This window comes from Thiomonas sp., from assembly GCF_034007205.1.
In the GTDB taxonomy this organism is placed as follows: domain Bacteria; phylum Pseudomonadota; class Gammaproteobacteria; order Burkholderiales; family Burkholderiaceae_C; genus Thiomonas.
Genome location: NZ_JAVERI010000003.1, coordinates 1 through 115,343, shown reverse-complemented (window position 1 = coordinate 115,343; position 115,343 = coordinate 1). Strand labels below are relative to the sequence as shown.

At 66.0% G+C, this 115,343-nt stretch carries 95 protein-coding genes and 1 pseudogene (1 of these 96 running past the window's edge); 49 read left to right on the top strand and 47 right to left on the bottom strand.

Annotated features, from left to right (window positions below):
• The 3 genes from RBR52_RS03540 to egtD form a co-directional block, all read left to right on the top strand.
• Positions 1 to 295: the 3' portion of a fumarylacetoacetate hydrolase family protein gene (locus tag RBR52_RS03540; RefSeq protein WP_320375811.1), read on the top strand. Its footprint begins 563 nt before the window's first position; the window shows 295 of its 858 coding nt (coding positions 564-858); its start codon lies beyond the left edge, outside the window; the stop codon is at positions 293 to 295.
• Positions 296 to 361: 66 nt separating this feature from the next.
• Complete coding sequence (egtB, locus tag RBR52_RS03535) at positions 362 to 1,672, top strand: ergothioneine biosynthesis protein EgtB (RefSeq protein WP_320375810.1); 1,311 nt, start codon at positions 362 to 364, stop codon at positions 1,670 to 1,672.
• 35 nt (positions 1,673 to 1,707) lie between these two features.
• Positions 1,708 to 2,700, top strand: coding sequence for an L-histidine N(alpha)-methyltransferase (gene egtD / locus RBR52_RS03530; RefSeq protein WP_320375809.1), 993 nt, complete (start codon positions 1,708 to 1,710; stop codon positions 2,698 to 2,700).
• Positions 2,701 to 2,715: 15 nt separating this feature from the next.
• Here egtD and RBR52_RS03525 read toward each other — a convergent pair whose 3' ends face one another.
• From RBR52_RS03525 to RBR52_RS03510, 4 genes are all read right to left on the bottom strand, one after another.
• Positions 2,716 to 3,300 (bottom strand): response regulator transcription factor, encoded by a 585-nt coding sequence (locus RBR52_RS03525; protein WP_413818287.1) that lies wholly within the window; start codon positions 3,298 to 3,300, stop codon positions 2,716 to 2,718.
• A complete protein-coding gene (locus tag RBR52_RS03520) occupies positions 3,285 to 4,577 on the bottom strand; it encodes an ATP-binding protein (RefSeq protein WP_320375807.1) in 1,293 nt (430 codons plus the stop codon). The genes RBR52_RS03525 and RBR52_RS03520 overlap by 16 nt, the downstream gene beginning before the upstream one ends.
• A 91-nt stretch (positions 4,578 to 4,668) precedes the next feature.
• Positions 4,669 to 5,649 (bottom strand): quinone oxidoreductase, encoded by a 981-nt coding sequence (locus RBR52_RS03515; RefSeq protein ID WP_320375806.1) that lies wholly within the window; start codon positions 5,647 to 5,649, stop codon positions 4,669 to 4,671.
• Between the two features lie 8 nt (positions 5,650 to 5,657).
• Positions 5,658 to 6,878: an MFS transporter gene (locus RBR52_RS03510; protein WP_320375805.1), complete on the bottom strand. Its 1,221-nt coding sequence runs from the start codon at positions 6,876 to 6,878 to the stop codon at positions 5,658 to 5,660.
• A 93-nt stretch (positions 6,879 to 6,971) separates the two neighbouring features.
• On the opposite strand from RBR52_RS03510, the gene RBR52_RS03505 reads away from it, so the two are divergent.
• The 4 genes from RBR52_RS03505 to RBR52_RS03490 all read left to right on the top strand — a co-directional run bounded on the left by RBR52_RS03505 (position 6,972) and on the right by RBR52_RS03490 (position 11,206).
• Entirely contained in the window at positions 6,972 to 7,700 is a 729-nt protein-coding gene (locus RBR52_RS03505; RefSeq protein ID WP_320375804.1) for a response regulator, read from the top strand.
• Positions 7,697 to 9,040: an ATP-binding protein gene (locus RBR52_RS03500; RefSeq protein WP_320375803.1), complete on the top strand. Its 1,344-nt coding sequence runs from the start codon at positions 7,697 to 7,699 to the stop codon at positions 9,038 to 9,040. The genes RBR52_RS03505 and RBR52_RS03500 overlap by 4 nt, the downstream gene beginning before the upstream one ends.
• Positions 9,041 to 9,179: 139 nt before the next feature.
• Positions 9,180 to 9,971, top strand: a complete 792-nt coding sequence (locus tag RBR52_RS03495; protein ID WP_320375802.1) for a 3-hydroxybutyrate dehydrogenase — start codon at positions 9,180 to 9,182, stop codon at positions 9,969 to 9,971.
• An 11-nt stretch (positions 9,972 to 9,982) separates the two neighbouring features.
• On the top strand, positions 9,983 to 11,206 hold the full coding sequence (locus tag RBR52_RS03490; protein WP_320375801.1) for a patatin-like phospholipase family protein: 1,224 nt from the start codon (positions 9,983 to 9,985) through the stop codon (positions 11,204 to 11,206).
• Between the two features lie 71 nt (positions 11,207 to 11,277).
• Here the strand turns inward: RBR52_RS03490 and RBR52_RS03485 are convergent, their stop codons facing one another.
• Together RBR52_RS03485 and recG are read right to left on the bottom strand one after the other, a co-directional pair.
• Positions 11,278 to 12,225 carry a hydrogen peroxide-inducible genes activator gene (locus tag RBR52_RS03485; protein WP_320375800.1) on the bottom strand — a complete coding sequence of 316 codons (948 nt, stop codon included), beginning with the start codon at positions 12,223 to 12,225 and terminating at the stop codon, positions 11,278 to 11,280.
• 144 nt (positions 12,226 to 12,369) lie between these two features.
• Positions 12,370 to 14,541: an ATP-dependent DNA helicase RecG gene (recG, locus tag RBR52_RS03480; protein ID WP_320375798.1), complete on the bottom strand. Its 2,172-nt coding sequence runs from the start codon at positions 14,539 to 14,541 to the stop codon at positions 12,370 to 12,372.
• Positions 14,542 to 14,696: 155 nt separating this feature from the next.
• On the opposite strand from recG, the gene RBR52_RS03475 reads away from it, so the two are divergent.
• The 4 genes from RBR52_RS03475 (at position 14,697) to RBR52_RS03460 (ending at position 20,882) form a co-directional block, all read left to right on the top strand.
• Positions 14,697 to 15,170, top strand: coding sequence for a hypothetical protein (locus tag RBR52_RS03475; protein ID WP_320375797.1), 474 nt, complete (start codon positions 14,697 to 14,699; stop codon positions 15,168 to 15,170).
• A 125-nt stretch (positions 15,171 to 15,295) separates the two neighbouring features.
• Positions 15,296 to 16,393, top strand: coding sequence for an efflux RND transporter periplasmic adaptor subunit (locus tag RBR52_RS03470; RefSeq protein ID WP_320375796.1), 1,098 nt, complete (start codon positions 15,296 to 15,298; stop codon positions 16,391 to 16,393).
• Positions 16,390 to 19,521: a CusA/CzcA family heavy metal efflux RND transporter gene (locus RBR52_RS03465; RefSeq protein WP_320375795.1), complete on the top strand. Its 3,132-nt coding sequence runs from the start codon at positions 16,390 to 16,392 to the stop codon at positions 19,519 to 19,521. The genes RBR52_RS03470 and RBR52_RS03465 overlap by 4 nt, the downstream gene beginning before the upstream one ends.
• Positions 19,521 to 20,882, top strand: a complete 1,362-nt coding sequence (locus tag RBR52_RS03460; RefSeq protein ID WP_320375794.1) for a TolC family protein — start codon at positions 19,521 to 19,523, stop codon at positions 20,880 to 20,882. Before RBR52_RS03465 ends, RBR52_RS03460 begins: the two co-directional genes overlap by 1 nt.
• 218 nt (positions 20,883 to 21,100) lie before the next feature.
• On the opposite strand, the gene RBR52_RS03455 is transcribed toward RBR52_RS03460, so the two are convergent.
• From RBR52_RS03455 to RBR52_RS03405, 11 genes are all read right to left on the bottom strand, one after another.
• A complete protein-coding gene (locus RBR52_RS03455) occupies positions 21,101 to 22,261 on the bottom strand; it encodes a deoxyguanosinetriphosphate triphosphohydrolase (protein WP_320375793.1) in 1,161 nt (386 codons plus the stop codon).
• Complete coding sequence (aroB, locus tag RBR52_RS03450) at positions 22,258 to 23,358, bottom strand: 3-dehydroquinate synthase (protein WP_320375792.1); 1,101 nt, start codon at positions 23,356 to 23,358, stop codon at positions 22,258 to 22,260. Before aroB ends, RBR52_RS03455 begins: the two co-directional genes overlap by 4 nt.
• A gap of 390 nt (positions 23,359 to 23,748) precedes the next feature.
• Complete coding sequence (locus RBR52_RS03445) at positions 23,749 to 24,288, bottom strand: shikimate kinase (RefSeq protein ID WP_320375791.1); 540 nt, start codon at positions 24,286 to 24,288, stop codon at positions 23,749 to 23,751.
• Positions 24,289 to 24,294: 6 nt separating this feature from the next.
• On the bottom strand, positions 24,295 to 25,401 hold the full coding sequence (locus RBR52_RS03440) for a hypothetical protein (RefSeq protein ID WP_320375790.1): 1,107 nt from the start codon (positions 25,399 to 25,401) through the stop codon (positions 24,295 to 24,297).
• 35 nt (positions 25,402 to 25,436) lie between these two features.
• Entirely contained in the window at positions 25,437 to 26,006 is a 570-nt protein-coding gene (locus RBR52_RS03435) for a hypothetical protein (RefSeq protein WP_320375789.1), read from the bottom strand.
• 73 nt (positions 26,007 to 26,079) lie between these two features.
• Entirely contained in the window at positions 26,080 to 27,294 is a 1,215-nt protein-coding gene (locus tag RBR52_RS03430; RefSeq protein WP_320375788.1) for a DUF3443 family protein, read from the bottom strand.
• An 86-nt stretch (positions 27,295 to 27,380) separates the two neighbouring features.
• Positions 27,381 to 29,636 carry a type IV pilus secretin PilQ gene (gene pilQ, locus RBR52_RS03425; protein WP_320375787.1) on the bottom strand — a complete coding sequence of 752 codons (2,256 nt, stop codon included), beginning with the start codon at positions 29,634 to 29,636 and terminating at the stop codon, positions 27,381 to 27,383.
• Positions 29,633 to 30,193, bottom strand: a complete 561-nt coding sequence (locus RBR52_RS03420; RefSeq protein WP_320375786.1) for a pilus assembly protein PilP — start codon at positions 30,191 to 30,193, stop codon at positions 29,633 to 29,635. The genes pilQ and RBR52_RS03420 overlap by 4 nt, the downstream gene beginning before the upstream one ends.
• 89 nt (positions 30,194 to 30,282) lie before the next feature.
• On the bottom strand, positions 30,283 to 30,966 hold the full coding sequence (locus RBR52_RS03415; RefSeq protein ID WP_320375785.1) for a type 4a pilus biogenesis protein PilO: 684 nt from the start codon (positions 30,964 to 30,966) through the stop codon (positions 30,283 to 30,285).
• Between the two features lie 10 nt (positions 30,967 to 30,976).
• Complete coding sequence (locus RBR52_RS03410; RefSeq protein WP_320375784.1) at positions 30,977 to 31,597, bottom strand: PilN domain-containing protein; 621 nt, start codon at positions 31,595 to 31,597, stop codon at positions 30,977 to 30,979.
• A 19-nt stretch (positions 31,598 to 31,616) separates the two neighbouring features.
• The gene (locus RBR52_RS03405) at positions 31,617 to 32,696 is read right to left on the bottom strand and encodes a pilus assembly protein PilM (protein ID WP_320375783.1); all 1,080 of its coding nucleotides are present in this window, start codon (positions 32,694 to 32,696) and stop codon (positions 31,617 to 31,619) included.
• Positions 32,697 to 33,128: 432 nt separating this feature from the next.
• Between RBR52_RS03405 and RBR52_RS03400 the strand changes: the two genes are divergently transcribed.
• Positions 33,129 to 35,498 carry a PBP1A family penicillin-binding protein gene (locus tag RBR52_RS03400; RefSeq protein ID WP_320375782.1) on the top strand — a complete coding sequence of 790 codons (2,370 nt, stop codon included), beginning with the start codon at positions 33,129 to 33,131 and terminating at the stop codon, positions 35,496 to 35,498.
• A 94-nt stretch (positions 35,499 to 35,592) separates the two neighbouring features.
• Here RBR52_RS03400 and cyaY read toward each other — a convergent pair whose 3' ends face one another.
• Complete coding sequence (cyaY, locus tag RBR52_RS03395) at positions 35,593 to 35,937, bottom strand: iron donor protein CyaY (RefSeq protein ID WP_320375781.1); 345 nt, start codon at positions 35,935 to 35,937, stop codon at positions 35,593 to 35,595.
• A 25-nt stretch (positions 35,938 to 35,962) separates the two neighbouring features.
• On the opposite strand from cyaY, the gene lptM reads away from it, so the two are divergent.
• On the top strand, positions 35,963 to 36,121 hold the full coding sequence (gene lptM, locus RBR52_RS03390; protein WP_320375780.1) for an LPS translocon maturation chaperone LptM: 159 nt from the start codon (positions 35,963 to 35,965) through the stop codon (positions 36,119 to 36,121).
• 26 nt (positions 36,122 to 36,147) lie between these two features.
• A complete protein-coding gene (lysA, locus tag RBR52_RS03385; protein WP_320375779.1) occupies positions 36,148 to 37,440 on the top strand; it encodes a diaminopimelate decarboxylase in 1,293 nt (430 codons plus the stop codon).
• On the opposite strand, the gene RBR52_RS03380 is transcribed toward lysA, so the two are convergent.
• The 5 genes from RBR52_RS03380 to RBR52_RS03360 all read right to left on the bottom strand — a co-directional run bounded on the left by RBR52_RS03380 (position 37,413) and on the right by RBR52_RS03360 (position 44,163).
• Positions 37,413 to 38,144 (bottom strand): protein-methionine-sulfoxide reductase heme-binding subunit MsrQ, encoded by a 732-nt coding sequence (locus RBR52_RS03380; protein ID WP_320375778.1) that lies wholly within the window; start codon positions 38,142 to 38,144, stop codon positions 37,413 to 37,415. The genes lysA and RBR52_RS03380 overlap by 28 nt on opposite strands.
• 5 nt (positions 38,145 to 38,149) lie before the next feature.
• Positions 38,150 to 39,163, bottom strand: a complete 1,014-nt coding sequence (gene msrP / locus RBR52_RS03375; protein WP_320375777.1) for a protein-methionine-sulfoxide reductase catalytic subunit MsrP — start codon at positions 39,161 to 39,163, stop codon at positions 38,150 to 38,152.
• 201 nt (positions 39,164 to 39,364) lie between these two features.
• Positions 39,365 to 40,828, bottom strand: coding sequence for a c-type cytochrome biogenesis protein CcsB (gene ccsB / locus RBR52_RS03370; protein ID WP_320375776.1), 1,464 nt, complete (start codon positions 40,826 to 40,828; stop codon positions 39,365 to 39,367).
• Positions 40,829 to 40,841: 13 nt separating this feature from the next.
• The gene (locus RBR52_RS03365) at positions 40,842 to 43,061 is read right to left on the bottom strand and encodes a cytochrome c biogenesis protein ResB (RefSeq protein ID WP_320375775.1); all 2,220 of its coding nucleotides are present in this window, start codon (positions 43,059 to 43,061) and stop codon (positions 40,842 to 40,844) included.
• A gap of 385 nt (positions 43,062 to 43,446) precedes the next feature.
• Entirely contained in the window at positions 43,447 to 44,163 is a 717-nt protein-coding gene (locus tag RBR52_RS03360; protein ID WP_320375774.1) for a c-type cytochrome, read from the bottom strand.
• A 161-nt stretch (positions 44,164 to 44,324) separates the two neighbouring features.
• On the opposite strand from RBR52_RS03360, the gene yihA reads away from it, so the two are divergent.
• Positions 44,325 to 45,074 carry a ribosome biogenesis GTP-binding protein YihA/YsxC gene (gene yihA / locus RBR52_RS03355; RefSeq protein ID WP_320375773.1) on the top strand — a complete coding sequence of 250 codons (750 nt, stop codon included), beginning with the start codon at positions 44,325 to 44,327 and terminating at the stop codon, positions 45,072 to 45,074.
• Here yihA and RBR52_RS03350 read toward each other — a convergent pair.
• From RBR52_RS03350 to RBR52_RS03320, 8 genes and pseudogenes are all read right to left on the bottom strand, one after another.
• The gene (locus RBR52_RS03350) at positions 45,055 to 47,340 is read right to left on the bottom strand and encodes a patatin-like phospholipase family protein (protein ID WP_320375772.1); all 2,286 of its coding nucleotides are present in this window, start codon (positions 47,338 to 47,340) and stop codon (positions 45,055 to 45,057) included. The genes yihA and RBR52_RS03350 overlap by 20 nt on opposite strands.
• A gap of 51 nt (positions 47,341 to 47,391) precedes the next feature.
• Positions 47,392 to 48,063, bottom strand: coding sequence for a YiiX/YebB-like N1pC/P60 family cysteine hydrolase (locus tag RBR52_RS03345; protein ID WP_320375771.1), 672 nt, complete (start codon positions 48,061 to 48,063; stop codon positions 47,392 to 47,394).
• Complete coding sequence (locus tag RBR52_RS03340) at positions 48,060 to 49,163, bottom strand: DUF4878 domain-containing protein (RefSeq protein WP_320375770.1); 1,104 nt, start codon at positions 49,161 to 49,163, stop codon at positions 48,060 to 48,062. Before RBR52_RS03340 ends, RBR52_RS03345 begins: the two co-directional genes overlap by 4 nt.
• 126 nt (positions 49,164 to 49,289) lie before the next feature.
• Positions 49,290 to 49,361: pseudogene (locus tag RBR52_RS15410) on the bottom strand (zinc-ribbon domain-containing protein); the annotation flags it as partial.
• Positions 49,362 to 49,367: 6 nt separating this feature from the next.
• Complete coding sequence (locus tag RBR52_RS03335) at positions 49,368 to 50,513, bottom strand: zinc ribbon domain-containing protein (protein ID WP_320375769.1); 1,146 nt, start codon at positions 50,511 to 50,513, stop codon at positions 49,368 to 49,370.
• 73 nt (positions 50,514 to 50,586) lie between these two features.
• Positions 50,587 to 51,600, bottom strand: a complete 1,014-nt coding sequence (locus tag RBR52_RS03330) for a zinc ribbon domain-containing protein (protein ID WP_320375768.1) — start codon at positions 51,598 to 51,600, stop codon at positions 50,587 to 50,589.
• A gap of 341 nt (positions 51,601 to 51,941) precedes the next feature.
• The gene (gene groL, locus RBR52_RS03325) at positions 51,942 to 53,582 is read right to left on the bottom strand and encodes a chaperonin GroEL (RefSeq protein ID WP_320375767.1); all 1,641 of its coding nucleotides are present in this window, start codon (positions 53,580 to 53,582) and stop codon (positions 51,942 to 51,944) included.
• Positions 53,583 to 53,634: 52 nt separating this feature from the next.
• Positions 53,635 to 53,925 carry a co-chaperone GroES gene (locus RBR52_RS03320; RefSeq protein WP_320375766.1) on the bottom strand — a complete coding sequence of 97 codons (291 nt, stop codon included), beginning with the start codon at positions 53,923 to 53,925 and terminating at the stop codon, positions 53,635 to 53,637.
• A gap of 418 nt (positions 53,926 to 54,343) precedes the next feature.
• Between RBR52_RS03320 and RBR52_RS03315 the strand changes: the two genes are divergently transcribed.
• From RBR52_RS03315 to RBR52_RS03290, 6 genes are read left to right on the top strand one after another with little or no spacing between them, the layout of a single operon-like run.
• Complete coding sequence (locus tag RBR52_RS03315) at positions 54,344 to 54,811, top strand: type IV pilin protein (RefSeq protein WP_320375765.1); 468 nt, start codon at positions 54,344 to 54,346, stop codon at positions 54,809 to 54,811.
• Between the two features lies 1 nt (position 54,812).
• The gene (locus RBR52_RS03310) at positions 54,813 to 55,292 is read left to right on the top strand and encodes a GspH/FimT family pseudopilin (protein ID WP_320375764.1); all 480 of its coding nucleotides are present in this window, start codon (positions 54,813 to 54,815) and stop codon (positions 55,290 to 55,292) included.
• A complete protein-coding gene (locus RBR52_RS03305; protein WP_320375763.1) occupies positions 55,289 to 55,777 on the top strand; it encodes a prepilin-type N-terminal cleavage/methylation domain-containing protein in 489 nt (162 codons plus the stop codon). Before RBR52_RS03310 ends, RBR52_RS03305 begins: the two co-directional genes overlap by 4 nt.
• A 1-nt stretch (position 55,778) precedes the next feature.
• The gene (locus tag RBR52_RS03300) at positions 55,779 to 57,077 is read left to right on the top strand and encodes a PilW family protein (RefSeq protein ID WP_320375762.1); all 1,299 of its coding nucleotides are present in this window, start codon (positions 55,779 to 55,781) and stop codon (positions 57,075 to 57,077) included.
• Positions 57,065 to 57,664, top strand: coding sequence for a hypothetical protein (locus tag RBR52_RS03295; protein ID WP_320375761.1), 600 nt, complete (start codon positions 57,065 to 57,067; stop codon positions 57,662 to 57,664). Before RBR52_RS03300 ends, RBR52_RS03295 begins: the two co-directional genes overlap by 13 nt.
• 36 nt (positions 57,665 to 57,700) lie before the next feature.
• Positions 57,701 to 61,381 (top strand): hypothetical protein, encoded by a 3,681-nt coding sequence (locus tag RBR52_RS03290; protein ID WP_320375760.1) that lies wholly within the window; start codon positions 57,701 to 57,703, stop codon positions 61,379 to 61,381.
• Positions 61,382 to 61,405: 24 nt separating this feature from the next.
• On the opposite strand, the gene RBR52_RS03285 is transcribed toward RBR52_RS03290, so the two are convergent.
• The gene (locus tag RBR52_RS03285; RefSeq protein WP_320375759.1) at positions 61,406 to 62,233 is read right to left on the bottom strand and encodes a TIGR04325 family methyltransferase; all 828 of its coding nucleotides are present in this window, start codon (positions 62,231 to 62,233) and stop codon (positions 61,406 to 61,408) included.
• A gap of 102 nt (positions 62,234 to 62,335) precedes the next feature.
• A complete protein-coding gene (locus RBR52_RS03280; protein ID WP_320375758.1) occupies positions 62,336 to 62,530 on the bottom strand; it encodes a hypothetical protein in 195 nt (64 codons plus the stop codon).
• Between RBR52_RS03280 and RBR52_RS03275 the strand changes: the two genes are divergently transcribed.
• From RBR52_RS03275 to RBR52_RS03265, 3 genes are read left to right on the top strand one after another with little or no spacing between them, the layout of a single operon-like run.
• Positions 62,529 to 64,328: a tetrathionate reductase family octaheme c-type cytochrome gene (locus tag RBR52_RS03275; protein WP_320375757.1), complete on the top strand. Its 1,800-nt coding sequence runs from the start codon at positions 62,529 to 62,531 to the stop codon at positions 64,326 to 64,328. The two genes, RBR52_RS03280 and RBR52_RS03275, sit on opposite strands and share 2 nt — an antisense overlap.
• Positions 64,329 to 64,340: 12 nt before the next feature.
• Entirely contained in the window at positions 64,341 to 65,006 is a 666-nt protein-coding gene (locus RBR52_RS03270) for a cytochrome b/b6 domain-containing protein (RefSeq protein WP_320375756.1), read from the top strand.
• The gene (locus tag RBR52_RS03265) at positions 64,999 to 65,796 is read left to right on the top strand and encodes a hypothetical protein (RefSeq protein ID WP_320375755.1); all 798 of its coding nucleotides are present in this window, start codon (positions 64,999 to 65,001) and stop codon (positions 65,794 to 65,796) included. Before RBR52_RS03270 ends, RBR52_RS03265 begins: the two co-directional genes overlap by 8 nt.
• Positions 65,797 to 66,122: 326 nt before the next feature.
• Here the strand turns inward: RBR52_RS03265 and RBR52_RS03260 are convergent, their stop codons facing one another.
• Positions 66,123 to 67,259, bottom strand: coding sequence for an NAD(P)/FAD-dependent oxidoreductase (locus RBR52_RS03260; RefSeq protein ID WP_320375754.1), 1,137 nt, complete (start codon positions 67,257 to 67,259; stop codon positions 66,123 to 66,125).
• Between the two features lie 234 nt (positions 67,260 to 67,493).
• Between RBR52_RS03260 and RBR52_RS03255 the strand changes: the two genes are divergently transcribed.
• Complete coding sequence (locus tag RBR52_RS03255; protein WP_320375753.1) at positions 67,494 to 69,152, top strand: alpha/beta hydrolase family protein; 1,659 nt, start codon at positions 67,494 to 67,496, stop codon at positions 69,150 to 69,152.
• Positions 69,153 to 69,480: 328 nt separating this feature from the next.
• Here RBR52_RS03255 and RBR52_RS03250 read toward each other — a convergent pair whose 3' ends face one another.
• Together RBR52_RS03250 and RBR52_RS03245 are read right to left on the bottom strand one after the other, a co-directional pair.
• Positions 69,481 to 69,888: a VOC family protein gene (locus tag RBR52_RS03250; protein WP_320375752.1), complete on the bottom strand. Its 408-nt coding sequence runs from the start codon at positions 69,886 to 69,888 to the stop codon at positions 69,481 to 69,483.
• Between the two features lie 17 nt (positions 69,889 to 69,905).
• Positions 69,906 to 71,312, bottom strand: coding sequence for an FAD-binding oxidoreductase (locus RBR52_RS03245; RefSeq protein WP_320375751.1), 1,407 nt, complete (start codon positions 71,310 to 71,312; stop codon positions 69,906 to 69,908).
• Positions 71,313 to 71,388: 76 nt separating this feature from the next.
• Between RBR52_RS03245 and RBR52_RS03240 the strand changes: the two genes are divergently transcribed.
• From RBR52_RS03240 to RBR52_RS03165, 16 genes are all read left to right on the top strand, one after another.
• A complete protein-coding gene (locus tag RBR52_RS03240; protein WP_320375750.1) occupies positions 71,389 to 71,982 on the top strand; it encodes a cob(I)yrinic acid a,c-diamide adenosyltransferase in 594 nt (197 codons plus the stop codon).
• A gap of 142 nt (positions 71,983 to 72,124) precedes the next feature.
• A complete protein-coding gene (locus tag RBR52_RS03235) occupies positions 72,125 to 73,429 on the top strand; it encodes an efflux RND transporter periplasmic adaptor subunit (protein ID WP_320375749.1) in 1,305 nt (434 codons plus the stop codon).
• Positions 73,430 to 73,431: 2 nt separating this feature from the next.
• Positions 73,432 to 76,737 (top strand): multidrug efflux RND transporter permease subunit, encoded by a 3,306-nt coding sequence (locus RBR52_RS03230; protein ID WP_320375748.1) that lies wholly within the window; start codon positions 73,432 to 73,434, stop codon positions 76,735 to 76,737.
• Positions 76,734 to 79,919, top strand: a complete 3,186-nt coding sequence (locus tag RBR52_RS03225) for an efflux RND transporter permease subunit (protein WP_320375747.1) — start codon at positions 76,734 to 76,736, stop codon at positions 79,917 to 79,919. The genes RBR52_RS03230 and RBR52_RS03225 overlap by 4 nt, the downstream gene beginning before the upstream one ends.
• A 5-nt stretch (positions 79,920 to 79,924) precedes the next feature.
• Positions 79,925 to 81,397 carry an efflux transporter outer membrane subunit gene (locus tag RBR52_RS03220; RefSeq protein WP_320375746.1) on the top strand — a complete coding sequence of 491 codons (1,473 nt, stop codon included), beginning with the start codon at positions 79,925 to 79,927 and terminating at the stop codon, positions 81,395 to 81,397.
• Positions 81,398 to 81,947: 550 nt separating this feature from the next.
• A complete protein-coding gene (locus RBR52_RS03215) occupies positions 81,948 to 84,143 on the top strand; it encodes a TonB-dependent hemoglobin/transferrin/lactoferrin family receptor (RefSeq protein ID WP_320375745.1) in 2,196 nt (731 codons plus the stop codon).
• 23 nt (positions 84,144 to 84,166) lie between these two features.
• On the top strand, positions 84,167 to 85,288 hold the full coding sequence (locus tag RBR52_RS03210) for a hemin-degrading factor (protein WP_320375744.1): 1,122 nt from the start codon (positions 84,167 to 84,169) through the stop codon (positions 85,286 to 85,288).
• Positions 85,276 to 86,187 carry a heme/hemin ABC transporter substrate-binding protein gene (locus tag RBR52_RS03205; protein WP_320375743.1) on the top strand — a complete coding sequence of 304 codons (912 nt, stop codon included), beginning with the start codon at positions 85,276 to 85,278 and terminating at the stop codon, positions 86,185 to 86,187. The genes RBR52_RS03210 and RBR52_RS03205 overlap by 13 nt, the downstream gene beginning before the upstream one ends.
• A 19-nt stretch (positions 86,188 to 86,206) precedes the next feature.
• A complete protein-coding gene (locus RBR52_RS03200; protein WP_320375742.1) occupies positions 86,207 to 87,274 on the top strand; it encodes an iron ABC transporter permease in 1,068 nt (355 codons plus the stop codon).
• Between the two features lie 6 nt (positions 87,275 to 87,280).
• Positions 87,281 to 88,096, top strand: coding sequence for an ABC transporter ATP-binding protein (locus RBR52_RS03195; RefSeq protein WP_320375741.1), 816 nt, complete (start codon positions 87,281 to 87,283; stop codon positions 88,094 to 88,096).
• Positions 88,093 to 88,932: a TonB family protein gene (locus RBR52_RS03190; protein WP_320375740.1), complete on the top strand. Its 840-nt coding sequence runs from the start codon at positions 88,093 to 88,095 to the stop codon at positions 88,930 to 88,932. The genes RBR52_RS03195 and RBR52_RS03190 overlap by 4 nt, the downstream gene beginning before the upstream one ends.
• Before the next feature lie 13 nt (positions 88,933 to 88,945).
• A complete protein-coding gene (locus RBR52_RS03185; RefSeq protein WP_320375739.1) occupies positions 88,946 to 89,665 on the top strand; it encodes a MotA/TolQ/ExbB proton channel family protein in 720 nt (239 codons plus the stop codon).
• Complete coding sequence (locus RBR52_RS03180) at positions 89,665 to 90,105, top strand: biopolymer transporter ExbD (RefSeq protein ID WP_320375738.1); 441 nt, start codon at positions 89,665 to 89,667, stop codon at positions 90,103 to 90,105. The genes RBR52_RS03185 and RBR52_RS03180 overlap by 1 nt, the downstream gene beginning before the upstream one ends.
• A 37-nt stretch (positions 90,106 to 90,142) precedes the next feature.
• A complete protein-coding gene (locus RBR52_RS03175; protein WP_320375737.1) occupies positions 90,143 to 90,784 on the top strand; it encodes a DUF2325 domain-containing protein in 642 nt (213 codons plus the stop codon).
• A gap of 284 nt (positions 90,785 to 91,068) precedes the next feature.
• Complete coding sequence (locus RBR52_RS03170) at positions 91,069 to 91,341, top strand: YlcI/YnfO family protein (RefSeq protein ID WP_320375736.1); 273 nt, start codon at positions 91,069 to 91,071, stop codon at positions 91,339 to 91,341.
• Positions 91,338 to 91,652 (top strand): type II toxin-antitoxin system RelE/ParE family toxin, encoded by a 315-nt coding sequence (locus tag RBR52_RS03165; RefSeq protein ID WP_320375735.1) that lies wholly within the window; start codon positions 91,338 to 91,340, stop codon positions 91,650 to 91,652. Before RBR52_RS03170 ends, RBR52_RS03165 begins: the two co-directional genes overlap by 4 nt.
• A 476-nt stretch (positions 91,653 to 92,128) precedes the next feature.
• Here the strand turns inward: RBR52_RS03165 and RBR52_RS03160 are convergent, their stop codons facing one another.
• The 6 genes from RBR52_RS03160 to RBR52_RS03135 form a co-directional block, all read right to left on the bottom strand.
• The gene (locus tag RBR52_RS03160) at positions 92,129 to 92,566 is read right to left on the bottom strand and encodes a type II toxin-antitoxin system VapC family toxin (RefSeq protein WP_320375733.1); all 438 of its coding nucleotides are present in this window, start codon (positions 92,564 to 92,566) and stop codon (positions 92,129 to 92,131) included.
• Position 92,567: 1 nt separating this feature from the next.
• Entirely contained in the window at positions 92,568 to 92,813 is a 246-nt protein-coding gene (locus RBR52_RS03155; protein WP_320375732.1) for an AbrB/MazE/SpoVT family DNA-binding domain-containing protein, read from the bottom strand.
• Positions 92,814 to 92,887: 74 nt separating this feature from the next.
• Positions 92,888 to 94,135 (bottom strand): DNA-directed DNA polymerase, encoded by a 1,248-nt coding sequence (locus RBR52_RS03150; protein ID WP_320375731.1) that lies wholly within the window; start codon positions 94,133 to 94,135, stop codon positions 92,888 to 92,890.
• Positions 94,136 to 94,323: 188 nt separating this feature from the next.
• On the bottom strand, positions 94,324 to 94,794 hold the full coding sequence (locus RBR52_RS03145) for a methylated-DNA--[protein]-cysteine S-methyltransferase (protein WP_320375730.1): 471 nt from the start codon (positions 94,792 to 94,794) through the stop codon (positions 94,324 to 94,326).
• On the bottom strand, positions 94,791 to 96,248 hold the full coding sequence (locus RBR52_RS03140) for an AlkA N-terminal domain-containing protein (RefSeq protein ID WP_320375729.1): 1,458 nt from the start codon (positions 96,246 to 96,248) through the stop codon (positions 94,791 to 94,793). The genes RBR52_RS03145 and RBR52_RS03140 overlap by 4 nt, the downstream gene beginning before the upstream one ends.
• 218 nt (positions 96,249 to 96,466) lie before the next feature.
• Entirely contained in the window at positions 96,467 to 96,964 is a 498-nt protein-coding gene (locus RBR52_RS03135) for a hypothetical protein (protein WP_320375728.1), read from the bottom strand.
• A 277-nt stretch (positions 96,965 to 97,241) separates the two neighbouring features.
• Between RBR52_RS03135 and RBR52_RS03130 the strand changes: the two genes are divergently transcribed.
• From RBR52_RS03130 to RBR52_RS03115, 4 genes are all read left to right on the top strand, one after another.
• On the top strand, positions 97,242 to 98,735 hold the full coding sequence (locus RBR52_RS03130) for an FAD-linked oxidase C-terminal domain-containing protein (protein ID WP_320375727.1): 1,494 nt from the start codon (positions 97,242 to 97,244) through the stop codon (positions 98,733 to 98,735).
• A 51-nt stretch (positions 98,736 to 98,786) separates the two neighbouring features.
• Entirely contained in the window at positions 98,787 to 99,911 is a 1,125-nt protein-coding gene (gene glcE, locus RBR52_RS03125) for a glycolate oxidase subunit GlcE (protein ID WP_320375726.1), read from the top strand.
• 5 nt (positions 99,912 to 99,916) lie between these two features.
• Complete coding sequence (glcF, locus tag RBR52_RS03120) at positions 99,917 to 101,149, top strand: glycolate oxidase subunit GlcF (protein ID WP_320375725.1); 1,233 nt, start codon at positions 99,917 to 99,919, stop codon at positions 101,147 to 101,149.
• Positions 101,150 to 101,392: 243 nt separating this feature from the next.
• Positions 101,393 to 102,523, top strand: a complete 1,131-nt coding sequence (locus RBR52_RS03115; RefSeq protein ID WP_320375724.1) for an ABC transporter substrate-binding protein — start codon at positions 101,393 to 101,395, stop codon at positions 102,521 to 102,523.
• 17 nt (positions 102,524 to 102,540) lie between these two features.
• On the opposite strand, the gene RBR52_RS03110 is transcribed toward RBR52_RS03115, so the two are convergent.
• Entirely contained in the window at positions 102,541 to 103,419 is an 879-nt protein-coding gene (locus tag RBR52_RS03110) for a DMT family transporter (RefSeq protein WP_413818286.1), read from the bottom strand.
• Between the two features lie 279 nt (positions 103,420 to 103,698).
• On the opposite strand from RBR52_RS03110, the gene RBR52_RS03105 reads away from it, so the two are divergent.
• Entirely contained in the window at positions 103,699 to 106,695 is a 2,997-nt protein-coding gene (locus tag RBR52_RS03105) for an EAL domain-containing protein (protein WP_320375722.1), read from the top strand.
• 128 nt (positions 106,696 to 106,823) lie between these two features.
• On the opposite strand, the gene RBR52_RS03100 is transcribed toward RBR52_RS03105, so the two are convergent.
• Together RBR52_RS03100 and lplT are read right to left on the bottom strand one after the other, a co-directional pair.
• On the bottom strand, positions 106,824 to 107,639 hold the full coding sequence (locus tag RBR52_RS03100) for a TlpA disulfide reductase family protein (protein ID WP_320375721.1): 816 nt from the start codon (positions 107,637 to 107,639) through the stop codon (positions 106,824 to 106,826).
• A 12-nt stretch (positions 107,640 to 107,651) separates the two neighbouring features.
• A complete protein-coding gene (lplT, locus tag RBR52_RS03095) occupies positions 107,652 to 108,980 on the bottom strand; it encodes a lysophospholipid transporter LplT (protein ID WP_320375720.1) in 1,329 nt (442 codons plus the stop codon).
• A 365-nt stretch (positions 108,981 to 109,345) separates the two neighbouring features.
• Between lplT and alr the strand changes: the two genes are divergently transcribed.
• The 3 genes from alr to RBR52_RS03080 all read left to right on the top strand — a co-directional run bounded on the left by alr (position 109,346) and on the right by RBR52_RS03080 (position 112,752).
• Positions 109,346 to 110,449 carry an alanine racemase gene (gene alr, locus RBR52_RS03090; RefSeq protein ID WP_320375719.1) on the top strand — a complete coding sequence of 368 codons (1,104 nt, stop codon included), beginning with the start codon at positions 109,346 to 109,348 and terminating at the stop codon, positions 110,447 to 110,449.
• A gap of 2 nt (positions 110,450 to 110,451) precedes the next feature.
• Complete coding sequence (gene radA / locus RBR52_RS03085; protein ID WP_320375718.1) at positions 110,452 to 112,005, top strand: DNA repair protein RadA; 1,554 nt, start codon at positions 110,452 to 110,454, stop codon at positions 112,003 to 112,005.
• 345 nt (positions 112,006 to 112,350) lie between these two features.
• The gene (locus tag RBR52_RS03080) at positions 112,351 to 112,752 is read left to right on the top strand and encodes a desulfoferrodoxin family protein (RefSeq protein WP_320375717.1); all 402 of its coding nucleotides are present in this window, start codon (positions 112,351 to 112,353) and stop codon (positions 112,750 to 112,752) included.
• 95 nt (positions 112,753 to 112,847) lie between these two features.
• On the opposite strand, the gene RBR52_RS03075 is transcribed toward RBR52_RS03080, so the two are convergent.
• Positions 112,848 to 113,405, bottom strand: coding sequence for a hemerythrin domain-containing protein (locus RBR52_RS03075; protein WP_320375716.1), 558 nt, complete (start codon positions 113,403 to 113,405; stop codon positions 112,848 to 112,850).
• 7 nt (positions 113,406 to 113,412) lie between these two features.
• Positions 113,413 to 115,260 (bottom strand): ABC transporter ATP-binding protein/permease, encoded by a 1,848-nt coding sequence (locus tag RBR52_RS03070; protein ID WP_320375715.1) that lies wholly within the window; start codon positions 115,258 to 115,260, stop codon positions 113,413 to 113,415.
• Positions 115,261 to 115,343 lie beyond the last annotated feature (83 nt).

Genomic DNA, 115,343 nt, shown 5'->3' with positions numbered 1-115,343 from the left:
CGACGAGATCGCCGATCCGCAGGACATCGACCTCTGGCTGGACGTCAACGACGAGCGCATGCAGACGGGCAACACGCGCGACATGATTTTCGGCGTGGCCTATCTGGTCGCCTATCTCAGCCGCTACATGACCTTACTGCCCGGCGACCTCATCGCCACGGGCACACCGCCCGGCGTGGGCATGGGCCGCCGCCCCCCACGCTATCTCCAGCCCGGCGATGTGGTGACCCTGGGCAGCCCGCAACTCGGCATCCAGCGCCAGGAGATCAGGGCGGTAAGCGGCACCGGCGTCTGATCGGCGCGTTTCACCCCATGCGGCTATCCTTGGGGTCCGCCGCCGCGCTCCATGGAGCACACCGCCATGCCGACACTCGATCTGGCCTTGCCGTTGCATGCGCACGACACCCCGCACGACACCCTGTTGCAGGCCCTGCTGCAAACCCGCGCGCGCAGCGTGGCGCTGGTGCAGGGGCTGAGCGACGCCGACTGCACCGTGCAGTCCATGCCCGAGGCCAGCCCGGCAAAATGGCATCTGGCGCACACCACCTGGTTTTTCGAGGAATTCATCCTCACGCCTCACCTGCCGGGCTACCGCGTGTTCGATCCGGCATTTCGCTATCTCTTCAACTCGTATTACGACACCGTCGGGCCGCGCCATCCGCGACCGCAGCGCGGTCTGCTCACCCGGCCGACGCTCGAACAGATCCTCGCCTATCGCGCCCAGGTCGATGCGGCGCTGCAACGGCTTTCCCCAGGCACTGCGCCCACCGCCCTGCTCGACCTGGGATTGCACCACGAGCAACAGCATCAGGAATTGCTGCTCACCGATTTGCTGCATCTGTTTGCGCAAAACCCGCTGCACCCCGCGTATTGCGCCATGCCCGGCGCCGCGCCCGCCCCCATGCCCGCGGCGCAGAACCCTGAGCCGCTGCGCTGGGTGAGTTTCCCCTGCGGGCTGACCGCGATCGGCCATGCGGGCGAGGGCTTCGCCTTCGACAACGAAGGCCCGCGCCACCGCGTCTGGCTCGACGATTACGCCCTGGCGCACCGGGCCGTGAGCAACGCCGAATGGCTGGACTTCATCGCCGACGACGGCTACGCCACGCCCACCCTCTGGCTGGCCGACGGCTGGCGCTGGGTGCAGGAACAGAACATTCGCGCCCCCGCCTACTGGCAGGCGCACGACGATGGCTTTCACACCCAGGCCATGACCCTGCACGGCCTGCAGCCGCTGCTGCCGCAGGCGCCCGTGAGTCACATCAGCTTCTATGAAGCCGATGCCTACGCCCGCTGGGCCGGCGCCCGCCTGCCCACCGAGTTCGAGTGGGAAGCGGCGGCGCGACGCCAGCCGGCGCCGGCCGCGACGCCGTCGCAGTTCGCCGACCACCCCTGGCGCCTGCCCCTTCCCGCCGAAGACGCGCACGAGAACGGCCTGCAAGACCTCTGGGGCGGCGTGTGGGAATGGACCGCCAGCGCCTACCTGCCCTACCCTGGCTTTCGCCCGGCGCCCGGCGCCGTGGGCGAATACAACGGCAAGTTCATGAGCGGCCAGATGGTGTTGCGCGGCGGTTCCTGCGCCACGCCGCCCGGCCATATCCGAGCAACCTATCGCAACTTTTTCTACCCCCACCAGCGCTGGCAGTTCACCGGGCTGCGGCTGGCGCGGGGCTGAAATCGCAATGCTCTGTCCAAAAGAAAGGTACAGCGATGACCCCGCAAACCGCCGCCAAGCTGCACCCTCCCGACGCCCCCGATCTCGATCCCACCGACATCAACCCCGCCTTCGCCGACCAAGTGCTCGAAGGTCTGAGCGCCCATCCCAAGCACATCCCCTGCACCTGGTTCTACGACCGCCGCGGTTCGGAACTGTTCGAGCAGATCACCGAGCTGAACGAGTACTACCTCACCCGCAGCGAAACCGCGCTGCTGCGCGGCCTGCGCGCCGAGTTGTCCCGTCTGCCCGCTGGGGCGGCGGTGATCGAATTCGGCAGCGGCTCCAGCCGCAAGACGCCTTTGCTGCTCGATGCCTTGAACGCCCCCGCGAGCTACACCGCCATCGACATCAGCGGCGATTTCCTGCGTCAGTCGGTGCGCGCGCTGCAACTGCGTTTTCCCCGCCTGGCCGTACACGCACTGGAAGCCGACTTCACCGCCCCGCTGCGCTGGCCCGCCGCGCTTGAAGCCGATGTGCGGGAACAGCCCCGCATCGGCTTTTTTCCCGGCTCGACCATCGGCAACTTCACCCCGGAGCAGGCGGTGCGCTTTCTGCATGGCGCCGCGCTTTTTCTCGGCCCCGGCGCGCATCTCCTCGTCGGCGTGGACGGCACGCAGGACAAGGCCAAACTCATCCCCGCGTATGACGACGCCCGCGGCGTGACCGCGGCGTTCAACCGCAATCTGCTCACCCGCATCAACCGCGAACTCGGCGCCGACTTCAACCCGCAGGCTTTCCGGCATGTGGCGCGCTTCGACGCGGCGCACAGCCGCATCGAAATGCACCTGCTCAGCCCTGCGCCGCAGACCGTGCGACTGCTCGGGCAGCGCTTCACCTTTGCAGAGGGCGAAACCCTGCACACCGAAAACTCCTACAAATACCCTGTGGCGATGTTCCAGCGCCTGGCGCACGCTGCGGGCTGGACGCCGCATCAACACTGGCTCGCCGCCGATGCGGAGGTGGCGCTGCACTGGCTGCGGCGGTGATGCGGCCCTGCCGACTCAATGCGACTGTGAGTCCGGCGGCGCTTCGCGCACCGGGTGCTTGAGCAGCTTGCGCTGCAGGGTGCGGCGGTGCATCTGCAGCGCGCGGGCGGTGGCGGAGATATTGCCGTCGTGCTCGGCCAGCACTTTCTGGATGTGCTCCCATTCCAGCCGATCGACCGGCAGCGGTTGCGCGGCCACGGGACGGCCGGCCTCGGGTTCGTCCTGTTCCAGTGCGGCGAGGATGTCGCTCACCGTCGCCGGCTTGGGCAGATAGTTGGTCGCGCCGAGCTTGATGGCATCGACCGCGGTGGCGATGCTGGCATAGCCGGTGAGCAGCAGAATGCGCATCTCGGGATACGCTGCGCGCAGCGGGGCGATCAGCATGAGACCGCTGTCGCCGGGCAGGCGCAGATCGAGCACTGCGGCATCGAAAGCGGCTGTGCCGATCAGCGCGCGCGCCGCCGGCGCCGAATCGGCATGCCATACCGAAATACCGCGCCGTTCCATGGAGTTGCGCGTGGCCGCAGCCAGCGCGGCGTCATCTTCGACCAGCAAGAGATTCATGGATTTGTCATTTCTTGAGTTCAACTCCGCGGCCATTGCAGTGTGGCGCGCAGCCCGCCGCCTTCGCGTCGCGCCACGGTCAGCGTGCCGCCCAGACGCTCGATTCCGGCGCGCGCCAGCGCCAGCCCGAGGCCGCGCGTCTGGCCCTTGGTGCTGACGAAATCGTAGCCCGCCTGCGCCAAGCGGTCGTCGGGCAGGCCGGGGCCGCGGTCGAGCACGCTCACGCGCAGCCTGGCCGCGTCCCACTCGGCCTCGACTGCTACGGCGTCGGGACTGGCGTCGGCGGCGTTGTTGAGCAGGCTCACCAGCGCGGCGTTCAAACCGGCATCCACGCGCAGCGTGGGGGGCGCCCCGGCGGTACGCAAGGTCAGACCCGCCTGCGACTGTGGGCGCATGAGATGCCAGTGCTCCAGAGTCTGTTCCAGCCAGTGCGACAGCGTTTCGGTCTGTCCACTGCGTTCGCGCGCGGCACCTGCGGCGGCAGTGATGTGGCCGAGCACGGTGCGAATCTGCGCCACCTGCGCCTGCAAGCGCTGCAGTTGGGGGCCGAGTTCGTCGTCGCCCGCGTAGTCGGTCTGCAGATCGTCGACCGTCATCGCCAGGGTGGACACGGGCGTGGCGAGTTCATGCGCGGCGGCTGCGGCCTGCATGCCCAGCGCGAACAGATGCTGGTCGCGCAGCGCGACTTCACGGCTGCGGGCCAGTTCGACTTCACGCTCACGCAGTGCCGAAGCCAGCCGCGCCACCACCGCCGCCACCAGCAGCGCCGTGATGACGAAGTTGCCCCACATGCCCGAGAGATGCTCGCTGAGCATGCCGCTCATGACCCCGCAGGCCTCGGCCTGCGGCGCCGGGAAAAACGACACCAGCGAATAAAGCGTGATGACCGCGCCCGTCATGATCCAGACATAGGCCCCCGGCAAGGCCACCGCGCTGAGGATGAGCGGCACCAGCAGCAGGGAAATGATGGGGTTGACCTCGCCGCCGCTCCAATACACCAGCAGGGCGAGAATCAGGGCGTCGGCCAGAAGGTGGAGAAAACCACCGAAAGCGCCCAGCCCGCGGCGGCTGCGAATCTGCCACCCCAGCAGAGCGGCCAGCGCCGTCTGCAAGGCAATGAGGCCCAGCACTTTGTACAGCGGCCAGGTGATGTCGAGGAAGTGATGCGCCCAGGGCAGCATCGCCACCTCGGCCAGCAGCATGACCAAGCGCGCCGCCAGCAGACGGGTCAGGGTGACGGCAGGCAGAAGGGAAGGCGCGGACGCGCCCTGCCCTGTCAGGGGCACGCGCGGAATGCGGGAAGACAGCGGCATGGCCGCGATTTTATGGAGCCGTGGCTACGCAGCGATACGCGGTTCTCCCTGCGACGCGCTGCCGCAGGGAGAACCCGCAGGGGCATTCAGCTCAAGGCAGCAGCACCGTCGAGCCGATGGTCTTGCGGCTTTCGAGGTCGCGGTGCGCCTGCGCGGCGTCGGCCAGCGGGTAACGCTGGTTGATGTGGATTTCCACCTGCCCGCTGCGAATGAAGGCGAACAGCGCATCGGCCATTCTCTGCTTCACCACCGGGTCGGCCATATGCGTGCCCAGCGTGGGACGGGTGACGTAAAGCGAACCGGCAGCCGCCAGATCGGTGAGCTTGATCGGCGGCACCGCGCCCGAGGCGTTGCCAAAGCTCACCATCAGGCCGAAGGGCTGCAGGCAGGCGAGCGAACGCGCCCAGGTGTCGCGCCCCACGGAGTCATACACCACGGGTACGCCGCGCCCCGCGGTGAGGTCTTTCACCCGGGCGACGAAATCGTCGCGCACGTAGTCGATGGCGTGGGCGTAGCCGTTGTCCAGCGCCAGCGCGCATTTGTGCGCCGACCCGGCTGTGCCGATCAGCGTGGCGCCCAGCGCCCTTGCCATCTGCCCGGCAATCAGCCCGACCCCACCTGCCGCGGCGTGGAACAGCGCCACATCCCCGGCGTTCAGCGCCCGCGTGCGATGCAGCAGGTAATACGCGGTCAACCCCTTGAGCAGGCTGGCGGCGGCCACGTCGAAGCTGATGTCGTCGGGCAGTTTGATGAGCGGCGCAACCGGCACGATGCGCCGCTGCGCATAAGCGCCGGGCGCGCCGGTGCAATAGCCCACGCGGTCGCCCACGGCCAAGCCTTCCACCCCCGGCCCCACGGCCTCGATCACCCCGGCGGCCTCGCCGCCCAGACTGCCCGGCAGCGGCTGCGGGTACAGGCCGCTGCGGTGATACACATCGATGAAATTCAGCCCGATGGCCTCCTGGCGCACCAGCACCTCGCCGTAGCCGGGGTCCGGCAGTTCCAGCGTGCGCCACTGCAGCACTTCGGGGCCACCGTATTGATCGAAGCGAATCGCATGCGTCGTCGTCATGTCTCTTCCTATGTGGATGGCGGGTTTTCCTGCAGCCACAGCCACAGCGCGGGCAGGCACAGCAGCGCCAGCGCGGCCGCCAGCGTGAACAGCGCGCCGGAGCCGATGGCCTGCCACAGCCAACCGGCGCCGATGGCCGCGAGCAACTGCATCAGCCCGATGGTCAGGTGAAACAGGCCGAACGCGGTGCCGCGCAAGGCGGGCGGCGCGGTTTCGGCCACGGCTGCGGAGAGTAAACCCTGCGTGAGCCCCATGTGCAGCCCCCACAGCGCAACCCCCAGCCAGAATCCGGGCATTCCCAGCGGCAACACCCCGCCGAGCAAGAGCATGGACGCCGCCAGCACCGCCAGCCCCAGACCGAACAGCCGCTTGCGCCCCCAGCGCGCCGCCAGCACGCCCACCGGATAGGCCGACAGCGCATAGGTGAGCGACAGCACCAGCGTGACCAGCGCGATCCACAGCACCGACACGCCGACCTGATCGCCGCGCAGCACCAGAAACGCCTCGGTCAGCCGCGCCACGGTGGACAACGCGGCCAGGCCGACGACCTGCCAGAATGCCGGGGGCAGCCCGCGCGCCGCGCGCCAGTCCACGCGCTTCTTGCCTGCCTTGGCGCTGGCCATGCCCGTGCCGACCCGGCTCGGCTCGCGCACGCCAAACGCCAGAATCGCCACGGCGATCACCGCCGGAATCACGCCGAACCACAGCACCAGCCGCAGGTTGTCGGCATACAGCGCCAGCAGGACGATGGCCGCCAGCGGCCCCAGCGTCGCGCCCACGGTATCCAGGCTCTGCCGCAGGCCATAGGCGGCATTGCGCAGCTCGGGCGGCGTGGCGTCGGCCACCAGCGCGTCGCGCGGGGCGCCGCGTATGCCCTTGCCGATGCGGTCGATGAAACGCGCCGCGATCACCTCGCCCGCCCCCGAAGCCAGCGGAAACAGCGGCTTGGTCAGCGCCGACAGGCCATAGCCCGTCACCGCCAGCCATTTGCGCGAGCCGATGCGGTCTGACCACACGCCAGACACCACCTTGAGCATCGACGCCGTAGCCTCGGCGATGCCCTCGACCACGCCCACGCTGAGCACGCTCAGGCCCAGCACCGTGGTCATATAGACCGGCAGCAGCGCGTGGATGAGTTCGGACGACGTGTCCATGAACAGGCTGACCAGACCCAGCAGCCACACGGTGCGGGGCAGGCGGTTGGCGGCTCCATCGAAAGAAATTCGCATAGGGGCAGTTTGTGGGTTGGCGCGCTGGATGTTAAGCGCAGTCTAAGCGCCCGCCGCTAAAGTGCGATCCATGTCCGTTTGCCATCCCACCCCATGCGCCTGCTCCTGGTCGAAGATGATGTGATGATCGGCGAAAGCGTGCTCGACGCGCTGCGCGGCGAGGGCTACGCGGTGGACTGGGTGCGCGACGGCGCCGTGGCCGACTCGGCGCTGCGCACCGAGCAGTACGACCTGGTGCTGCTCGATCTGGGCCTGCCCAGGATGGACGGCATCGCCGTGCTCAAGGCGCTGCGGGCGCGGCGCGAGGCCACGCCGGTGCTCATCGCCACCGCGCGCGACGCCGTGTCCGCGCGCATCGCCGGGCTGGACGCCGGGGCCGACGACTATGTGCTCAAGCCCTACGACCTCGACGAGCTCTCCGCCCGCATCCGCGCGCTGCTGCGCCGCGCCGCAGGCCGGGCCGAGCCGGTGTTCAGCTACGGCCGCATCAGCCTGAACCCGGCCACGCACGAGGCGCTGCTGGACGGCGAGCCCGTCCCCCTGTCGCAGCGCGAGTGGGCCGTGCTCGAAGCGCTGATCGCCCGCCCCGGCATGATTCTGTCGCGCGCCCAGATCGAAGAAAAACTCTATAGCTGGAAGGACGAAATTTCGAGCAATGCGGTCGAGGTGTACGTGCACAGCCTGCGCAAGAAACTCGGACCCGATCTCATCCGCAACATTCGCGGCATGGGCTATATGATCGCCAAGCAGCCCGCGCCTGGCGCGGCTTCGGCTCACAACGCCAGTGGTGCGCAAGGCGGCGGCGATGGGAGCGGCGATTGAAATCGCTGCGCGCCCGGCTGCTGCTGCTGCTCTCGGTGGCCATCACCCTGGCGGCACTGGTGCAGGCCGTGGCCGTGTTCCGCAACGCCATGAACGAAGCCGATGCGGTGTTCGACTATCACCTGCAGCAACTCGCCCTGTCCCTGGCCAGCGGCGACATGGGCCTGCCCGGCTTCGGCCCCAACGTCAGCGCGGGCAACGATGTGGATTACGTCGTGCAGGTCTGGGCGCCCGACGGCCGCCGCATCTACGTCTCGCGCCCGCGCAGCGAACTGCCCAGCCAGGCCGTGCTGGGCTACACCAATGTGCAGGTCGGCGGCGAGCAGTGGCGCGTCTATTCCATGCAGGCGGGCGGGCGCACCATTCAGGTCGGCCAGAGCACGGCCACGCGGCAGGCGCTGGCGCTGGGCTTTGCGCTGCGCTCTATCTGGCCCATGGCGGTCATGGCCCCGCTGCTGCTGCTGGCCGTGGCCTGGGTGGTGCGGCGCTCGCTGCGGCCGCTGAGCGATCTGTCGCGCGAACTGCAGAACCGCGCCGCCACCAGTTTCGACCCGCTCGACCCGCACCCCGTGGTCAGCGAAATGCAGCCGGTGGTGCGGGCGATGAATGGCCTGTTCTCGCGCACCCGGCAGGCCTTCGACGCGCAGCGCATGTTCGTGGCCGACGCCGCGCATGAACTGCGCTCGCCGCTGGCCGCGCTCAAGGTGCAGGTGCAGATGCTCGGGCGCGCGCACGACGAAGCGCAGCGCGGCGTGGCGCTGGCCCGGCTGGAAAGCGGCATCGACCGCGCCAGCCATCTGGTCGAGCAACTGCTGCAGCTCGCGCGCAACGAGTCGGGCGCCGAAGAAGCGCTCGGCCCGGTGAGTCTGCTCGACACCGCGCGGCTGGCGCTGTCGGACACGGCCGAACTCGCGCTGGTGCGCGGCGTGGACGCCGGGCTGGAAGATGCCGAAGACTGCACCGTGCTCGCCCCGGCCAGCGGCCTGCGCATTCTGGTGCGCAATCTGGTGGACAACGCCCTGCGCTACACCCCGAGCGGCGGCCGGGTGGACGTGCGGGTGCGCTGCGAGATGCAGCCCGGTCAACCCACGCCGCAACGCATGGCCTTGCTCGAAGTGGACGACTCCGGCCCCGGCATTCCGCCCGAAGACCGCGAGCGCGTGTTCGACCGCTTCTACCGCCGCGATGGCAGCCCCGCCGGCGGCAGCGGCCTGGGGCTGGCCATCGTGCGCAGCGTGGCCGAGCGCTGCGGCGCCTGCATTCAACTCGGCACCTCCCCGCTGGGCGGACTGCGGGTGCGGGTGATTTTTGCACCATCGCCGCCGCCACACCCGCATTGACGCCTGAATAAACCCGCTTTCAGCCCAGGTTAAGCCCCCGCTTCCATGCTCTGAACAGAGCGGCGGCCACGCTTGCCGCTTCGCAACAATTGCGCTTGAATCGATTCGCCTTTGCTTACTTTTCCACCAGGAGACTCTCATGACCCTGCAACTCAGCCTCAAGGACAAAACTGCTCTCATCACCGGCGCTGCCAGCGGCATCGGCAAGGAGATTGCCCAAACCTATGCCCAGGCCGGCGCCAAGGTCGCCATCGCCGACCTCAATCTCGACGCCGCCCGCGCCACCGCCGAAGCCATCAACAAGGCCGGTGGCAAGGCGATGGGCGTAGCGATGAACGTGACCGACGAAGCGCAGGTGAACGCGGGTTGCGAGGCGGTGGCCAAGGCCTTTGGCCCGGTGGACATTCTGGTGTCCAACGCCGGCATCCAGATCGTCAACCCGATCGAAGACTTCGCCTTCGCCGACTGGAAAAAACTGCTCGCCATCCACCTCGACGGCGCCTTTCTCACCACCAAGGCGGTGCTGCCCGGCATGTATGCCAAAAAGGGCGGCGTCGTCATCTACATGGGCTCGGTGCATTCGCACGAGGCCAGCAAGCTCAAGAGCGCCTACGTCACCGCCAAGCATGGGCTGCTCGGGCTGGCGCGGGTGCTGGCCAAGGAAGGCGGGCCCAAGGGCGTGCGCTCGCACGTCATCTGCCCCGGCTTCGTGCGCACTCCGCTGGTGGAAAAACAGATTCCCGAGCAGGCCAGGGAACTGCACATCAGCGAAGACGAGGTGATCAAGAACGTGATGCTGAAAGACACGGTGGATGGCGAATTCACCACCACGGCCGACATCGCCCATCTCGCGCTGTTCCTCGCCGCCTTCCCCACGGCCGCACTCACCGGCCAGTCCATCGTCGCCAGCCACGGCTGGTGCATGATCTAAAGGCGCAAGTCATGACGACCACCACGACCTCTCGCCGTGCGCCCCGGCCCAAGACCGAGGCAGAACCCGCCGAATCCGCGCCGTCCTGCCGTGCAGACGCGGTGCTGGCACAGGTGCGCAACTACGACCGCATCGCCCTGGTGCTGCAAGGCGGCGGCGCGCTCGGCGCCTATCAGTGCGGCGTGGTCGAGGCGCTGGAAGACTGCGGCGTGCATCCGCACTGGGTGGCGGGCATCTCCATCGGCTCGATCAACGCCGCGCTGATCGCGGGCAACCCACCGGGTGAGCGCACCGCCGCGCTGCGCGCCTTCTGGGAAACCGTGACCCAGCAGCCGCTGCTGCCCACCCTGCCCTGGGAACACGGCGCCGCACTGGGCTGGATTCCCGAACCGCTGCAACCTCAGCTTGCCGCGCTGCAGGGGCTGCGCGCCGTGCTCGAAGGCCAGCGGGGATTCTTTCTGCCGCGCTGGCCGCTGGGCGGCAGCGGCCCGACACAGGCCAGCTTCTTTGATACCGCGCCGCTGCGCGACACGCTCACCCGGCTGGTCGATTTCGACCGCCTCAACAGCGGCGAAACCCGTATCAGCGTGAGCGCAGTGAATGTGCGCAGCGGCAACCTGGTGGTGTTCGACAGCGCCGAAATGCGTCTCGGCCCCGAGCACATCATGGCCTCGGGCGCGCTGCCGCCGGGCTTTCCCGCGGTGGAAATCGACGGCGAGTTCTACTGGGACGGCGGACTGGTGTCGAACACGCCCCTGTCGCAGGTGCTCGGCGGCCACCCCAGCCACAACACCCTGGTGTTCCAGGTCGACCTGTGGAGCGCGCAGGGCGATGCGCCACAGAATTTGATGGACGTGGCCGAGCGGCAGAAAGACATCCAGTATTCCAGCCGCACACGCACCATCACCGACACGCTGCAGCGCGCCCAGCAGCAGCGCCGCATCCTGCGCGAGCTGCTCGCGCGCATTCCCGCCGAACTGCGCGATGGCGACGCGCTGTGCCGGGAAGTGCAGACGATGGCGCGGGACAAGCGCTACAACGTCATCCACCTGATCTACCGTCACAAGCCATTCGACGGCCCGGGCAAGGACTACACCTTCGGTCGCGCCGAAATGCGCGCGCACTGGCGCAGCGGCCTGAGCGACATGCACCGCACCCTCGACCACCCGGGCTGGTTCGCCCTGCCCGGCGCCGAACGGGGTTTCGTCGCGCACGACGTGCACACGCAGGCTTGAGGCTTACCCCTCCAGGAAAGAACCGAAAAATCCCTCCTCCGCTTGCGGGGGAAGTTGGAAGGGGGTGCCGATCAAGGCGTGAGCAGGGTCACGCCGGGCAGGTCGCAGGCCATGACCGCCAGTCGCAGCGCGGCGATGGCCTCGTGCCGGGTGAAGCTCTTGCGCCAGGCCAGCACCACGCGGCGCGTGGGTGGCGGATCGGTGAAGGGCACATAGCGGACATGATCGGTGCCGGGGTCGGCCGCATGCGGCACGTCCTGCCGCGGCACCGACAGCTTGGGCACCACGGTGATGCCCATGCCCGAGGCCACCATCTGCTTGATGGTCTCCAGCGACGAGCCCTCGAAGCTCTTGCGTATGCCTTCCGAACTGGGCGAAAACCGGGCGAATTCCGGGCAGACCTCGAGCACATGGTCGCGGAAACAGTGGCCGACGCCCAGCAGCAGCATGGTCTCGTCCTTGATGGCCTCGGCGCTCAATGCCTTGCTGCCCGCCAGCGCATGGCCGCGCGGCACGGCGATCATGAACGGCTCGTCGTACAGCGGCACAACCGCCAGCCCCTGGTCGGGAAACGGCTCGGCCAGAATCGCCGCATCGAGTTCGCCGTTGCGCAGCATTTCCAGCAGCCGGGTGGTGAAGTTCTCCTGCAGCAGCAGCGGCATTTGCGGGCTGCGTTCGATGACGTTGCGCACCAGTTCGGGCAGCAGATAGGGGGCGATGGTGTAGATCACCCCCAGCCGCAGCGGCCCGGCCAGCGGATCCTTGCCGCGCTTGGCGATTTCCTTGATGGCCGCGGCCTGCTCGATGACGCGCTGCGCCTGCTCGACTATGGCCTCGCCGATCGGCGTGACGCTGACCTCGCTGCCGCCACGCTCGAACAGACGCACGTCGAGCTCGTCTTCGAGCTTCTTGATGGCGACCGACAGGGTGGGCTGGCTGACGAAACAGGCCTCGGCGGCACGACCGAAATGCCGCTCGCGGGCGACGGCGACGATATAGCGCAATTCCGTGAGTGTCATAGAAGGAATTGAAACAGAAACACGGTCAGATTGTGTCAATCAATGCAAGCGAAATCACCTGGAAGACCTCAGGTTTCAGCCCCTCCCCCGCTGGCGGGGGAGGTTGGGAGGGGGAGAAGTGGGGAAGGAGTGAATCACTGCCCCTCACGCGCCGAGCCAGTCGCAGCCCTCGCCGAGCCAGCGCGCCACATGGTGCCGGGCGGCTTCGGGGGCGGCGATCAGCAGACGTTGCGCCGCGTCGCGTGCGGCTTCGAGCAGATCGGTGTCCTGCGCCAGATCGGCAAGCCGCAAGCCGGGCACGCCCGACTGCCGCAGCCCCAGCAGTTCGCCCGGGCCGCGCAGCTCCAGGTCTTTCTGCGCCAGGGCAAAGCCGTCGCTGAGTTCGCGCATCGCCGCCAGACGCTCACGTGCCGTGGGCGACAGCGGCGAGGTGAACAGCAGCACACAATCGGACTGCGCCGCCCCGCGCCCCACCCGCCCGCGCAGTTGATGCAGTTGCGACAGCCCGAAGCGCTCGGCATGTTCGATGACCATCAGGCTGGCGCCCGGCACGTCCACCCCGACCTCGATCACCGTGGTGGCCACCAGCAGGCCGATGTCGCCCGCGCTGAACGCCTGCATGGTGGCCCGCTTTTCCTGTGCTTTCATGCGGCCATGCAGCAGGCCCACCCGCACCTGGCCGGGCAGGGCTGCCAGCGCGGCGCTGAGTTCGGCGTGGGTGGCCAGGGCGTTTTGCAAGTCCAGGGTTTCGCTTTCGTCCACCAGCGGGCAGACCCAGTAGGCCTGACGCCCTTGCGCGATCAGCCCGCCGATGCGGGCGATGAGTTCTTCGCGCCGCTCGGCGCTGATGACGCTGGTGCGCACCGGCGTTCTGCCCGGCGGCAAGACATCGATGGTGGACACGTCCAGATCGCCGAACAGCGCCATCGCCAGGGTGCGCGGAATGGGCGTGGCGCTCATCATCAGCAGATGCGGTTGCAGGCCGCTGCTCTGCGTGCCCGCGCGCAGGCTGTCGCGCAGCGCCAGACGCTGCGCCACGCCGAAACGGTGCTGCTCGTCGACGATGGCCAGCCCGAGTCGGGCAAAACGCACCTGCGACTGAATCACGGCGTGGGTGCCCAGCACGAGCTGCGCCTGTCCGCTTGCCACCCGCTGCAGCGCGGCCTCGCGCTCTTTCTTGGTCTGACTGCCCGACAACCACGCCACGCCCACGCCCAGCGGCTCCAGCCAGTCGGCGAGCTTGCGCGCATGTTGCGCCGCGAGGATTTCGGTGGGCGCCATCAGCGCGCACTGCCAGCCCGCGGCAATGGCCTGCGCCGCCGCCAGCGCGGCCACGACGGTCTTGCCACTGCCCACGTCGCCCTGCAGCAGGCGGTGCATCGGCGCGGCCTGCGCGAGGTCGGCGGCGATCTCGCCCACACAGCGCGCCTGCGCCGCGGTGAGGGGGAAGGGTATGGCAGCGCGCAGTCGTGCCGGCAGGCTGTGCGCCGCGTCCCCCTCACCGATCCCGTTTGCTGCGGACAGCGCGGGCGCCTGCCACCGCTGCCTTTGCGCCCGGGCCTGCTGCTGCGCCAGTTGCTGCGCCAGCAGTTCGTCGAATTTCAGCCGACGCTGCGCCGGATGCGTGCCCGCCGCCAACGCAGGCAGAGCCGAGGCCGGCGGGGCATGCAGGATGCGCAGACTCCAGGCCAGATCGGGCAGACCCTGGCGCGTCAATTCCTGCTGCGGCACGGTGTCGCGCCAATCCAGACGCGCCAACACTGCGGCCACCGCCTTGCGCAAATAGCTCTGCGGCACGCCTGCAGTGGTCGGGTATACCGGCGTGAGCGTGGTCGGCAAGGGCGCGTTTGCCTCCACGCTCTTCCAGCCGGGATGCACCATCTCCCAGCCGAACAAGCCCTGCCGCACCGGCCCATGCACCCGCAGCCGCGCGCCGGGTTGCAGGGTTTTGAGCTGATTGGGGTAGAAGTGGAACAGCCGCAGCGTGAGGGTTTCGTCGGCTGCATCCGCATCGCGCAACCGCACCAGCAACTGCCTGCGCGGTGCGCGACCCTGCACCTGCGCGTCGATCACCACGGCATCGGCGGTGACGACCGCGCCATCGCGCAGCGCGTGCAGGGGGGTGAGCCGCGTTTCGTCCGCGTAGCGCAGCGGCAGGTGCAGCGCGAGGTCCCAGTCGGTGCGCAGACCCAGGCGGGCGAGCGGCGTGGATCGTGCCGCTCGGGTCTTTCCCGCCGGATCCTTGCGAGGCGCGCCTGGCCGCGGCGGCGTATCGGCAAAGGGTTCTCGCTGAGAGGGCTTGCGCTTGGCGATCATCGGGGCATTTTAGAAATTAGAAATTGCAGAGTCGTCGCCTGAGCATCCACCCGGCATGACGCACCGGCCGGGTACCGAATCCCCCCAAAATCACCCCGCTCTCACGGGTTTTTGTGAGTCTCGTTATAGTCGTTACAAATTTACGCATTCCGCCCATGTCCAAAGCCCTCTCCACCGTGCGCACAGCCTGGTTCTCCATGCTGGTGCTGCTGCTTGGGCTGATGCCATTCATTCATGGGCATCTGGGTCAGCCGGTGCAAGGCGGCTGGCACATCCACGTGTTGTCGGCGGCGGCCGAAGTGCAGGCCAGCCCGGCATTCGAGGGCCTGGCCTGCCTTGACGGCCCCTCTCGACACGCGGTGCAGCGTTCGGGTCTTGCGCTGCAGGCGCCCGAGCCCAGCGATGTGGAACTGGCCTCGGGGATTGCCCAATCCCGGCTGTCCCAAATCCGTCTGGCCAGCGTCTTCAGCGACACCGAAGCCGTGCTGCCGGCGTTTGTCTTGGCGTCACAGCGCGCTTTGACCCCCATCGCGCTCATCTCTTGGCCGCAAACCTCGGGTGACGCGCTGCCGCGCGTTCACCACGGCCTGCCGCCTCCCGGCCAGGCTCCGCCCTCCACTCTGGTCTGACACGCCTGCGCGCGGTGCGCGCCGCTGCGTCACTGCGCAGTAACTCGCGTGAAACACAGGTGCAACCTGTCACGCGGATGATCGTCTTCAGTCCCCGATGGAGCCCGGCGCTGCCGGGATGCAATATGCCTCGAATCCTTTTGTCGCGCACCCCGCTGGCGTGCGCCCTGTCCGCCAGTCTGTTGAGCCTGTCCTTCTTCGCCATGCCCGGCGCCGCCGCGCAAGCCGCCGCGCCCGGCGTCATCACCCTGTCCGCCGACCAGCAGACCGCGCTGGGCGTGCGCCTGGCCACGGTACAGGCCGCCTCCGCCGCACAGCTCGACCTGCCCGCCCGCGTCACGGTGCCGCTGTCGCAGCAGGCGGTCGTCTCCGCGCCCGCTGCCGGTCTGGTCACCCGCCTGCTGGTCAACCCCGGCGACACGGTGAAAAGCGGCCAGCCGCTGGCCGAGCTCAGCAGCCCGCAGATCGCCCAGTTGCAGCGCGAACGCAGCGAGGCGCAGAGCCGATACGACCTGGCGCAGCGCCAGTTGCAGCGCGACACCACGCTGGTGAACGAGGGCATCGTGCCCAGCGCGCGGCTCGACACCGCGCGGGCGCAGAGCCGCCAGGCGCAGGCCATGCTGGCCGAGCGCGATCTGGCGCTCAAGCTGGCCGCAGGGGGCACGGCGCTCAATGGCGTGGCCGTGCTGCGCGCGCCGATGGGCGGCGTCATCACCGAGGTCGCGGCGCTGCCGGGGCAGCGTGTCGATATGGCCGCGGCGCTGTTCCGCATCGCACAGCAAGGGCAGTTGTGGCTGGAGATCGACGCCAGCCCGCAGCAGGCCGCATCGCTGCAAGTCGGCACGGCCGTGGACGTTCCCGCGTTGCAGGCCAGCGGCGTGCTGCAGGCCAAGTCCACCGCGCTGAGCGCCGGACAGAGCGTGCTGCTGCGCGTGCGCGTCACCCAGCCCGGCAGCCTGCAGGCGGGCGCCGTGGTGCAGGCGCGGCTGAGTCTGCCCGCGCAGGCGGGCGTGTGGCGCGTGCCGCCCGCTGCGCTGACGCAGATCAACGGCCGCGATGCGGTGCTCGTGGCCACGGCTGATGGCTTTCGCATCGTTCCGGTCAGCGTGGCCGGCCGGCTGAACGACGCGGTGATGGTCAGCGGCCCGCTCAAGACGGGCGACAGGGTGGCGGCCACCGGGGTGGTGGCGATCAAGGCGGCGGCGGGTGAGGTGGCGCCATGAATCTCATGTCCCTCACGCATGGCGCGCTGCGCCAACGCCTGCTGACCCTCGGCGCCATGCTGGCGCTGGTGCTGGGCGGAATTTTCGCCTGGCAGTCACTGCCGATCGACGCCTTCCCCGACGTGTCTTCACCGCAGGTGAAGATCATCATGAAAGTGCCTGGAATGACTCCGGAAGAGGTGGAGACCCGCGTGGTGCTGCCCATCGAGCAGGAGGTGCTGGGCATCGCCAACAAGCGCATCGTGCGCTCGACCTCGAAGTACGGCATTGCCGACATCACGGTGGACTTCCTGGAGGGCACCGATGTGTACTGGGCGCGGCAGCAGGTCGGCGAGGCGCTGGCCAATGTGCGCGGCGACCTGCCGGCCTCGGCGATGGGCGGGCTCGCCCCGATCACCACGCCCTTGTCCGACCTGTTCATGTTCACCGTCGAAGGCAACGCGACGCTGGAGCAGAAACGCAGCGCGCTGCAATGGCTGATCCGCCCGGCGCTGCGCACCGTGCCCGGCGTGGCCGATGTGAACATGCTCGGCGGCGATGTGCGCGCCTTCGCGGTGCAGCCCGATCCGGCGCGGCTGTCCGCCTGGGGCCTGTCGCTCAACCAGTTGCGCACCGCGCTGCAGGTCAACAACAGCAACGACGGCGCCGGGCGTCTGGACGAAGGCGAAGAAACCCGCATCGTGCGGGTGCAGGGGGCGTTTGCCAACGTCGACGACATTCGCAACACCGTGGTCGCCAATGTGCGCGGCACGCCGGTGCGCATCAGCGATGTGGCGCAGGTCAGCGTGGACAGCAGCACGCGCTACGGCATCGTCACTGCGGACGGCAAGGGCGAGGCGGTCGAAGGCATCGTGCTGGGCCTGCGCGGCGCCAATGCGCAGCAGGTGATCCACGGGGTGAAGGCGCGTCTGGCCGAACTGGAGCCGCGCCTGCCGCAAGGCATGACCTTGCGCGTGTTCTACGACCGCAGCCAGTTGGTCGAACGCGCCGTCGGCACGGTGCTCGAAGCGCTGGGCGAGGCCGTGGTGCTGGTGGTGGTGATGCTGCTGCTGTTCCTCGGCAACTGGCGCGCGGCGCTGGTCGTGGCCATCACCCTGCCGCTGTCGGCGCTGGCAACCTTCATCCTGATGCGCTGGTTCGGCCTGAGCGCCAACCTGATGAGCCTGGGCGGACTGGCGATTGCGCTGGGCATGCTGGTGGACGCCGCCGTGGTGGTGGTGGAAAACCTGGTGAACCACATGAGCCACGACCCGGAGCATGCGCCGGATCGCAGCGCGGGCGGCCCCACCACAGACCGCCTCGGGCGCATCCTGCGCGGGGTGTCGGAAGTTGCGGGGCCGGTGCTCTCGGGCGTGGCCATCATCGCCATCGTGTTCCTGCCGCTGCTCACCCTCGAAGGACTGGAGGGCAAGCTGTTCCGCCCGGTGGCGCTGACCATCGTGTTCGCGCTGGGCGCGTCGCTGCTCATCGCGCTGACCATCGTGCCGGTGATGGCGTCTTTTCTGCTCAAGACCGCCTCGCACTCCGACCCCTGGCTGGTGCGCAAGCTCTCTGCCGGTTATCGGCGCGTGCTCGACTGGAGCTTTGCACACACCCGCATCGTCGTCGCCGTGGCGCTGCTGTCGCTCGTGGCCGCCGGCTGGGCCTACACCCAGGTGGGCAAGACCTTCATGCCCACGCTCGATGAAGGCGATGTGATCGTGCAATTGCAGAAACTGCCCTCGGTCAGCCTGGGCGCGACCGCCGCGCTCGACCTGCGGGTGCAGCAGGCTTTGCTCAAGGATGTGCCCGAGATCAAATCCATCATCGCCCGCAGCGGCTCGGACGATCTCGGCCTCGATCCGATGGGGCTGAACGAGACCGACACCTTCCTCGTGCTCAAACCCATGTCGCAGTGGCGTGGCAGCAAGGACGACGTGATCGGGGCGATGCGCAAGGTGCTCGAACGCTTTCCCGGCGTGAACTTCGGCTTCACCCAGCCGATCGAGATGCGGGTGTCGGAAATGCTCACTGGAGCGCGCGGCGACCTGGTGGTGAAAATCTTCGGCCCGGACATCGCCCAGCTTGGCGACCTGTCACAACAGGTGGCCAGGACGCTCAAGGCCGTGCCCGGCGCGCAGGAAGTGCTCGCCGCCCGCCCTGAAGGGGTGCAGTACCTGACGGTGCAGGTCGATCGGCTGGCCGCTGGCCGCGCCGGTTTCGACGTCGACAGCCTGCAGCAAGACTTGCGCGCGCTGGTCGAAGGCCAGCCGCAGGGCATGGTGCTCGAAGGCGTGCGCCGCACCCCGCTGCTGCTGCGCGGCGGAACCGATCTGCGCAGCAATCCCGAGGCCTTCGCGCATGTGATGATCACCGCGCCCGATGGCACGGCCTATCCGCTGTCGCAACTCGCCCGGCTGACGCCCACGCAAGGCCCGGTGCTGGTGGCGCACGAGGACGGCAGCCGCTTCGCCTCGGTGCAGGCCAATGTGAGCGGACGCGATCTGGTGAGCTATGTCGATGACGCCAAGAAGTCCGTGGCCACCCAGGTGAAGCTGCCCGAGGGCTTCCGGCTGGAATGGGGTGGACAGTTCGAGAACCAGCAACGCGCCGCTGCCCGGCTGGGGCTGGTGGTGCCGGTGGCGCTGGCGATGATTTTCGTGCTGCTGATGACCACGTTCGGCTCGGTGCGGCAGTCGGTGCTGGTGTTCGCCAACATTCCGTTCGCCCTCGTCGGCGGCGTGCTGGCGCTGTGGGCCAGCGGACAATACCTGTCGGTGCCGGCCTCGGTGGGCTTCATCGCGCTGCTGGGCATCGCCGTGCTCAACGGCGTGGTGCTGGTCAGCCATTTCAACGAACTGCTGCAACGTGGCCTGCCGCTGATGCAGGCGGTGCGCGACGGTGCCATGCGCCGGCTGCGTCCGGTGATGATGACCGCCACCATCACCGCGTTCAGCCTCATCCCCCTGCTCTCGGCCACCGGCCCGGGCTCGGAAATCCAGAAGCCCCTGGCCGTGGTCGTGGTCGGCGGACTGGTGACTTCCACCGCCCTGACCCTGGTGCTGCTGCCCCTGATGTTTGCCCGCTTCGGCCTGCCGCGCAATGAGCGCGAGGCCGAGGCTGCGGCCCAATCGACGGAGAACGTCTGATGATTCCCTTGTCCCGACCCCACGCCCAGCGGGCGTTGACTGCCGCGTTGTCACTTGCACTTGCGCTGACTGCCGCACCCGCCTGGGCGGCGCAAACCCAATCCGCCAAAGCAGCCGCGGCGCCACCGCAGATCGCCCTGCCCGCCGCCCTGCCTGCCCTGAGCGACCTGCCCAGCCCCAGCCTGCCACAAGCCGCCACGGTCGATCAGCTCCTGGCCGCCACTCCCGCGCTGCAGGAAGCGCAGGCCATGCAGCAGGCGGCCGCACAAAACGGCGCGGTGCTGCGCGCCGGAACCAACGAGTTCACCGGCCAGGCGCAGGTGCAGCAGCGCCGCATCGACTCCCAGCCCGACAGCGGGCACTACACTGAATGGCAGTTGCTCATCAACCGTCAGTTGCGCCTGCCGTCGCAGGCGCAGGCCGATGAGCGCATGGCCGAAGCGCTGAACGTGTCGGCGCAGGCCGCTCTGGTTGCGGCACGGCAGCAGTTTCTCGGCACTTTGCTGTCTGCCTGGTTTGCCGCGCAGCGCGCGCAGGCCGAGGCCGTGCTGGCGCAGCAGGACCTCGACCTGATCGACGCCCAGGTCAAAGCCTTGCAGCGCCGCCGCTCCCTGGGCGACGCAAGCGTGCTGGAGCTCGAGCAGATGCAGGCCGAGCAGGCCCGGGCGCAATCGGCCCTGCTGCTGGCACAGGGCAGAGCGGCGAGCAGCCGCGCCGCCTTGTTTGCACGCTATCCGCTGTTGGCGCGCGGCGGCGGTCTTCAGGCGCAGGCCGACCCCAATGCACTGGCGCTGCCCGACCTGTCCGCAGAGCAACTGAGCGCGCAGGCGATGCAAGCCAATCCGCTGCTGGCCGGACAGCGTGCCGCGCTGCAAAAGGCACAGGCGATGGCTGCCCAGGCCCACGCCGCGCGCACCCCGCAGCCCACGGTAGGCGCCTACATCGGCTCGGAACGCGGGGGCAGCGAACGCATCGTCGGCCTGCAATTCGCCATGCCGTTTGGTGGGCCGGCACGGGTGTCGCAAGAACGTGCCGCGCTGGCCGAAGCGGACGCCGCGCAATGGCGGCTGCGCGATCTGCAAATGCAGATCGCAGCGGAATTCCAGCGCCTCTACGCCAATATGCAGGCGCAGCTTGGCGCGGTCAAAGCCACCGAACGCGCCGCGCAGGTGCAGATCCAGGCCAGCAGCCGCATGTTGCGCGCCTATCAGTTGGGCGAAGCGGGCCTGTCGGACTGGCTGCTCGCCCGGCGCAGCGCAGTGGAGTCCACACGTCTGGTGCTGCAATCTCGCTTCGACGCGGCCGCTTCCACCGCCCAGCTCAAGCTGCAGACGGGCCTGCTCTACGACCTGGCGCCCTGAAAATCCCTGTGCGCAGCGGTTTCCCGAGCGACCTCCGGTCCGGGCCGCGCCCGGCACGATGGGGCCGACATGGTGCGTTTGAACCCTCCCCCTCCCAACCTCCCCCACAGCGTGGGGGAGGCGAATTCACTCCCTCCCCACATGTGGGGAGGGTTGGGGTGGGGAGGCTTTGGGCGTTGCTTTTGCAATCGCCTGTTCGCCGAATCAATCGGGGGCCGTCAATACACCGGCCAGTCGCGCATGGAAAACAGGCGCTGGTGCTCGCGGATGGCGTAGCGGTCGGTCATGCCGGCGAGATAGTCGGCGATGGCGCGCGGCTGGCGCGCGCTGTCTTCGCGTTGGTAGGCGCGCGGCAGCAGCCGCGTATCGGCGTGATAGGCCTCGAACAGTTCGGTGAGCAGGCGCTGCGCCTTGGTGGTGTTGCGCAACACCTCGGGATGACGATAGAGCCGATGCAGCAAAAGCTGCTGGAGCTGCTGCAACTGCTCCTGCACCGGGGCGCTGAAGGCCGCCAGCGGTGGAGCGGCGCGCACCGCATCGGGCGTATCGACGCCCGCCTCGCGGAGGCGCCGCGCGGTTTCTGCGGCCAGATCGGCGATCAGCGCCGAGATCATGCGGCGCGTGGTTTCGGCGACGAGCCTGCGCCCGCGCACCGTCGGGTAGGCGCGCTGCACCGCGTCGAGATGCCCGGCGAAGAAGGGCACGGTCTGCAACTCCTCCAGATCGATCAAACCCGCGCGCAGGCCATCGTCGATGTCGTGATTGTCGTAGGCGATGGCATCGGCCAGATTGGTGATCTGCGCTTCCAGGCTGGGCTGGCCGCCGTGCAGAAAGCGCAGGCCGACCTCGCCCAGTCTCTCGGCATTGCGCCGCGAACAATGCTTGAGCACGCCCTCGCGCGTCTCGAAGCAGAGGTTCAGGCCGTCGAAGGCGGCGTAGCGTTCTTCCAGCGTGGTGACCACGCGCAGCGACTGCAGGTTGTGCTCGAAACCGCCGCCCTGCGGCGCGTACTTGCGCATGCAGGCCCCGAGCGCATCCTGTCCGGCGTGGCCGAAGGGGGTGTGCCCCAGATCGTGCGCCAGCGCCAGCGCTTCGGTGAGGTCTTCATTCAGCCGCAGGGTGCGGGCGACCGAGCGGGCGATCTGCGCGACTTCCAGGCTGTGCGTCAGGCGGGTGCGGAACAGGTCACCCTCATGGTTGAGAAACACCTGCGTCTTGTATTCCAGCCGCCGGAAGGCCGAGCTGTGGATGATGCGGTCGCGGTCGCGCTGATAGCAGGTGCGGTCCGTCGGCGGCGGCTCCGCATGCTCGCGCCCGCGCGAGGTGGCGTCGCTGCAGGCATAAGGTGCCAGAGAACGCGACTGGACCGCCGCGGTCATGCCGCTGCCTGCGCCGCTTGCACATGCGCGGCGATGCTGGCCTGCGCTTCGCTCATGGGCGCGGCGCGCAGCACGGGACGCCCCAGGCCGTGCAACAGCACGAAGCGCACTTCGCCGCCTTCGGCTTTTTTGTCCACCTGCATCAGCTCGGCCCAGCGCGCCGCGCCCAGATCGGGGGCTTTCACCGGCAGGCCCGCGCGGGCGATCAGCCGCGCCAGGCGCTCGGCGTCTGCGCGCGCGAGCAGCCCCAGCCGCACCGAGAGATCAGCCGCCAGCACCATGCCCGCGCCCACCGCTTCGCCGTGCAGCCAGTTGCCATAGCCCATGCCGGCCTCGACGGCGTGGCCGAAGGTGTGGCCGAAATTGAGTATGGCGCGCAGCCCGGTCTCGGTTTCGTCCTGCGCCACGACATGCGCCTTGATCCGGCAGCAACGCGCCACGGCCTCGGCCATCGCCGCGTCGTCCCTTGCCAGCAGCGCCTCGATATGCGTTTGCAGCCAATCGAGAAAATCCACATCGGCAATCGCGGCGTGCTTGATGACCTCGGCCAGCCCCGCGGACAGCTCGCGCGGCGGCAGCGTGTGCAGGGTGGACAGATCGGCCACCACCAGCCGGGGCTGGTAAAACGCGCCGATCATGTTCTTGCCCAGCGGATGATTGATCGCCGTCTTGCCACCCACCGAAGAATCCACCTGCGCCAGCAGCGTGGTCGGCACCTGCACGAAGGGCACGCCGCGCATATAACTGGCGGCGGCAAAGCCCGTCATGTCGCCGATCACCCCGCCGCCCAGTGCGAACAACGTGGTCTTGCGGTCGCACTGGTGGCGCAGCAGATCGGTGAAGATCTGGTCGAGCGTCTCCCAGTTCTTGTACGCCTCGCCGTCGGGCAGGGTGCAGCGCAGCACCCGCGCGAAATGCGGCTGCAGGCTGCGCTCCAGCCGGGCCGCGTACAGCGGAGCCACCGTGGTGTTGGTCACGACGAGCGCCGTGCCCCTGGGCGCGGCCACCGCAGCGAAGGTATCGGGCGCATCGAGCAAACCGGCGGCAATGCGAATGTCATACGCGCGGGTGTCGAGCGCGATACGAACGGTGGTCATGGGGGCGTCCTGTTGCGGGCAATGGTTGGATTGTAGAAAGCCGCGTCGAGCAGCGTTGACAGACGCGGCTGAGCAACAGGTGAAACAGCGGCGCAGGCCCCATCCCAACCCCGTCCAAGGGCTGGCTTGCAGGCCAGCCCGGTTGCGGCGGGGTCGAGCCAAGCCGTTGGCTTTGCTTTTTCCGCCTTGGCGCGCGCGCCCTCACCCCAACCCTCTCCCGGAGGGAGAGGGGGTCGATCTGCGCTTTTTGCTGACTGGTTCGGAAGGCCGGAAGGGGCATCCTTCGTCTTGCGCAGCGCCGTTTGCTCCTCCCCCGCTTGCCGGGGGAGGTTGGGAGGGGGAGCCGTCAGCACCGCGCCATCATCCCGCGCCCTCCGGAACCCTCCGGGTTCAACCCTGCCCCCCCGCAGCAGGCAACACCCCGGCGAGTTCGAGCTGCATCTGCACCCTGTTGGCCAGCAGCACAGCCGACGGCCTGCCGGTGTCGATGACGAAATGTGCCGTCTCGCGGTACAGCGGATCGCGCACCCTGAACAACTCGTGCAGCTTGGCCCGGGCGTCACCCTGCTGCAACAAGGGCCGGGTGCGGTCATGGCGCAATCGGTGCGCCAGATCGTCCGGGCTGGCGCGCAGATAGACCACCGTGCCGCGCTCGTGCAGCGCCTTGCGGTTTTCCGGCCGCAGCACCGCCCCGCCGCCGGTCGCAAGAATGACGCCCTCGCGCTGAGTCAGCGCATCGATGGCACGCGCCTCGATGTCACGAAACCCCGCCTCACCCAGCCGGGCGAAAAGCTCCGCAATCGTGCAGCCCTGCTCGCGTTCGATCTCCTGGTCGCTGTCGATGAACCGCAGTCCGAGCCGCTGCGCGAGCGTGCGGCCGACGGTGGTTTTTCCAGCGCCCATGAGTCCGATGAGGAAGATTCCGGTCACGCCGACTCAGGACATCTTGGTCGCTGTCCAGGTGACGGGGAGAGGCGATCCGTTCGACGCGCTACCACTTGTCGAAGTCGAACCAGTTGTAGTCCCCGTAGCGCTATTGCTGAACAAAATCTGATTCGACGAGGCACAGGTTTGCGGATTGGCTATCTGTACGAAGGTCGCTCCTGGAATTAGATCGCAGGCGACTGGATCCTGAGCAAAGACGCTCGTCATTTCCTGCGTTGTGGTCGTTCCACTGGTCGTGCCCGAGCCGGCTGTCGAACTGCTCGACGACGAGTACGTCACAAACATATTTGTCTTGCCTTGCAACTGATTGAGAGTAACAGGCGAGGTGCCAAGGAAGAAATTCACAATGCCATTTTTGCCTTGAAACTGAACACCCAAGGCATTGCCTGAACCATAATCGCGACCAGTAACGTCATAGTTGCCAAGGATTTTATCGTCGCAACTTCCCGAGACGACACCAGAATCGCTGACATTGACAGTACAAGTCCCCGAATAGGAAGAACTGGCGCCGCCTGATCCATAATCAACCTTCCAATTTCCCGCATAAGCGCTCAAAACACGAAATACAACATTTTGTTGAAAAGGCCCAGACGCCAAATTCAAATCTTGACTCAGTCCCAGGATCAAACTACCACCTGGCGCTATGAGCGAGCTGAACTGCAAGGGAGTCGATCCAGTAGGATTTGAAATCGCTGGAGGAACTGCTGCCAAGCCAGAAAACCCAACTTGCTGCAATAAAGGGTCCGTAGAACCCGCAACTTTAAATCCGCCACTAGAGAGTGCTGAGTAACTCAATCCTGAGCCATCGATTGCAGAAAATCCCCATAACAGCGACTGACCAAGCCCCTGCGTGGTTTGTGCAGTAATGATTACAGGCGTCGTGTCATCAATATCATAACTTCCATCGGAGTTTACAGGTATGGCAGTCAGGCCTGTTGTGGCTGAATTTTGAAGAACTTGTACGACTGTACCAGGCAAACTAGGCTGCGGTATCGCCTGGTTGTAAGTAGTAGTAGGCGTGCCGCTACCTCCACCGCAACTAGCCAATAAAGCAGTTCCCATGCTTGCCAGTACCAGATTGGCCATCGAATGTTTCATTTTCTTTACCTCTGGATTTCAAAATAATGAGTCATTCATTGCAAAGGAATGAATGACCAGCCGATCGGATCACTAATCAGGGTCGTCTGCTGTGAATATTGAACAGCGCTCGCAAAATTGAATGGCGTACTGGCAGAGGGGCTCACGGTAGTAGGCACTTGAGAAGTAATAACTTGCACGGAAAAACTAACGCTTGGGTAAATAGTACCCTGCGCATTCAGTGGTGCTGCTTGTAAAATGACCTGTGCCATCCCGTTGGAATCTGTAACTGCCGAACAACTCGGGTTATAGGTTGGCGGGGTCGTCTGAGTAAAACACTGCACCGATGATGATGGATTCGTGTAAAAGGTAACGACCTTGCCCGGCATTGGGTGTTGATAAGGATCCAGCAGCTTGTACACGACTGTGACAGGCACGTTCATGGGTACCAGTGACGGATTGAGTTGGCCTTGCGCCAACCACTGCAATGTTGCCGTATTGGTATTTTTTGAACCCAGCAAAGGTGTGCCGGCCGTGCCGGTTCCGCCGCCTCCGCACGCGCTGAGAACGCCAGCCACACTCATTCCGACAAAAGCGGATAAAACCAATTTAGGAAAAACCTTCATGCCATCCCCTTCACAAATTCTCTGTCATAGCCTGAAAATTAATTCGTAACCGTCAAAATAGATACATTCTTGCTTAAAAGGCCCAAAATGGCCCCAACCCATAAGACGTTTGCGCCCCGTCTATTGCTGTTGCCACAGTACGACCAAAATAAAACGGCAATCCCAGAATAGTCATACCAGGAGAAATACTACTCTGAAATCCCAAAGCCGGAATGACCGCAAAATTTTGTTGGAAAGCCGGGGTTGGATCGGCAAGATTGATCGTCTGCCAGCTTGTCGGATTGCCATTGGCTCCGTTCAACCGAATCTGTAAAGACACAGGTTGAGGTGGGCAGTACGGACCACCTGCCTCGCCACAAACTGTCACGCCCGATATCGCTTGCAAGTAAGGAATTCGCCCAGGAATCGTCACGGTTCCAGTTTGCGCTAGACTGTAGGCATTCGTACCCGTGTCTAAAAAAGCAAAGCTTGCGGCGCCATTCACGCTTGCTGCAAGCATGGGAAAATCCTGATTCGGCACGCTTGATCGATAAATCTGCAACCCGTTTATTTGGTTATTATTCTGTGTTCCGATGCCGAATATAAGACTTCCAATAGATTTATCTTGTGGAGCATTTACGCCAGGAAAAACCAAGACCGATCCATTGTTATCGGATGAAAAACTTGCTATCGGATTTGGGGTTTGCTGCGAAACCGGCATCAAAATAGACACGCAGGCTCCTGCAGAATCTCCTGTACATGAAAAATACATTTGCTGTTTCGTATCCTGTTCGCAGCTTGATCCGCAATCTGTTTTTTGTGGCCCTATGCCTAAGATACCTTTGAATTCAGCCAATCCCGAGATGGCGTTCGGCATCAATTGTGCACAGCCTTGAGGAGCAGCGCTTGGAATATCAGTGGCGCCAGCAACAGTAATTGGAATATTGGCCGCCACTTCACCCGCCATTTTCACTGTAGCTATCCGCTGAGCGCCCCAGAAATATCCCGCACCGTATTGCATACATTCTCCAATCGGATTGCCATTTGCATCTTTCTGAGAAGGCAAGGCAATGTTCAATATGCCCGGCATGAGGCGAAGACCGGTTGATCCTGTATCCAGCAACACATGGTCAATGACTTGGCAATCATTCTGATCATTGCAAACTGTCACAGTCACATAGGGCCTATTAGGAAAAGGATTCTGAGGGTTAAACATCTCCACGGTAACAGGCACCTGATTGGCAACTGACTTTGGAGGCAGAGACACAGATGCACTACCTCCTCCGCAGCCAACCAGCGTAGCCGTCATGGCTATAACGCCAGTGCAAGCTGCAAACCTTTTTGCCCAATAGTCGCTCTGATCAAACCTCATTTATAACCCCTATACTGCCCCAATTATTGGCCCAAATCCACGTTGGTGACGATTTTCGGCGTCAGAAAAACCAGAAGTTCGTTTTTGTTGTACATCCTGCTGTTGTTCTTGAACAGATTGCCCAATACCGGAATATCGCCCAGCAGCGGCACCTTGTCGGTCTGATTCTGCTCCTGCGAGGTGTAAATCCCCCCCAGCACCACGGTGCCACCGTTTTCCACCTGGACCTGCGTGGTGACGGTATTGGTGTTGATGGATGGCACCCCGTTCGTCGACGCACCCGGACTGTCCTTGTGGATTTCGACGTTCATGATCACATTGCCGTCCGGCGTGATTTGCGGCGTGACATCCAGACTGAGCACGGCCTTTTTGAAGGTGACTGCAGTGGCGCCGCTCGAAGTCGCCTGCTGGTAGGGGATCTCGGTACCCTGCTCGATCGTCGCCTTGCCCAGGTCGGCCGTGATCACCCGCGGCGAGGAAATGATCTTGCCCTTGCCGTCGGCCTCCATCGCGGAAAGTTCGAGATTGATGAAACGGTTGGCCGCAGCGTTGAACAGGCTGATGCCGATCGAACTCGGTGTGGCACCGGCGAGCAGGCTGTTGGCAAGACCGAAAGCGGGGAGATTGACGAACTGCGTATCGGGGATGAACGACCCCGAAGTGATCGCCGCTTGGTTGGTCTGCTCCCCAACTCCAAGATAGTTACCGGTAAAGGTGACGCGATTGTTGCCAGTGCCGTAACCCGGCACCCCGCCTTGGATGCCGCGCGCATCGTAGTAGCCCAGCTTCACCCCCAGACTCCGTCCGAACTGGTCGCTGGCTTCGACGATGCGCGCTTCGATCATGACCTGGCGCACCGGCTTGTCGATCTTGGCGATGAGCTTGGCCACTTCCTCCAGCTTGGAGGGAATGTCGGTGACGAAAAGCTGATTGGTGCGCGGATCGGCCAGCACGGTGCCGCGCGGCGACAGGATGCGCGTGGTCGGGGCCGCAGTGGACGCCAGCCCGGGCAGGAGGACCGGGCTGGGCGCCGCTGCGGGGCTCGCCTGTGCGCCGCCGGCGGCGCCGGTGAGCATGGCCACCACGGTGGCGGCCTTCACGTAGTTGAGCTGGAAGGTCTCCGAGCGCACGGGTTCAAGTGCCTGGAGCGACTTTTTCGCTTCAAGGTCGGCTTTTTCACGGGCGAGAATTTCGTCGCGCGGGGCGATCCACAGCACATTGCCTTCCTTGCGCTCGCCCAGGCCCTTGGCGCGCAGGATGATGTGCAGCGCCTGATCCCACGGCACGTCTTTGAGCCGCAGCGTCAGGTTGCCGGTGACCGAGTCGCTGACCACGACGTTCAGATGCGTGAAGTCGGCGAACACCTGCAGCAGCGAGCGCACGTCGATGTTCTGGAAGTTGAGCGAGAGTTTCTCGCCGTGATAGCCGGGGCCGTTGCCGGGCACGAGCGCGTTCGGGTTGGGCTGGGTGCGGCGCAGTTCGATGACGAACTGGTCGTCCGCCTGATACGCGCTCTGTTCATAATCGCCGTTGGGCTGGATGACCATGCGCACCATGTCGCCCATCTGGAAGGTGGTGACGGAGGTGACCGGGGTGGCGAAGTCGGTGACGTCGAGACGGCGGCGCAGGTCGGGCGGCAGCGAGGTCTTGAGGAAGTCGACGACGATGTTCTGGCCTTGCTGGTGAATGTCGACGCCCACCTGATTGTTGGGCAGGCTGACGATCACGCGGCCCGCGCCGTCGACCCCGCGCTTGAAGTTGATGGCGCGCAGCGCGACCTGATGGGTGTTGAGGTTGTCGGCAAAGTGCACCGTCTGCGCCTGGGGCGCTCCAGTGGCCGCGGAAACCGCGGCGGATGGTTCATGCGGAGTATTGAGCAGCACGAGCAGGCGGTTGCCGTCCAACTGGGTTTTGTAGGTGGCGGACTGCCGCAGGTTGAGCACCATGCGGGTGCGGCCCTGCGCCTGCACCACGTTGACCGAGCGCAGATTGCCCTGCTCGAAGCTGACCGTCTGGGTATCGAGCACCGAATCGACCCCGGGAAAGTCGAGCACGATGCGGGCGGGCTGGTCGATGACGAAACCGCGCGGCGGCGCAGCCAGCGGCGCGGCCAGGTTGACCTGCAGCACGGTTTGCGTGCCCTGGCGGCTGGCGGTGACATTCTGGATCGCATTGTTGGCGGCTTGCGCCGGCGCGACCCCAACCCCCAAAACAAACGCAACGGTCCATAACACCGCCCCCAGATACTGTGTGAAAGGCCGTTTCAAAGGCTTATTCATTGTGTGTTCTCCTGCAATTGAAGGGTGGCCGCGTGCTCGACCCAATCGCCCGTGGCGTCTTGCACCAGTTCCCTCAAATCGACTTCGCTATCGGTGATCTTGATGATTTTTCCGAAGTGCTGGCCGGCGTATTCGCCGACATGCGCCCGGTACAGCAGATTGCCCGCCTTGAGCAGGGCGTAACGCTGGCCGTTGATCTTGATGCTGCCGACCATCTGGATCTGGTCGAGCGAGTAGGCTTCGAGCGGCTGCTTGGGCCGGGCCAGCTCGGCCTGCAGCAGGGGATTGAGCTGCTGCACTTCCTGCCTGGCGCCCACTTCGAGCTTGGCGACGGAGAACGGATCGGTGCCCAGCGCAGGGTTGTAAGCTGCGGGAATGAAAGGCTTGGGCGGCTCGATGGGTTTGATGCGCGGGTGCATGCCGGCACGCTGCTGCGCCATCCACGCGCGCAGGTCTTGATGCTGCTGACCGCAGGCGGACAGCAAGACCGCCGAGAGCGCGGCAGCGGCGATCAGGCTCGCGCGCGGCCTGAGGGCATCCGAGCGAAGCTGCCTCACCACTGGTGGAGAGGGTTGGGTTGGGGAATCTCCCCCTCCCAACCTCCCCCGCCAGCGGGGGAGGAGCTTTTCTGAGTTTCGGGGCGAGCTCATTTCCTCCCTCCCGGTTTTTTGTTCTGCTTGGACTGGGCGGCGATTTCATCGGCGTCCAGATAGCGGAAGGTCTTGGCCGTGGCCTCCATCACCATCGGGGCGCCGGTCTTGCCGGTACGGGCCGTCAGGCTGATGTTGTTGAGCGTCACGATGCGCGAGAGCTTGGCGATGTCGGTGGCAAAACCGGCCAGATCGGTATAGCTGCCATCGAGCTTGATCGAAATCGGCAGTTCGGCGTAATAGGGCTTCACGTCGACCTGGCCCGGCTTGAACAACTGGAATTGCAGACCGCGGCCTATGCCCGCCTGGTTGATGTCGGACAGCAGGGCGTCCATCTCGGCCTTGCTCGGCAATTGCTTTTCGAGCAGGGCGACATACTGCTGCACCTGCGCCTTCTGCGCCTTGAGCAGGTCGAGGCTGACGGCCTGTTCGAGCTTGTGCCTGTACTCGTCGCGCAGCGTCACTTCCTGCTGCTGGGCCGAGGTGAGCGCGTCGCGCGTGCCCGACAGCCAGAGGTACCAGCCCAGCCCCAGGGTCAGCGCGAAGGCCGCGACATAGACGGTGTTGCGCGGCCACGCCGGCCAGGCGCCGGGATCGTTGGGATTGAGGCCGCGAAACTGCGCCGCGATGTCCTGAAACTTCTCGTTCAGGTCGATTTTCGAGAGTTTGGAGGTCGCCATCGGTGTCGCCTCACGAATGTTTGGAGTCGGCCGCCGCAGCGCCTGAAGCCGCACCCGCCGGCGTGGGCCGCTTGAGCGTGGCGCGCAACTGGAACTGCGCCACGACCCGGGCGGCATTGCCGGCTTGAGCGGGCGCGATCTGCGAACGAATCTCGATCAGTTCGGGCTTTTCGAGCCAGCCGTCGGGGTTGCTGAGATTGCGCAGAAAATCGGCCACACGCTCCTGACTGAGCGCGACCCCCTGAATCAGCACGGTGGCCCCATCCTGGCGGATCTGCGTGAGCTGAACCCCGGCGGGCGTATCCTGGGTCAGGTCGTCGAACAGGTGCACCGGCAGGTTGCGGTCGGCCTGCAGACCTTCGACTGCGTCCTGGCGGGCCCGCAGCGCTTCGATTTCAGACTTGAGCGAGGCGATGTCCTTGATCTGGCTGTCGAGTTTGGCGTTTTCGGCTTTCAGGAAGTCGTTGCGGCTTTGCTGCTGGGTGATCATTTCACCCAGCACGGTGTAGCCCAGCGCCAGCACCAGTCCACCCGCAAGAATCGAAGCCGCCACGCCCGCGTAAAAGGCTTCGCGCCGCTTCTTGCGCTTGGCTTCGCGGTGGGGCAGCAGATTGATCAACACGATATTCATGACAGATCCCGTTGCTGCGTCATTGCAGGAAACGCCGCATCGCCAGGCCGCAGCTGGTCAGATAGGAAGGCGCCTGACTGCGCAGCTTTTTCTCGCGCACGGATTCGGCCACCGCCATGCCTTCGAACGGATTGATGACCATGCAGGCCACTTGCGCCGTGGCGGTGATCTTTTCCGCCAGGCCCGGCAGCGCGGACGAGCCGCCGGCCAGCAGGATGTAGTCGACCCGGCCGAACGGCGTGGCGCGGTAGAAGAACTGCAGCGCCCGCGCGATTTCCTGCGTGAGACTGTCCATATACGGCGCCAGCACCTGCGTGGGATAGTCGTCGGGCAGATCGGCGGCGCGTTTCTTGGTCTCGGCTTCTTCGAGCGAAAACCCATAGGTGCGGGCGATCATCTGCGTGAGCTGCGCGCCGCCGAAGGCCTGATCGCGGTCGTAGAGGGTTTCGCCGTTGCGCAGAATCTGCAGGCTGGTGGTCGTGGCGCCCACCTCGAACAGGGCGACGAGCAGATCGAGCCCAGCGCGCGGCAAGCGCTCGATCAGGCGCTGCGCGGCCAGGCGCGAGGCGAAGGCTTCGATATCCATCACGACGGGCTTGAGTCCGGCGGCTTCGGCGACGCCGCGGCGATCATCCACCTTTTCGCGCCGTGAGGCGGCGATCAGCACTTCCTGGTCTCCGGGCGACGTGGCGCTGGGGCCGAGGACGCAGAAATCGAGCGCCACCTCGTCGATGGCGAAAGGAATGTACTGATTGGCCTCGCTTTCGACCTGAACTTCGATTTCTTCCTCGCGCAACTCGCCGGGAAGGACGATCTTCTTGGTGATGACGGCCGACGGCGGCAGCGCCATGGCGACCTGCTTGGCCTTGGTGCCGCTCTTGCGCACGACCTTGCGTACGGTTTCGACCACGTCGTCGAGCTTTTCGATATTGCCATCGACCACGGAACCCTTCTCCAAAGGCTCCATGGCGGCGCGCAGCAAGGTGTACTGGCCGCGCTCATCCATGTCGAGCTCGACGAGCTTGACGCTGGAACTGCTGATGTCCAGCCCGATCATCGGCGCATGGCGCTTGCGAAACAGACTGCCGAATATGGCCACTGAAGACCCCCCGATGGATTTGCAATACGGTGCGCAAAGTCATGGGCAGGCCTGTCGGTTGAACCCAAGGAGGGTCGAACCCAAAGTGGGTCGAACCGAAAATTGCTCCTGCCCCGTTGGTGCGGATCCATCCACCCAACGGCATGTTTGCGCTACGAACTCAGATTTTTCCTTCGATCCTAACAACAAGTCCTTGATGCACTACGGTATAAACCTCTGCATGCTCGAAAAGCGTTGCAAAACTCCCACGACTGGTGTCTCGACCCCGCTTTGTGATTTGTTACGTCACGGCAGCGCCGATTTTTATAATTTGCAACAAAATTCTGTTTCCTCACCTGCCGAACGCATGCTCCTGGTCCGCGCGGCGGCTCTCGTTCCTCCGGCGCCCAAACCGCGCCCGTATCCTGCGGAACCTCGCATCCGTCCGTCTCGATGACTTCCTCCTCTGCCGCCCCACCTCCTCCGACGCCGCGCCCGCGCGCACGCTCTTCCTGGTGGCTGCGCGCCCTCATCGGCCTGGTGTCCGTCGTCGTCGGGCTGCTGATCGCCGCCGCGCTGATCGTGGGTCTGGTGCTGGCGCTGAGTTGGCCGCGGCTGCCCGACATCTCTGAATTGCAGGACTACCAGCCGCAGTTGCCGCTGCGGGTGTATTCGGCGGACAAGGTGTTGCTCGGCGAGTTCGGCGAGGAGCGCCGGGTGTTCACGCCCATCGGACAGATTCCCGATCTGATGAAAAAGGCCGTGCTGGCCACCGAAGACGACCGCTTCTATCAGCACGGCGGCATTGACTGGCCCGGAGTGGCGCGCGCGCTGCTGGCCAATCTGGAGCACTCCCGCAGTCAGGGCGCTTCGACCATCACCATGCAGGTGGCGCGCAATTTTTATCTCTCGCGCGAAAAGACCTTCACCCGCAAGCTGTTCGAGGTGCTGCTGGCGCTGAAAATCGAGCAGCAGATGAGCAAGGATCAGATTCTGCAGCTCTACATGAATCAGATTTATCTGGGCCGCAAGGCCTACGGTTTTGCCGCGGCCGCGCAGGCTTACTTCGGCAAGCCGCTGGGCGAGCTCTCGCTGGCGCAGATGGCCATGCTCGCGGGTCTGCCCAAGGCGCCTTCGGCGTACAACCCCATCAGCAACCCACAGCGCGCGCGGCAACGCCAGTTGCATGTGATCGCACGACTGCAGCAACTGCGCTGGATCACCCCGGCGCAGGCGCAGCAGGCGCGCGACGAGCCGCTTGAACTGCGCTCGGCGCGCGGGGAAGACCCTGTGCATGCGGGCTACATCACGGAAACGGTGCGGCAGATGGTGTTCGGTCACTATCACGACGCGGCCTACACGCGGGGACTCAACGTTTACACCACCATCCGCGTGCGAGATCAACTGGCGGCCTGGCGCGCCGTGCAGAGCGGCGTGCTGGCTTACGAATTGCGCCAGCCGTACCGAGGGCCCGATGCCTTCATCGATCTGCCGCATGCGGTGGACGCGATGCCCGGCGCGGTCGAGCAGGCCTGCGCCGACCGCATTGCGGCCGATGGCATGGTGTGCAGCGTGGTGCTCGGCGCCAACCCCACCGAGGTGAAAGTGATGACCGAGGCCGGGCAGATCGTGACGGTCTCCGGCGCCGGCCTGCGGCAGGTGCGCGCGCTCGGGCTGTCGGCCAAGGCGCAGCCCGCGTTCAAGCTGCGCGCTGGCGCCGTGGTCTGGCTGGCGCAGGACCGGCCCGATCAATGGGTCATCACCCAACTGCCGCAGGTGCAGTCGGCCTTCGTGTCGATGAATCCGAACAACGGCGCCATCGTGGCGATGGTGGGCGGTCTGGACTTTGCGCGCAACAAGTTCAACCACGTCACGCAGGCGTGGCGGCAACCGGGATCGAGCTTCAAGCCCTTCATCTATTCGGCCGCGCTGGAAAAAGGCATCACCCCGCTGACCGTGGTGAATGACGCGCCGCTGTTTTTCTCCGCCGCGCAGACCGGCGGGGAATCGTGGGAGCCTAAAAACTACGACGGCAAGTACGAGGGGCCGATGAGCCTGCGGCGCGCCGTGGCGCGGTCGAAGAATATGGTGGCCATTCGCGTGCTCGACCACATCGGCCCGAAGTTCGCGCAGACCTGGAGCGCCCGCTTCGGTTTCGACCCCAGCCGCCAGCCGCCCTACCTCACGCTCGCGCTGGGTGCGGGCACGGTCACGCCGCTGCAGATGGCCCGCGCCTACAGCGTGTTTGCCAATGGCGGCTATCTGCTCAAACCCTATCTGGTCAGCAAGATCACCGACTCCCAGGGACAGGTGCTGTTTGAGGATCGACCGCAGCAGGCGGGCGACGAAAAGCTGCGCGTCATTTCACCGCGCAACGCCTATGTGATGGACAGCCTGCTGCAGGAGGTCACGCGCTCGGGCACCGCGGCGCGGGCGCAGGCGACGCTGGGGCGTTCCGATCTTTACGGCAAGACGGGCACGACCAACGATTTTCTCGATGCCTGGTTCTGCGGCTTCCAGCCCAGTCTGGTGGGCGTGGCCTGGGTGGGCTATGACACGCCGAAAAAGCTGGGCAACAGGGAAACCGGCGGCGCCCTCGCGCTGCCGATCTGGATACGCTATATGCAGACCGCGCTGCAGGGTGTGCCGGTTGCCAGCTATGCACAGCCACCGGGCATCGTGGTGGAAAACGGCGAGCCGGTGTTCAGCAATTTTGCCAATGGCGCCGGGGTATCCAGCCTCGGATTGGACGCCGCCCCGCCAGCGCCCGCGGTCACGCCGCAAGAGCGCGATTCCATCCTCGATCTGTTCAGGGGCAACTGACCGCCGATGGGCTTAGGCAAACGCTGATCAACTCCCTCTCCCTACTTACTGCCTCCCCCTCCCTACCTCCCCCGCGAGCGGGGGAGGAGCTTTGCTAGAGCGTAGGCAAGTGCAGCGGCGGCGCATCCAGCGTTTGCATGACGCGATGCAGCGCCGCGCCCAGCGTTTCGCCGCTGCGGGTATCGCACCAGTGGCTGCCGCTCCACACATAGTGGTGCGCCCCGGCGCGCGAGGCCAGCCAGATCTGATGCGTGGGTTGCTGCAGGTTGACGATGACCTGATCGCCGCTGTCGAGTTCCAGCCGCAGCACGGAGCCGTCGCGCTTGGAGTCGAGGTCGACGGCGTCGGCGGCCGCTTCGATGGCGGCCAGGGCCTGTTCGGCAATCTGCAGGTAACGGGTGTCGTCGAGCGGTTCGGGCGTTTCAGGCATGTCGGGCATGGGGCGGCTGATACACTGATTTTTGATGAATGCACAGCTTAATCGACCCCGCCACCTGCGCGCCTCACTGCGTCTGATGGCCGCGCTGGGTGTGCTTGTTTTGCTGGGGGGCTGCGGTCAGACCGGCCCCCTGTACCTGCCCGCGCCCGCCCCGGCGCAGGCGGCCTCTGCGGCAACGCGCTGAATCTCTCACCGTCGTATCGATTTCCGATGAAAAACCTCACCGTTCCCTGCCTGCCCGGCCATCCTCATGTCGCCCATGTCGGGTCAACCTTGAAAATCGAGCACGTCACCGCTTCGGACCTGGCGGATGAATTCGGCACGCCGACCTATGTTTACTCGCGCGCCGCGATCGAGGCGGCGGCGCGCAGCTACAGCGAAGCGGCGCGGGCCAGCCCGGTGCGCGTCGCCTTGCGCTACGCCGTGAAGGCGAATTCCAATCTGGCGGTGCTGCAACTGCTCGCGCGCCTGGGCTGGGGCTTTGACATCGTTTCGGGCGGCGAATTGAAGCGGGTACTGGCTGCGGGGGGCGATGCGGGCAAGGTGGTGTTTTCCGGCGTGGGCAAAACTGCCGACGAGATGCGACTGGCGCTGGACGCCGGTGTCGAATGCTTCAACGTCGAGTCGCCCGGTGAACTGGCCGCGCTCAACCGGGTGGCTCAGGCCGCGGGCAAGATCGCGCGGGTGGCGCTGCGCGTCAACCCGGATGTCGACGCCGGCACGCACCCCTATATTTCCACCGGACTGAAAACCAATAAATTCGGCGTTTCGCCAGATCAGGCGGCGCAACTCGCGCTGCAGACCGCGCATCTCGATCAGGTGCAACTGATCGGCATCGCGTGTCACATCGGCTCGCAGATCACGAGCGCCCTGCCCTATCTGGACGCGCTGGACAAAGTGCTCGATCTAGTCGAGCAGATGGAGCGCAAGGGCGCGAAAATCGAGCACATCGACCTGGGCGGCGGTCTGGGCATACGTTATACCGACGAAACCCCGCCCACGCCGCAGCAGTGGCTCGCCCCACTGCTGGCGCGCATCTGCGCGCGCGGCTTCGGCCATCGTCAGGTGGTGATCGAGCCCGGCCGTTCCATCGTGGGCAATGCGGGCGTGCTGCTCACGCGCACGCTCTATCTCAAATCGACCCCGGCGAAACACTTCGCCGTGGTAGACGCGGGCATGAACGATCTGATCCGTCCCGCGCTCTATTCTGCCGAGCAGGTCGTCGTCCCCGCCGAAAGCCGGGCGGGCAACGCGCTGAAGTACGACATCGTCGGCCCGGTGTGCGAATCGGCCGACTGGCTGGCACGCGGTCGCGCGCTGGTGCTGGAGGAAGGCGATCTGCTTGCCATCCTGTCGAGCGGTGCCTACGGCATGGTGATGGCGTCCAACTACAACAGCCGCGGGCGCCCCGCTGAAGTCATGGTCGATGGCGATACCGCCACCCTGATACGCCCGCGCGAAACGGCCGAACAGCTCTACGCCAGCGAGCGGCTCTTGCCCTGATTTCCGGCCGGATTGTCGGCCGGATTTTTGCTCTGATCGTCGATGGCTCTTGTACCGTGCAGTTGAGCGCGACGAGCCTGCGTCACCCGCCAGGCCCACCACAGCCGCATCCCCAGCAGCGCAGCGAGGATGAGGGCATAGACCGTGGGACTGGCGGTGTTGTTCTTCGCCAGCTTGCCCCACCAGAAGTGCAATACCGCCACCACGCCGATGAGGTAAATCAGTCGGTGCAGCGCCTGCCAGCGGCGCGCGCCCAGTCGCCGGATCATGCCATGGGTCGAGGTCAGCGCCAGCGGGGTCATCAGCAGCAAGGCGGTCATTCCGGCGAGCACGAAGGGATGCTTGACCACATCGCGCAAGGCCGTGTCGACACTGAAACCGTTCACCAGGCCCAGCCATGCGGTGAAGTGCAGCAGCGCATAGAAAAACACGAACAGTCCGAACATCCGCCGAAAGCGCGCCAGTTCGGCCCAGCCGGTGAGCTTGCGCAGCGGCGTGACGGCCAGGGTGAGCAGCAACAATCGCAACGCCCACAAACCCGTGGTCCAGATCACGGTCTGCTCCGGGTTGGGCCCCAGATCGTTGGTCCAGCCGTGCCAGAACAGGTTGGCAAAGGGCAGCAGACACAGTACGAACAGCAGCGGCTTGACCGCCCGGCTGCGCAGAACCCGGCGCGGCAGAGGCAACGACAACGTGGCTTGCATGGCCTTCAGAAATATTTTTTCAGGTTCATGCCCTGATACAGACTGGCCACCTGCGCGCCATAGCCATTGAACAACTGCGTGGGTACACGCGGCGCGAACAGGCCGCCGAAGGCTCCACCCTGCCCGATCATGCGTTCATTGGCCTGGCTCCAGTTCTGCGGACTGACATCGGGGTTCACGTTGGAATAGAACCCGTACCACTGCGGCACGGCCCGCATCCACGACGTGATGGGCTGTCTTTCCACCAGACGGATTTTGACGATGGACTTGCCGCCCTTGAAGCCATATTTCCAGGGTATGACCATGCGCATCGGCGCGCCGTCCTGATTGGGCAGCACTTCCCCATACAGCCCAAAGGTGAGCAGGGTGAGCGGGTGCATGGCCTCGTCCAGGCGCAAGCCTTCGAGATACGGCCATTGCAAAATCGGATCGTTCTGCCCCGGCATCTCGGCCGGGTCGAGCAGGGTGATGTATTCGACGTATTTGGCATTGCCCGTGGGCTCGACCGCCTTGAGAAGATGCGAAAACGAATACCCGATCCACGGCACCACCATGGCCCAGCCTTCGACGCAACGATGACGGTAGATGCGCTCTTCCATCGGCGCGAGCCCCAGCAGATCGTCGATGCCGAAGGTGCGCGGCTTGTGCACCTCGCCCTCCACCACCACGGTCCACGGCCGGGTCTTCAGACTTCCGGCGTTCTGCGACGGATCGCTCTTGCCCGTGCCGAACTCGTAGAAATTGTTGTAGGTGATGATGTCCTTGTACGGCGTCGGCGTTTGCGTCGTGGACAGGGCAGTGTTCCTGTGCGAGGCCAGTGCCGCCAGCTTGCCCGGCGCCGGCCGGCCGCCGCCCGTCGTTGTAGCCTGCGCAGCATGACGCGCCGTCAACGCGACCGCACCTGCCGCCGCACCGATGCCGGCGGCCGCAACAAAGTGGCGGCGGTCCTTGTAGATTTCCCGCGGCGTGATCTCCGAAGAAACCGGATGCTCGAACCCCTGGTCTTGTCGCTTGGTCATGGCTGCTCCTTCACGGCTTGCCGCAATGCCGTCCATGGACGGCGAATCGGACGACGTTATTCCATCGCTTCCGCGTCAGTCGCAGCAGCAGGCGAAACCTTACAGCGCAAGACCATCCCCGCATGGACAGAGGGGAATGGATACAAGGCATTCGGCGCGTAAAAAAGGCCCCGAAGGGCCTTTTTCAACCGCGTTGAGCGCTCACAGCTTGCCGTAGGAATGCAGGCCGGAGAGGAACATATTGACCCCGAGGAAGGCAAAGGTCGTGACCAGCAGGCCGGTCAGCGCCCACCACGCGGCCACCTGTCCGCGCAGTCCCTTGATCAGACGCATGTGCAGCCAGGCGGCGTAGTTCAGCCAGACGATCAGCGCCCAGGTTTCCTTCGGGTCCCAGCTCCAGTAGCCGCCCCAGGCCTCGGCGGCCCACAGCGCCCCCAGAATGGTGGCGATGGTGAAGAAGGTGAAGCCGATGGCGATGGACTTGTACATTACATCGTCCATCACTTCGAGCGAGGGCAGATGCGAGGCAATGCGCTTGCGGCCGTACAGGATGCCGGCCACGATCAGCGCCGAAACCCCGGCGAACACGCCCCAGTATTCGGAAATGCCGCCCTGGCGGAACACCAGCGGCTCGAAGAACATGACGAAGCCGATCAGCCACAGCGGCGTGAGCTTCCACCAGGAAGTCTCGTTCGCATGGGTCTTGATGAGGTAGGCGAAACCGACCATGGCCGCGATGGCGAAGGTGCCGTAGCCGATGAAGTTCGCCGGCACGTGCAGCTTCATCCACCAGCTCTGCAGCGCGGGCACCAGCGGCTGGATTTCGTAGGCGTTCTGCACCATGCTGTACCACAGCAGGAAGCCCACTGCCGCACTGACGACCAGCATGGCGAAAGCGCCCATGCTGCGGGTCTTGTACTTTTGTTCGAAATACAGGTAGAGAATGGTCGTCAGCCAGGAAAACAGCACGAACACTTCGTACAGATTGCTCAGCGGAATATGCCCGATGTCCGGCCCGATCTGATAGCTCTCGTACCAGCGCATCATGGTGCCGATCAGCGCCATGGTGACGCCGACCCAGGCCAGCCGCGAACCGAAGTACTGCGCGAAATTGGACTGCCAGCCCCTGGCGTCGCGCACCACGCCGTCACCGCCGCCTGCGATGGCACCTCCGCCGGTGGCCAAAGCCATGCCGCCCGCAGTATTCTGCACCGGGCCGGTGAACATGCCGACCCAGTAGGCCGCCGTGCTCAGGAAAAGCAGGAAGGCCATCCAGAGAATGGCAGACTGGCTGGCCAGGAAGTATTTGAGGAAGAACACCTGTTGACTGCGGGCCAGCACAGCGTGCCCGTCGGGCGCCTGATACAGCCAGATGCCGAAGAGCGACAGCCCGGCGACCACGATCGCCAGATTTTTCAGCGCCGTCCATCCCCAGCCCAGGAACAACAGACTCGTCGTCGCCCCGAGAAAAATGAGCTTGACGTAGTAATTCATGTTCTGCCCGTACTGGCTCAGCACAAAGGCATCTCCGCCGACGATGAGCAGCAGAAAAATCCAGTCGTACACGGTACGCCGGCGCAGGTAGGCGCCGATGCCGTTCTGGCGCGGAGGTTCCGAACTCTTCGAGTTCAGCGGCAAGCTATGGGATTTGCTGGCAAGTTCCATGGCGGGTCCCTATTCAGGTCGAGGCATTGTCCGGCGCGGGATTGTGCGTCGGGTCGGGTGATGCTACGCCCAGACTGGCTGCGCGCAGTGTTTCAAATTCCTTCCTGTACTCCAGGGTGCGACGGTTGGTGCTCATGGCCATGAGCGTGTCGCTGCCGCCATCGGCGCGATCCTTCACCAAAAACCACACCCGGCGTTCGCGGATGTAAAGCATGGCAAACACGCCCAGAATGAGCAAGACTGCACCGGTATAGACCACAACCTTGCCAGGGGCACGGGCGACCTGGAAGATGCTGGCCTGAATCTGCTTGTAGTTGGTCATCTGCAGATACAGCGGCGACGGATAGAAAAAGGTGTCGGACAGCGCGAGCACGGCCGAGTCGAAGAATTTTTCATGCGCCGGATCTTGTGTCACCGGCTTTTCGCCATGCTGTTCTCGGCTGACCTGCCAGAGCTGCCACAGCGTGCCGTTCAGAATGCGCACGAACACGTCGGAGGCCTGCTGCAGCTTGTCCTGCGGCACGGCGGCTTCGAGATACTGCGCCAGCGCGGGCAGGCCGCCGGGCGCCTGCACCACCGGCTTGCCGGTCTTGGGATCGTTGGGAATTTCACCGGCAAAGATATCCAGCGTGCGCGCGGCGGTGACCAGGAGCTGATTTTTCAGCTCGGCCGTGGCATCGGGCGGCAAGGAGGCGGCGACATACTGGGCCGCGGCCTGCTGGCGATCCCTGGGGTTGAACAAGGCCGCGCGAAAACGCATCCAGCCATCGATGGAATCGTTGCCGTCGGCCGGAATGCGCAGATATTTATAGCCCGCATCGAGCGAACCGCGTTCACCGGCGAGGAATACCTTTTCGCCGTTGAGCTCGACCGGCAGCATGTAGTTGAAATATTCATGCGCCTGACCCGAGGCATCACGAATCTTGTAGATCACGGCGGGGCCGATGTTCTGCAGATGCCGCTCGCCCGGCGCCGCGACGGGAGCGCCCAGATGTTGATCGAAGCCCGAGAGCAACGATTGTTCCTTCGGCTTGACACCCGTGGTCTGCGCCGGACTCATGTCCTGCACGTTGAACACGCGCAGTTCGGTGAACTCGACCTGCAGACTCTGCGCCCCGTTGCTGAGCTGGCTTTCGGAACCCACGGTGCCGGTGAGGTCGAAGGTCTTGTCGCTTGGGCCATGCATCGGCCAGGCCTTGAGGAACAGTTCGGAGCCGCCATCGGCGAAGCCTGACTGGAAGATGGTGACGCCGTCAAAAGTGAGCGGGTGGTTGACCTCGATCTTCGCCGGCATGCTCTTGCCCGTCTTGGGGTCGGTGATGACCACATCGCTGGAATACAGCCGCGGCATGCCGGTGGAATAGAAGTCGATATTGAATTTTTTCAGGTGAATCTCGAACGGCAGCGGCTGCAGCAGCACGCCATCGCCCAGACTCAGCACGGCCATATTCGATGTGCCGCCATCGGGAATCTGCAGATTGCCGCGGTAGGTCGGGTTGTGCACCGACAGCCTGTTGATCTCGGGCACCTGCGACACCAGCATATTGGCCTTGAGCGGCTCCTTGCCGAACAGCCACATCTGCGCCTTGATCATCATGTCGCCGTCGAACAGCGCGCCCACGCAGATCAGCACAATCGCTGCGTGCGTCAGCACATAGCCGATGCGATTGATGCCCCCGGTCTTTGCCGCGATCATGGTGGCGCCCGCCCCGCCCTCCTGCACGGCCGGGCGTTCCTGCACCTTGAATTTGTAGCCGTGGCTGCGCATGACGCCGGTCAAATGCGCTACCGTGGCCGCGCGGCCCTCGGTGAAAACCGTCTCGCCGCGCTCGTGGAAATGGCGCATGCTCTGCTCGCGCATGCCTTCCTTGTAGGTCTTCAGATCGGTGATGATCTTGGGCGTATTGCGGATCAGGCACAGGCTGGTGGAGACGACCAGAAAGGTCAGAATGAGCAGAAACCACCAGGACGAATAGACGTTGTACAGATCGAACTTGCGGAACACCTCCGCCCAGAACGGCCCGAACTGGTTGATGTAGTTGTTGTACGGCTGCCCCTGGGTGAGCACGGTGCCGATGATGCTGGCGATGGCCACGATCACCAGCAGGGCAATGGCAAAGCGCATCGACGACAGCAGCTCGACAAAGGCGCGCCAGACACGCGAGCCATGCTGCAGTTCCCAGCCGGAAGTGCTCAGAGACGTATTGGGAACTGGCGAAGGGGTGGCGGACATACGGTGAGGGAAACTGGGCGCAGCGAACGATGGGAAATCGGTAGGCCAGACTTCGATGAATCAGTCCGCCCGGCAGCACGCCGCAAAAAGAGGGTCGGACACAATCAAAGACCGATGCAAAAGCTTGAAAAGATCAGCGAATCAATATAACAAAACCGAAAAACCTCAAAATTGACAAGTCACAGGCCAGATGCGTCATTCGCTGCGCCGGAAGCGGTGCAGTTTTCCACTGATCAAGCAACCGTTTTTGTCAGGTCGCCTTTGATCCAAGTCATCAATCCCAGGCTCTCACCCTTGTTCTCGTCGTAGGACAGAGCGTGCCGGGCGGTCGAAAGTTCCGGTAACAAAGCGTATCGGCCGCCATTCGATTGGCCGCGCACAAGATTCAGCGCGACCGTTCGGACCAGGCGCGCAGTCCGGCCGCAAAGTCCGCCACGGCGCTGATCTGCCTGTCGGTCATGCGTGAGGCGATATCGTGCATTTCCGGGCTGTTGGTGCGGCGGTCGTTGCGGAACATCTGCAACTCGGTTTCGAGATAGCCCTGCCATTGCCCACCGATGCGGGGATAGCGCGAGGGCATGCCTTCGCCGCTCGGTCCGTGGCAGGCGGCGCAGGCCGGCACGGCGCGATCGGGGATGCCGGCCATCCAGATCGACTGGCCGAGTTTGATCTCCTTCTTGTCGGCGAACGCCACCCCCGGCCTGAAGGTCTGGCGACTGTAATACAGCGCGACATCGCGGATTTGTGCATCGGTCAGCGTCGCGGCCATGCCATTCATGATGGCGTTGACCCGAGCCGGGTGGCTGGCTCCCTTGGCGATGCGATAGTCGTGCAATTGCTTGATCAGATAGTCGACGTGCTGCCCGGCCAGTTTGGGGAATTCGGTCGATGTCGCGTTGCCGTCGAGTCCGTGGCAGGCCGCGCAGGTCTGCGCCACCTTGGCCCCGGCCTGAAGCTGCGCCGCGATCGGCACAGCAAAGGAGGTTTCGCTGACGCTGGACGCCGCAGCCGCCGGGCTTTGAGCGCTCCATGATGGGGCACAAGCCAGCGTCAGGCCGGCGAGAGTCAGGGCAACGCGCACTGCAACCAAAGGGGTGGGCATGAAAGCGATCCATCAGAAATATTCGCCCGGGACCGACAAACCATGGCAAACAGCGACAATGCACTGCGCCGCGCGGCTCGGACTGTGGCGCGAGCGCAGCCCTTTGCTGCACCCGGCCAACCCGTTTGCACGAGATGGCGCATCCTACCGATACATAAGTCATGGCGAATATAGGGAATTCCAGCAGATCGACCCCCCCGCAGGTGCGGTTCAGCCCCCTGCTGCACAGCGCGCGTTTTCTGGTGACGAGTTCCGCGATGGACAACCTGCCCGTCACCGGGCTGCCGGAAATCGCCTTTGTCGGACGGTCGAACGCCGGCAAATCCACCGCGATCAACACCCTGTGCCAGCAGCGGCAGCTCGCCTTTGCCTCCAAGACGCCCGGCCGTACCCAGCACATCAATTTTTTCGCCGTCGGCCCGAAAGACCAGCCCAGCGGCCTGCTGGTCGATCTGCCGGGCTATGGCTACGCCGCGGTGGCCAAGACGGATAAAAAGCGCTGGCAGATGTTTCTGGCGCAGTATCTGGCCGAACGCGGGCCGCTGGTCGGGCTGATCCTGCTGGCGGATTCGCGCCTGGGGCTGACCGAAACCGACCTGAGCCTGCTCGCTTTCATGGCCCCGGCCAGCGTGCCGCTGCATGTGCTGCTGACCAAGGCCGACAAGCTCAACCGCCAGGAAGGGCAGCGGGCGGCGCAGGCGGCACGCGACCAACTCGCGCAGCAGGCGCAGGCGGTGGGCATGACGGCGCCGATTTCGCTGCAACTGTTTTCGGCCACCAGGCTGTCGGGAATCGAATCGGCCTCGCAGCTCATCGAAAGCTGGCTGGAGGACGCCGCGGGGCCCGCGGTGGGCTCGGCATCCGGCCCGGAGTCCGAGCCGACAAACGACCTCACGGACGCCCCAGAGTGAGGTAGAAGTTGACCTTCTGCCCCGGCGCCTTGCCCAGGCCGAAATACACTGGGCCCAGCGGCGTATCGGTGCCGAGATACACGCTGGTGCTCGAGCGCAGATCGCTCAGGTTGACCTGCGAGCGCAGCGTCCAGGTGTTGCCCCGCTCGTAGGCCAGACCGAGGTAGGAAGCGCCGCCGAACAGTCCCGGCGTGACCAGTTCGTAGCGATAGCCGATGCGGCCGTAGATCAGGTAGTTGCCGATGAGCTGTCCCTCGCGGTAGCCGCCCAGGGCGTCGAAGCCGCCGAGCGAGAAATAGTCGAGGTTCAGCCCGGCGCGGTCGCGAAAGCTCGCTGCGCGGGCGGCGACCTCCACGGTATGTCGGCCGAAACTGACCACATCCTGCCCGGAGACGTCGATGCGGTCGTAATTCGCGTCGCTGCCCAGCGTCGTGCGGGCGAAAAACGCCTCGGCCCGTCCGCGCCAGCCGCTGCGGGGAAAGTAGGCATGGTCGAGCCGGTCGGCCAGCACCAGCAGCCGCATGCCGCCTTCGCGCAGCACGGCGCTGTCCTTCAGCGGTGGCGTGCCGAGCAGGTATGTGCCGTAAATGTTTGCCCGGCTCAAACCAGCGCGCAATTCGCCGTAATCGCCCAGCGGCACGCCCAGATCGAGGCCCACACGCTCGGTGGTGAGGCGGTAGCGCAGGATGGGATCGTTGCCGGAATAGACATCGACCGGCCGCGAGTCCAGATCGAGATACGGCGCGACGAACGGCCAGCCGCGGCGCGTGAGCGGCTGGTACAGCTCGGACATCCAGCGGTTGCGCCAGCCGATCTGCAGATCGTTGCGCCACTCCCCGCCGAGGCTGTTGAGCCAGGGCCGCCGCTGCGAGAGCTGCAGCGAGAACCGCGACTGATTGCGCAGATCGGTATAGAGCCCGAGGCCAAAGCGCAGGTAGTTGGGACCCCAGGGCTTGTCCTGCACGCGGTATTCGAGCACCTGCCCGCGCCGCCCGGAGACCAGGCGGTAATCGACCCGCGAAAAATCGCCGCTGCCGAACAATCGATCGACATCGTTGCGCACCTTGTCGAAATGCAGCGGCTCGCCGGGCTTTTGTTCCAGCCGCGCCTGCAGCGTCCGATCGATGCCCGGCGACATCCCGCTGACCTTCACCCCGGCCAGCGGCGCGTTGAACTGCAATTGCGCCACCAGCGACTGCGCCCGGAGCGCGTAAGCGTCGCGCCACTGCGCATATTGCGCCGGCGGCAGGGCCAGCGGCGCGAGTTGCGCGCGGGCGGCCATCACCGCTTCATAGCCGATCTGGATGGCGCGGTCGCCCGCCAGAAAATCGATGGCGGACAGGTCGCCCAGATCGGGCGAAATCAGCACGTCGCCGGGCTTGAGGGTGGCGATCTGCGCGCGGATGTTCTGCTCGATCAGGATGTTGATCATCTGCGAGGTCAGCCCGACGATGTTGGCCAGCGACTCGCGCGAAGCCAGCGGCGTGCCGATATTGATCGCCACCACATGCTGCGCCCCCATGTCGCGCGCCACGTCCACCGGCAGGTTGTCCACCAGCCCGCCGTCGCCCAGCAAGTCGCCGCCGACCTCGGTCGGCGGAAACACCCCCGGCACCGACATGCTCGCGCGCAGCGCCGTCGCCAGCACCCCCTGCTGCAGGATGACCTTCTGCCCCGTGACCATATTCGTCGCCACGGCGCGGAAGGGAATCGGCAGGTCGTTGAAATCGCGCACGGGAATCGCGGGCAGGGTGAGGTTGGTCAGCACCTGCTCGAGCTGGGTGGTGTTCACCGCGGCGTTGGGAAACTGCACCTGCGCGTGATCGCTCAGCCCGAACACGATGCCGCCGGGCATGCGCTCGTCGTCCTGTTTGCGGCTGAAATTCAGCCCGGCCCGCGCCGGGCGGCTGGAGAGCACGCTGGCCCAGTCCATCCCCGAGACCTGGCTGCGCAGCACGCTGACCGACACGCCCTCCGCATACAGCCCGCCGATGATCGCCCCCATGCTGGTGCCGGCGATGCAGTCGATCGGCACATGCAATTGCTGCAAGGCTTCGAGCGCGCCGATATGCGCCAGCCCGCGCGCCCCGCCGCCCGAGAGCACGAGGCAGGTCTTGCCGGGTGCGGCGGTGGGTATGGATGCGGCCGTGGCAGGCTGTTGCGACGCATCGGCAGGCAGCGACCCCGTGGCGACAGCAAGCACCGCCCCGGCCAGACACGCCATCGCCAGGCTGCGAATCGACTTGCAGTGCAGAACCTGGGTCATGCGATTTCGGAAGCGATGCCGCGCTGCAAAGCCGCACGCCGATCCACGGCATCACGCTTCACGCTGCACCGCCTGCGGCAAAAAACGCAAGCCCGGCAGCGCCAGCAGGGCCGACAGGGTGACCACATCGAGCACGCCCAGAGGCGTGTTCCAACGGGCGAGCGCCGGCTGCGGCAAGTGCTGCGCGCGCAGCGCGGCCCAGACCAGTTCGGTGCAGTACAGGGCATGCGGCGACTGCAGGGCAAACCGGTCATTGAAATCCCAACCGACATGACGCAGCGCCCACTGCGCGACAGCCCGCGCCTGTGCCGCATCGACAGGCAAGCGGGCGGCTGCGGCGTCGCGCACATCGGCAGCGCCGACGAAGTCTTGCGCCGTGGCCTCGCGCACCCCCGTTTCGCCCGGATATTCCGGCGGACAGGCATGCACCACCCGAGCCAGTCCCTGCGCATCGTGCCCGGCGACGAGTCCGACATGGCTGAAACGCCCGGCCGCATCCAGCGCACTCACGGCCACCCCCTCCAGACTGACGGTGCGGCGAAACAACAAATCGCCCGCACGCAGCGCCGCATCGATCACACGCCAGCGTGGCGCAGCGCAGACATGGCCTGCCGACAACCCTGCCGCGGTCGCGGCCAGAGCAGCCCCCACAGCAGCGCCATACCGCAGAAAGCCGCGGCGCGGCAATGCGCCGACACCCGCGCCGACGGGTCGGTCGATCACCCCTTGACTTCGAGGATGCGCCACTTTCCATCCACCTTGCCCAGGGTCATGGTCTCGGTTCTCTGGCTGCCGTTGCCGAAATGCAAGGTGTAGCGCACCTGCTTCTGATCGCCCGCATCGGTCGCACTCCCCGCGGTGATGCTGCGCAATCCGCCTTCGGATTCGATCTTTTTCTGTTCATGCGCCAGATACGCCTTCATTTTGTCCGGGCCGAAAATCTGAAACTGCGGCCCGAGCAACCCGTAGGCCCGATCGAAATGACCCTGCGCCACATCGCGGTAAAACCACTCGGGCACACGCTGCGCCGGATCGCCAAGGCCGAACAGGTTTTTCAGCCAGTCGAGCCAGCCTGACCCGGACGATGTCTGCGTTGCGGCCTGTGCATTCGGGCTGCCCGCGCCCGGCGAGGCCGCGGCGGCAAGCCCGTTGGCGAACTGCTGCGCGGCCTGGGTGATTTCGCCGCCCACCGTCTGCGCACCGAGCTGGGCACGCATGGCGAGTTCATCGGCTGGAGCAGGCAGCACCCAGCCCTGTGCGGTTTTGTGCAGCAACAAGGTCTGATGCAGCGCAGCCGACAGATTGGGAAACTGCTCCGACACCGGCTGCTGGCCGACCCAGGGCGCAAGACCCGTCCACTGCAGTCGAACCTGCGCCGCCGCCCAGTCTTCGGGCAGCTTCACACCGGAGGCGAACTGCTGCGACCAGGCGGCGCTTCCCGGCTGGAGCAGAGCCACTTTTTCCACGCTCATTCCGCTGGCCGCACAAAGCGCGCCGTCGCGGATATAAGTCGCGGCCTGCGGACCGTAGGCGTATTTCCACTGCGGCATGAACCCGTTTTGCACCTGCTGCGGCGCGGCGTAGATTCCCACTTTCACGAGCGCATCGAGCCAGTTGCGCGTGGCTTGGTCGAATCCGTTGACGAACACCGGATTGGCGGCGTAATTGAAGTCGCGCACGCAGGCGTCGGCGTTCAGCAGATCGGCCTGGTGCTGCTGCAGCCAGCCGTTCGCAGCCCGTCGAAGCTGAGCATCGGTGGGGCCGCTGCTGCGGGCAAACACCATCCAGGCCAGAGCGGCAACGGCCATGAGCAGCACCGTCATGCCGCTCAGTACGAGGAGCCCGATGTGCCGTTGACTCCTGCCCGTCGGCCCCGCCGTGACCGCTGCAGGCACAGGCGCTACGGCCTGAGCGGGCGGGGTCGTCGGCGCTGCGGGCCTTTCCAGCGGTGCGCCGCAGTTCCCGCAAAACCGGGCGTCGTCCTCGTTTTTCGTGCCGCATCGAGTACAAAAGCGCGCCACGATCGCTTACCTCAGCTTGTGGCCGCAACTGCCGCAAAACGCATCGTCAGGCTGCACAGCGGCGCCGCAGGCCGGGCAATGCATCTGCGCCGCTTGAGGCGGAGCAGAAGGCGTCTCTTGCGGCGTCTCTTGCGGCGTCTCCTGCGGGGGCGGCGAAGGTTTGGCCGCGGGCGGCGCAGCCGGCGCCGGGCGCGGCTTGTAGTCGTCGAGCTTCTGTTTGAACTGGGCCAGCTTCTGCCCGACCAGATCGGAACCTGCCGACTCCACGCCTTCACCCACGGCGCGGTACACGAAAATCATGCCCAGCACATAAATCAGGCTCACCACCGACCAGGCAAGAAACCACACCAGGCCGATCGACAGGCCCGCGCCGCCCATGCCCGCACCGCCCAGCGCCAAGCCCTCCATGCCGCGCATGCCGCCGAATCCGCCATACCCGCCGAAGCCGCCCATGCCCATGCCGCCAAAGCCGCCCGCGGCAAAAAAACCGCTCACGAACATGCTGCCGACGAACACCACGGCAAAGATGAAGGCCACGGCCGGGAACACCAGCAGCCCCAGGACGAGAAAGTGCATGAACACCTCCAGCGGCCTTTGCGTGACGATGCCCACGGCGCGGGTCAGGCTGGCGATGAAGCCCTCGCCATGCCAGACCGCCGCGATCATCAGCGGCCCGGCGAGCAGCAGCACGGCGTAGGCCAGCGCCACCACCACGACCAAGGGCCCGCCGAGAACAAAGCCGAACAGACCGCCCACGCCCGGAATGCGACCGAACAAGGACAGCAGGTAAGCCGCCAGCAGAATCACGGCAAACCCCAGTCCGAGCAGAATCAGCAGCCCGATGACGTAGAGCGCGGCCTGCACCCCGCCCAGAAACGCCGGGGCGAAACCGCGAATCGGCTGGTCATACGCCTGATCGACCAGCATCAGCCCGCTGGCATTCATGCCCACAACGATAATGATCGCGCCCAGCAGACCCATCAGCAGGGACACTGCAGCACTGCCCGAACTCATTCCGGCAGCCGCGCCGCCGCTGATGGCCAGCCCGCCGAGCACGAAGCTGCCGGCCAGCATGGCCAGCGCGCGCCAGTTGTACAGCGCCTCGTAGCTGCGCAGCAGCACGCCGAGGTTGTTGGTGGTTTTCACGGTCATGAGGTCCTCCCGGGATGGATATGAGATGCGAGATGCGAGATGCGCGACAGGCGCCGACAGCCATCCATTGTGACTATGGATTGTTTTGCTCTGACGACGAATTGGGGCACTCGGGAATCTTGCCCCACAGCGGATCGGGCGACAGCGGCGCGCCGCAGTACTTCCAGCGCGCTTCCTGGATGCAGATCTGCTGGGTGAAAAAGTTGCCCTTGGTCTGACAGGCCGCGAGCGCGGCGCGCAGGGCTTGGACCCGTCCTATCGGCTTGGGCGGCTCAGCATGAGGCGCAGGCTCCGCGGCGGGCGCGGGGGCTTGAGTCGGCTGGGGCGGTGCTGTCGAAGACTTGGGCGCGACAGGACGCGCGGGCACGGCCACGGGAGCAAAGGTCTCCGGCTGCGCCTGACGTTGCGGCGCCGCCGGAAGGGGCGTCGCCGCACTTGGCTTGCGCACGACAGGCTCGGGCTTGGGCGCAACCGCAGCAGGCGGCGTGACGGGCTCGGCCTGCTGCGCGGACGAAGACAACGGGGCCGACGCAGGCGTGGTCTGCGCAGCGTGCGCTGCACTCGCAGCAGATGGCTGAACCGGAGCCGACGCAGCGAATGCCGCAGCGCTCGCCCCCGCAGAAGTTCCCGTGTTGTCTGATGGGGGATGTTGCACCGACCACCACAGCCCGCCGCCGCCGATCAGCAGCAGCGCGATCACCCCGGTGGCGATGCCGCCGATGAGAAAGGCGTTGCTGCCCTTCACCGGCTGCTGGGCGCCCTGGTCGTGCCCGGAGCGAGGCGATTTATCGGGCCAGGCGCTGCGTTGCGGTGGAGCTGCGCGCGCCGCCTGCGCACGGGCACGGATTTCTTCTTCCAACCTGGCTGTGGCGGCAAGGCGCTCGCTCTCGCGCTGCAAGCGCTCCTGCTGCGCCTGAAGTTGCGCCGCTTCCTCGGTTTGCTGCTGCGCCTCGTCTCGATGATCGGCAGCCGCCGCATCCGGAGGCGGCGCCGGCTGGGGCATTGTCGGCAGTGGCGCGCCGCACTGTCGGCAAAACCTGGCGTCGTCCTGGTTCTGCGCGCCGCATTGGGTACAAAAACGTGGCATGGTCCCCCCCAGATCGAAATGGCCCTGATCTTAGTGCAGTGTTTCACGCTATCTGGAACATAAAAACGCGTCTTTGGCGCCGGGGCGGCGTTGCAAATCCGCGCGATACCTGCGGGTATCGCTGGGGATTGCGCCTTGCCCCAACCCCAAATCCATCGTTTTTGTTTTTATTTGTTCCATCAAGCATGAAACACTTCACGAGCGAGGACGCTGGCGGTTTCCTGCGTTTTCGATGACAACACAAAAACAAAAAGCCTGCCTTCCTTGCGGAGGGCAGGCCTTGCAAAAGCCCGATGCATGTGCGCATCGGGCCGGATGTGAAGCAGACGACAGGCCCGGACTTACATGTCCATGCCCATGCCGCCCATGCCGCCGCCGGGCATGGCGGGTGCGGCTTCTTCCTTCGGCGCCTCGGCCACCATGCACTCGGTGGTCAGCATCAGGCCGGCCACGGAGGCGGCGTTCTGCAGCGCCGTGCGGGTGACCTTGGTCGGGTCGAGAATGCCCATCTCGATCATGTCGCCGTACTCGCCATTGGCGGCGTTGAAGCCGAAGTTGCCCTTGCCTTCGAGCACCTTGGCCACGACCACGCTGGGCTCGTCACCGGCATTGGCGACGATCTGGCGCAGCGGCTCTTCGACGGCGCGCATCACCAGCTTGATGCCGGCTTCCTGGTCGGGGTTGGCGCCCTTGACGCTGCCCGCCACGGACTGCTTGGCGCGCAGCAGCGCCACGCCGCCACCGGCCACGATGCCTTCTTCCACTGCGGCACGGGTGGCGTGCAGGGCGTCTTCGACGCGGGCCTTCTTCTCCTTCATTTCCACTTCAGTGGCTGCGCCCACCTTGATGACGGCCACGCCGCCAGCCAGCTTGGCCACGCGCTCCTGCAGCTTTTCGCGGTCGTAGTCGGAGGTGGCTTCCTCGATCTGGATGCGAATCTGCTTGACGCGGGCCTCGATGTCGGCGGCAGCGCCAGCGCCATCGATGATGATGGTGTTTTCCTTGCCCACTTCGATGCGCTTGGCCTGGCCCAGATCGCCCAGCGCAACCTTCTCCAGCGTCAGCCCGACTTCCTCGGCGATGACCTTGCCGCCGGTCAGGATGGCGATGTCCTCCAGCATGGCCTTGCGACGGTCGCCAAAGCCCGGCGCCTTGACGGCCACGGTCTTGAGGATGCCGCGGATGCTGTTGACCACCAGCGTGGCCAGCGCCTCGCCTTCCACGTCTTCAGCAATGATCAGCAGCGGACGGCTGGACTTGGCCACCTGCTCCAGCGCGGGCAGCAGGTCGCGGATGTTGGAGATCTTCTTGTCGTGCAGCAGCACGTAAGGATTCTCCAGAACGGCGACTTGCTTGTCCTGATTGTTGATGAAGTAGGGCGACAGATAGCCGCGGTCGAACTGCATGCCTTCGACGACCTCGAGCTCGTTTTGCAGGCTCTTGCCGTCTTCGACGGTGATCACGCCTTCCTTGCCAACCTTGTCCATCGCTTCGGCGATGATCTGACCGACCTGCTCGTCGCTGTTGGCCGAGATCGAGCCGACCTGGGCAATTTCCTTGCTGTTGGAGCAGGGCTTGGAGGCCTTCTTCAGTTCCTCGACCAGCGCGGTGACCGATTTGTCGATGCCGCGCTTGAGATCCATCGGGTTCATGCCGGCGGCCACATACTTCATGCCTTCGCGCACGATGGCCTGGGCCAGCACGGTCGCGGTGGTGGTGCCGTCACCGGCGTTGTCGCTGGTCTTGGAAGCGACTTCCTTGACCATCTGCGCGCCCATGTTCTGCAGCTTGTCCTTGAGCTCGATTTCCTTGGCCACGGACACGCCGTCCTTGGTCACGGTGGGGGCGCCGAAGGAGCGTTCGAGCACCACGTTGCGGCCCTTCGGGCCCAGCGTCGTCTTGACCGCGTTGGCCAGGATGTTCACGCCCTCGACCATGCGGGCGCGGGCGTCCGCGCCGAAAATCACGTCTTTTGCAGCCATTGAATTTCTCCGTAAATATCAGTTGAAGCGAAATGGATTCAGGTCACGCGAATTACTTTTCGATGACGGCCATCAGGTCGTCTTCGCGCATGACCATCAACTCGTCGCCATCGACCTTGACGGTCTGGCCGGCGTACTTGCCGAACAGCACGCGGTCGCCCACTTTCACCGCCATGGCCACCAGCTTGCCCTGGTCGTCATACTTACCCGGACCGACGGCCAGCACTTCGCCCTGATCCGGCTTCTCTGCCGCGCTGCCGGGGATCACGATGCCCGAAGCGGTAGTGGTTTCTTGCTCAATACGCTTGACCACGACACGGTCATGCAGAGGACGCAATTTCATGCAAATCTCCTGAGGTGTGTTGAAAACCGAAGGTTGAAAACCAGGCCCCTGCGCGAAGCCCGATGACAAACCGCCCACCGGACGAAGCCCGGCTCCTGCGGCCTGAATCCCATTTTGAAGGCGCTCACATGACAGAGCGATGATGTCTCTGTTAGCACTCACCTTCAACGAGTGCTAATTATAGGGACGGACTTTCGGGTTTCAAGGGTCGACCGACAGAACCCGACGACGGCCGCCCCGCATGTCAAGCGCCTGGAAAACTTCCATCCCTCGACCGGGCATGAACTTGGTTTCGAAATGTACAAGCGGTAAAAGTTGGAAAAATTCGACCGTTCGTCGCCCAAAACACACCGTTCGTCGGCTCACACCTGCGGTTTGCACGGGCCAAAACCACAATGCGCTCAAGGAGAGTCCATCCATGCAGCGCAACCGCGGTTTCACCCTGATCGAGCTGATGATCGTCGTCGCCGTCATCGCCATTCTGTCGGCCATCGCCATTCCGGCCTACAACCAATATGTCACGCGCAGCAAGCTGACCGAGGCGTTCTCGAACCTCTCCAGCATGAGCGTGGCCATGCAGCAGTATTACCAGGACAACCGGACCTATGCCGATGTGACCAGTGCCAGTTCCCCAGACCCTTGGCCATGCGCGACGGCCAATCTACCCACGGGCAAATATTTCAGCTTCACGTGCACCGTTTCAACGAGCACGCCAACTCTTTTCACGCTGACAGCCACAGCGACCGACCCCTCATTGACCTCCGGCGGGGCCATGACCTACACCATCGATCAAAGCGGAGCGAAGTCGACAACGAATACGCCAACAGGATGGTCAAAACCTAACCCAGATACATGCTGGGCCAGAGACCAGTCTGGAGACTGCTGACATGCGCCGCGCAGACCGTTGCATTCGCGGCTTCACCCTCATCGAAATGATGGTGACCATCGCCATCGCCGCCCTGCTCGGCCTGCTGGTCGTGCCCAATCTGGTGAGCATGGTCGATTCCGGCAAGACCTCGGTACTCGTCAACAAGTTTCCGCAAGACTTGGCCTGGGCGCGCAATCAGGCGGTGACGACGCAGCAACCCGTGACCATCACTCTTGGAGGAAACACCTGCACTTGGAGCACCAGCGTGGGCGGCGCGATAAGCGCTGAGCATTCGATGACGCCCGCCCAACTCGCCGCTACTTATCCAAACGTGAGCTGCACCACAACCGGCGGCAACTCGCAAACGCTGACCTTCAACAGTCAGGGCTTCATCGATGCAGCCCCCACCATCACGGTCACTGCGGCGAAAGGGCAGACCTGGACGCTGCAAGTGCTGGCCTCGGGCAGCGTGATTCTCAACGCCAACACCGCATCATGATGCTTCAACTCCCGCCACGCGCCCGCACGGCAGCACCCCAGTCCGGCCTGTCGCTCATCAGTGTGCTGGTCGCCATCGTCATCTTCGGCCTTGGGATGCTGTCGATTGCGTCGCTTTATAGCCTGGCCGTGCCGGCGCAGACGGCCAATCAGGAAACGCTGGACACCGCAGCCTTCGGCAACCAGTTCTGGGCCATCCTGCAGGCCAGCCCGCAGGTGGTGTCGCAGATCGGCGCAAACGCCACCGCCACTTACACCAGTGCGAGCAACAACGCGCCCGCCGCCCTGCAGCCCTGGCTGGCCAATATCTACGACAGTCCGTCGATGTGGCTTCCCGGCGCCAAGGTGACCATCACCACCGGCCCCGGCGCCGAGGGCAACCCCTGCGATGTGAGCAACCCCAATGCCCCACTGTGCGGCGTCACGCTGAGCTTCGCCTGGAATGGCAATCGCAGCCAGACCTATCACTATCAGGTGGGATTTTGAGATGAAACCACCAGTCACCCGTCTTTCCCCGCCTACCGTGCCTCACCATCAGAGGGGCCTGAGCCTCATCGAGCTGATGGTGGCGCTGGTCATCGGCCTGATCTTCTCGCTGGCCGTATTGACGGTGCAGTCCTCCCTCACCAGGCAGAACGTGCAGATGAGCGACGTGATGCAGCGCGATACCCAGACCCGCGCCGCGCTCGATCTCATCGGCGCCGATCTGTCCAACGCCGGCTACATGCTCGACGGCGTACAGACGCCCTGCGCCATCCTGCTGGCCTATGACAGCACGGTCGGCAACGCCCCCTTCGCGCAATATCCCGTTTCCGCCGCCTCGCAGCCGCTGGCCCTGCCCACGAGCACGGCGCAGGGCAGCGCCAATTACCCGACCAACAACCCCTCGCCCAACGCCTACGGCAGCGCGCAGCAGTTCACCGACATGGTGTTCATCACCAGCGCGACCAGCGCGCTGCAGGCTCCGGGCGGCAACAACCTCTCGGCCTATGTGGTGCAAAACTCCACGACTCAGGCTGCAAACGGCCAGGGCGCGCTGAACAGCGGCGTGCTGCCGCTGGGCTCGACCTCAGGGCTCCATGTCGGCGACACGGCGATGCTGCGCATGAATCTGAACGGTCACCAGGCCTGTTTTCGCGTGCCCATCGCCAACATCGGCCCCAGCACGGCGCCACCCTCGACCTATATCGGCAGCAAGACCTCTGCGCTGTTTCCCAACACGGCCTACGCCGCGTTCAACGACCCGCTGATCCAAGCCGGGCTGCTCCCGGCGGGAGGGTCGTTGACCAATGCAGATTTCATCCAGTCCCGTCTGACCGATCTCGGCGCTTCGGGCAGCAGCACCCTGCAGACGGTGGTGTACTACATCGCCCCTTACGCCAATGCAGGCGGTGGCAGCTACCCGATGCTCATGCGCGCCATGCTCGATGCCCAAAGCGACGCCCTGCTTGCCCCGCCCGAACCGGTTGCCGCAGGCGTGGTCAGCCTGCAGGCGCTGTTCGGCGTGGACGAAACCAATACGGGCAACGTGACCAACTACCTCACCTGGCCCGCCGTGGTCAGCGGTGGGTTCACCTCCCATGTGCGCAGCGTGCTGTTTGCACTGGTGACCAAATCGCTTCAATCCGACCCGTCCTATAGCGCGCCGGCGACGATCGCCCTGCCCAACCCCGCCCAGGGGCCGGGACAGTTCACCGCCTACACCGTGCCCGCGCCATACAGCCACAACCATTTCTCCGTCATCGAATCCGAAGTCGCCATGCGCAACCATCTATGGACGCACTGACCTTACCGCTCCATCGCCGCACAGCACCCCAGACGCAGCGCGGCTATGTGCTGCTGCTCACCCTCATCACCCTGGTGGTGCTGCTGTTCGGCGTGCTCTTCACGATGCGCGGCACGCTGCTGCAAACCGTGATGACCGGCAACACGGCGCAGCGCCAGAAGGACGTGCAAATGGGCGATCTTGCGCTGCGTCTGATGCAGCAGAACATCATGACCGCCAGCAATCAGGGCACGCAGTCGCTCGAAAGCGCCTCCCTGAGCGCCAATACGGCCCCGTGGTTTTTTGTTCCGCCCGCCAGTGCGCTGACCTGCGGCGGCAACACCCGCTGGTGCGAGCCCGATCCCGCGTACTGGGCGAGTTGCAGCCCCACCAGCAGCACCCAGTTTTGCTGGGCACTGCCGAATATGCCCGCGGGTTACAGCGTCAAGGCCGTGGTCGTACCCACCAACCAGCCCACGGGCGGACTGTCTGCCTGCGGTGGCAACCCCAGTCTGACCGCCAAGTATTACGCCATTTTTCTGCATACCGTCGAGCCGAACGGCAAAACTTCGGCGAATACGCAGACCGTGTTCAGGCTCTGCGTCTGAAACGGCTCGAAATCGGGGGAGATCGAAATGCGCACCATGCACCATTTGACGACACTGCCGCTGTGGAAAAAACTGCTCAGCGGCGTTTTACTCGCCACCCTTGCTGTGGGCATTGCTCTGGCAGCGGGCGGTAGCGGCGGAGATGGCTCTGGAGGCGGAGGCGGTGGGGGCGGCGGAGGCGGCGTTTCCTATCCCCCCCAGCCCAACTGTCCATCGGGCGATACCGGCTCCTATGTGTGGAATGGCAGCCAATGGGTCAACCACTGCGTCTCGCCGGTCATCACGGCCAGCGACGCCTCGCTGGTGATTGCCGTGGGCAATTCGCAATCCATGGACGGCACGACTTCCGGCGCCATCATGACCGGCTCCGGCTACCCCTCGGTGTACGACACCTTCAATGGTGGCAACCAACTCGTTGCCCCACTCACCACCGGCAGCGCGCCTGCTTCGCCGCAGTATTACCCCATCACCGGGGGATTCGTGCCGCCTATGGGCACGGGCAGCGCCCCGGCGGGCATGGCACCCTACACCTTGCCCAACGCCAACGGCAATCTGGCCGACAACGGCCCCTCGCGCATGAATATGGTCAAGTCGGCCATACACAGCTTGGTCACCCAATACGCCAGCAAATTCAACTTCGCTCTGACGACCTACTCGGAAACCACGGGCAATGTCTATACCACCTACGCCTATTACCTTCCGCCCAGTTCGGGGGCTTATTGGTTCACCAACGACTGGATGGCGCCCACCGTGGTCGGCGCCGACCACACCATCAACAACCCTTGTTATAACTACACGGCCACTGGAGATCAGAACCTGATTCAGGCCTGCACGCCGATCGCAAATTACTACAAAAAAACAAAAACATGGACGATCTCGAATTACAAATATCTGGTCGTCGGCCAGGAAGGCGATGATTACAACATCAACGACATTCTGTACAGCCAACAGGCCACACAGTATCAATTGCCTGTGACCTTCATGTCTTACGGTGGCGAAACGGCAGGCGGCCAGCCCATCAGTGACTCCAACCCCTACTGGAACGTTTTCAGCCTGAACGATTACAACCAGGGAAATATCTCGGTGGCGTTCAAGAACGTCGTGCCCTCGAACGGGCAAATGAGTAATTACCCCAATAATTGCTCCCAATACGCCTGTAAATTCACCGGGGGAGCCAAATATCTTTCCCCGACCAATTCCGGCTACCTGCCCTCGGCCGGAAGCCTGTGGTATGTGCAGCGCGGCATGGGTTTTTACAGTGGCGTCTCTCCGGATATCGGCGCGACCATGGTGAATTTCATCAGCGCGGGCGCGAATCCCACGCCGCAAAGCACGCAGGCCGTGATCGACGCCTTTGGACCCGCATTGCAGCCGGAATCGTCCAACGGTTACGGTTCGGAAATGAAATCCCTCGCCGGCCAGTCGCCGATCGCCGGGCTCTTGAAATTTTCCGGACAGAAGCTGGATCAAGTCGGAACCGGCACATCTTCCTGCGCGGGCAAATACGTCATTCTCATTACCGATGGCCTGCCAACCGAAGATTTGAGTGGGAATTACTGGCCGCCGATGGGCACCCCCGTGGCGAATGGCTTTGGTGTGACGGTGAATTACAACGCCGATGGCACCTATGACAGCGCCACATCCAACGACCAGGCTGCCACCGATGCCATCGAGCAGGTCCTCAATCTCCAGGCCAACGGCATCAAAACCTATGTCATCGGCGTCGGCGCCGGCGTGGACCCGGGAATCAATCCGACTGCAGCCAAATTCCTGCAGGCGCTGGCGCTGGCAGGCGACACGCAGAAGTTCTACCCGGCCAACGATCAGGCCGCGTTGAATGATGCTATTCAGGCCATCGGCGCACAGATTCAGGCCTCGATGAATATCGCCGCGCCGGTGGCGCCGAGTTATGTTTCGGGCGGCTCGCTCATTTACCAGGTCACCAGCAATTCCAATTACGGCGCCTATGCGGGGCATCTGCAGGCCTTCAAAACCGTGGCCGCACCCACCTCCGCGGCCAGCGCCCCGGTGGGCACGATCAGCGGCAACGCCGTCTGGGACGCGGGCGATCCGTCGAGCACGGCGATCAATCCGCCCATGACCGGCGCCCTGCGCAAGAACACCCTGTATTCGACGGCGCAGACACCAAGCGCTGCAACACAGGGGTCGGGGCCGATCACCACCCTGTACGACCTGGGACAAAGCACGGCCGCGGCCGACGTGGCGGCATTCGCCCTGCCCAATCCCGCATCAGACCCCTGCCTGCCCAACGATGCCACGGTGGCGGCCTACACCATTGATCCCACCTACACCTATACCCCGCCGAGCGGAACGACGTGCAACTACGGGCAAATGGGCGGCTGGGCTTCCAACTGGATGGTGGGCAGCCTCAGCCCGAATGACGGCGTGCAGTACCTCGCACCGCCCGACGATCCCACCCTCACCGACATGCCAGGATATTTCGATTTCATGAAGGCGCAGCACAACCGGGGTTCGCAGGTGCTGTTCACCAGCAACGACGGCATCCTGTATGGCATCAACGCCACGAGCGGCGTGATGGACTGGGGCTGGATGCCGCGGCCCTTCCTGCAATACCTGAAGAACTACAGCAACTTCCAGTCCGGCCAGTATTTCGACGGGCAGTTCACCACCACAGACGCAGTGAACACCGCCAGCAACCCCGGCGCGTCCAACTGGGCCACTTACGTGGTCGGCACAGCCCAGGGCGGGGCCTATCACTATGCGCTCAAACTCGGATTGAACGGCTCTGGCACGCTTGCGCCCGCCGCGCAGGCCTGGGGCGTCGCCACCCCGGACGGCAGTTCGCCGCAGATGCAGGCGCCGATGATCGTCACGACCGGCGGCATGCAATACGCCGTGTTCGTCGTCAACACCACCAGCACCAATGCCCAGGGCCAAACCACGACGACCAGCACCCTCTATGAAGTCAATGTGGCGACCGGACAGCCGTCCAGCGGCACTGCGGTCTCGGGCGTCCTGCCCTTCGTCGCCAGCAGCGCGCTGGACTATGAACCTTCCACCGGCACGCTGTGGATCGGCGACACAAAGGGCAATATCTGGAGCCTGAACGTCAGCGGCACGGCCAGCTTCGACGCGAGCAACGCCTATCTGTCAGCGACGAATTCGCCCGCTGCTCCGGTGCAGTTCGTCGGCTACACCGAAGTCGGCGGCGTGCCTTATCTGTGGGCGACATCGAGCACCGAAATCTTCGTGTATGAGCTCTCCGGGGCGCAGGGCACGCTGGTCTGGGCAGCGAGCAACACCAGCGGCTATCTGCCATCGACCAACGGCCCACAAGCCTCCAGCAGCGTCATGCCCCTGCACGCGCAGGGCCAGATCACCATTGCGCCGCAATTTCACACCGCCAAGGGCGAGTTGCTGCTGGAAGTGCACGTCTATGTGCCGCCCGCCGATGCGCAGTGCGGGGTCGGCGCCGCCTACAGCGACTTTTACGACTTTCTATCCGGCGGCAAACCCATCGAGCCCATCAAGGACCAGAACGGCAATGTCATTACCAATTTCGACATGTACGTCGGTCAGGGCAAACCTCTGCCTACCACCGACGCGCAGACGAAGTCCGGTGACATAGGCTACCTGCAGAGTCAGCATGGCGGGGGGCCTGGCGGGACAGGAAATGGCTATGTTCAGTTCGGCCTGACCGACCTGAGCCGCCCCATTTCGTGGCGGCAGTATTGATGGATCGCACCCATCTGCGGTGATCTATGTGCGCCGCAGATAGAACCCGTGATACCCATCGAGTGAATGCTCGGGCTCGAAGGCGATGTGGCAGTGCTTGTCGGGGTTTTGCCAGCGGTCGACGATCTGGTAGCCCAGCCGCGTGAAGCCTTCCAGGAAAGGCGCGTAGGCGGCGATGCGGTAGGGACAGAACGCCGTGCCGATGCTCTGCAGGGTGAAGTAATCCTGCCCGCCGTTGTCCAGCACATGCAGCGGGGTGAGGTTGAGAATGAGGTGGCGTGGCGGATGTGACAGCGCGGCAAGCCGCTGCGCCAGGGTGTCGGGAAGGTATTGCAGCACGCCCAGAGCAAGCAGCACGTCCACGCCGTCGGCGCCGCTGAAGTCGCCATTGAAGTGCAGCCGCCCGGTGGAGTCGCGTTCGCGTGCGATCTCGGCGCCGCGCGCCATCACGGCGGGCACATCGCTCACCGTCCATCGCAGGCCCGGCGGATAGTCGAGGTAGCGCTGATAGCCGTAGTAGCCGATGCCGATGTGTCCGCCCAGATCGAACACCGTGCTTTGCCCCTGGGCAAACAGCTTTTGCAGCCAGAAGATCACCGGATAGTCGCTGGGATAGATGCGCTTGATGCGCTCCAGATACATGCCGGCCGCATCAGCGTTGTCGTAACCCAGCGGGCGCGTATTCGGCGCGCTGGCCTGCGCGGCGTCGAAGCTGGGGTAGAGACCGCGAAACAGATTGGCGTCGGTGTTGTTGGCAAAAGCCGCCTCCGCGCGCTGGCGGCGGAGTTGCCCCAGTGGCGGCACATCGGCGAAGCGGTCGATCAGGGTGTGAGCGCGTTCGAGCAGGGGCATGGCGGTCTCCACAGTCGCTCAAGGATACCCCCGCACACCCCATCGGCACCACGCTTCGGCACGGCTCGAACTGCCTTCCCCCCGCAAAAGCGGGAAGCAGTATCACCAGACGTGAAGGCTCGCCGTCATGTAACCAGTTGTTGTTCGATGTATCCCCATTTTTCTTTTGTGGGTATAGATCAAACGATATTCATACAGAAAAATCGCGCCCCGATTGCCTTGCGGCCCGTCAATTTCCGGGCGCAACGACAGGCGCAGCATCTCGCCCATTCTTCCAACAAGACGAGAGTGGGCCATGGATTTCCATCGACATACCGGAGAAAACCGATTCGTGCGCGCAGCACGAACCGCGCAAACCGTTCTCTTTGCCGCCAGCCTGCTGGCGCTCAGCCCGTTTGCCGCCGCGCAAGACGCTGCAACGTTCGTGGCGCAGGACGGGGTGAAAGTTCAATCCGCCGATGCCGCGCAGGACTGGCATGTGGTTCCCACGGTGCAGCACGGCGGCGTCGGCAAGGAGATGCCGCAGGATCACAGCCAGTTTCCGCAGCTCAAGGGGCCGTTCACCTCGCCCGAACAGGTCACCCAGGCCTGCCTGAGCTGCCACACCGATGCGGCCAAGCAGGTCATGTCCACGATTCACTGGACGTGGAAGGCCTACGACCCCAAGACCAAGACGCTGGTAGGCAAGAACCACGTCTACAACAACTTCTGCGTCAGCCCGATCAGCAACGAGCAGTTCTGCACCGTGTGCCATGTGGGCTACGGCAGCACCGACCCGAACAAGTTCGTGCCCTTCGACCATCGCAGCCAGGATCATGTGGACTGCCTGGTGTGCCACGACCAGACCAAGACCTATCACAAGATTCCGTTCATCGGCGGCAACCCGGCGATGGAAAAAATCGCGGTGCGCCCCGGCTGCGGCGAGGTGTACGGCACCGACAAGCCCTTCGTCGAGCCGGAAAACCTCGCCAATATCGCGCAGCATGTGGGCGCGCCCACGCGCTACACCTGCGGCCAGTGCCACTTCTACGGCGGCGGCGGCGACGGCGTGAAGCATGGCGACATGGACAGCTCGTTGGTCAGCCCCTCGCGTGCGGAAGACGTGCACATGTCGCCGCAGGGGCTGAACTTCACCTGCCAGGAGTGCCACAAGACCGAGAACCACAACGTCAGCGGCTCGCGCTACATCACCGACATGATGATCGGCCAGCAGCAGTTCATGCGCGGCAGCCCGCACAACGGGCAGGCGGCAAGCTGCGTGTCGTGCCACGGGCAGACGCCGCACAAGGGCAGCGATCTGAACAGCCGCATCCAGGCCGCGACGCTGAACATGCACACCCGCGACATCGCCTGCGAGACCTGCCACATCCCCGAGTTCGCCCGCGGCGGCCTGCCGACCAAGATGCAGTGGAACTACGCCACCGCCGGCAAGCTCGCGCCCAACGGTTCGCCGCTGGTCATCAACGACAGCCACGGCTGGAACACTTACTGGGGCGTGAAAGGCAGCTTCAAGTGGGCGGAAAACGTGGTGCCGCAGTACCGCTGGTTCAACGGCGTGGAACGCTGGATGAACGTCGGCGACAAGGTGCAGGACTTCAAGAACGCCAACGGCGTGGTGCAACTCAACGCCATCGAAGGCAGCCCGACCGACGGCAAGTCCAAGATCTTCCCGTTCAAGATCATGCGCAACAACCAGCCGTATGACACCAAGACGGGCATCCTTGCGGTGTTCCATTCCTTCGGCTTCGACAAAGATTCCTACACCATGAACTACGACTGGCAGACGTCGATCGCCGCCGGCATGAAGGCTGCGCATCTGCCGTATTCAGGTCACTTTGGCTTTGTCAAGACCGATATGTACTGGCCGATCGAGCACATGGTCGCGCCCAAGACGCAGGCGCTCTCGTGCATGCAGTGCCACGCCAGCGATGGCCGCCTGCAGAACATCGACGGCGTGTACATGCCGCATCGCCCCAAAGACCATAACTCCTGGCTGGAACTCATCGGCCTGGCCGCCGCCGCGCTGGCGCTGGCTGGCGTGACGCTGCACGGCCTCATCCGCTTCGGTCTGTGGCTGCGCCGCCGCGGTCATTGAAAGGACAACATCATGACGACCCAACGCGTTTACCTGTTCACCCGCTTCGAGCGTTTCTGGCACTGGAGCCAGGCCGCGCTCATCATCACCATGCTGTTCACCGGCTTCGAGATTCACGGCTACCTCGGCGGCTTCAACTTCCAGCACGCCCTGCTCATCCACGAATACGCCGCCTGGCTGCTGATGACCTTGTGGACTTTCGCCGTGTTCTGGCACTTCACCACCGGCGCGTGGAAGAACTACATCCCCGACCTGCGCCCGAAAAGCCTGTGGGCGGTGGCGCGCTATTACGCCTATGGCATGTTCGTCGGCGAACACCACCCCTATCACAAAGTGCCGTTTCGCAAACACAACCCGCTGCAGCGCCTCGCCTATCTGTGGCTCAAGCTGATGATCAACCCGCTGATCTGGGCCAGCGGCCTGCTGTTGCTGTTTTTCAGCTACGACTGGATTCGCCTCTCCCCCCTGGGCCTGCAGCTCGACTGGGTGGCGCTCACCCACACTGCGGCCGCTTACATGATGCTGCTGTTCTTCATTCTGCACGTCTATCTGGCCACCACCGCGCACCCGCCCACGGCTTACATCAAGGCCATGATCACCGGCTGGGAAGATGAAGAAGAACCCGCCGCGCCTGTTCCCTCATCCAGCGCCGTTCAACCGGAGCCTCATCATGGCTGATACCCGACTGTCTCGCTCCCGCCGTCTGACGCCCTTCACCGTGCTGGCGGTCGCGCTTTGCACGCCGGGCCTGAGCATGGGTTCCCGCGCGCAGGCCTCCGAACCTGCGGCCAAGACAGCAGCCCAAGCCGCCTCCACCCCGGCGGTGCAACTCAATCTGGAAAGCGCCTCGCTCACCGACCTGCCCGGCTCGCCCTCGCGGGTGCGCATCGACCAGGCGCTGGGCGTGCACGCCATCAAGCAGCGTGACGGCTACGTGGTGCTCGACAACGCCGAGCTGCTCAAGACCTATGTCTATGCGTATTCCAGGCAGGCAGTGAACTACACCGGCATCCTCACGCCGAATACCGAAATGATCCAGCCGCCCGCGCCGGTGCAGGCCACAGCGAAGGAAAAGCAGCAGGTCGATGCCATGATCGCCTTCGACAAGGCGCACCCCAGGCTGCGCATCGACGTCGATGACATCGCGCTCGACGCCTACGCGCCGCAGGGCAAGTATTACCCCATCGACAACCGCCTGTTCATCCACGGCGCAGGCTACTACTTCGACAACTCGCCCTACCACTACACCTACGACCACCCCGAGGCCTTCCGCCATCTGGCCTGCACCGATGCCGCCGTGATGAAAACGCTCAACGACGCCATCGCCAACTACCAGCACTTTCACATGAGCATTTTCGCCACCGTGCTCGGCGCCGACGCCAAGACGCAGACGCTGCACCTGCGGGTGAATGAAGTGCAGCTCAGGGATGCGCTGGGCCAGGTGCTGATCGACCAGAAAGTGGAGTGAGGCGGCGCGGTTGGCGCAAACCCACTCCCCCTCCCAACCTCCCCCAGCAAGTGGGGGAGGTGAGATCGCCCCCTCTCCCTCCGGGAGAGGGTTGGGGTGAGGGTTCGCACGCCAAGGCAACACCCCTCGCCGCCCAGCCGCCTCAAGGATGCGCCCCTCCCAACCTCCCCCAGCAAGTGGGGGAGGAGTTTTTAGCTCCCTCTCCACTTGCTGGGGGTGGAGGCGGTCAGGCAAAGCCAACTGCTTGGCTTTGCCCCGCCGAAACGGGGCTGGCCTGCCAGCCAGCCCTTGGACGGGTTGGGGTGGGGTCACTCCGGTAGCGCCGCTCAAGCCGCGCGGTAATCCTTGAGATATTTGCCCTCGAACCAGCGCTTGGCCCAGGTGAAGGCGCGCGAGGGCGGCAGCACGAAGGTCTTTTTGTGGTCGCGGAACACCAGAATGCCGCTGTCCACCGTATCGACGATGCACACCAGCTCAGCCTTGGGCACATGCTGCGCGGGCTGGCCCTGCATCGCCAGCAGCAGATTCTCGGCGGCGGCCTTGGCCTGCAGATCGGCCATGTGCGCCTGCTTGGGCAGCCAGTCCGGGCCGGGATAGCTGCCCGCATCTCCGGCGACGAACACGCGCTCGAACCCCGGCACGGCGCAGTGTTCATCTGCCTGGATGAAGCCGCCGGGTGAGCGCGGCAGCTCCGAGTTGTGCGTCCACCCCGGCCCGGTCATGCCCGGCATGAACAGGATGAGATCGGCCCTGACCATCCCGCCCTCGGTCTCCACCCCCTCGGGCGACATGCGCAGCGGCTTGTGGCCCAGATGGGTGTCGATGCGGCGCTTGGCCATGTGCGAGAGCAGGCCCGTCACCGCGCGCTCGCCCAGGCGCTGGCCCGGCGTTTCTGAGGCGTTGAAAAACACCAGTTCCACCTTGTCGCGCTTGCGCTGGCGGCGCAGCCAGGTGTCGATGCCGAACAGCAGCTCGAACATCGGCCCGCCGCGCGCCGCCGAAGGTTCCTGCGGGTTGCCGCCAAAACCGCAGGCGATGCGCCCACTGTCCAGCGCCAGCAGGCGCTCGCGGATTTTTTCCGCCGCCGCCACGCCCTCGCACAGTGCAATGGCATGTTCGATGCCCGGCAGCTTCTTGATGAAGCGCCCGCCGGTGGCGATGATCAGCCCGTCGTTCTCCACCGGCCCGGCGGTGGTCAGCACGGTGCGCCCGCCGTCCTGCAGGCCGGTGACTTCGGCGGCGATGAAGTCGATCTTGCTTTTCTGCAGGAACGGCCCGAGGTCGATGACCAGATCGCTGCTCTTGCGCACCCCCGTGGGCACCCAGATCAGGCTGGGCAGATAGACGAACTCGGCCTTGGGCGCCACCAGGGTGATGCGCGCCTGCGGCGACTTGGCGCGCAGCGTGCGCGCTGCGGTGAGCGCGGCAAACCCCGCGCCCAGTACAACGAAATGATGCGACATGGTGTGCAGTCTTGTATGTGTGAAAACCAAAGGGCAAGCATAGGCCCGATCTCTCTGTATGGGATTTGTGAATTGTCAGAGCCAAAGGGTCTGTCGGCCCGTTGATTCAAACCGTTTTGAAACCTTTTGTAATCCAGATTGACGCGCGCTCGGCAATCCGTGAATTCTTAGAAAAGCACGGGCGTTCGATTCTCGCCCGAAAAGGCCGCAACCCGGCAAGATCAGGAGACAGACATGCACAGCTTTTCATTGAAGACGGCGCTTGCCATCAGCTCCGGCGCCTTGATCCTGGCCGCCTGCGGCGGCGACGGCGGAGCGCCAGTCCCCACCACCGGCACGGCCGATACCCTGGTGTCGGCCAGCGCCACCCCCACGGCAGCGATCTCGACCGGCACCATGGCCACGTCGAGCGCCTGGATGGGGCGCTACCCCAGCGGCGTGCAGCAACTCATCGGCGCGCCAGCGTGCGGCGTCACGGTCTACAAATACACCTATGCCACCGTCGGCGGCGAAAACGAACCGACCACCGCCACCGGCGCGCTGATGATTCCCAGCGGAAACACCGCGCAGTGCCAGGGCGCCAGGCCCATCGTGCTCTATGCCCACGGCACCGCGCTGAGCAAGAACCGCGACCTCGCCGCACTCGGCGACCCGAACAATCCGGCCTTCGGCACGGCGTCGCGCATTGCGATGATCTTCGCCGCGCAGGGCGACATCGTCGTGGCGCCCAACTACGCCGGCTATGACACCTCGCCCCTGCCCTACGCGCCCTACCTCAACAAACAGCAGCAATCGCAGGACATGATCGACAGCCTCACCGCCGCGCGGCAGGCGTTGATGCAACTGGGCCTGCCCGTCAGCGACAACGGCAAGCTTTTCGTCACCGGCTATTCGCAGGGCGGTTTCGTGGCGATGGCTACCCTGGCCAGGCTCGACGCGCAGGGTCGTCCGGCCACGGCGGGGGCGCCGATGTCGGGGCCTTACGGCATGCTCGCCATCAGCGATGAAATCTTGCTCGGCCACCCCAACGTCGGCGGCACCGCCTACCTGCCGCTGGTGATCAACTCCTACGCGCACCTGCCCACCGGTTCGCCGCAGATCGATCTTGCCGCCTTGTTCAACCCGCTGTACAAAGACGCGCCGACGCTGTTCCCCGGCCCCTATGGTTTTGCCCAGTTCGGCCAACTGGTGCAGGCCGGGAAGATTCCCTACACCGCGGTGTTCCAGTCGCCGCCCACCGGCAACGCCACGCTCAACGATCTGGGCGAAGGCTGGCCGCTCGGCCCGCTGGGCTTCGATCCGACCCACTACCTCATCAGCACCGCCTACCGCGCGCAATACGTGGCCGACGTGCTCGCCCATCCCGACGGCGCCGCCCCGGTCGATGGTTCCGCCCCCAACTTCACCACCACCGCACCGACTCCGGCGAGCAATCCGCAAGACCCTCTGCGCCAAATCCTGCTGGCCAACGATCTGCGCGACTACACCCCGAGCATGCCGCTGCTGATGTGCGGCGGCGATCAAGACCCCGAGGTGTTCTGGAACCAGGACGCCGGCGCCATGACCGCCACGCTGATGAACAAGGCCCAGACCACCGACCCCGGCCTGCGCTTCGCCACCCTCGATCTGGACAACCAGGGCAGCCCCGGCACCTACAGCAACGGCCTGACCCGCTTTGGCCTGAACGCCGCGCAACAGCAGACCCTGCAGGCTGTGGCGAGCACGGTGCAAGCCGGCTTCATCGCCTATCAGCAAGGCGTGGTGCAGGCCGCAGAAGCGCAGGGCTACACGGCGGCGCAGGCCGCTGCCTACGCGATGGAGAACTACCACACCGACGAACGCCCGTTCTGCACCGTGGCCGCGCGGACTTTCTTCGATTTGTACGCGCAGTAAACACGTGTTGGACGTCCCAGCCGAGGTCGGGACCTGGGGCAGGTCTAGGAGCCTGCCGGACTTGAGGATCGTCGGCTGCAAAACGGCCTCGCCGGTCCATTTTTCACCGCTTTGTGGGCCTCTGGCCCATCCCTCGCTGCGCTCGGGACCGCCACTTCGTGGCGCCCTGCGGGCTGGTCTTGGGCAATAGTTGGACTATTGCCCGGCGAAATCTGCAAAAACTGTCCTCGCCGGAGCTGTTTTTCGCTATCGACGCCCCAAGTCCGACAGGCTCCTAGCATCGATGCATCAAATGCTACGAAGCTAGACCTGACCCCTATTTTCCTCCCTACGACACTGCGCGGCACACGGCGGCGAGCTTGTTGCCGTCGGGGTCGCGCACGTAGGCGGCGTAGAAGTCGGGGCCGTAGTGCGGGCGCAACCCCGGCGCCCCCTCGCTGCTGCCGCCGTGCGCGAGGGCTGCAGCGTGAAAGGCATCGACTTGCGCCCGACTGCTGGCGGCCAGCGCGATCATGCTGCCGTTGCCCACGGTGGCGGGCCGACCGTCGAAGGGCTTGCACAGCCACAGCGCCAGTTCCACCCGCCCTTCGTCTGCATAGCGGCCCCAGCCGATTTCATGGCTGGGATCGTCGTCTTCCGTCACGCATCGCGCATGGCCGAGCGTGGCCAGCACCGGGTCGTAGAACGCTGCCGCCCGAATGAGATCGTTGCTGCCGAGCATGAGGTAGGTGAACATGGCGGATCGCTATGCCCTCACGAAAAAATCTTCCCCGGATTGAGGATGCCCTTCGGGTCGAGCGCCTGCTTGATGGCGCGCATGACGTCGAGCGCGTCGTCGCCGGCTTCCTCGCGCAGAAAATCCTGCTTGTGCAGGCCGATGCCATGCTCGCCGCTGCAGGTGCCGCCGAGCTTGAGTGCGCGGCGCACGAGTTGGGCGTTGAGGCGCTCGGCGAGTTCGCGTTCTTCAGGTTTGGCCGGGTCGATGAGGTAGCCGATGTGATAGTTGCCATCGCCCACATGGCCGACGACGAAATAGGGCAGACCGGCTTGGTCGGCCTCTTTGAGGGTGTCGTTGATGCTCTCGGCCAGACGCGAAATGGGCACACAGGTGTCGGTGGTGACGCAGCGGGCGCCGGGTTTCATTTGCAGCGCGGAAAGGTAGGCGTGATGTCGCGCCTTCCACAGCTTGCTGCGCTCTTCGGGGGTGTCGGCCCAGGCGAAATCGGAGCCGGCATAGTCTGCGGCGATGGCCTGCACGGTTTCGGCCTGCTCGCGCACCCCGGCGGGCGAGCCGTGAAATTCCATCAGCAGCAGCGGCTGCTCGGGCAGGCCGAGGTGGTCGTGGGCGTTGACGGCGCGCACCGCGCCCGCGTCCATCAGTTCCACCCGCGCAATGGGGATGCCCGCCTGGATGATGGCGATGGTGCAGTCCACCGCGTGCGCCACATCGGGGAAGAAACACACCGCCGCCGCGACGGCCTCGGGCTGCGGATACAGGCGCAGGATGATTTCGGTGATGATGCCCAGCGTGCCCTCGCTGCCCACCATCAGGCGGGTGAGGTCGTAGCCCGCGCTGCTCTTGCGCGCCTGCGTGCCGGTGCGAATGATGCGGCCGTCGGCCAGCACCACGGTGAGCGCCAGCACGTTCTCGCGCATGGTGCCGTAACGCACGGCGTTGGTGCCCGAGGCGCGCGTGGCGGCCATGCCGCCGATGGTGGCGTCGGCGCCGGGATCGATGGGGAAGAACAGGCCGGTGTGGCGCAGTTCGTCGTTCAACTGCAGCCGCGTGACCCCGGCCTGCACGGTGACGAGCATGTCGGCGGCGGCCACGTCGAGCACGCGGTTCATGCGGGTGAGGTCGAGGCTGATGCCGCCCTGCACCGCGAGCAACTGGCCTTCGAGCGAGGAGCCCGCGCCGAAGGCGATGACCGGATAGTCGTGCGCGGCGGCCAGCTTCACCGCATCGGCCACGTCCTGCGTACTTTCGCAGAACACCACGGCCGCGGGCGGCGGCACGTCGAAGGGCGATTCATCGCGCCCGTGCTGCTCGCGCACGGCCAGCGCGGTCGAGAGCTGCGCGCCGAAGCGTGCGGCCAGGGCATGCAACAGCGCCTCGGGCGCCGGGCGGGAGAGAATTTGCGGGATGGTCGGGGCGTTCATGGGACAGACCGTGTGGCAGCGCAGCCTATATCGATTCGGCAAGAATACGCCGTTGGCAAAGAAAAGGAGAAAACCAATGGGCTACCGCCTCACCGCCATATCCACCCGCACCGGCGACGCGGGCACCACCGGGCTGGGGGACGGCTCGCGCTGTCTGAAATCGGCCGCTCGCATTCAGGCGCTGGGCGATGTCGATGAGCTGAACTCGCATCTCGGGCTGCTGCGCAGTCTGGGACTGCCGCAGGCCATCGACACGCTGCTGTCAAAGGTGCAGCACGATCTGTTCGATCTCGGCGGCGAGCTGTCGGTGCCGGGCATGGCGCTGTTCAAGACCGAGCAGGTGGCCGCGCTCGACGAGGCGCTGAAAGACTACAACGCCAGGCTGCCACCGCTGGCCGAATTCATACTGCCCGGAGGCTCGCAAACCGCTTCGCAGGCTCATGTGTGCCGCACGGTGGCGCGGCGCGCCGAGCGCTCGGTGGTGGCGGTGTCATGCGAGGTCGCGCAGGCGGGCGAGGCGCAAGCGGCCACGCTGCTGCGCCCCGAGTTGCTGCAGTATCTCAACCGCCTGTCCGACCTGCTGTTCGTGCTGGCGCGCACGCTCAACCGCGCGGGTGACGCCGCCAGCACCGAGGTGTACTGGAATCACCAGCGCCTGCCCAAGGATTGAAGCAGCGACATACTTCTTCACATCGCCTGCACACGGCTTTCATGTCGCGCTGGCAGGATGTGGGACCGTTCGCTTTCATCGCCGCGTTCGTCCTCGCCTGCGCGACCGCCTCGTCTGCGCCGTTCATTCCGGTTTCCCTCCCATGAATACGCCTTCCCCCTCCAACAAAACGAACCGCCCTGCTTCCGCCGCTCGCCGCTGGCTGTGGGCAGGGGCTGGCGTGGCCCTGCTGGCCGCGGGCGGCCTGGCCTTGGTGGGTGGCGAGCACCCGGCGCAGGCGCAGATGCGCGGCAAGGGCGGCATGGAACGCGGGCAGATGCCGCCGCAGCCAGTCACCGCGTCCACCGTCAAAACGCAAGCGGTGCCGGTGTGGCTCACCGCTTTAGGCACGGTCACGCCGCGCAGCTATGTGAACGTGATGCCGCGCGTGGCCGGGCTGCTGCAGAGCGTGGACTACAAGCAGGGGCAGAGGGTGAAGGCGGGGCAGTTGCTCGCGCAGATCGACCCGCGCCCGTTTCGCATCGCGGTGGAACAGGCGCAGGCGCAGGTGGAGCAGACGCAGGCGCAGCTCGCCGGCGCGCAAAGCGATTTACTGCGCTATGAAACCCTGCTCCAACAGGATTCGATTTCGGCGCAGCAGGTCAGCGACCAGCGCGCCACCGTGGCCCAGCTCAAGGCCACGCTCGATGCCAACAAGGCCGCGCTCGACAACGCCCGGCTGCAACTGAGCTGGACGCGCATCACCGCACCGGTGAGCGGACTCGCCGGCCTGCGCCCGGTGGATGCCGGCAATATGGTGACGACTTCGGGCGCCGTCGGCAGCAACACCAGCAGCAGCGCCAGCTCGCCCACGCCCATCGCCACCATCGCGCAGGTGCAGCCGGTGGACGTGACCTTCGCGCTGCCGCAGCAGCAGATCGGCGAAGTGGTCAGCCAACTCATGGCGGGCAAGCAGCTCGAAACGCAGGCCTGGGATGCGCGCAACACCCAGTTGCTCGAAACCGGCAAGCTGGTCGCTGCCGACAACCAGATCAACAGCACGACGGGCACGCTCGATCTGCGCGCCGAGTTCGCCAACAGGAAGCTGGCGCTGTTCCCCAATCAGTTCGTCAACGTGCGGCTGCTGGTGCGCACCCTTGCCGATGCGATGGTCGTGCCGACGACGGCCGTGGCCGTGGGCGCGCCCGGCACTTATGTGTATGTCATCGGGCCGGACAACAAGGTGAAGATGCGGGCGGTGAAAACCGGGGTGGCGTTTGACAACCTCACGCAGATCGTCAGCGGCCTGAAGGCGGGTGAGCGCGTTGTCACCGACGGCCTGGACCGGCTGCGCGACGGGCGTGAAGTGAAAGTGGTGCAGCCCCTGTCTGTGCAGGGCGAAGCGAAAGCTGCGCACCCCGGCGCAGGGCGCGCGGGCAAGCCCGCAGCCGCCAGCGGAGCGCGCTGAGCATGAGTGCGCCGCACGACGACAAACCCTCCCCACCCCAACCCTCCCCAGCAAGTGGGGAGGGAGCAAACCCCTCCCCCACGAGTGGGGGAGGTCGGGAGGGGCGTCCTTTGCATAGCGAAGCGCCGTCTTCTCCTCCCCCACTTGCCGGGGGAGGTCGGGAGGGGAAGTCGCCCGAAAACCGTCCCAGCCCCTCGCAGCCGTTCATCCTGCGCCCCATCGCCACCACGCTGCTGATGATCGCGGTGCTGGTGGCCGGATTCGTGGGCTACAAGCTGCTGCCGCAGGCCGCGCTGCCGGAGGTCGATTACCCCACCATCCAGGTCACCACGCTCTACCCCGGCGCCAGCCCGGATGTGATGGCCTCGTCTGTCACCGGCCCGCTGGAACAGCAGTTCGGCCAGATGCCCGGGCTGGCGCAGATGTGGTCGGTGAGTTCCGGCGGCGCCTCGGTCATCACCCTGCGCTTCGATCTGTCGCTGTCGCTCAGCGTGGCCGAGCAGGAAGTGCAGGCCGCCATCAACGCCGCGACCAACCTGCTGCCCTCCGACCTGCCGCAGCCGCCGATCTACGCCAAGGTCAACCCGGCCGACGCGCCCGTCATCACCCTCGGCCTGACCTCGGCCACGCTGCCGCTCACCACCCTCTACGACCTGGCCGACACGCGCCTGAGCCAGAAGCTGTCGCAGGTGTCGGGCGTGGGACTGGTCACGCTCTCGGGCGGGCACAAACCGGCGATTCGCGTGACGGTCAACGGCCCGGCGCTGGCCGCGCTGGGGCTGACGCTCGACAGCATCCGCACCGCGATTGCCGGGGCCAACGTCAACAGCCCCAAGGGCAGCATCAGCGGCAGCCAGCAATCGTTCAGCATCGACGCCAACGACCAGTTGCAGTCGCCGCAGCAATACCGCGACATGATCGTCGCCTACTCCGGCGGCGCGCCGGTGCGGCTGGGCGACGTCGCCACCATCCGCACCGGCGCCGAAAACGCCTGGCAGGCCGCGCGGGTCAACGGCAAGCCGGGCATCGTCATCAATGTGCAGCGCCAGCCGGGGGCGAATGTCATCGCCGTGGTCGATGCGATCCACAAGCTGCTGCCCAGCCTGCAGACGCAACTGCCCGCCGCCGCGCAGCTCTCGGTGCTGTCGGACCGCACCGTGACCATCCGCGCGGCCATCGCCGACGTGCAGTTCGAGCTGCTGCTCTCCGTGCTGCTGGTGGTGGGGGTGATCTTCATCTTCCTGCGCAGCGTGCGCGCCACCTTCATTCCGGCCACCGCGGTGCCGCTGGCGCTGGTCGGCACTTTCGGCGCGATGTATCTGTTCGGCTTTTCGATCAACACCCTCACCCTCATGGCGCTGACCATCGCCACCGGCTTCGTGGTGGACGACGCCATTGTGATGATCGAGAACATCGCCCGCTACATCGAGGCCGGCGAGCGCCCGCTCACCGCCGCGCTCAAGGGCGCGGGGCAGATCGGCTTCACCATCATCACCCTGACCTTTTCGCTCATCGCCGTGCTCATTCCGCTGCTGTTCATGGGTGATGTGGTCGGGCGGCTGTTCCGCGAGTTCGCCATCACCCTGGCGGTGGCCATCGTCATTTCGGCGGCGGTGTCGCTGACCTTCACGCCCATGCTCTCGGCCCGCCTGCTGCGGCACACGCCGGAGGAAAAACAGGGCCGACTGTTCCGCGCCACCGGCGCGTTTTTCGACCGGCTGTCGGCAAGCTACACCCGCGCGCTGCGCTGGGTGCTGGGGCATCAGCCGCTGGTGCTGCTGTTCGCTGCAGGCACACTGGCGCTCACGGTGCTGCTGTATGTGCTCATCCCCAAGGGCTTCTTTCCGGTGCAGGACACCGGCCTGATCCAGGCCACCACGGTGGCGCCGCAGGACGTGTCGTTCCTGTCGATGGCCGCGCGCCAGCAGGCGCTGGTCGATGCCCTGCTCGAAGATCCGGCGGTGGCCTCGGTGTCCTCGGTCATCGGCATCGACGGGGTGAACACCACCATGAACACCGGGCGGCTGCTCATCGACCTCAAGCCGCTGGAGCAGCGCCCGCGGGTGCAGGCCCTCATCCACCGGCTGAACGCGCGCGCCGCGCAGGTCGAGGGCATCGAAACCTTTCTGCAGCCGGTGCAAGACCTGACCATCAACGACATCGCCGCCCGCTATCCCTATCAATTCAGCCTGTCGGCCACCAGCGCCGCGCAGCTCTCCAGCGCCAACACCGCGTTGATGGACCGCTTGAAGGCGCTGCCGCAACTCTCTGGCGTGACCAGCGACCTGCAGGATCAGGGCTTGCAGGCCTATGTGGACGTGGACCGCAGCGCCGCCTCGCGTCTGGGCATCACCATGAGCGCGATCGACAGCGCGCTGTACAACGCCTTCGGCCAGCGGCTGATCTCGACCATCTTCACCCAGTCGGCGCAGTACCGTGTGGTGCTGGGCGTGGAAAAACAGCCCGACCAAGGTCTGACCGCGTTCAACAATGTGTACATCACCGGCAGTAACGGTCAGGCCGTGCCGCTGTCGAGCTTTGCCACCATCGAGCCGCGCGCCACGCCGCTGGCCATCGACCATCTGGGCCAGTTTCCGGCAGCGCTGATTTCCTTCCAGCTCGCACCCGGCGTGTCGCTGGGCGAAGCGGTCGACGCGATCAACCAGGCCGCCAGGCAGTCGGCGCTGCCCGCCTCGGTGACCATTGCGTTTCAGGGCTCGGCCAGCGCCTTTCAGTCGGCGCTGAGCAACCAACTCTGGCTGCTGCTCGCCGCGGTGGCCACCATGTATATCGTGCTGGGCGTGCTGTATGAGAGCTACATCCACCCGATCACCATTCTGTCCACCCTGCCCTCGGCCGGCATCGGCGCGCTGCTGGCGCTGATGGGCACGGGCCACAACCTCACGGTGATCGCCATCATCGGCATTATTCTGCTGATTGGCATCGTGCAGAAAAACGCCATTCTGATGGTGGACTTCGCGCTGGACGCGCAGCGCAACCAGGGCCTGCCGCCGGAGGAAGCCATGCTGCAGGCCGCGCACTTGCGGCTGCGCCCCATTCTGATGACCACCTTTGCCGCACTGTTCGGCGCGGTGCCGCTGGCGCTGGGCACAGGCATGGGCTCGGAGCTGCGCCAGCCGCTGGGTATTGCCATCGTCGGCGGCCTGCTGGTATCGCAGGTGCTCACCCTGTTCACCACGCCGGTGATCTATCTGGCGTTCGACCGGCTGAGCAGTCGGATGGCAGCATGGAGGCGGCGGCACTTCCCCCTCCCGGCCTCCCCCACTCGTGGGGGAGGTGAACGATGAACCCCTCCGCCCTGTTCATCCGCCGCCCCATCGCCACCACGCTGCTGGCGCTGGCGGTGCTGCTGGCGGGGCTGATCGCCTTCCGGCTGCTGCCGGTGTCGCCGCTGCCGCAGGTGGACTTTCCCACCATCGTGGTCAACGCCAATATGGCCGGGGCCAGCCCGGAGGTCATGGCCGCCACGGTGGCCACGCCGCTGGAGCGCAGCCTGGGCACGATCGCCGGGATTTCGCAGATGACTTCCAGCAGCTCGCTCGGGTCGAGCCGCGTCATCCTGCAGTTCGATCTGTCGAAAAACATCGACGACGCCGCGCGCGAAGTGCAGGCGGCGATCAATGCCGCCATTCCGCTGCTGCCGTCCGGGCTGACAGGCCGACCCACGTACAGGAAGATGAACCCGGCAGACGCGCCGATCATGATTCTGTCGCTCACCTCCAAGAGCCTGTCGCGCGGGCAGATGTTCGATGCGGGCTCGACCATCCTGGCGCAGAAAATTTCTCAGATCGCGGGCATCGGCTCGGTCACCGTGGGCGGCGCCGCGCTGCCTGCGGTGCGGGTGGAACTCGACCTGCCCCGCGTCAACGGCATGGGGCTGGGCCTGGAGCAGGTGCGCCAGGCCATCGCCAACGCCAATGTGGATAGACCGAAGGGCGCCATCGACAGCGCCACGCACCGCTGGCAGGTGGGCGCGAATGACCAGCTCAGCACGCCGCAGCAATACCAGCACATCGTGGTGGGTTATCGTGACGGCGCGCCGATCCGGCTGGACCAGATTGCGCAGGTCAGCGAAGGCCTGCAGAACGACCGCAATATGGGTCTGGCCAACGGCCAGCCCTCGGTGCAGCTCATCATCTACCGCCAGCCTGGGGCGAACATCATCGATGCGGTCGAAGGGGTGAAGGCGGCGCTGCCGCAGCTCAAGGCCTCTATTCCCGCGGCCATTGACATCACCATCATGACCGACCGCACCACCACCATCCGCGCATCGCTGAAGGAAGTGGAGAACACCCTGATCCTCTCGGTGCTGCTGGTGATCGGCGTGGTCTGGCTGTTCCTGCGCGACTGGCGCGCCACCCTCATTCCGGCCATTGCCGTGCCGCTGTCGCTGGTGGGCACTTTCGCCGCCATGTGGCTGCTCGATTATTCTCTGGACAACCTCTCGCTGATGGCGCTGATCGTCGCCACCGGCTTTGTGGTGGACGACGCCATCGTGGTGCTCGAAAACATCATGCGCCACGTGGAGGAAGGGCTGTCGCCGCTGGCCGCCGCTTTCAAGGGCGCGCGCGAAGTGGGCTTCACCGTGCTGTCGATGAGCATTTCGCTGGTGGCGGTGTTCATCCCGGTGCTGTTCATGGGCGGCATCGTCGGGCGGCTGTTCCACGAATTCGCCATGACCCTCTCGGTGGCCATAGTCATTTCGCTGCTGGTCTCGCTCACCGTCACGCCCATGCTGGCCTCGCGCTGGCTGCGGCCACAGGCGCACAGCGCGCCTGTGGCCGCAGCGCGGGTTTCCCGGCTGGAACGCGGCTGGAACCACATTCATCATAGCTACGGCCGCAGCCTGCGCTGGGCGCTGCTCCACCCGGTGCTGATGCTGGTGCTGTTTTTCTCCACCACCTTGCTGACGGTGTATCTGTTCAAGGTCGTGCCCAAGGGCTTCTTCCCCATGCAGGACACCGGGCTGCTGATCGGCTCGGTGCAGGCCGATCAGTCGATCTCGTTCCAGGAAATGAGCAAAAAGCTCGAGCGCATCGTCGCCATCGTGCGCAAGAACCCGGGCATGCAAAACGTGGTGGCGTTCACCGGCGGCGGCGCGGCCAACAGCGCCTTCATGTTCATGCAGCTCAAGCCCATCGATCAGCGACAAGGCGTGCAGAGCATCATCGTCGAACTGCGCCGCGCGCTCTCCAGCGTGCCGGGCACGCAGACCTTCATGTTCCCGGTGCAGGACATCCGCGCCGGCGGGCGGCCTTCGGCGGCGCTGTACGAATACACCCTGCAGGCCTCCGACCTGAACACCCTGCGCGAATGGGAGCCCAAGGTGCTGGCCGCGTTCAAGCGCATTCCGGGCCTGAACGACGTCAACAGCGATCAGCAGGCAAGCGGCCTGCAGCTCTCGCTGGTGATCGACCGCGCCGCCGCGGCGCGCTACGGCATTCCCGTCTCGACCATCGACCAGACCCTCAACGACGCCTTCGGCCAGCGGCTCATCTCCACCATCTACAGGCCGCTCAACCAGTACCGCGTGGTGATGCAAGCCGCGCAGCGCTACCAGAACAACGCCCAGGCGCTGAACGATATTTACCTCGTCGGCAGCAACGGCCAGCGCGTGCCGCTCTCGGCGCTGGCGCATCAGGAACTGACCAACACCCCGCTGGCGGTCAACCACCAGGGCTTGTTCGTCTCGTCCACCATTTCATTCAATCTCGACAAAGGCGTGACGCTGAGCCAAATCCAGCCCAAGATTGACGAGGCGACGGCCGCCATCGGCCTGCCGTCGGAGATTCACGGCGGTTTCCAGGGCACGGCGCAACTGTTCTCGGACACGCTGAAAAACGAGCCGCTGTTCATCATGGCGGCCATCTTCGCCATCTACATCGTGCTGGGCATGCTCTATGAGAGCACGCTGCATCCGCTCACCATTCTGTCCACCCTGCCCCCGGCCGGGCTGGGCGCGCTGCTGGCCTTGCAGCTCACGCATACCGAATTTTCCATCATCGCGCTCATCGGCGTGTTCCTGCTCATCGGCATCGTGAAAAAGAATGCCATTCTCATGGTCGATTTCGCCCTCGGCGCCGAACGCGAGCACGGCATGACCCCGCGCGACGCCATCTATCAGGCGGCCACGCTGCGGCTGCGCCCCATTCTGATGACCACGCTGGCCGCGCTGGGCACGGCCTTGCCGCTGGCCTTCATCACCGGCAACGGCGCGGAGCTGCGCCAGCCGCTGGGCATCTCCATCGCCGGGGGGCTGATCGTCAGCCAGGCGCTCACCCTCTATACCACCCCGGTGATCTACCTCGAACTCGACCGCCTGCGACGCTGGACGCTGCGCCGGTTCAGCCGCGGCGCACGCCCGGAACCCTCTGAGGAACACGCCGGGCCGCCCCAAGTGTTCCTCACCCCCTCGGGGGGCCTGACGCGCAGCGACAGGTCAGGGGGCGATTCCAACTCACCGGCCTGAACGCCATGAATTCATCTGCTTACCACCGTCTGTCGTTCGTCGCGCCGCTGGTGCTGCTGCTCGGCGCCTGCGCCGCCACCCCGCCTGAAGCCCCGGTGAAAATCGCCCTGCCCGCAAGCTATGCCCAGGCCCAGAGCGGCTGGGTGCCCGCGCAGGCGCTGGCCGCGGCGCCGCGCGGCGCGTGGTGGAGCGTGTTTGACGACCCGGTGCTGGCCGGTCTCGAAACCCAGGTGGCGCAGCACAACCAGAGCCTCGCCGCCCAGCTCGCCGCTTATGACCAGGCGCAGGCTGCGGTGTCGCAGGCCCAGGCGGCCTACTACCCCAGCCTGAGCGCAAACGTTTCGGGCACACGCTCCAAGTTCGCCAGCAGCAGCACCAGCGTGGCCGTCCCCGGAGTGATTCGCAACAGCCTCAGTGCCAGCGCCACGGCAAGCTGGGAGCCCGACCTGTGGGGCAAGGTGCGGCTGCAGGTGCAGGCCGGACAGGCCACCGCCGCCGCCAGCGCCGCCACCCTGGCAAACACCCAGCTCAGCCTGCAATCCACCCTGGCCACCAGCTATCTGCAACTGCGCACCGTGGACGCGCAGATCGCGCTGGCGAAGGACACTGTGGATGCCTACCAGCGCGCGCTGCAGCTCACCGAAAACCGCTACAAGGCCGGAGTGGACACCGCCGCCGACGTCGCCCAGGCGCGCACCCAACTGCTGCAGGCGCAGACCAGCCTGACCGATCTGGGCGTGACGCGCGTGCAACTGCAGAACGCCATCGCCGTGCTCGTGGGCCAACCGCCGGCAGAGTTCTCCCTGCCCGCGTCCCCTGCCCTGCCTGAAATCCCGGCGATTCCCGCAGGCATCCCCGCGCAGTTGCTGCAGCGTCGGCCCGATCTGGCCGCGGCGCAGGCCCAGGTGGCCGCGGCCAATGCGCAGATCGGCGTGGCGCAGACCGCGTGGTTCCCCAACCTCACCCTGTCGACACAAGGCGGCAGCCAGGCGTCGCGCCTGGCCGACCTGTTCACGGCCCCGTCGCTGTTCTGGTCGCTGGGGCCGCAGCTCGCGGCCACGCTGTTCGACGGCGGACTGCGCCGCGCGCAGGTGCAAAGCAGCGAGGCGGCCTATCGCCAGACCGTGGCCAACTACCGCCAGAGCGTGCTGACCGCGCTGCAACAGGTGGAAGACAACCTCGCCGCGCAACGCATCCTGGCGCAGGAGGCGCAGCAACAGGCCGAGGTGGTCCAGGCCGCCGAGGTCTCGTTGCGCCTGGCCGAAAACCAGTACAAGGCCGGCACCGCGCCCTACCTCAACGTGCTCACCGCGCAGACCACCGCCACCAGCGCGCGCAATGCGCAGCTCACCCTGCTCAACCGCCGCTACGCCGCCAGCGTCGGCTTGATCCAGGCCCTGGGCGGCGGCTGGGGGGCGGACGGCGCCCCTGCCATCGGCCCCTTGCCCACCGCTTCGGCTGCCTCGCAGAGCCGGTAGCGCGCCTTCGCCCCTGGGCATCGACACACCCGATGCCTGATGGATCGGGAATGGCGCAGGTTGCAGCGGCCATGGGCAAGCCAGCGCCCCCTCCCAACCTCCCCCATGCCATGGGGGAGGAGAGAACTGCGCTGCGCGCGATCTGCGTAAGCCCCCGCCAAGCTCCACCGTCATGTGGGGGAGGCGTGTTTGCTCCCTCTCCACTTGTGGGGAGGGTCGGGGTGGGGAGCACGGCCTCGCGCTTCAGCGCGCCTGAACCCTGGCGACCCTGGTCGATAGCCCTATTTGCAATCCTCTTGCAAATACGATTATTTCTCATGTAGGATTTGTTGCATCTTCATCGGCGTCCGCGCCGTGGCGCTGAGCGTCACGCGCAATCGCCAAGGCATACGTCAGCCTCAACGCAAGCCGTGCCTGTAACTCCCAAGACAACGCCGGGCCGTTCCCGGATGTCTTGACCCCGCGGGGGGCGGACTGGGTGTCACCCAGCCCTGGAGGTTCACATACAGGAGCAGCAAACGTGTGGCGTCACAAGATTTTGTGGGTTTGGATGTGCATGGCGTGGGGCGGCTCGGCCGCATCGGCCTTCGCTGACGACAGCAACAAGCCGCAGCCCGGCCCGGCGCCAGTGACCAGCGCGGCCCAGTCGGCCGTACTGCCCGGCGTGACCATCACCTCCACCCGCACCGCGCGGTCTGTGGACGACGTGCCCGACACCGTCACCGTGCACACGGCGCGGCAGATCGAGTTGTCGGGCACGCGCAATATCGAAGAGCTCTTCCGCGACGAGCTCGACGTCACCGTCAACCACGATCCGGTGCTATTCACAGCGGCGAGTTCGTCGACCGGGCGGGCCGGCAATGCCGGCATCAACATCCGCGGCCTCGAAGGCAATCAGGTGTTGATGATGACCGACGGCATCCGCCTGCCCTTCGCATTCGACTTCGGCCATTCCTTCAGCACCGGCCGCGGCGACTTCGTGGATCTCAACGCCTACAAGACCGTGGATGTGCTGCGCGGCCCGGCCTCCACCCAATACGGCAGCGACGGTCTGGCCGGCGCCGTGCAATTTCTCACCCTCGATCCTTCGGATCTGCTCAAACCCGGCTCCAGCGCCAATGGCTTCGCCCGGCAGTCCCATTCCAGCGTGGATCGTTCCTGGAACACAGCGGTGGCCGGCGCAGGCCGGAAGGGTCCGTGGCAGGGGCTGCTGCTGGGCAGTTTCTATCGCGGCCATGACCAGGACAATATGGGCAGCAACGACGCCGCCAACGTCACCCGCACCACACCCAACCCGATGGACTGGCACAGCCAGTACGTACTGGGCAAGGCCATCCTCGCCATCACCCCCCGGCAGAGTCTGGGGCTGACCGCCGAAGCCCTGCGGCGCAAGCAAGACACCGACCTGCTGTCGGCCATTGCGGTGCCGCCCTACGCCGCAACCAGCACCCGCGGCCTCACTGCAAACGACACCATCTCCCGCAACCGCCTGTCGCTGCGGCATGACTGGTCTGGCGACGGCTGGCTGCGCGCGGCCCGCACCGAGGTGTACTGGCAGGACGCCGAAGTGCGGCAGCGCACCTGGGAAGACCGCAACACCGCCGCCGACCGCACCCGCGACAACAACTACCGCCAGCGCATCCTCGGTCTGTCCACCCAACTGCAAAGCCGTATCGCCACCGCGGTCTGGCTGCACCGTCTGAGCTGGGGCGTGGATCTGAGTACCTCGCGCATCGGCGCCGTGCGCGACGGCACCGTGCCCCCGGAAGGCGAGACCTTTCCGACCAAGCCCTTCCCCGACACCGACTACCGACTGATGGGCCTGTTCGTGCAGGACGAGATCGACTCCGAGCGATTCACCTTCATCCCCGGCCTGCGGCTCGACGGCTACCAGCTCGACCCGAGAACCAGCGGCTACAGCGGCAAGGTCGTCTCACTGAGCGATCATGCCGTCTCGCCGCGTCTGGGCGCCGTCTGGCGGCTGGCGCCTCAAGCTCAACCCTATGTGCAGTGGGCGCTGGGCTTTCGCGCCCCCGCGCCCGATCAAGTCAATAACGACTTCGTCGGCCCGATGCGTCGCGTCATCAGCGTGGGCAATCCCGATCTGCAGGCCGAGCGCGCCAACAGCATCGAACTGGGGCTGCGCGGCCGCTCGGGTAGCCTGAGCTACTCACTGGCCGCCTACCACAACCGCTACCGCAACTTCATCGAACAGACCGTGATCGGCGGCACGTTCACGCCCAGCAATCCGCTGATCTTCCAGTACGTCAACCTGAGCAAGGCCACCATCCGCGGCCTGGAAGCCCGCGCACGCTGGCAGACCACATCGCAATGGTCGTTCAACGCCGGGGTGGCGTACAGCCGCGGTGACTACGAACACAACGGCGTGAGCGCGCCGCTGAACTCGGTGCAGCCGTTGCGCCTGCTCGCAGGCGCGCAGTACGACACCGGCTGGCTTGGCGGCAAGCTCGACGTGCAGCACACCCAGGGCAAGGCGCTCGGCCGCATCGACACCGCCGACTATAACGGCAGCCCCTTCACGCCCAAGGCCTACACCGTGGTCAATGTCGGCCTGTGGTGCAAGCCCACGCCGCGCGTCACAGTGTCGGGCAACCTCAACAACCTGTTCGATGAAAAGTACTGGGTCTGGGACGACGTGCGCGGCCTGTCGGCCAGCAGCAAGGTGCTCGACGCCTACACCGAACCCGGACGCAATGTGCAGATTGCGCTGCGCTACGACTTCTGACCCCCAACCTGTAGGAGACTGCCATGTCCATTGAGATGACCACGCCCCCAACCGACCGTCCCGCCGACCCCGTCCACACCACCGAGGCCTTGCGCGACGCCTATGCCCAGGCGCGCAGCGGCACGCCAACGCTGCGCCAGCGCGACATCGCCGCGCAACTCGGCTGCTCCGAAGGCGAGATCGTCGCCGCGCACGTGGGCGAGCCCGAAGGCGGAGCGCTGTCGGCGTTGCGCCTGCAGCCGCGCTGGCGCGAGCTGTTCCACGCCTTCGAGTCGCTCGGCGACGTCATGGCGCTGACCCGCAACACCTCGTGCGTGCACGAAAAGACCGGCACCTACCGCAACGTCACGTGTACCGACCGCCGCGGGCTGGTGCTCGACCGGCAGATCGACCTGCGACTGTTCTTCAGCCGCTGGACGCATGGCTTCGCCGTGAACGAGAACGGCAGCGGCGGGCCGCGCCAGAGCCTGCAGTTCTACGACGCCCAGGGCCAGGCGCTGCACAAGATCCACGCCAGGCCCGCCACCGACCTGAAGGCCTGGCAGGGACTGATCGAGCAGTTCCGCGATCCGCAGCAGCAAGCGGGCATGCAGCCCGAGCCGGCGCCTCCCGCAGAAGTCGAACGCGATGACGGCGACATCGACGTCGCGCAACTGCGCGAGGAATGGGCCGGACTGCGTGACACCCACGAGTTCTTCGGTCTGCTCAAACGCCACGGCCTCACCCGCACTCAGGCGCTGCGGCTGGCCGATCCACGCTATGCCATCGAAGTCGAGCGCGACGTGTTGCCCCGCATGCTGCAGGATGCCGCGCGCGATGCCGTGCCCATCATGGTGTTCGTCGGCAATCCCGGCATCATCCAGATCCACTCGGGCGCGGTGCGGAAGATCGTGCCGATGGGGCCGTGGATCAATGTGCTCGATCCTGACTTCAACCTGCATCTGCGACAGGACCATGTGGCCCGCGCCTGGGTGGTGCGCAAGCCCACGAGAGATGGAATCGTCACCTCGCTGGAGCTGTTCGATGCCGCGGGGCAGACCATCGCCATGCTGTTCGGCGAACGCAGGCCCGGCATACCGGAAATAGAGCCCTGGAAGAACCTGATGGACCACGTCGCCAAGGAAAAAGCACTATGCGCCGCTTGATCACGCCCGCATCCAGACAGACCACGCGCCGCAGCAGCCATGCGCACTTGTCGCGCCGCCATGTGCTGCTGGGCGGCGCTGCGGCCCTGTTCGGCGGCTCGCTCGCGCAGGCCGACCCAGGCCTGCGGGTCGTCAGCATCGGAGGCGGCATCACCGAAATCGTTTACGCACTTGGCGCTCAGAACCTGCTCGTCGGCGTCGATACCACCTCCACCTTTCCCGCCGCCGTGTCCCGGCTGCCCAGCGTCGGCTACGCCCGGCTGTTATCCGCCGAGGGCATCCTCGCACTCACGCCCTCGCTGGTGCTGGCCACGGCAGAGGCCGGGCCGCCCGCCGTGCTGCAGCAGTTGCGCGGCAGCGGCATCGCCCTGCAGATCCTCAACGCCGATCACAATTTCGAAGGACTGATCACCAATATCCAGGCCGTCGGCAAAGCCATCGGCCACCTGGACGCCGCGCAGTCCCTTGCTGCGAAGACCACATGCGAATGGAACCAGGTGCAGCGCGAAGTCGCCGCTGCCGAGCAGCACCCGCGCGTGCTGTTTCTCATGGGCTTCGACACCGCCCGCATGATGGTGGCCGGACAGGGTACGGCGGCGCAGGCCATGCTCGACTATGCCGGTGCGCACAACGCCGTGCGGGGCTACAGCGGCTACAGGCCTCTCACACCCGAATCACTGATCGCCGCGCGCCCCGAGGTGCTGCTGACCACCCGTCAGGCGCTTGAGGCGGGCGGCGTCGCAGGTCTGCTGCGCCAGCCCGGCATGGCACAGACCCCCGCGGGCAAGGCGCAGCGCGTGGTCACGCTCGACACCATGTTCCTGCTCGGTTTCGGTCCGCGCCTGCCCCTGGCCGTGCAGACCCTGCACCGCGATCTCCTGGCCAGCCTGTCGTCCTGATCGTGCAAACCCAGTCCCCATGACCGACTACACCGAACCCATTCCACCCGCCGCTCCCTCCGGGCCGCTGCGTCTGGCGCAACGCCTGCTGCGCCGCCCGGCCCTCGCACTCAGCGTGGCGCTTGCCGCCTGTCTGTTGCTGGCGGTGCAGGTCGGCGCGGTGGAGGTGCGCTGGGCCGACTGGACGCATACCCACGCCGCCACCCCGGGCAGTTATGTGCTGTGGGAGATCCGCCTGCCGCGCGCCCTGTTCGCTGCGCTGGTGGGTGCGGCACTGGGGCTGTCGGGCGCGCTCACGCAGGGACTGTTCCGCAACCCGCTGGCCGACCCCGGGCTGCTGGGCGTGACCACCGGCGGAGCCATGTTCGCGGCACTGGCTATCGTGTTCTTCTCCGGAATCGGCCTCGCGCTGCCGCCGCACCTGCGGCTCTGGCTGCTGCCGACTGCGGCCTTCACCGGGGCCTTGCTCGTGGTCTTTGTGCTCGACCGCGCCGCGCGCTGGCTCACGCCGGGCTCCATCGCCGGGCTGTTGCTGACCGGCGTGGCGCTCAACGCCCTGGCCGGATCGGTCATCGGCCTGGCCACCTACGCGGCCAGTGACGAGCAGTTGCGCAGCCTCTCGTTCTGGACCCTGGGATCGCTGGCTGGCGCCAACTGGACGCTGGTACTCCTGCTCGCTGGTCTGCTGGTGCTCGGGCTGTGGTGGGTGCGCCGCCTGCTGCAGGCCATGAATGCCCTGGCGCTGGGCGAAGCGGTGGCGGCGCATCTGGGCATCGACGTCAACGCGCTGCGCGGCCGGGTGATCGTAGCGGTGGCGCTGCTGTCGGGTTTTGCCGTGGCGTGGACCGGAGTGATCGGCTTCATCGGCCTGATGGCGCCCAATCTGGTTCGGCTGCTCATCGGGCCGGACCAGCGCCAGGTCGCCCCACTCTCCGCGCTGACCGGCGCCATCGTGCTGCTTCTTTCCGACACCCTGGCCCGCACCGTGGCCATTCCCGCCGAGATTCCCGTGGGCATCTTCACCGCCCTGCTCGGAGGGCCGTTCTTCCTGCTGATGCTGCGGCCCGGCCTGGGCCGGGGAGCTTGACTTCCCATGGCCGCACTACCGCAAACCCCATCCGCCGACCTGCTGCATGTTGAGGGCGCGACGGCACGCCTCGGGCGCCATGTCGTCGGGCCATTCGATCTGCAGCTGCAAGCCGGACAGACCCTGGCCATCCTCGGCCCCAGCGGCGCGGGCAAATCCACCCTGTTGCGACTGCTCGCACGCGAGCTACCCCCCGCCGCGGGCACGGTGTACTTCGATGGCCAGCCGCTGCGACAGTGGAGCGCGCTCGACCTCAGCCACCGCCGCGCTGTGCTGCCGCAGGGCTTCGACGTGGCCTTCGGTCTCGCGGCAGATCTGGTGGTCGCGCTGGGCCGGGTCGGGCGCAGACACGATCCGCAGCGCGACGCCATCGTGCAGGCCGCGCTCGAACTCGCACGCGTGCCGCAGGTGCGCAACCGGCGCTTTCACACCTTGTCGGGCGGCGAGCAGGCACGGGTGCAACTGGCCCGCGTGTTCGCGCAACTGTGGGATGTGCAGGGCGGTCTGATGCTGGTGGACGAACCCATCGCCGCGCTCGATCCCGGCCTGCAGTTCGAGCTGATGCACGGTCTGATCGACTTCGCCCGAGCGCGCCGCCATGCGCTGGTCGCCGTGCTGCACGACATCAACCACGCGCTGACCGGCTTCGATCGTCTGTTGCTGGTTCGCGCCGCGCAGCAGATGGCCATCCTGCCCGCCGACCGCGCGGCCCTGCCCGAGCTGCAAGCGCTTTACGGCGTGCGGCTGCAGGCCGTGGAACTGGGTGAGGGCCAATGGGCCACGGTGGTGCGGCCCGAGGCGGACGCCGGGGCCGTTGCATGATGCGCAACGAATTCTGTCCGCACGCCATCGGATCGCATCTGTCGCGGCCGTCCTGGCCCGTGGTGCTGCTGGTCGTGGCCGGGCTGCATCTCTGGCTGCTGGTCTGGGCGCGGTCGCTCAACCCGCCGCCCGGCACCGCCGCCGCACCGTTGCAGAGCCCGCAGGTGCGCTGGCTGCAGGCCGCCGTGCTGCCCGCGCCCAAACTGCAGGCTGTGCCGCAGGTCGATGGCACGCGGACGTTGCAACCTCGGCTGCAGACCCCGCCACCGCGCCAATACCCTCCGCACCCCACGACCGCGCCACCCTCACGCGCGCCCCAACGCACTCCCGACCCGGCGCCTCTGCCCGCCCCCCTGCCGCGCAACGACACCCCCACCGCCGAGCCGCCAACCGCACCGACCTCGCCGCAGGCGACCGCGCCCACGACGGTCAAGGACAACCCGGCCACGCCCGCCACACCGCCTGCGGCACCAACGGCCCGCGCCACCGACGGCGCGCCCCCTGGCGACGCGCCGTCACCGGCCCACCTCACTGCGGCCTCAGACCTCGCGCCGCCCGCTGCATTCGTCCGACCTGTCGACGCCCGCCAATTCGGATGCGACTTCCCACGCCCGCCCTACCCGCGCCTGGCCCGGCTGAGAGGCGAGAGCGGAACCGCCGTGATTCACCTGACGCTGGCCGCCAGCGGCCAGATCGCCACCGCCGTGGTGAAACGCAGCAGCGGCTCTGCCGCACTCGACGCCGTCGCGCTGTCCTCGGCGCGTGCCGGACATTGCACCCCTGGCGCTGACGCGCGTCTGGCCACAGTGCCCTTCCACTTCCTGCTTGACCCTTGAAGGAGACTTCCCCATGCAGACATTCGGTCTTGGCGTTCTATGGCAGCAGGGCGATGCGGTGAGTCGCACCACGCTGCTGATTCTGTTGGGCATGTCCTGCCTGTCGTGGACGATCATCCTGATCAAGAGCCTCGACCTGCTGCGCTTCTCGCGCCAGGCCGCTCGGGTGGAAACCCATTTCTGGGAATCGCACGATCTCGAATCGGGCGCGCCCATTCTGGGCCAGCCGGGCAGTCCCTTCCACACCCTGTATCTGGCCGCAACCCAGGCCATGGCGCACCACACCGCCCATCCCCAGCATCTGCACACCCGCCTCGACCTGGGCGACTGGCTGGCGCGCGGCCTGAAGATGGCGCTGGAGGAGGCCGCCGCGAGGATGCAGGGCGGGCTGGCCGTGCTGGCCTCCATCGGCAGCACCGCCCCGTTCATCGGTCTGTTCGGCACGGTGTGGGGGATTTATCACGCCCTCATGGCCATCAGTGCCAGCGGCCAGGCCGGACTGAACCAGGTGGCCGGCCCCATCGGCGAAGCGCTGATGATGACGGCGCTGGGCCTGTTCGTCGCCATTCCCGCCGTGCTCGGCTACAACGCGCTCACTCGCGCCGCGCGCAGCCAGGTGGCCAAGCTCACCCGTTTTGCCAACGGTCTTCACGCCCTGCTGCTCACCGGGGCCAACCCCGCCGCGCTCAAGCCCGCGCCGCGCCTGCAGGCCGTCGCGCCCCGGAGCGCCTGATGAACGCGCTCGACGCTACCGCGCTCGACGCGCCCATCGACGCGCCATTGATGGGCGAGATCAACATGACGCCGCTGGTCGATGTCATGCTGGTGCTGCTCATCGTCTTCATGGTCACCCTGCCTGCGCTGTACGACGCCGCCCAGGTGCGCCTGCCGCATGCCCGCAGCACGCCATTGCCGCACACCCTGCCGCATGTCGACGTGCTGATCGCGGCCGACGGCACGACGCGCTGGAACGGCGCGGCCGTGAGCGCCGATGCGCTGCAGGCCCGGCTGCGGCAGGTCGCGCAGCAGAATCCGCCGCCGCAGATCCGGCTCTACGCCGACCGCACCACACCCTACGCCTTCGTGGCCGATCTGCTCGCCGCCGCACAGCGCGCAGGGGTGCCGGGTGTGGCCTTCGTCACTGCGGCCCCGCCGGGGGCCGCCAGCCATTGAACCACGATTGCCTTTCGCTTTCGGCAGGAGGCTCTGCATGAACGCCACGCACCATTCCTACCGCCAGTTGCTTCAGGAATACCACGCGCTCTGCAGGGCGCACGGCGCCGCCCAACGTCGCTGCAGCCTGCTGATCCGCGAGCAGCACCAGCGGATCGCTGCGCTGGAAAGCCGGTGCCTGCGGCTGCAGGCCGAGGTCGTGCTGCGCACCACCGCCCTGGCCTGGGCGCAGCAAGACATGGCCGAACTCAAGGCCTGCACGCCGGACCTGCCCAGGCGAATCAACCTTTCCCGCCTGGTCGAAACCCTGACCACGCGCGTGCAGGATCTGATGCGCGAACGGCTGCGCGAACAATGGCGCGCCGCCCCGCTGCCCAGGCACGCAGAGCCGCTCTTGCAACCCGCCGCGACGCCCATAGACTGCACGTTCGACGCCAGCCGGGACGATGCACCCGAACTCGAAGCCAGCCTGTCCGCCGCCGAACTGGTAATCTGCCAGACCGGCTGCATCAGCCACGGCGCGTACTGGCGGGTGCAAGACCACTGCAAGCGCACCGGCAAGACCTGCGTATTGGTCGATCAGCCCGAGGCGCTGCGCATCGTGCGGCTGCACCGACCACCGCGCGCCGAATCCATGGCCGCGAGCGTGACGCCCGACCGCGACGACGCCTCGGTCTGACTACCTGGGCGCCCCTGCTCGTGCAGGCCGGGCCCCGCCCGCCCTACCCTCGCGTCATGTCCGCCACCGCCCTGCTCACCCTGCTGGCCGCCAGCGTCGGCTTGATCCAGGCCCTGGGCGGCGGCTGGGGTACCGCCGACATCCCCGCCATCGGGCCTTTGCCAGCGGCGCGGTAATGCTACGAAGCTAGACCTGACCCCAGATGGACCCCCAAGTTCAGACTCATACCATGTTGGAAAAGACTCAGTCTTGCACTCGCAACGCAAACGCAATACATTGCGAATATGAAGTCCGCCGTTATCCCCCAGATCCGTGTTGAGCCCGAGCTCCGGGCCGAACTCGAGTCCGTGCTCAAACAAGGCGAGACGCTGACCGACTTCGTTGAAGCGACAGTGCGAAGTGCAATCGCGTTCAGGCGCGTTCAAAACGCCTTCCATGAGCGAGCTCAGGCTGCTTCGGAGGAATACCACCGCTCTGGCGCCGCGGCGCCGGTCGAGGCAGTCCTCGAGCGGCTGCAAGGCAAGCTCGATGCGAAGCGGACGAAGCTCGGTCGATGAACTTTGATGTTCGGTTGACGCCGACAGCCGAAACGGACCTGGAACGTCTCTTCGATTACCTGCTCGAGCGGGCGCAGACCCCCGAAGATCTCGACCGCGCACAAGCGGCGATCGATGCGATCAGGGCAGTGATGCAGCGGCAACTTGCACTCACCCCCTACAGCTTTCGCAAGGCAGCCCAGAGTCCCGCCCAGCGCGAGCTGATCATCCCGTTTGGAGGCACCGGGTACGTCGCGCTGTACGAGATCGTCAGTCCTTCGACAGTCGCGGTACTGGCGGTGCGTCATCAGCGCGAAGAGGACTACCACTGAATCGTCAGTGGCCAGCCCCTCCGGGGCCCTCGACGCTCGGAAGCAGCCAAGCGCTACCGTCAACATCGCTCTGACATCCGACGCTGGCCATGACCAACCAAGACAACAGCAGCAAGCAGCGCCAGAGGCGTCAGCGAGAACGCCGGGTCAAGAATCGCCCGAGGCCAGCCGCTTTGTGCATGGATGGCGGGCGCAATGGCGCTCCGGGAATAGATGCTGTGGCTAAAAGGTAAAAGGGAGCGCCAAGTCGCTCCAATAAGAAGAAGCTTTAATCTGGGCGAGGAATCGGGGCTGCAGCCGGAGCGGGCGTGGGCTGCGAAAGCACCAGCCAGAGCGCGACCGCGATCAGTCCCCCGCCCAAGAACTGAACCGGGCCAGGTAGATGGGCGCTGGCTCCGCCCGGCGCTTGGTGGTGTGCTCAGCGTGGCGTGCTCAAGGTCAGGTCTAGCATGGATGCGGAAGCCTATCGGTTTATTTCATTCAGGGCGGCTTGGCAGCATGATCGGTTTGATCTTCATGCGCTGCGCATTGCGGGCCAAGATCTCGTCCAGGACGGCCATGTGCTTGGCGCCTGCTGCTTCGGCACAGGCCAGATGCAGCGCATCACCGGTGCGCAGCGCACTTGCGGCATCGAGCATCAGCTCGGCCGCGCGGTGGAAATGGGCGGGTTCGACGGGAAGCAATCGAAGGTCGGCGGCCGTCATGCGCTCGAAGCGCATCCAGGCGTTCTGCGCCTGCTGCGCATCGATGGCGCCGGTTCGCAGCTTGATGACAACTACGCTGGCGAATTCGGTCACGCACCAGGCCGCTGCGACGAGTTCGCCTTTCTCGCGTGCGTACCAGGCGATGGCCGCTGCGCTGTGCGCCTCGTGGAGAAACAAGGGCACGAGCACACTGGTATCGACATACACCATGTCAATACCGCGCCTGGCTGCGGGCTTGTTCCATGACCGATTCGCTCATGGGCATCGCGTCGGCGGCCTCGGCAAGTTCGTGCGCGAAGGCTTTGCGATTCCACGCCGACGGACGAATGGAAAGGCCACCGTCAACGGTGAGCTGGGCCTGCACGGTCGCCCCCTCGCGCAAACCAAGCCGACGCACGATTTCGCAAGGGATGCGCAGCGCAAGACTGTTGCCCCATTTCGCAACTTGCAGATCCATGATGGATATCCTTTCATGTTTCTACATCGTACAAACGGCCGAATGCTTGTCAAGCTACAGCCAGGTGGCGGCGCTCACCCTTCCGTTTCCAGATCGGGGATGTGGTTGAACGCGATGCGCATGGGGGCTTCCTCCCGTCCCTGGTGGCCGCTGCCGCAATAGATGGTGTGGCGGCCGTAGCGCACGTTGAGGGCATCGACCGTGCTCCACAGCGCGGCCTGCTCGGCCTCGGTGCCGGGGGCGTCGTCGGCAAACAGGCTGGCGCTGGTCTGCCCGGGCTGGCGCAGGTCATGCAGCAGCATGGCGACTTTCATGGGTGCCCAGCCCGCAGGCACCATGTCGGGCCACAGCCCGCGCAGGGTATGCAGCAGCACGCGGGTGTCGGCAGTCGGCGCGAAGCGGGCGCCGCGCTCGGGGCGCAGGCGCTCGCCGTGCCGGCGGGTGAGCTTGAGCATCACGGTCATGGCACCCGCCAGCAGGTGTTCGCGGCGCAGGCGCATCGCGGCCTTTTGCGTGAGGCGGTCGAGCACGGACAGCGCGCCCTCGGCGCTGCGCATCTCGGGCGGCAGCACATGCGAATGGCCGAGCGAGCGCCGCGGATTCGCAGCTTGCACGCCCGTTGCCAGCCCGTGCAGCCGGTCGTAAAACGCCTCGCCCGCGATGCCGCCCCACACCACGCGCAATTGCTCGCGCCGCGCCCGCCAGAGCTGCTCCACGCTGTCGATGCCCTGCGCCTGCAGCCGCGCGAGCATGCGCACGTTGATGCCGGTGAGATCGGTGAGCTGCATGCGCAGCAGCGGGCCGGGCAGATCGCCCGCATCGATCACCACCAGGCCGTCGGGCTTTTGCAGATTGGACGCCTGCTTGGCGAGAAACACATTGGGCGCGATGCCCACCGACACCCGCAGAAAATCGCCCAGCGCCTCGCGCAGCGCCGCCTTGATGCGCAGCGCCAGTTGCGTGGCGCGCTCGCGGCTGGTCCAGCCCATGGGCAGGCTGCAGGCCATTTCGTCGATGGACAGCACCTGCTCCACCGGCGCGATGGTGTCCACCACCGCCACGGCGCGATGATGGATCTGCACATACTCGGCATGCCGCGCCACCACGAACACGATGCCCGGGCAGAGCCTGCGCGCCTGCGCTACCTGCGTGCCGGTTTTCACGCCGAAGGCCTTGGCCTCGTAGCTGGCAGCGATGCAGCAGGTGGTGTCGGCCATCATCGGCACCACGCCGACGGGCCGCCCGCGCAGCTCGGGGCGGAGCTGCTGCTCCACCGAGGCGAAGTAGGAGTTGAAATCGACCAGCAGGCAACGCAGCGTCATGGCACGTCGTGCCGATGGGGGCACGCTCGAATACTGTTTTTATGTTCAGTATTTCACAGCGACGGCCACAACGCAATGTCGGCCAAGCTGCGGACTCGTTCTACGCCCACAACCCCGCCAGTCGCTTCCACTGTCCGCTCGCCAGCGCGAGACTGCCAGGCTCAGTCTGTGATGGAGAGCCGTGTCAGTCAGCGGCGGACGCGTTCGAGGTCGAGCAGCGCCTTCTTGCGCGGCAGGCCGGCGGCGTAGCCGGTCAGCGCGCCGTCATGCCCGACGATGCGGTGACAGGGCACGACGATGAGCAGCGGATTGCGCCCCACTGCCGCCCCCACGGCGCGCGCATGGCCGGCGGGCAGTCCCAGGCGTTGCGCCAGCATCAAATAGCTGAGGGTCTGTCCATAAGGCACGCTCTGCAGCGCCCGCCAGACCGCCTGCTGGAACGGCGTGCCCTGGGGCCGCAAGGGCAGGTTGAAGGCGATTTGTTCGCCGCGGAAATAGGCCTGCAGTTGCGCGCGGGCGCGCTGCAGCGCAGGCGTGGCGGTGTCGGTCACCGCTGGAGGCGATGCCGCGTCGAGGAAGCGCAGCGCGACCAGCGCATCGTCTTCTGCGGTGAGCTGCAGCGCCCCCAGCGGGCTGTCCATGACCAGGACGGCTTTCACAGTTCATCTCCTTTTTCAATGGCGCGACGCCACAGATGCACCGCGGCATAGCCCCGCCACGGTGCCCAGCGCTCGGCATGCGCCAGCACATCGGCCGGTCGGGCCAGGCCGAGTTGTTTGCACAACACCCGGTCGCCGGCGGGAAAGGCATTCGGCCAGCCCAGACCGCGCAGCGCAATGACCTGCGCCGTCCAGTCGCCGATGCCGGGCAGGGCCTGCAGCGCCGCCAGCGTGGACTCGACCGGAGCGAGCGGCTGCAGCGCCACGCGCCCGCTGGCCACGGCGTCGGCCAGCGCGCGCAGGCCGAGGGCGCGCGCACCGGTCAGTCCGCAGGCGCGCAACGCCTCGGGCGTGCTGGCGGCGAGCGTGGGCGCGTCGGGCAAGGTGCGGCACAGACCCTCGGGCGCATCGGGCACGGAGGCGCCGTGGCGCTGCGCCAGGCGTGCCAGAATGCTGCGCGCCTGCGTCAGCCCGATCTGCTGGCCGACCACGGCGCGCAAGGCGATCTCGAAGCCATCGAGTGCGCCGGGCACGCGCAGGCCGGGCACTTCGGCGGCAAATTCGGGCAGATGGGCATCGATCAGATCGGGACGCGCACCGAGATCGAACAGCCGCCTCACGCCCGCCAGAATGCGGCCGATGTGCGGCGACAGCCGCGGCGGCAGGGTCAGGCGCAGGCTGTGGCGCTCAGGCTCGTGGGTCACCGTGATCCAGCCCGTGACCGGCGTCGCGCCCGGCTCGCTGGTGAACGCGACGGCGCGGCTGTAGCGGTCGGCGGTGACGCGCTCCACACCGTCCACCGCGCGACGCGCCAGAAAGTCGATGATCTGGCTCCAGGCATAGGGCGGCCGGTAGGCGAGCGACACGGAGATCAGATCGTCCCGTCCGCCGCCACCGCCCGTCCGCCGCAATTGCTGGGGCGTCAGGCCATAGCGGGTGCGAAACAGATGGTTGAATCGCCGCACGCTGCCAAAGCCCGCCGCGCCAGCCACCGCGGTCATGGGCAGCGCTGTGTCGGTCAGCAGGCCCTTGGCCAGCAACAGCCGCTGCGTCTGCGCATACGCCACGGGCGAGACGCCGAATTCCGCCTCGAAGATGCGTCGCAGGTGCCGTGGCGTGACACCCACGCGCCGAGCCACGGCGCTCAATCCGGCGGGATCGGTCAACCCCTGATCGATCAGCTCGGCCGCGGCGCGGGCGAGCTGGCCGGAGAGATCGAGCACGCCGTGACCCGGCGCCAACTCGGGGCGGCAGCGCAGGCAGGGCCGATAACCCGCCTGCTCCGCCGCCGCCGCGCTGGGATAGAAGCTGCAGTTGCGTTTGAGCGGCGTGCGCACGGCGCACACCGGACGGCAATAGATTCCAGTGGACGACACGCCGACGTAAAACCAGCCATCGAAGCGGCGGTCGCGGGTGAGCAGCGCGCGGTAACAGTTGTCGGCATCGAGAAACATGCGCCCACTTTAATCTCCCGGCGCACTGCCGTCTGGCCGAAAACGGACATCAGATTGCGCGTCGAAAATAGCGCGAACAGGCCATGATCAGGCCCTACCCCGCCTCGTGGCACACGGGCTCAACAGGATGCCCTCTGTGTCGAGAACGATGGGAGCGGGGTCAGATCGCCCAATGGCGCTCCCATCCAGGCTTCACAGCCAGACCCCGCTTTGCTCGCTCACACCTGCAGTCGCGGCGCGGGGGGAATGGCAGGCGTCGAAGGCCGAGGGGTTTGCTGGTGCGCCTCGATGGTCCGCGCCGGCGCGACCCTCACCCGCACAGGCGTGACTTGCTGCACGATGCAGGGCGCCTGCGGCAGCAGCACCGGCACGGTGTACAGCGGCCCGAACGCCGACTGCATCTGCGCGTTCATCCGCGCCATGATTTGCTGTGCCTGCGCGAACTGCGCCTGCAGGGCCTGCATCTGCTGCACGGCCCAGGCCGGCATCGCGCCGCCCTGGCTTTGCTGGATCACCACGCTGGCATGACCTTGCGGGCTCTGCCAGGTCCAGGTTTTGACCTGCATCGGGCCTGCTGCGGTATGAACGACCTCGACGGTTTCGTGCATGGGCATGTCGCGCCCGTCGAAGCGCACGGCCAGCGGCTGCGCGGCAAACGCTGCGGCGGGAAGCGCCAGCGCCAATGCCGCAATCAGGGTTTTGGGTTGCATACGCATCGTTGAACTCCTTGATTGAAACAACTACACCGCGCCGCACGACTTTTCGCCGTCGGGCAGCGCGCTTGCTTCGTTCTTTCCTGACGCTCCGAGTTCCTGAAGCGAGGCTGAAGCCCGCCCTTCGCCCTGACTTTTGCGCAACACAGCTTTGCCTTCGACAAAACGCAAAAAGTCGGGTTACTCCTGCCCCGCTGCAGCGCAGCAAACGGGATAATTTGCCACCCAAGAACAGGGTTTGAAAGCCCTGCGCACCATTCTTTATTCCAGACGACTCGCGATGAACGCCCCCCTCCAACCCGACCTGGCCGCGCGCGCGGCACGGCAGGCCGAAGTCGTTGCCGCGCTCGGCGCGGTGGCGCCGCCGCACATCCTGCTGTGGCAGCCCGAAGAGGTCACGCCCTACGAGTGCGACGGCCTTTCGGCCTATCGGCGCAAGCCGCTGGTCGTGGTGCTGCCGGAAACCGAGGCGCAGGTCGCGGCGGTGCTCAAGGCGTGTCACAGGCTGAACGTGCCGGTGGTGGCGCGGGGCGCGGGCACCGGCCTGTCGGGGGGCGCGCTGCCCAACGAAGACGGGGTGCTGCTGGCGCTGGCGCGGTTCAACCGCATCAAGCGCATCGACCCCATCGCCCGCACCGCCACGGTGGAATGCGGGGTGCGCAATCTGGCGATTTCGGAGGCCGCGGCGCCGCACGGCCTGTTCTACGCGCCCGATCCGAGCAGCCAGATCGCCTGCACCATCGGCGGCAACATCGCCGAAAACTCAGGCGGCGTGCATTGCCTCAAATACGGCCTCACCGTGCACAACGTGCTGCAGGTGCGCGGCTACACGGTGGAGGGCCAGCCGCTGACCCTCGGCGGGCTGGCCTGCGACTGTCCCGGCCCCGATCTGCTGGCCGCGGTGATCGGCAGCGAAGGCATGCTCATGGTCGTCACCGAAGTGACGGTCAAGCTGCTGCCCAAGCCGGTGCTGGCGCGCTGCATCATGGCCAGCTTCGACGATCTGCGCAAGGCGGGCGACGCGGTGGCGGCCATCATCGCAGCGGGCATCATTCCGGCCGGGCTGGAAATGATGGATCAGCCCATGACCGTGGCGGCCGAATCGTTCGTGCACGCGGGCTACGACCTCGATGCCCGCGCCATTCTGCTGTGCGAGAGCGACGGCACGCCCGAAGAGGTGGAAGAAGAGATCGGCCGCATGACCGAGGTACTGTCGCGCTGCGGCGCAACCGCGCTGAAGTGCAGCGACAGCGAGGCCGAGCGCCTGCGCTTCTGGAGCGGACGCAAGAACGCCTTTCCCGCCACCGGCCGCATTTCGCCCGACTATTACTGCATGGACGGCACCATTCCGCGCAGGCGCGTAGCCGACATGCTCGAAGCCATTCAGGGCATGGAGGCCAAGTACGGGCTGCGCTGCGTCAACGTGTTCCATGCGGGCGATGGCAATCTGCACCCGCTCATCCTGTTCGACGCCAACCAGCCGGGCGAGCTGCACCGCGCCGAAGCGTTTGGCGCCGAGATTCTGGAAACCAGCGTGGCCATGGGCGGCACCATCACCGGCGAGCACGGCGTGGGCTTCGAGAAAATCAACGCCATGTGCGTGCAGTTCAGCCCCGAGGAGCGCGAGCAGTTCTTCGCCTTGCGCCGTGCCTTCGATCCGGGCGAGACGCTCAACCCCGGCAAGCAGATTCCCACCCACGCCCGCTGCGCCGAGTACGGCAAGATGCATGTGCGCGGCGGGCTGCTGCCCTTTCCCAACCTGCCGCGGTTTTGACCGAGTGTCATTCCGATCTTGGCTGTGGCGTTGCGCCGCAGCGTCCCGTACATGCAAGCAGACGAACTGATCCCCCTCTGGCAAGACCTGGTGCGCGAAGCCGCCTCGCGCGGCGAGCGCATTCGCATTCACGGCGGCGGCAGCAAGGCGCCGTGGTGGGCCGCCGCGCAGCACAGCGGGGTGGACGCCGCCGAGCACACCCTCGACACCACGCTGCTGGCCGGCATCACCCACTTCGAGCCGACCGAGCTGGTCATCACCGCACGCGCGGGCACGCCGCTGACAGACATCGAAGCGGCGCTGGCCGAGCATCGTCAATACCTGCCCTTCGAGCCGCCGCATTTCGCCCGCAGCGGCCGGGCCACGCTGGGCGGCATGGTCGCCAGCGCGATGAGCGGCCCGGCGCGCATCAGCGCAGGCGGGGTGCGCGACTATGTGCTGGGCGCGAGTCTGCTCAATGGCAAGGGCGAGTCGCTGCACTTCGGCGGCGAGGTGATGAAAAACGTCGCCGGGTTCGATGTGTCGCGGCTGCTGTGCGGTTCGCTCGGCTCGCTCGGGGTCATTCTCGATGTGTCGCTCAAAATCATGCCCCTGCCCCCGGCGGAGGCCACCCTGCGTTTTTCCATGACGCAGGACCAAGCCATCACCCGCTGCAACACCTGGGCCGCGCAACCCCTGCCGCTCAACGCCAGCGCCTGGCTGCCCGATCGCAGCGGCGGCGCGGGCAAGGGCATGCTGACGGTGCGGCTGCGCGGCGCACAGGCGGCGGTGCAGGCCGCGCAGGCCCGGCTGGGCGGCGAACGCCTGGCCGAGATCGAAGCCAGCGCGTTCTGGACGGGTCTGCGCGAGCAGACCCTGCCCTGGTTCGCCCCCACCTGGCCGGGCGATTCGCAGGCCGCGCTGTGGCGGCTGTCGCTGCCCTCCACCGCGCCCGCGCTCGATCTTTCCGGCACGCAGTTGGTCGAATGGTTCGGCGGCCTGCGCTGGCTCATCAGCGCCGCGCCCGCGCCCATCATTCTCGAGGCCGCGCGGCAGGCTGGCGGCCATGCCACGCGCTTTCGCGGCGGCGATGCCGGCGCGCCGGTGTTGGCCGCGGCGCAGGCCACGCTGCTGCGCATCCAGCGCAACATCAAGGCCGCCTTCGATCCGCACGGCGTGTTCCCCACTCTTTTCTGAACGCGATGGAAACCCATCTCAGCCCCGAATTCGCCAGCACGCCCGAGGGCCGGCAGGCCGAAGTCATTCTGCGCAACTGCGTGCACTGCGGCTTTTGCACCGCCACCTGCCCCACGTATCAATTGCTGGGCGACGAGCTCGACGGCCCGCGCGGCCGCATCTACCAGATCAAACAGGTGCTCGAAGGCGCCGCGCCCACGCGCAACACCCAGCTCCATCTCGACCGCTGCCTCACCTGCCGCAACTGCGAAACCACCTGCCCGTCCGGGGTGGAATACGGCCGCCTGGTGGACATCGGCCGCGCCGTGGTCGATGCCAGGGTGGAACGCCCCACGAGCGAAAAACTCGCCCGCTGGGCACTGCGCGAAGGCCTGACCTCCAGCCTGTTCGCCCCGGCCCTCAAACTCGGCCAAGTGCTGCGCCCGCTGGTGCCCGCCGCGCTGCGCGACAAGGTGCCGCCGCGGCAGCGTTCGGGCAAGCGCCCGCAGCGCGACCACGCCCGCAAGGTGCTGATGCTGGACGGTTGCGTGCAACCCGCGCTGATGCCCAATATCGGCGCGGCCACCGCCCGCGTGCTCGACGCCGTGGGCGTGCAGCCGCTGCTGGCCGATGGCGCAGGCTGCTGCGGCGCCATCCGCCAACATTTGAATGACCACGACGGCGCGCTGGCCGACATGAAGCGCAATGTCGATGCCTGGTGGCCGCTGGTGCAAAGCGGCGCGATCGAGGCCATCGTGATGGACGCCTCGGGCTGCGGCGCGATGGTCAAGGAGTACGGCCACCACCTGCTGCACGACCCCGCCTACGCCGAGCGTGCCCAGCGCATCAGCGCGCTGTGCCAGGACATCAGCGAGTACCTGCCGCAGTTCGCCGCATCACTCAAAACCTTGCTGAAGAACAGGCCTGTGGACCACCTCGCCTACCACCCGCCCTGCACCCTGCAGCACGCGCAACAGGTGCGCGGCGAGGCCGAGGCCCTGCTGCGCGAATTGGGCTTTACGGTCAAGCTGCCGCTGGAAAGCCATCTGTGCTGCGGCTCGGCCGGCACTTACTCGGTGCTGCAGCCCGAGCTGTCGAAAGCGCTGCGCAACCGCAAGCTGCAACATCTGGCCGAAACCGCGCCGCAGCGCATCGTCAGCAGCAATATCGGCTGCATCGGGCACCTGCAGACCGGCACCACCATTCCGGTGCAGCATTGGGTGGAACTGCTCGACGAGGCGCTGCACGGCAAGCCCTGAACGCCGTTGGATTTCCGCCTCTCCCTCGGTTGTCAGCTTCCGCCTTGTTGTGGACAATGCAAAAGTTCTGATTCAAACGCAGGGTCGGGGGGCCCTGCCTGCACAAAGCGGGCGCTGGATTGCACAGACCTGCCGTGCGTCAGCCGCACCATCCCCTGATGTCCGATCTTCCCGCCGTCCAGGCTGCAACCGGCCGCGACGACAGGCGTTTGCCGAGCTTGCCTTTTCTTTTTCGAGACCACGATGAAATTTCTCGCAACCCTGCTTGTGTGCCTGAGTCTGGTGGCCCCCGCGTTTGCGGCCACGCCGGGCGTGACCGACTCGCAAATCGTCATCGGCCAGTCGGCTCCGCTCACCGGGCCGGCGGCGCAGCTGGGCATCCGCCTGCGCATGGGCATCGAAGCGTATTTCAGGCAGGTCAATGCCGACGGCGGCGTGGCCGGGCGCAGCCTCAAGCTGGTCAGCCTCGACGACGGCTACGAGCCGCCGCGCACCGTCGCCAATACCAGGACCTTCATCGACGGCGGCGAGGTGTTCGCGCTGCTGGGCTACGTCGGCACGCCCACCACCCTGGCGGCCAAGCCGCTGATCGATCAGGCCGGCATCCCCCTCATCGGCCCGTTCACCGGCGCCATGGGCCTGCGCAACCCGGTCGATCCGTACATCTTCAACATCCGCGCCAGCTACGACGACGAAACCCGCAAGATCGTCGATCAGTTCCTGTTTCTCGGCCTGAAAAAGATCGCCGTGTTCTACCAGGACGACGCCTACGGCATGGCGGGCCTGACGGGCGTGCAAAAAGCCCTGGCCGCGCATGGCCTCAAGCCCGTGGCCACCGGCACGGTCAAGCGCAACACCGTGGACGTTGCCGCGGCGCTCGCCTCCATCCTGCCGGCCAAGCCCGACCTCATCGTCGAAGTGGGCACCTATACCGAAGTCGCCGCGTTCAATCGGCAGGCCATCGCCCAGGGCTACGGCGGCCAGTTCGCCAACGTGAGCTTCGTCGGCTCCGAGGCGCTGGCCAGGGCGCTCGGCCCGCAGGGCAACGGCGTCATCATCACCCAGGTCGTGCCCTTCCCCTTCTCCACCGTGACCCCGCTGGTGCGCGAGTACCAGGCCGCGATGACCGCCGCAGGGCACAGGGACGATTACGACTTCACCAGTCTGGAAGGCTATATCGACGCCAGGGTGCTGGTGCAGGCGCTGCACAAGGCGGGCAAGACGCTCACCCGCGCCAGCCTGATCGACGCGCTCAACGGCATGGGCAACGACAACCTCGGCGGCTTCATCGTGCGCTTCTCGCCCGACAACCACTCCGGCTCGGATTACGTGGACACCACCAGCATCACCGCCAGCGGCGGCTTCCGTCACTGACGCCCGCGCCGCGCCGGCTACGATCCGGCGTGCTTCCCGGCAGGACGGGCGGCCAGCAGGATCGCCAGCAGGATCAGCCCTCCCCCCGATAACACCTGCGCGCTCGGATGTTCGGCGCCGAGTAGCATGGCGCTGCCGCTGGCGAACACGATTTCCACCGTCATCACCACCGCCGTCAAGGAGGAAGGCAGCCGCTCGGCGCCGTACTGCAGCCCCAGATTGGCGAGCAGAAAAGCCAGCGCCATCAGCACCACGCCCGCCATCCACCCCGGTGCCGGCGCGGGCATCGGCGGGATGCCCCCGCTGGCCGTCAGCAGCGCGGCCACCCCACCCGCCACGATCGTCCCGCCGGCGAACATCGCCAGCCCGCGCGCCTCCGGCGGCGTGTGCCCGTATTTGCGCAGCAGCACATTGTTGAGCGCGAAAAACACGCCGCCGATCACCCCCAGCCAGTCCGCCGGATGTTGCGGCAGCGGCAGGCCGCCCTCTTTCGGCCACAACACCGCCATCGCCCCGGCCAGGGCCAGCGCCAGACGCAGGCCGACCCGCCGCGTCAGCCTCTCGTGCAGCAACCAGCGCGCCAGCAGCGCGGCCCAGATGGGCATGAGGTAGAACAGCAGCACCACCCGCACCACGTCGCCCTCGGTCACGCCCCAGTTGAACGCCGCGTTCGTCGCCCCCGAGGCGATGAGAATGCCCCACAGCGGCGGATTTCGCCACAGCGCCTCCAGCGCCGACGGCCGCGCCGCCACGATGAGGAGAGTGCTCACCGCGTACATCGCCGCGGTCGCCCACAGCGGGTTCAGGCCCAGGCCGTTGAGATGGCGGAACGGCCACCACGAGACGCCCCAGACGAAGGCATTGAGCATCAGGCCGCCGATGGCGGTCAATTTCATTCGGGATACAGGCATGGAAAATCGAGAGGCCGCGGGGTCGGATCGACAGGTTCTGCTCTTGCCAAACGCCGACCTGCGCAGATCAAGGTGCGCAGAATAGCGGGCCTGGCCGCCGCGCGATGCGTTCGGGGTGCGCGCCCTGCGCCCGCCACCGCGGATTTTCCGCACCCCATTCAGCCCCATTCATGCCTTATTCACGCCCGCATCGGGCGGCGTCATCGTAAAGTTGCGCCTATCCCAATCGGCGGGACATTGCCGCCCCACCCCAAATTCACCACCATGCAAGATCAGGCCTCGCCACTCTGGCTGCTCGACCTGCCAGGCAAAATGCTGCAGGGACTGGCCGAAGGCCGCCCCATCGCCGAGCTGGCGGCCCTGCTGTGCCGCCTGACCGAGCAAGTCGCACCGGGGCGCATCGCCAGCATTCTGCGGCTGGGCGAAGACGGGACGCTGCATCCGCTGGCCATCCCCAGCGCTGCGCCGGAACTGTCGAGCGCCCTTGACGGACTCAAGCCCGGGCCGCACGCTGGCTCATGCGGCAATGCGGTGCTGCTCGACGCGCCGACTTTCGTCGAAGACATTGCCGCAGACCCGCGCTGGGACGATCTGCGCGCGGTGGCCGAGCAATGGAAGCTGCGCTCGTGCTGGTCGTGGCCGGTGCGCGATGGCGAGCAGGTGATCGGCAGCTTCGCCCTCACCGGCCCGGCGCCCGGCGCGCCCGACGCCGAGGCGCTCAGACTGCTCGAATTCGTCGCCTCGCTGGTCGGCACCCTGTTGCGCATGGAACAGTTGCAGCGCGAGCGCCGCGCCGCGCAGGAGCGGCTGCAATGGCAGGCGCGGCACGACGCGCTCACCGGCCTGCCCAACCGCTACGCGCTCGACGAATGGCTGCCGCAGCGGCTGGCGCAGGCGCAGCAGCGCGGCGAAGCGGTGGCCGTGGGCCTGCTCGATCTGGACGACTTCAAGGCCCTCAACGACCAACTCGGCCATGCCGCGGGCGACGACGCGCTCAGGAACGTCGCCGCGCAGCTCGGCGATGCGCTCGGCGGCGACGATCTGCTGGTGCGCACCGGCGGCGATGAGTTCGTGCTGGTGCTGTGCGGCCTGTCCGACCCGGCGGATCTGGAACGCTGGCTGCAGGCGCTGGACGCGCTGCTGCCGCTGGCCGTGCCGCTGGCCGACGGCAGCAGCGCCGATCTGGGACTGAGCCTGGGGCTGGCGCTGTATCCGGCCGACGGGCTCGACCCCGACACCCTGCTGCGCCATGCCGACGCCGCGCTGCTCCGTGTCAAGCGTCTCAAGCGCACCCGCGCGCGCTGGTGGCTGCGCTGGGGGCAGGAGACCGAGGCCGACGACGACTTCGACACCGCCGCCATGTCCCCTTACGGCCCGCAGGCCCAAGCGCTGCTGCGCCAGATCGCCGCCCACGCCCAGACTGCGGCGGAAGATTTCACCGATGCCTTCTATGCGCAACTGAGGCACGATACGCAGGCGCGCTCGCTGCTCGACCACCTCACCGGGGACGAATTCGCCCACCTCAAGTCGCGGCAGGCCGAGCATTTCCAACGCCTGCTCGATCCCCGACTGAGCGAGGCCGAGCACCTGGAAAAAGCCAACCGCATCGGCGCAATCCACGCGCTGGTCGGCGTCCCCGCCCGGCTGCTGGTGCAGGCCACCGGGCAATACCTGCAAACGCTGACCGACCTGAGTCAGGAATTCCCCCTGCGTGCGCATGACCGCCGCCGTCTGACGTATCTGCTGAGCGCGCGCCTGCGCCTGGAACTGCAGGCCGAGATCGAAGCGGCGCAGGCGCTGCGCGAGCGCTTCCAGCAATGCGTCATCGATCTGGAAAACGCCGCTCTGGACGGTGCGGCCTGGAGCGAGTTCATGCAGCAGGCGCTCGACCGGCTCGCCGCGCTGCCCGGCATGCGGGCGGCCTTCATCGGCGCGCCCGACGCCAACGGCGAATTCGTCATCGAGATCTCCTCCGGCTTCGCGCCCTACGCCCGCGCGATGCGCAAGCACTACGGCAGCCTGAAAACGCCCAAACTGCAGAGCGCCCGCGCCGAGAGCATCGGCCCCACGGCGCGCGCCTGGCAGACCGAGCAGATCTGCACCGTGGCGAATTTCGGCCTCGACCCGGCAGGCGTGCCCTGGCGCGAGGCGGCGCTCGAGGCCGGCATCCGCAGCGTCGCGTCGGTTCCTCTGACCGATCGCAATGGCCGCGTGGTGGTCGTGCTCAATCTGTACGGCGGCTACCCGGCCATGTTCGAGCGCAGCGCGGCGCGCAGTTTTCTCGACAACCTCGGCCAGACCCTGAACCGCGCCTGGCAACGCCTGCATGCGCCCACGCGGCAGCAGCCCGTGCCGGTAGCGCTGCGCCAGCGCTGGCGCAGCAGCCTGTTCGACCACGGCCTGGAGATGCACCTGCAGCCGGTGGTCGATCTGCAGACCGGCCAGCCCTATGCCGTCGAGGCGCTGGCGCGTCTGCGCATGGATGACGGCAGCCTCGCCATGCCGGGGCAGTTCCTGCCCTGGTTCGGCCACGCCGAACTCTCAAGACTGTTTTACGGCGGGCTGCAGCAAACCCTGGCGCATCTGGCGCGCTGGGATACGGCGGACCTGCGATTGAACCTGAGCCTGAACCTGCCGCTCGACGTGCTGCTGCAGGAAAGCTGCCGCCACCGCGTCGAATCGGCGCTGCGCCAGGCCGGTGTCGCCGCCGAGCGCCTGTCGCTCGAAATGCTGGAAAGCGCCGAGTTCGACGACCCGCAGCGACGCGACGATGCGGTGCGCGACCTGGCCGCCACCGGGGTGCAGCTGGTGATGGACGATCTGGGCAGCGGCTATTCCAGCCTGCTGCGCCTGCGCACCCTGCCCTTCCACACCGTCAAGATCGATCAGGGTCTGGTGCGCGAAGCCGGGCGCGATCCCGAACAGGCCATCGGCTTCATCGGCGCGCTGGTGCAACTGGCGCAAAGCCTGGGGCTGTGGGTGGTGGTCGAAGGGCTGGAAACGCCCGATCTGGTCGAGGCCGCCACCCTGCTGGGCGCCGATGCCGGTCAGGGCTATGCGCTGGCACGGCCCATGCCCGCAGCCGATGTGGCCCACTGGGTGCGAGACTTCCGCTGCCCGGTCGATCTGCGCCAGCCCATCACCCGCCTGGGGCGCATGGCGCAAGAGTGGATGGCGCAGCACGGCAGCCGGCTCGCCGACGAATCGGCGCGCCAGTTGCTGCGCAGCGCGCGACGCCAGGCGCTGAACGCCCGCACCTGATGGCTGGCAGCCCACGACCCTCGAGCCCTATCCCCATCCCAGCCCTCACCACAAGTGGGGAGGGAGCAAAACCACAGCGCCTCCCCCGCTTGCGAGGGAGGTTGGAAGGGAGAGAGCCGCCCGCAGTGTCAGTCTCCGCTTGACTTGTTCAGTGCCGCGATGCCCTGCTGCAGAGTCGCAGCCGAGAGTTCACCGATGTGCACGCGCTGCACCCGGCCGTCGGCGGCGATGAACAGCGTGGTCGGCAGGCCGGGAGACTGATACGCCGCCAGCAGGCGGCTGCCCGGATCGAGCAGCACGCCGGGATCGCCCAGCCGTTCACGTTGCAGATACGCCGCCACGCGCTGCGCGGTCTCGCCCTCGTTGACCAGCACGATGCGCGCCCCGGTCTGCTGCTGCGCCGCCCGGATCAGCAAGGGCAACTCGCGGCGGCAAGGCGGGCACCAGGTGGCCCAGAGATTGACCACCAGCGGCCGACCGCGCAGGCTGGCCAGAGCCACCGGACGGCCCTGCAGCGTTTGCAGCGTCAGATCGGGCAAAGGCGGGCGCGCGGGCTGCAACAGCGCCAGAGCGCCCATGCCGGCCAGCACGATGGCGGCTCCGGCGCTGGCGCTCAACGGCAGGCTCAGCCGCAGCGCCGGGCGCCGCCAGGCCCACAACCCCACCCCGGCCGCCGCCGCGGCCCAGCCCGCCCAGGAGTCGAAGCCGCGGTCGCGGATGTCGATCATCGTCAGCACGCTGGCATAGTCTGCACGGTGCCGCGCCACGAACACGGCGCGCGCCACGGCCAGCGCAAAAATGAGCAGCGGCAGCAGCGCGGGCTCGGCATTGCCGCGCCCGGCCTTCCGCGCTGCCCCGGCCACCCACACCGCCACGGCATAGCCCAGCACCAGCAGCAGCGGCGCCCAGGGCAGGACGATGGGGCCGAGGCGCAAGGCGTCCATCGCTCTAACGCATCAGTGCGCGGCGCCGCCGTGGCGCGGCTCGCCGATCAACTGCGTCCAGTCGCGCTCGCGCTGGTTGCGGCGGTGCCAGAGAATGACCAGGAACATGCTGACGGCAACGAACAGGCCGAACAGCGCGATCACCCACGGCACCGGCAGATTCAGCCGGATCAGCAGGGCATAGAACAGCAGCATGAGCAGCACGCTGACGTTCTCGTTGAAGTTCTGCACCGCGATGGAATGCCCGGCCGACAGCAGCACATAGCCGCGGTGTTGCAGCAGCGCATTCATCGGCACGACGAAATAGCCCGCCAACATGCCCATGAACACCATGAAGCCATAGGCGATGACCATGTAGAGCGGCAGTTGCAAGGCCCAGAAATGCAGATGCACGTCGGGCAGCAGATCGCGGTTGAAAAATGCCAGCGCCACCGTGGTCAGCCCCATGCCCACGCCCAGCGGCAGCACGCTCAGGCTTTTTTTCAGCGGCACGCGCACCGCGGCGCCGATCGCCCCGGCGGCCACGCCCAGCGCCACGGCCGCCTGCATCACGGCAGCCTGGGTGAGATCGAGCCCCAGCGCGTGTTCCGCCCACTTGAGCACGATGAACTGCAGCGTCGCCCCCGCGCCCCAGAACAGGGTGGTGACCGCCATCGAGATCTGCCCCAGCCTGTCGGTCCACAGCACCCGGGTGCAATGCGCAAAATCCACCAGCAGCGCGAACAGCCGGGCTTTCTGCTTGTCGTAACGCGCGCCGGTGTCGGGTATGCGCAGATTGCACAGAGCCGCCGCCAGATACACCAGGATGATGATCAGAATCGCCGCCTCGGGCGTGGTGTCGATGCCGGCAGTCGTCAGCCCGGGCAGCCCCAGCAGAAAATTCGAGGCCGCCTGGCTGACCAGAAAGCCCCCCAGCACCGTGCCGAGAATGATCGAGCCGACCGTCGTGCCCTCGATCCAGCCATTGGCCGCGACCAGTTGCTGCGGCGGCAGCAGCTCGGTGAGGATGCCGTACTTGGCGGGCGAATAGGCCGCCGCCCCCAGGCCGACCACGCCATACGCCAGCAGCGGATGCACCGTCAACAACATCAGCACCAGCCCCGCCACCTTCACCAGATTGGTGATGAACATCACCTTCCATTTCAGGATGGCGTCGGCAAACGCGCCCACGAAGGGCGCGAGCACCACATAAGAAATGGTGAAAAAGAACTTGAGCAGCGGCGTCATCCAGTCGGGCGACTGCATCTGCACCAGCAGGGCGATGGCGGCGATGAGCAGCGCGTTGTCGGCCAGCGAAGAAAAAAACTGCGCCGCCATGATCCAGTAAAAGCCTTTTTTCATCGCTTGGCTGCCCGCGATGCGGGGGGCTGTGTCATGTCGTGGGGCGCAAACAAGGTCGGAAGGAGCGAGCAAGAAATTAGCGACAGGCCTTCAGGCCTGTCGGTCCAATGTGTTTTGGAAGGGGTTTGCATCCCCTCCCAAAACGGTCACCGAAACCTCGGCCTTCAGGCCGAGGTCTGCGGCTGCCACCGCCCTGAAGGGCGGGGTTTCAAACCGAAGTCAATTCTACGATGAATGAGGCGTACTGGCACGCGGCGGCGCGGCGGGCTGCTTCGGCGCCGGCCCGCAGGCTGCGGCGGTTTATAGCACAGGGGCCACGGAGTCATTTGCGACAATGGGCGTCAAACTCCTCCACACGAGCCGCCATGCCCCGCCCGATTTCCGCCGTGATCCACACGGCCGCGCTCTCCCGCAACCTCGCCCGCATCCGCCGGGCCACGCCCCGCAGCAAGGTCTGGGCCGTGGTCAAGGCCAACGCCTATGGCCACGGCATCGACCGCGCCTATGGCGCGCTGCGCACCGCCGACGGCTTCGCCCTGCTCGATCTGGCCGAGGCCGAGAAGGTGCGCGCGCTGGGCTGGGTCGGCCCCATTCTGCTGCTCGAAGGCTGTTTCGCCCCGGAGGACCTCGCGCTGTGCGAGCGCCTCAACCTCTGGCATGTGGTGCATTGCCGCGAACAGATCGACTGGCTGGCGGTGCACCGCGGCAGCCGCACGCACCGCGTGTTCCTCAAGATGAATACGGGCATGAACCGCGTGGGCTTCGCGCCCGAGGCCTATGCCTCCGCCTGGGCGCGGCTGAATGCGCTGCCGCAGGTCGGCGAAATCACCCATATGACGCACTTCGCCTGCGCCGACGAAGCGGGCGGCGTGAACCCAGCCCTGGCGCGCTTCGCCCGCGGCGTGGGCGATCTGCCGGGTGAGCGCACCCTGGCCAATTCCGCTGCGGTGCTGATGCACGGTGCCGACCCGCGCGTGGCCGCCGACTGGGTGCGCCCCGGTATCGCGCTCTACGGCAGCTCGCCCACGGGCCTCGCGCCCGATGCGGCACACTGGGGGCTGCAGGCGGCGATGAGTCTGCGCAGCGAGCTGATCGACATCCAGCACATCGCCGCGGGCGAATCGGTGGGCTACGGCGGGCGCTTCACCGCATCGCGGCCCATGCGCATCGGCGTGGTCGCCTGCGGCTACGCCGACGGCTATCCGCGCGTCGCTCCGAACGGCACGCCCATCGTGGTCGACGGGGTTCGCACGCAGTTGGTCGGCCGCGTGTCGATGGACATGATCACCGTCGATCTCGAACCCGTTTTCGCCGCAGGCGGCCAGCCCATGATCGGCAGCCCCGTGCTGCTGTGGGGACAGGACGCGCAGGCCGAACTCTCGATCGACGAAGTCGCGGCTGCGGCGGGCACACTCGGCTACGAGCTGATGTGCGCCCTGGCCGCGCGCGTGCCCGTCCGGGTAGAGTGAACATGGCCAAACCCCAAACCGTCTACGTCTGCTCCGAATGCGGCGGCAAGTCCGCCAAGTGGCAGGGCCAATGCCCGCACTGTCAGGCTTGGAACACCCTGGTCGAGACCGTCGAGCGCAGCGTCGATGCCGCCCGCCCCGGCGCACGTCACGGCGCCGCGGCAGCGCAGTTCGCCGGGCGCGGCGGTCTCACTGCGGCCAGCGGCCCGGTGCTGCTCACCGAGGTGCAGGCCGAGCGCCACGCGCACCGCAGCAGCGGCATCGACGAACTCGACCGCGTGCTCGGCGGCGGCCTCGTGCCCGGCGGCGTGTTGCTGCTCGGCGGCGATCCGGGCATCGGCAAGTCCACCCTGCTGCTGCAGGTGCTGGCCCATCTGTCGGCGGAGCTGCCGGTGCTCTATATCAGCGGCGAGGAGTCCGCCGCGCAGGTCGCGCTGCGTGCCCAGCGCCTCGGCCTGAAAGACGCCCCGGTGCGGCTCATGGCCGAAACGCAGTTGGAAGTCATGCTCGACGAACTGGCAACCGGGCCGCCCCAAGGCGGGCATCCCCCCACCCAACCCCCAAGCGGGGGAGGGGATGCGAAGACGCGGATCGCCCCCCTCTCCCCCCGGGAGAGGGTTGGGGTGAGGGTAACGGGCCGGGCTGGGGAGGCGGTTCCAGGCGCCCCGCCCTACGCCATCGCCGTGATCGACTCCATCCAGACCGTTTACACCGAAGCCCTGTCGTCGGCGCCCGGGTCGGTGTCGCAGGTGCGCGAATGCGCGGCGCAGCTCACCCGCGCCGCCAAGGCGGGGGGATTCACCCTGGTGCTCGTCGGCCACGTGACCAAGGAGGGGGCGCTTGCCGGCCCGCGAGTGCTCGAGCACATGGTCGATACCGTGCTCTATTTCGAGGGCGACACCCAGTCGCGCTTTCGGCTGATCCGCGCCATCAAGAACCGCTTCGGCGCGGTGAATGAACTGGGCGTGTTCGCCATGACCGAGCACGGACTCAAGGGCGTATCCAACCCTTCGGCCATTTTCCTCTCCACCCATGCCGAGCCGGTGCCCGGCGCCTGCGTGCTCGCCACGCTGGAGGGCACCCGCCCGCTGCTGGTGGAAGTGCAGGCGCTGGTGGACAGCGCCGCCGCCCCGAGTCCCCGTCGCCTGTCGGTGGGCCTGGACGCGGCCCGGCTGGCCATGCTGCTGGCCGTGCTGCACCGCCATGCGGGCGTGGCCAGCGGCGATCAGGACGTGTTCGTCAACGCCGTGGGCGGCGTGCGCATCACCGAGCCCGCGGCCGACCTGGCCGTGCTGCTGGCCATCCAAAGCTCCTTGCGCAACCGCCCGCTGCCGCGCGGCCTGCTGGCATTTGGCGAAGTGGGTCTGGCCGGCGAAATCCGCCCTGCCCCGCGCGGGCAGGAGCGCCTGCGCGAAGCCGCCAAGCTGGGATTTTCCGCCGCCATCATCCCCGCCGCCAATGCCCCCAAGGGGGCCAGCAGACAGTTCGAAGGCCTGGCGCTGCACCCGGTCTCGCGCATCGACGAGGCGCTGGACGTGGTGCGGGGCCTGGATTGAGCGGACTGCACAATCGCCTTGGACAGAACAGGGTTGTTACGACGGGTTACGTGGCACGCTTGCCAGCGGTTTATTTTCTAGGAGCCTGTCGGACTTGGGGCGTCGATAGCGAAAAACGGCCCCGGCGAGGACAGTTTTTGCCGATTTCGCCGGGCAATAGTCGAACTATTGCCCAAGACCAGCCCGCAGGGCGCAGGACGCCACGAAGTGGCGGTCCCGAGCGCAGCGAGGGATGGGCCAGAGGCCCACAAAACGGTGAAAAATGGACCGGCGAGGCCGTTTTGCAGCCGACGATCCTCAAGTCCGACAGGCTCCTAGGCTATTCGTTCCCTGTTGGAGTACGCCATGCAACGCAGAACCTTTGTTTCGACCACGCTGGTCGGCGCCGCCGCCGCGCTGACCCTGCCCTCGATGGCGCAGGCCGCGCCGGGCGAAGAGTGGACCAATGTGGTGTTCACCGAAGACGACCCCGGCCATTGGAAAGAGGTCGTACAGCTCCATGTGCCGCTGGTGAAAATAGAGGGCAGCAAGATGACCGTCACCACGCCGCATCCGATGAGCGAAGCGCACTACATCGTCAGCCACACGGTCGTGCTCGAGGGCGGCAAATTCCTCGGCCGCAAGACGTTCAACTGGAAAGACAAGCCCGTATCCGAACACACGCTGCCCGAGGGCTATCAAGGTGCAGTCACAGTGACCAGCACCTGTAATCTGCATGACTGGTGGGTGAAGTCGGTCAAAGCCTGATTCACACGGCTGTTCGGCCGACCCCGGATGGGGCTGGGCGCCGTTCCCAGCGGTGCGGCCATTTTTCGCACGGGTTCGATGGCCCGATTGATGGCCTATTCCAAGGGCCAGCGCACCCCACGGCGGGCCGCCATGTCCTGGCCCATGGCCGAGATTTGCGCGGCGCTCATGCGCGCTTGAGCCGCGGGAAAGATCTGCGTGTTTTCGATGTCGATATGCGCGGCGTGCAGGGCGTCGAAGCGTTGCGCCGCCTCGGTGACGGACGCCTGTGCGGGCAGCGCCTGCGCGGCTTTGACCTGCAGCAGCCAGACGCGCAGTTCGGCCCAGAGCCCGGCCAGCGCGCGGTGATCGCTCTCCAACTTCTCCAATACCGCGTCATTTCCTTCCCACTTCGGCCCCGACGCCTCAGCGCGCAGCACGGGAAACACGTGCAATTCCTCGTCCTCATGGTGCAGCGGCGCCGCCACCTCGAAGTAGCGCAACACTTTGTCGGCCGCCTGCTGCGCCTGCGCGTCCGCGCCTTGCTGCCTGACGTGATCGATCAGCCGCAACAGCAGGGCGTCCATGCGGGTGATGCGGGCATGGCAGCCGCGCAGCAGTTCGAAGGGCTGGTCGAACCCGGCGGCGCTCAGATCGTCAGAGAGCAGCATCATCGTCTCATCACGATGCAAAGGCCGGCGAGCCCGACGCCGCCTCGTCGCCCAGCGCGGCCTGGCGCGCACTCTCGGCGTCGCGTCTTGCCATGCGCGCCGGGCCTAGACCGGCAGGATCGGCCTCGACCGCATAGATCTGCCGATGGAACTCGATCACCCCCACGCGGTGCGCCACGCTCACCAGCGTAGTGTCGGGCAAGCGCTGCTGCAAAAGCGCGTACATGGCGCGCTCGGTCGGCGCATCGAGCGCGCTGGTGGCCTCGTCCATGAACAGCCAGTCCGGGGCGATGAGCAGCGCGCGGGCCACCGCCAGACGCTGCTGCTCGCCGGGGGAGAGCCGCTGCATCCAGGTGTCGGTCTGCTCCAGCGCGGCCTCCAGATAGGGCACGCGCGCAAGCTGCAGCGCCTCGCTGATCCGCGCGGCGCCGAAGTCGTCCGGGTTTTGCGGATAGGTCAGCGCCTGCTTGAGCGTGCCCAGCGGCAGATACGGTTTTTGCGGCAGGAACAGGGTGCGGCCCGAGGGTGCATGCGCATGCGCCGTATTGAGCGCATACGGCCAGATGCCCGCCAGCCAGCGCACCAGCGTGCTCTTGCCGCTGCCCGACGGCCCGGTGAACAGGGTGTGCTGGCCGCGGCTGATGTGTTCGCCCGCGCATTGCAGCAGCGGCCGCCCATCGGGTGTCAGCAGCAGCAGATCGCCCAGCGCCACCGACTCGCGCGCGCTGCGCAGCGGCACCACGCCCGCCGAGTCGATGCCTGGACCTGCGGGAACTGGCGGCGTCGGGCTGGGCGGGTGTTGCCTGGCTTCGTTCATGGCCTCGACAAAAGTCTGCAAACGCTCGACCGTGGCGCGCCAGTCGGCGATGCTGGTGTACGCGCCGATGAACCACGACAGCGCCCCCTGCACCTGGCCGAAGGCCTGCGCCGTCTGCGTCAGCCCACCCAGTTGAATCTGCCCGGCGAAATAGCGCGGTGCGGCCACCAGAATGGGGAAGATGATGGCCAGTTGGCCGTAGAACGCGCTGTACCAGGTGAACAGCTTCTGCCGCCTCATGATGCCCCACCAGTTGCTCCACACATTGGAGAAACGGTCGCGGTGCCCGGCGAGTTCGCGCTGCTCGCCGTTGTACAGCGCGATGCCTTCGTCATGCTCGCGCGTGCGCGCCAGGCCGAAGCGGAAATCCGCCTCGTAGCGCTGCTGGTAGAAGTTGAGCCGGATCAGCGGCCTGCCCACCCAGTGCGCCAGCACGCTGCCCACCCCGGCATACAGAATCGCCACCCACACCATATAGCCGGGGATGGTGACGCCCAGCAGCGTGACCGCGCCCGACAGCATCCACAGCATGACCAGAAAGGAGAACAGCGTGACCAGCGAGGAGACGAAGCCGAAAAACAGATTCAGGCTGCCGTTGATGAACCCGCCAATGTCGTCGGCGATGCGCTGATCGGGGTTGTCGGTGTTGCCCTGCCGCAGCGACATACGGTAATGCGTGCCGCCGGAGAGCCAGTCCTTGAGAAACACCTCGGTCATCCAGCGCCGCCAGTTGATCTGCAGCATCTGCAAAAAATACTGCGAATACACCGCCAGGGCGATGTAGAGAAAGGCGTAGCCGGTGAAGATCAGCAGCAACTGCTTGAAGGCGGCGAAATTCTTCGCTTGCAGGGCGTTGAAAAACTCGCCGTTCCACTGCGTGAGCTTCACATTCACCCACACCAGCGCCAGATTCATCGCCAGCACCAGCAGCAGCAGGCCCCAGCCCTTTTTCTTTTCTTCCGACACCAGATAGGGTTTGGCGAGCGAATAGAAATGCTTGAGCGCGAAGCGATAAGACTGTGGAGAGGCTTGATGCGGCATGAGGCAAACGGCTCCTGAAAACACATGGGCTGAGGCATTGTGCCTGCGAGGGCGCAGCCGTTGTCACAGTACGGACATGGCGC

Coding starts and splice junctions, on each gene's coding strand:
- pilQ (WP_320375787.1), bottom strand. CDS start 29,636: ATGAATAAGCCTTTGAAACGGCCTTTCACACAGTATCTGGGGGCGGTG.
- egtD (WP_320375809.1), top strand. CDS start 1,708: ATGACCCCGCAAACCGCCGCCAAGCTGCACCCTCCCGACGCCCCCGAT.
- RBR52_RS03195 (WP_320375741.1), top strand. CDS start 87,281: ATGGCCGCACTACCGCAAACCCCATCCGCCGACCTGCTGCATGTTGAG.
- RBR52_RS03110 (WP_413818286.1), bottom strand. CDS start 103,419: ATGAAATTGACCGCCATCGGCGGCCTGATGCTCAATGCCTTCGTCTGG.
- RBR52_RS03305 (WP_320375763.1), top strand. CDS start 55,289: ATGATGCTTCAACTCCCGCCACGCGCCCGCACGGCAGCACCCCAGTCC.
- glcE (WP_320375726.1), top strand. CDS start 98,787: ATGCAAGCAGACGAACTGATCCCCCTCTGGCAAGACCTGGTGCGCGAA.
- RBR52_RS03190 (WP_320375740.1), top strand. CDS start 88,093: ATGATGCGCAACGAATTCTGTCCGCACGCCATCGGATCGCATCTGTCG.
- RBR52_RS03240 (WP_320375750.1), top strand. CDS start 71,389: ATGGGCTACCGCCTCACCGCCATATCCACCCGCACCGGCGACGCGGGC.
- RBR52_RS03360 (WP_320375774.1), bottom strand. CDS start 44,163: ATGCCCACCCCTTTGGTTGCAGTGCGCGTTGCCCTGACTCTCGCCGGC.
- RBR52_RS03220 (WP_320375746.1), top strand. CDS start 79,925: ATGAATTCATCTGCTTACCACCGTCTGTCGTTCGTCGCGCCGCTGGTG.
- alr (WP_320375719.1), top strand. CDS start 109,346: ATGCCCCGCCCGATTTCCGCCGTGATCCACACGGCCGCGCTCTCCCGC.
- RBR52_RS03075 (WP_320375716.1), bottom strand. CDS start 113,405: ATGATGCTGCTCTCTGACGATCTGAGCGCCGCCGGGTTCGACCAGCCC.
- RBR52_RS03270 (WP_320375756.1), top strand. CDS start 64,341: ATGACGACCCAACGCGTTTACCTGTTCACCCGCTTCGAGCGTTTCTGG.
- RBR52_RS03105 (WP_320375722.1), top strand. CDS start 103,699: ATGCAAGATCAGGCCTCGCCACTCTGGCTGCTCGACCTGCCAGGCAAA.
- RBR52_RS03205 (WP_320375743.1), top strand. CDS start 85,276: ATGCGCCGCTTGATCACGCCCGCATCCAGACAGACCACGCGCCGCAGC.
- aroB (WP_320375792.1), bottom strand. CDS start 23,358: ATGACCACCGTTCGTATCGCGCTCGACACCCGCGCGTATGACATTCGC.
- RBR52_RS03440 (WP_320375790.1), bottom strand. CDS start 25,401: ATGAAACATTCGATGGCCAATCTGGTACTGGCAAGCATGGGAACTGCT.
- RBR52_RS03140 (WP_320375729.1), bottom strand. CDS start 96,248: ATGTTTCTCGATGCCGACAACTGTTACCGCGCGCTGCTCACCCGCGAC.
- RBR52_RS03410 (WP_320375784.1), bottom strand. CDS start 31,597: ATGAATATCGTGTTGATCAATCTGCTGCCCCACCGCGAAGCCAAGCGC.
- RBR52_RS03435 (WP_320375789.1), bottom strand. CDS start 26,006: ATGAAGGTTTTTCCTAAATTGGTTTTATCCGCTTTTGTCGGAATGAGT.
- RBR52_RS03490 (WP_320375801.1), top strand. CDS start 9,983: ATGACGACCACCACGACCTCTCGCCGTGCGCCCCGGCCCAAGACCGAG.
- RBR52_RS03160 (WP_320375733.1), bottom strand. CDS start 92,566: ATGGTGTATGTCGATACCAGTGTGCTCGTGCCCTTGTTTCTCCACGAG.
- RBR52_RS03320 (WP_320375766.1), bottom strand. CDS start 53,925: ATGAAATTGCGTCCTCTGCATGACCGTGTCGTGGTCAAGCGTATTGAG.
- RBR52_RS03115 (WP_320375724.1), top strand. CDS start 101,393: ATGAAATTTCTCGCAACCCTGCTTGTGTGCCTGAGTCTGGTGGCCCCC.
- RBR52_RS03130 (WP_320375727.1), top strand. CDS start 97,242: ATGAACGCCCCCCTCCAACCCGACCTGGCCGCGCGCGCGGCACGGCAG.
- yihA (WP_320375773.1), top strand. CDS start 44,325: ATGGCGAATATAGGGAATTCCAGCAGATCGACCCCCCCGCAGGTGCGG.
- RBR52_RS03250 (WP_320375752.1), bottom strand. CDS start 69,888: ATGTTCACCTACCTCATGCTCGGCAGCAACGATCTCATTCGGGCGGCA.
- RBR52_RS03285 (WP_320375759.1), bottom strand. CDS start 62,233: ATGCCCCTGCTCGAACGCGCTCACACCCTGATCGACCGCTTCGCCGAT.
- RBR52_RS03415 (WP_320375785.1), bottom strand. CDS start 30,966: ATGGCGACCTCCAAACTCTCGAAAATCGACCTGAACGAGAAGTTTCAG.
- RBR52_RS03335 (WP_320375769.1), bottom strand. CDS start 50,513: ATGACCGTGAAAACCACCAACAACCTCGGCGTGCTGCTGCGCAGCTAC.
- RBR52_RS03175 (WP_320375737.1), top strand. CDS start 90,143: ATGAACGCCACGCACCATTCCTACCGCCAGTTGCTTCAGGAATACCAC.
- lysA (WP_320375779.1), top strand. CDS start 36,148: ATGAAAAACCTCACCGTTCCCTGCCTGCCCGGCCATCCTCATGTCGCC.
- RBR52_RS03470 (WP_320375796.1), top strand. CDS start 15,296: ATGCCTCGAATCCTTTTGTCGCGCACCCCGCTGGCGTGCGCCCTGTCC.
- RBR52_RS03255 (WP_320375753.1), top strand. CDS start 67,494: ATGCACAGCTTTTCATTGAAGACGGCGCTTGCCATCAGCTCCGGCGCC.
- RBR52_RS03230 (WP_320375748.1), top strand. CDS start 73,432: ATGAGTGCGCCGCACGACGACAAACCCTCCCCACCCCAACCCTCCCCA.
- RBR52_RS03165 (WP_320375735.1), top strand. CDS start 91,338: ATGAACTTTGATGTTCGGTTGACGCCGACAGCCGAAACGGACCTGGAA.
- RBR52_RS03465 (WP_320375795.1), top strand. CDS start 16,390: ATGAATCTCATGTCCCTCACGCATGGCGCGCTGCGCCAACGCCTGCTG.
- RBR52_RS03260 (WP_320375754.1), bottom strand. CDS start 67,259: ATGTCGCATCATTTCGTTGTACTGGGCGCGGGGTTTGCCGCGCTCACC.
- radA (WP_320375718.1), top strand. CDS start 110,452: ATGGCCAAACCCCAAACCGTCTACGTCTGCTCCGAATGCGGCGGCAAG.
- RBR52_RS03290 (WP_320375760.1), top strand. CDS start 57,701: ATGCACCATTTGACGACACTGCCGCTGTGGAAAAAACTGCTCAGCGGC.
- RBR52_RS03070 (WP_320375715.1), bottom strand. CDS start 115,260: ATGCCGCATCAAGCCTCTCCACAGTCTTATCGCTTCGCGCTCAAGCAT.
- RBR52_RS03080 (WP_320375717.1), top strand. CDS start 112,351: ATGCAACGCAGAACCTTTGTTTCGACCACGCTGGTCGGCGCCGCCGCC.
- RBR52_RS03155 (WP_320375732.1), bottom strand. CDS start 92,813: ATGGATCTGCAAGTTGCGAAATGGGGCAACAGTCTTGCGCTGCGCATC.
- RBR52_RS03455 (WP_320375793.1), bottom strand. CDS start 22,261: ATGACCGCGGCGGTCCAGTCGCGTTCTCTGGCACCTTATGCCTGCAGC.
- RBR52_RS03400 (WP_320375782.1), top strand. CDS start 33,129: ATGACTTCCTCCTCTGCCGCCCCACCTCCTCCGACGCCGCGCCCGCGC.
- RBR52_RS03510 (WP_320375805.1), bottom strand. CDS start 6,878: ATGCGAATTTCTTTCGATGGAGCCGCCAACCGCCTGCCCCGCACCGTG.
- RBR52_RS03495 (WP_320375802.1), top strand. CDS start 9,180: ATGACCCTGCAACTCAGCCTCAAGGACAAAACTGCTCTCATCACCGGC.
- RBR52_RS03275 (WP_320375757.1), top strand. CDS start 62,529: ATGGATTTCCATCGACATACCGGAGAAAACCGATTCGTGCGCGCAGCA.
- RBR52_RS03265 (WP_320375755.1), top strand. CDS start 64,999: ATGGCTGATACCCGACTGTCTCGCTCCCGCCGTCTGACGCCCTTCACC.
- RBR52_RS03170 (WP_320375736.1), top strand. CDS start 91,069: ATGAAGTCCGCCGTTATCCCCCAGATCCGTGTTGAGCCCGAGCTCCGG.
- RBR52_RS03330 (WP_320375768.1), bottom strand. CDS start 51,600: ATGCCACGTTTTTGTACCCAATGCGGCGCGCAGAACCAGGACGACGCC.
- RBR52_RS03315 (WP_320375765.1), top strand. CDS start 54,344: ATGCAGCGCAACCGCGGTTTCACCCTGATCGAGCTGATGATCGTCGTC.
- RBR52_RS03235 (WP_320375749.1), top strand. CDS start 72,125: ATGAATACGCCTTCCCCCTCCAACAAAACGAACCGCCCTGCTTCCGCC.
- RBR52_RS03310 (WP_320375764.1), top strand. CDS start 54,813: ATGCGCCGCGCAGACCGTTGCATTCGCGGCTTCACCCTCATCGAAATG.
- RBR52_RS03185 (WP_320375739.1), top strand. CDS start 88,946: ATGCAGACATTCGGTCTTGGCGTTCTATGGCAGCAGGGCGATGCGGTG.
- RBR52_RS03280 (WP_320375758.1), bottom strand. CDS start 62,530: ATGGCCCACTCTCGTCTTGTTGGAAGAATGGGCGAGATGCTGCGCCTG.
- glcF (WP_320375725.1), top strand. CDS start 99,917: ATGGAAACCCATCTCAGCCCCGAATTCGCCAGCACGCCCGAGGGCCGG.
- RBR52_RS03365 (WP_320375775.1), bottom strand. CDS start 43,061: ATGTCCGCCACCCCTTCGCCAGTTCCCAATACGTCTCTGAGCACTTCC.
- RBR52_RS03340 (WP_320375770.1), bottom strand. CDS start 49,163: ATGACGGTGCTGCTCATGGCCGTTGCCGCTCTGGCCTGGATGGTGTTT.
- RBR52_RS03380 (WP_320375778.1), bottom strand. CDS start 38,144: ATGCAAGCCACGTTGTCGTTGCCTCTGCCGCGCCGGGTTCTGCGCAGC.
- RBR52_RS03245 (WP_320375751.1), bottom strand. CDS start 71,312: ATGAACGCCCCGACCATCCCGCAAATTCTCTCCCGCCCGGCGCCCGAG.
- RBR52_RS03225 (WP_320375747.1), top strand. CDS start 76,734: ATGAACCCCTCCGCCCTGTTCATCCGCCGCCCCATCGCCACCACGCTG.
- RBR52_RS03525 (WP_413818287.1), bottom strand. CDS start 3,300: ATGGCCGCGGAGTTGAACTCAAGAAATGACAAATCCATGAATCTCTTG.
- RBR52_RS03520 (WP_320375807.1), bottom strand. CDS start 4,577: ATGCCGCTGTCTTCCCGCATTCCGCGCGTGCCCCTGACAGGGCAGGGC.
- groL (WP_320375767.1), bottom strand. CDS start 53,582: ATGGCTGCAAAAGACGTGATTTTCGGCGCGGACGCCCGCGCCCGCATG.
- lptM (WP_320375780.1), top strand. CDS start 35,963: ATGAATGCACAGCTTAATCGACCCCGCCACCTGCGCGCCTCACTGCGT.
- RBR52_RS03505 (WP_320375804.1), top strand. CDS start 6,972: ATGCGCCTGCTCCTGGTCGAAGATGATGTGATGATCGGCGAAAGCGTG.
- RBR52_RS03135 (WP_320375728.1), bottom strand. CDS start 96,964: ATGCGTATGCAACCCAAAACCCTGATTGCGGCATTGGCGCTGGCGCTT.
- recG (WP_320375798.1), bottom strand. CDS start 14,541: ATGATCGCCAAGCGCAAGCCCTCTCAGCGAGAACCCTTTGCCGATACG.
- RBR52_RS03485 (WP_320375800.1), bottom strand. CDS start 12,225: ATGACACTCACGGAATTGCGCTATATCGTCGCCGTCGCCCGCGAGCGG.
- RBR52_RS03475 (WP_320375797.1), top strand. CDS start 14,697: ATGTCCAAAGCCCTCTCCACCGTGCGCACAGCCTGGTTCTCCATGCTG.
- RBR52_RS03350 (WP_320375772.1), bottom strand. CDS start 47,340: ATGACCCAGGTTCTGCACTGCAAGTCGATTCGCAGCCTGGCGATGGCG.
- lplT (WP_320375720.1), bottom strand. CDS start 108,980: ATGAAAAAAGGCTTTTACTGGATCATGGCGGCGCAGTTTTTTTCTTCG.
- RBR52_RS03295 (WP_320375761.1), top strand. CDS start 57,065: ATGGACGCACTGACCTTACCGCTCCATCGCCGCACAGCACCCCAGACG.
- msrP (WP_320375777.1), bottom strand. CDS start 39,163: ATGACCAAGCGACAAGACCAGGGGTTCGAGCATCCGGTTTCTTCGGAG.
- RBR52_RS03300 (WP_320375762.1), top strand. CDS start 55,779: ATGAAACCACCAGTCACCCGTCTTTCCCCGCCTACCGTGCCTCACCAT.
- RBR52_RS03150 (WP_320375731.1), bottom strand. CDS start 94,135: ATGACGCTGCGTTGCCTGCTGGTCGATTTCAACTCCTACTTCGCCTCG.
- RBR52_RS03100 (WP_320375721.1), bottom strand. CDS start 107,639: ATGGACGCCTTGCGCCTCGGCCCCATCGTCCTGCCCTGGGCGCCGCTG.
- cyaY (WP_320375781.1), bottom strand. CDS start 35,937: ATGCCCGACATGCCTGAAACGCCCGAACCGCTCGACGACACCCGTTAC.
- RBR52_RS03200 (WP_320375742.1), top strand. CDS start 86,207: ATGACCGACTACACCGAACCCATTCCACCCGCCGCTCCCTCCGGGCCG.
- RBR52_RS03210 (WP_320375744.1), top strand. CDS start 84,167: ATGTCCATTGAGATGACCACGCCCCCAACCGACCGTCCCGCCGACCCC.
- RBR52_RS03180 (WP_320375738.1), top strand. CDS start 89,665: ATGAACGCGCTCGACGCTACCGCGCTCGACGCGCCCATCGACGCGCCA.
- RBR52_RS03515 (WP_320375806.1), bottom strand. CDS start 5,649: ATGACGACGACGCATGCGATTCGCTTCGATCAATACGGTGGCCCCGAA.
- RBR52_RS03215 (WP_320375745.1), top strand. CDS start 81,948: ATGTGCATGGCGTGGGGCGGCTCGGCCGCATCGGCCTTCGCTGACGAC.
- egtB (WP_320375810.1), top strand. CDS start 362: ATGCCGACACTCGATCTGGCCTTGCCGTTGCATGCGCACGACACCCCG.
- RBR52_RS03460 (WP_320375794.1), top strand. CDS start 19,521: ATGATTCCCTTGTCCCGACCCCACGCCCAGCGGGCGTTGACTGCCGCG.
- ccsB (WP_320375776.1), bottom strand. CDS start 40,828: ATGGAACTTGCCAGCAAATCCCATAGCTTGCCGCTGAACTCGAAGAGT.
- RBR52_RS03430 (WP_320375788.1), bottom strand. CDS start 27,294: ATGACGGCTACGCTGGTTGGCTGCGGAGGAGGTAGTGCATCTGTGTCT.